Annotated in this window: 76 protein-coding genes, 1 tRNA gene and 3 pseudogenes (1 of these 80 cut by a window edge); 41 read left to right on the top strand and 39 right to left on the bottom strand. The window is 63.3% G+C overall.

Annotated elements, in window-relative coordinates; all coding sequences use genetic code 11:
- The 6 genes and pseudogenes from ACT6VE_RS16155 to ACT6VE_RS16130 all read right to left on the bottom strand — a co-directional run.
- Positions 1–395, bottom strand: a pseudogene (locus ACT6VE_RS16155) (hypothetical protein); the annotation flags it as partial.
- An 11-nt stretch (positions 396–406) separates the two neighbouring features.
- Entirely contained in the window at positions 407–1,273 is an 867-nt protein-coding gene (locus ACT6VE_RS16150) for a carbohydrate ABC transporter permease (protein ID WP_444799560.1), read from the bottom strand.
- 2 nt (positions 1,274–1,275) lie between these two features.
- Positions 1,276–2,346, bottom strand: coding sequence for an ABC transporter ATP-binding protein (locus tag ACT6VE_RS16145; protein ID WP_444799559.1), 1,071 nt, complete (start codon positions 2,344–2,346; stop codon positions 1,276–1,278).
- Between the two features lie 10 nt (positions 2,347–2,356).
- Positions 2,357–3,439 carry an ABC transporter ATP-binding protein gene (locus ACT6VE_RS16140; RefSeq protein WP_444799558.1) on the bottom strand — a complete coding sequence of 361 codons (1,083 nt, stop codon included), beginning with the start codon at positions 3,437–3,439 and terminating at the stop codon, positions 2,357–2,359.
- A 44-nt stretch (positions 3,440–3,483) separates the two neighbouring features.
- Positions 3,484–5,001, bottom strand: coding sequence for a glycerol-3-phosphate dehydrogenase (glpD, locus tag ACT6VE_RS16135; protein WP_444799557.1), 1,518 nt, complete (start codon positions 4,999–5,001; stop codon positions 3,484–3,486).
- Positions 5,002–5,115: 114 nt separating this feature from the next.
- Positions 5,116–5,886 carry a DeoR/GlpR family DNA-binding transcription regulator gene (locus ACT6VE_RS16130; protein WP_444799556.1) on the bottom strand — a complete coding sequence of 257 codons (771 nt, stop codon included), beginning with the start codon at positions 5,884–5,886 and terminating at the stop codon, positions 5,116–5,118.
- A 148-nt stretch (positions 5,887–6,034) separates the two neighbouring features.
- Between ACT6VE_RS16130 and ACT6VE_RS16125 the strand changes: the two genes are divergently transcribed.
- From ACT6VE_RS16125 to pncB, 6 genes are all read left to right on the top strand, one after another.
- Positions 6,035–6,805 (top strand): SDR family NAD(P)-dependent oxidoreductase, encoded by a 771-nt coding sequence (locus ACT6VE_RS16125; RefSeq protein ID WP_444799555.1) that lies wholly within the window; start codon positions 6,035–6,037, stop codon positions 6,803–6,805.
- 302 nt (positions 6,806–7,107) lie between these two features.
- Entirely contained in the window at positions 7,108–7,863 is a 756-nt protein-coding gene (minC, locus tag ACT6VE_RS16120) for a septum site-determining protein MinC (protein ID WP_444799554.1), read from the top strand.
- Between the two features lie 32 nt (positions 7,864–7,895).
- Entirely contained in the window at positions 7,896–8,711 is an 816-nt protein-coding gene (gene minD / locus ACT6VE_RS16115) for a septum site-determining protein MinD (protein WP_444799553.1), read from the top strand.
- Positions 8,708–8,971 (top strand): cell division topological specificity factor MinE, encoded by a 264-nt coding sequence (gene minE / locus ACT6VE_RS16110; RefSeq protein ID WP_444799552.1) that lies wholly within the window; start codon positions 8,708–8,710, stop codon positions 8,969–8,971. The genes minD and minE overlap by 4 nt, the downstream gene beginning before the upstream one ends.
- A 205-nt stretch (positions 8,972–9,176) precedes the next feature.
- Positions 9,177–10,349 (top strand): glycoside hydrolase family 19 protein, encoded by a 1,173-nt coding sequence (locus ACT6VE_RS16105; protein ID WP_444799551.1) that lies wholly within the window; start codon positions 9,177–9,179, stop codon positions 10,347–10,349.
- An 85-nt stretch (positions 10,350–10,434) separates the two neighbouring features.
- Positions 10,435–11,739: a nicotinate phosphoribosyltransferase gene (pncB, locus tag ACT6VE_RS16100; protein ID WP_444799550.1), complete on the top strand. Its 1,305-nt coding sequence runs from the start codon at positions 10,435–10,437 to the stop codon at positions 11,737–11,739.
- 24 nt (positions 11,740–11,763) lie between these two features.
- Here the strand turns inward: pncB and acuI are convergent, their stop codons facing one another.
- Complete coding sequence (acuI, locus tag ACT6VE_RS16095; protein ID WP_444799549.1) at positions 11,764–12,759, bottom strand: acrylyl-CoA reductase (NADPH); 996 nt, start codon at positions 12,757–12,759, stop codon at positions 11,764–11,766.
- A 102-nt stretch (positions 12,760–12,861) separates the two neighbouring features.
- Here acuI and ACT6VE_RS16090 point away from each other — a divergent pair, with 102 nt between their 5' ends.
- The 7 genes from ACT6VE_RS16090 (at position 12,862) to ACT6VE_RS16060 (ending at position 20,239) form a co-directional block, all read left to right on the top strand.
- Positions 12,862–13,755, top strand: coding sequence for a LysR family transcriptional regulator (locus ACT6VE_RS16090; RefSeq protein WP_444799548.1), 894 nt, complete (start codon positions 12,862–12,864; stop codon positions 13,753–13,755).
- A gap of 184 nt (positions 13,756–13,939) precedes the next feature.
- Entirely contained in the window at positions 13,940–14,416 is a 477-nt protein-coding gene (locus ACT6VE_RS16085) for a formate dehydrogenase subunit gamma (RefSeq protein ID WP_444799547.1), read from the top strand.
- Positions 14,413–15,969, top strand: coding sequence for a formate dehydrogenase beta subunit (locus ACT6VE_RS16080; RefSeq protein WP_444799546.1), 1,557 nt, complete (start codon positions 14,413–14,415; stop codon positions 15,967–15,969). The genes ACT6VE_RS16085 and ACT6VE_RS16080 overlap by 4 nt, the downstream gene beginning before the upstream one ends.
- Positions 15,966–16,181 (top strand): DUF4287 domain-containing protein, encoded by a 216-nt coding sequence (locus tag ACT6VE_RS16075; protein WP_069060880.1) that lies wholly within the window; start codon positions 15,966–15,968, stop codon positions 16,179–16,181. Before ACT6VE_RS16080 ends, ACT6VE_RS16075 begins: the two co-directional genes overlap by 4 nt.
- Positions 16,182–16,238: 57 nt before the next feature.
- Positions 16,239–19,118, top strand: coding sequence for a formate dehydrogenase subunit alpha (gene fdhF, locus ACT6VE_RS16070; protein WP_444799545.1), 2,880 nt, complete (start codon positions 16,239–16,241; stop codon positions 19,116–19,118).
- 8 nt (positions 19,119–19,126) lie between these two features.
- Entirely contained in the window at positions 19,127–19,960 is an 834-nt protein-coding gene (gene fdhD / locus ACT6VE_RS16065) for a formate dehydrogenase accessory sulfurtransferase FdhD (protein ID WP_444799544.1), read from the top strand.
- 9 nt (positions 19,961–19,969) lie between these two features.
- Positions 19,970–20,239: a formate dehydrogenase subunit delta gene (locus tag ACT6VE_RS16060; protein ID WP_444799543.1), complete on the top strand. Its 270-nt coding sequence runs from the start codon at positions 19,970–19,972 to the stop codon at positions 20,237–20,239.
- 66 nt (positions 20,240–20,305) lie between these two features.
- Here the strand turns inward: ACT6VE_RS16060 and ACT6VE_RS16055 are convergent, their stop codons facing one another.
- The 4 genes from ACT6VE_RS16055 to rocF form a co-directional block, all read right to left on the bottom strand.
- Positions 20,306–22,072: a methyl-accepting chemotaxis protein gene (locus ACT6VE_RS16055; protein WP_444799542.1), complete on the bottom strand. Its 1,767-nt coding sequence runs from the start codon at positions 22,070–22,072 to the stop codon at positions 20,306–20,308.
- A gap of 385 nt (positions 22,073–22,457) precedes the next feature.
- Entirely contained in the window at positions 22,458–22,934 is a 477-nt protein-coding gene (locus ACT6VE_RS16050) for a chemotaxis protein CheW (protein ID WP_069060875.1), read from the bottom strand.
- Between the two features lie 151 nt (positions 22,935–23,085).
- A complete protein-coding gene (rocD, locus tag ACT6VE_RS16045) occupies positions 23,086–24,291 on the bottom strand; it encodes an ornithine--oxo-acid transaminase (protein ID WP_444799541.1) in 1,206 nt (401 codons plus the stop codon).
- 15 nt (positions 24,292–24,306) lie between these two features.
- Positions 24,307–25,242 carry an arginase gene (gene rocF, locus ACT6VE_RS16040; RefSeq protein WP_444799540.1) on the bottom strand — a complete coding sequence of 312 codons (936 nt, stop codon included), beginning with the start codon at positions 25,240–25,242 and terminating at the stop codon, positions 24,307–24,309.
- Positions 25,243–25,376: 134 nt separating this feature from the next.
- Here rocF and ACT6VE_RS16035 point away from each other — a divergent pair, with 134 nt between their 5' ends.
- The gene (locus ACT6VE_RS16035; protein WP_444799539.1) at positions 25,377–25,817 is read left to right on the top strand and encodes an Lrp/AsnC family transcriptional regulator; all 441 of its coding nucleotides are present in this window, start codon (positions 25,377–25,379) and stop codon (positions 25,815–25,817) included.
- 72 nt (positions 25,818–25,889) lie between these two features.
- On the opposite strand, the gene ACT6VE_RS16030 is transcribed toward ACT6VE_RS16035, so the two are convergent.
- The 3 genes from ACT6VE_RS16030 to ACT6VE_RS16020 all read right to left on the bottom strand — a co-directional run bounded on the left by ACT6VE_RS16030 (position 25,890) and on the right by ACT6VE_RS16020 (position 32,620).
- Complete coding sequence (locus ACT6VE_RS16030) at positions 25,890–30,062, bottom strand: translocation/assembly module TamB domain-containing protein (protein WP_444799538.1); 4,173 nt, start codon at positions 30,060–30,062, stop codon at positions 25,890–25,892.
- Between the two features lie 104 nt (positions 30,063–30,166).
- Positions 30,167–32,089 (bottom strand): autotransporter assembly complex protein TamA, encoded by a 1,923-nt coding sequence (locus ACT6VE_RS16025; RefSeq protein ID WP_444799537.1) that lies wholly within the window; start codon positions 32,087–32,089, stop codon positions 30,167–30,169.
- 267 nt (positions 32,090–32,356) lie between these two features.
- Positions 32,357–32,620, bottom strand: coding sequence for a YMGG-like glycine zipper-containing protein (locus ACT6VE_RS16020; RefSeq protein WP_444799536.1), 264 nt, complete (start codon positions 32,618–32,620; stop codon positions 32,357–32,359).
- 463 nt (positions 32,621–33,083) lie between these two features.
- Here ACT6VE_RS16020 and ACT6VE_RS16015 point away from each other — a divergent pair, with 463 nt between their 5' ends.
- The 4 genes from ACT6VE_RS16015 to hemA all read left to right on the top strand — a co-directional run bounded on the left by ACT6VE_RS16015 (position 33,084) and on the right by hemA (position 38,299).
- On the top strand, positions 33,084–33,575 hold the full coding sequence (locus ACT6VE_RS16015) for a (2Fe-2S)-binding protein (RefSeq protein WP_444799535.1): 492 nt from the start codon (positions 33,084–33,086) through the stop codon (positions 33,573–33,575).
- Between the two features lie 104 nt (positions 33,576–33,679).
- Positions 33,680–36,031: a xanthine dehydrogenase family protein molybdopterin-binding subunit gene (locus ACT6VE_RS16010; RefSeq protein ID WP_444799534.1), complete on the top strand. Its 2,352-nt coding sequence runs from the start codon at positions 33,680–33,682 to the stop codon at positions 36,029–36,031.
- Positions 36,032–36,042: 11 nt separating this feature from the next.
- Positions 36,043–36,840, top strand: a complete 798-nt coding sequence (locus tag ACT6VE_RS16005; RefSeq protein WP_444799533.1) for an FAD binding domain-containing protein — start codon at positions 36,043–36,045, stop codon at positions 36,838–36,840.
- Between the two features lie 244 nt (positions 36,841–37,084).
- Positions 37,085–38,299: a 5-aminolevulinate synthase gene (gene hemA, locus ACT6VE_RS16000; protein WP_444799532.1), complete on the top strand. Its 1,215-nt coding sequence runs from the start codon at positions 37,085–37,087 to the stop codon at positions 38,297–38,299.
- A gap of 19 nt (positions 38,300–38,318) precedes the next feature.
- Here hemA and dxr read toward each other — a convergent pair whose 3' ends face one another.
- Positions 38,319–39,494 carry a 1-deoxy-D-xylulose-5-phosphate reductoisomerase gene (dxr, locus tag ACT6VE_RS15995; RefSeq protein WP_444799531.1) on the bottom strand — a complete coding sequence of 392 codons (1,176 nt, stop codon included), beginning with the start codon at positions 39,492–39,494 and terminating at the stop codon, positions 38,319–38,321.
- Positions 39,495–39,683: 189 nt separating this feature from the next.
- Here dxr and ACT6VE_RS15990 point away from each other — a divergent pair, with 189 nt between their 5' ends.
- Positions 39,684–40,400 carry an META domain-containing protein gene (locus ACT6VE_RS15990; protein WP_444799530.1) on the top strand — a complete coding sequence of 239 codons (717 nt, stop codon included), beginning with the start codon at positions 39,684–39,686 and terminating at the stop codon, positions 40,398–40,400.
- 24 nt (positions 40,401–40,424) lie between these two features.
- Positions 40,425–40,805 (top strand): CAP-Gly domain protein, encoded by a 381-nt coding sequence (locus ACT6VE_RS15985; RefSeq protein WP_069060864.1) that lies wholly within the window; start codon positions 40,425–40,427, stop codon positions 40,803–40,805.
- 22 nt (positions 40,806–40,827) lie between these two features.
- Here the strand turns inward: ACT6VE_RS15985 and ACT6VE_RS15980 are convergent, their stop codons facing one another.
- Entirely contained in the window at positions 40,828–41,742 is a 915-nt protein-coding gene (locus tag ACT6VE_RS15980; protein ID WP_444799529.1) for a hydrogen peroxide-inducible genes activator, read from the bottom strand.
- A gap of 200 nt (positions 41,743–41,942) precedes the next feature.
- Between ACT6VE_RS15980 and katG the strand changes: the two genes are divergently transcribed.
- Entirely contained in the window at positions 41,943–44,159 is a 2,217-nt protein-coding gene (katG, locus tag ACT6VE_RS15975; protein WP_444799528.1) for a catalase/peroxidase HPI, read from the top strand.
- Between the two features lie 42 nt (positions 44,160–44,201).
- Positions 44,202–44,345: pseudogene (locus ACT6VE_RS15970) on the top strand (ATP-binding protein); the annotation flags it as partial.
- 33 nt (positions 44,346–44,378) lie between these two features.
- On the opposite strand, the gene ACT6VE_RS15965 reads toward ACT6VE_RS15970, so the two are convergent.
- A tRNA-Arg gene (locus tag ACT6VE_RS15965) sits at positions 44,379–44,455 on the bottom strand.
- 160 nt (positions 44,456–44,615) lie between these two features.
- On the opposite strand from ACT6VE_RS15965, the gene ACT6VE_RS15960 reads away from it, so the two are divergent.
- Entirely contained in the window at positions 44,616–44,846 is a 231-nt protein-coding gene (locus ACT6VE_RS15960) for a hypothetical protein (protein ID WP_261005638.1), read from the top strand.
- A 63-nt stretch (positions 44,847–44,909) separates the two neighbouring features.
- On the opposite strand, the gene ACT6VE_RS15955 is transcribed toward ACT6VE_RS15960, so the two are convergent.
- On the bottom strand, positions 44,910–46,070 hold the full coding sequence (locus tag ACT6VE_RS15955) for a M20 aminoacylase family protein (RefSeq protein WP_444799527.1): 1,161 nt from the start codon (positions 46,068–46,070) through the stop codon (positions 44,910–44,912).
- 131 nt (positions 46,071–46,201) lie between these two features.
- Here ACT6VE_RS15955 and ACT6VE_RS15950 point away from each other — a divergent pair, with 131 nt between their 5' ends.
- Complete coding sequence (locus tag ACT6VE_RS15950; protein ID WP_444799526.1) at positions 46,202–47,314, top strand: D-alanyl-D-alanine carboxypeptidase family protein; 1,113 nt, start codon at positions 46,202–46,204, stop codon at positions 47,312–47,314.
- Positions 47,315–47,329: 15 nt separating this feature from the next.
- The gene (locus tag ACT6VE_RS15945) at positions 47,330–48,505 is read left to right on the top strand and encodes a CobW family GTP-binding protein (RefSeq protein ID WP_444799525.1); all 1,176 of its coding nucleotides are present in this window, start codon (positions 47,330–47,332) and stop codon (positions 48,503–48,505) included.
- A 3-nt stretch (positions 48,506–48,508) separates the two neighbouring features.
- Here ACT6VE_RS15945 and ACT6VE_RS15940 read toward each other — a convergent pair whose 3' ends face one another.
- The 5 genes from ACT6VE_RS15940 to ACT6VE_RS15920 form a co-directional block, all read right to left on the bottom strand.
- The gene (locus ACT6VE_RS15940) at positions 48,509–48,757 is read right to left on the bottom strand and encodes a sulfurtransferase TusA family protein (RefSeq protein ID WP_444799524.1); all 249 of its coding nucleotides are present in this window, start codon (positions 48,755–48,757) and stop codon (positions 48,509–48,511) included.
- Positions 48,754–50,280 (bottom strand): L,D-transpeptidase family protein, encoded by a 1,527-nt coding sequence (locus tag ACT6VE_RS15935; protein ID WP_444799523.1) that lies wholly within the window; start codon positions 50,278–50,280, stop codon positions 48,754–48,756. Before ACT6VE_RS15935 ends, ACT6VE_RS15940 begins: the two co-directional genes overlap by 4 nt.
- Positions 50,281–50,534: 254 nt before the next feature.
- Positions 50,535–51,488: an acetyl-CoA carboxylase carboxyltransferase subunit alpha gene (locus ACT6VE_RS15930; RefSeq protein ID WP_444799522.1), complete on the bottom strand. Its 954-nt coding sequence runs from the start codon at positions 51,486–51,488 to the stop codon at positions 50,535–50,537.
- Positions 51,489–51,567: 79 nt separating this feature from the next.
- Positions 51,568–52,515 carry a site-specific tyrosine recombinase XerD gene (gene xerD, locus ACT6VE_RS15925; protein ID WP_444799521.1) on the bottom strand — a complete coding sequence of 316 codons (948 nt, stop codon included), beginning with the start codon at positions 52,513–52,515 and terminating at the stop codon, positions 51,568–51,570.
- A complete protein-coding gene (locus ACT6VE_RS15920) occupies positions 52,512–52,661 on the bottom strand; it encodes a hypothetical protein (RefSeq protein WP_444799520.1) in 150 nt (49 codons plus the stop codon). Before ACT6VE_RS15920 ends, xerD begins: the two co-directional genes overlap by 4 nt.
- A gap of 153 nt (positions 52,662–52,814) precedes the next feature.
- Here ACT6VE_RS15920 and ACT6VE_RS15915 point away from each other — a divergent pair, with 153 nt between their 5' ends.
- The 3 genes and pseudogenes from ACT6VE_RS15915 to ACT6VE_RS15905 form a co-directional block, all read left to right on the top strand.
- Positions 52,815–53,393 (top strand): shikimate kinase, encoded by a 579-nt coding sequence (locus ACT6VE_RS15915; protein WP_444799519.1) that lies wholly within the window; start codon positions 52,815–52,817, stop codon positions 53,391–53,393.
- A gap of 10 nt (positions 53,394–53,403) precedes the next feature.
- Positions 53,404–54,531, top strand: a complete 1,128-nt coding sequence (gene aroB, locus ACT6VE_RS15910) for a 3-dehydroquinate synthase (RefSeq protein WP_444799518.1) — start codon at positions 53,404–53,406, stop codon at positions 54,529–54,531.
- Positions 54,532–54,740: 209 nt separating this feature from the next.
- A pseudogene (locus ACT6VE_RS15905) lies at positions 54,741–55,448 on the top strand (transporter associated domain-containing protein); the annotation flags it as partial.
- Here ACT6VE_RS15905 and ACT6VE_RS15900 read toward each other — a convergent pair.
- Positions 55,449–55,730, bottom strand: a complete 282-nt coding sequence (locus tag ACT6VE_RS15900; RefSeq protein ID WP_069060846.1) for a BolA family protein — start codon at positions 55,728–55,730, stop codon at positions 55,449–55,451.
- Between the two features lie 120 nt (positions 55,731–55,850).
- On the opposite strand from ACT6VE_RS15900, the gene ACT6VE_RS15895 reads away from it, so the two are divergent.
- The 4 genes from ACT6VE_RS15895 to ACT6VE_RS15880 all read left to right on the top strand — a co-directional run bounded on the left by ACT6VE_RS15895 (position 55,851) and on the right by ACT6VE_RS15880 (position 60,549).
- Positions 55,851–56,474: a J domain-containing protein gene (locus ACT6VE_RS15895; RefSeq protein ID WP_444799517.1), complete on the top strand. Its 624-nt coding sequence runs from the start codon at positions 55,851–55,853 to the stop codon at positions 56,472–56,474.
- A 123-nt stretch (positions 56,475–56,597) separates the two neighbouring features.
- Complete coding sequence (gene cobS / locus ACT6VE_RS15890) at positions 56,598–57,596, top strand: cobaltochelatase subunit CobS (RefSeq protein WP_444799516.1); 999 nt, start codon at positions 56,598–56,600, stop codon at positions 57,594–57,596.
- A gap of 18 nt (positions 57,597–57,614) precedes the next feature.
- Positions 57,615–59,516: a cobaltochelatase subunit CobT gene (gene cobT, locus ACT6VE_RS15885; RefSeq protein ID WP_444799515.1), complete on the top strand. Its 1,902-nt coding sequence runs from the start codon at positions 57,615–57,617 to the stop codon at positions 59,514–59,516.
- A 31-nt stretch (positions 59,517–59,547) separates the two neighbouring features.
- Complete coding sequence (locus ACT6VE_RS15880; RefSeq protein WP_444799514.1) at positions 59,548–60,549, top strand: esterase-like activity of phytase family protein; 1,002 nt, start codon at positions 59,548–59,550, stop codon at positions 60,547–60,549.
- A gap of 137 nt (positions 60,550–60,686) precedes the next feature.
- Here ACT6VE_RS15880 and ACT6VE_RS15875 read toward each other — a convergent pair whose 3' ends face one another.
- Positions 60,687–61,325: a VUT family protein gene (locus tag ACT6VE_RS15875; protein WP_444799513.1), complete on the bottom strand. Its 639-nt coding sequence runs from the start codon at positions 61,323–61,325 to the stop codon at positions 60,687–60,689.
- A 171-nt stretch (positions 61,326–61,496) separates the two neighbouring features.
- Complete coding sequence (rpmB, locus tag ACT6VE_RS15870; RefSeq protein WP_444799512.1) at positions 61,497–61,799, bottom strand: 50S ribosomal protein L28; 303 nt, start codon at positions 61,797–61,799, stop codon at positions 61,497–61,499.
- 257 nt (positions 61,800–62,056) lie between these two features.
- Here rpmB and ACT6VE_RS15865 point away from each other — a divergent pair, with 257 nt between their 5' ends.
- Positions 62,057–62,833 (top strand): DUF3108 domain-containing protein, encoded by a 777-nt coding sequence (locus ACT6VE_RS15865; RefSeq protein WP_444799511.1) that lies wholly within the window; start codon positions 62,057–62,059, stop codon positions 62,831–62,833.
- 36 nt (positions 62,834–62,869) lie between these two features.
- Positions 62,870–63,748: an aromatic amino acid exporter YddG gene (gene yddG / locus ACT6VE_RS15860; protein ID WP_444799510.1), complete on the top strand. Its 879-nt coding sequence runs from the start codon at positions 62,870–62,872 to the stop codon at positions 63,746–63,748.
- Between the two features lies 1 nt (position 63,749).
- On the opposite strand, the gene ACT6VE_RS15855 is transcribed toward yddG, so the two are convergent.
- Both ACT6VE_RS15855 and gloB read right to left on the bottom strand, forming a co-directional pair.
- Positions 63,750–64,172 (bottom strand): cupin domain-containing protein, encoded by a 423-nt coding sequence (locus ACT6VE_RS15855; RefSeq protein WP_444799509.1) that lies wholly within the window; start codon positions 64,170–64,172, stop codon positions 63,750–63,752.
- On the bottom strand, positions 64,172–64,942 hold the full coding sequence (gene gloB / locus ACT6VE_RS15850; RefSeq protein ID WP_444799508.1) for a hydroxyacylglutathione hydrolase: 771 nt from the start codon (positions 64,940–64,942) through the stop codon (positions 64,172–64,174). Before gloB ends, ACT6VE_RS15855 begins: the two co-directional genes overlap by 1 nt.
- A 91-nt stretch (positions 64,943–65,033) precedes the next feature.
- On the opposite strand from gloB, the gene ACT6VE_RS15845 reads away from it, so the two are divergent.
- Both ACT6VE_RS15845 and ACT6VE_RS15840 read left to right on the top strand, forming a co-directional pair.
- Positions 65,034–65,783, top strand: a complete 750-nt coding sequence (locus ACT6VE_RS15845; protein WP_444799507.1) for a class I SAM-dependent methyltransferase — start codon at positions 65,034–65,036, stop codon at positions 65,781–65,783.
- A gap of 61 nt (positions 65,784–65,844) precedes the next feature.
- Positions 65,845–66,774: a prephenate/arogenate dehydrogenase family protein gene (locus tag ACT6VE_RS15840; RefSeq protein ID WP_444799506.1), complete on the top strand. Its 930-nt coding sequence runs from the start codon at positions 65,845–65,847 to the stop codon at positions 66,772–66,774.
- 2 nt (positions 66,775–66,776) lie between these two features.
- Here ACT6VE_RS15840 and ACT6VE_RS15835 read toward each other — a convergent pair whose 3' ends face one another.
- The gene (locus ACT6VE_RS15835; protein WP_444799505.1) at positions 66,777–67,784 is read right to left on the bottom strand and encodes a DUF2125 domain-containing protein; all 1,008 of its coding nucleotides are present in this window, start codon (positions 67,782–67,784) and stop codon (positions 66,777–66,779) included.
- A 182-nt stretch (positions 67,785–67,966) separates the two neighbouring features.
- Here ACT6VE_RS15835 and ACT6VE_RS15830 point away from each other — a divergent pair, with 182 nt between their 5' ends.
- Positions 67,967–68,518, top strand: coding sequence for a gamma-glutamylcyclotransferase (locus ACT6VE_RS15830; protein WP_444799504.1), 552 nt, complete (start codon positions 67,967–67,969; stop codon positions 68,516–68,518).
- Here the strand turns inward: ACT6VE_RS15830 and ACT6VE_RS15825 are convergent, their stop codons facing one another.
- From ACT6VE_RS15825 to ftsE, 4 genes are all read right to left on the bottom strand, one after another.
- On the bottom strand, positions 68,519–69,307 hold the full coding sequence (locus ACT6VE_RS15825) for a lysophospholipid acyltransferase family protein (RefSeq protein WP_444799503.1): 789 nt from the start codon (positions 69,305–69,307) through the stop codon (positions 68,519–68,521). It abuts the gene before it with no gap.
- A 77-nt stretch (positions 69,308–69,384) separates the two neighbouring features.
- Complete coding sequence (locus ACT6VE_RS15820; RefSeq protein ID WP_444799502.1) at positions 69,385–70,101, bottom strand: YdcF family protein; 717 nt, start codon at positions 70,099–70,101, stop codon at positions 69,385–69,387.
- 84 nt (positions 70,102–70,185) lie between these two features.
- A complete protein-coding gene (locus tag ACT6VE_RS15815; RefSeq protein ID WP_444799501.1) occupies positions 70,186–71,193 on the bottom strand; it encodes a cell division protein FtsX in 1,008 nt (335 codons plus the stop codon).
- Complete coding sequence (gene ftsE, locus ACT6VE_RS15810) at positions 71,186–71,848, bottom strand: cell division ATP-binding protein FtsE (protein WP_083242940.1); 663 nt, start codon at positions 71,846–71,848, stop codon at positions 71,186–71,188. The genes ACT6VE_RS15815 and ftsE overlap by 8 nt, the downstream gene beginning before the upstream one ends.
- 199 nt (positions 71,849–72,047) lie before the next feature.
- Between ftsE and ACT6VE_RS15805 the strand changes: the two genes are divergently transcribed.
- The 3 genes from ACT6VE_RS15805 to ACT6VE_RS15795 all read left to right on the top strand — a co-directional run bounded on the left by ACT6VE_RS15805 (position 72,048) and on the right by ACT6VE_RS15795 (position 73,884).
- Positions 72,048–72,722, top strand: a complete 675-nt coding sequence (locus tag ACT6VE_RS15805; protein ID WP_444799500.1) for a hypothetical protein — start codon at positions 72,048–72,050, stop codon at positions 72,720–72,722.
- 99 nt (positions 72,723–72,821) lie between these two features.
- Positions 72,822–73,367, top strand: a complete 546-nt coding sequence (gene hpt, locus ACT6VE_RS15800; protein WP_444799499.1) for a hypoxanthine phosphoribosyltransferase — start codon at positions 72,822–72,824, stop codon at positions 73,365–73,367.
- 157 nt (positions 73,368–73,524) lie between these two features.
- Positions 73,525–73,884, top strand: a complete 360-nt coding sequence (locus tag ACT6VE_RS15795; protein WP_069060827.1) for a response regulator — start codon at positions 73,525–73,527, stop codon at positions 73,882–73,884.
- A 55-nt stretch (positions 73,885–73,939) separates the two neighbouring features.
- Here the strand turns inward: ACT6VE_RS15795 and ACT6VE_RS15790 are convergent, their stop codons facing one another.
- The 4 genes from ACT6VE_RS15790 to argH all read right to left on the bottom strand — a co-directional run bounded on the left by ACT6VE_RS15790 (position 73,940) and on the right by argH (position 79,773).
- A complete protein-coding gene (locus tag ACT6VE_RS15790) occupies positions 73,940–76,564 on the bottom strand; it encodes a TIGR02302 family protein (RefSeq protein ID WP_444799573.1) in 2,625 nt (874 codons plus the stop codon).
- A gap of 233 nt (positions 76,565–76,797) precedes the next feature.
- The gene (gene lysA, locus ACT6VE_RS15785) at positions 76,798–78,066 is read right to left on the bottom strand and encodes a diaminopimelate decarboxylase (RefSeq protein ID WP_444799498.1); all 1,269 of its coding nucleotides are present in this window, start codon (positions 78,064–78,066) and stop codon (positions 76,798–76,800) included.
- A gap of 12 nt (positions 78,067–78,078) precedes the next feature.
- The gene (lptM, locus tag ACT6VE_RS15780) at positions 78,079–78,264 is read right to left on the bottom strand and encodes an LPS translocon maturation chaperone LptM (protein ID WP_444799497.1); all 186 of its coding nucleotides are present in this window, start codon (positions 78,262–78,264) and stop codon (positions 78,079–78,081) included.
- 105 nt (positions 78,265–78,369) lie between these two features.
- Positions 78,370–79,773 carry an argininosuccinate lyase gene (gene argH / locus ACT6VE_RS15775; protein WP_444799496.1) on the bottom strand — a complete coding sequence of 468 codons (1,404 nt, stop codon included), beginning with the start codon at positions 79,771–79,773 and terminating at the stop codon, positions 78,370–78,372.
- Positions 79,774–79,797: 24 nt separating this feature from the next.
- Here argH and tlpA point away from each other — a divergent pair, with 24 nt between their 5' ends.
- Entirely contained in the window at positions 79,798–80,472 is a 675-nt protein-coding gene (tlpA, locus tag ACT6VE_RS15770) for a thiol:disulfide interchange protein TlpA (protein ID WP_444799495.1), read from the top strand.
- A gap of 166 nt (positions 80,473–80,638) precedes the next feature.
- Here tlpA and ACT6VE_RS15765 read toward each other — a convergent pair whose 3' ends face one another.
- Both ACT6VE_RS15765 and cysW read right to left on the bottom strand, forming a co-directional pair.
- Complete coding sequence (locus ACT6VE_RS15765; RefSeq protein ID WP_444799494.1) at positions 80,639–81,661, bottom strand: sulfate/molybdate ABC transporter ATP-binding protein; 1,023 nt, start codon at positions 81,659–81,661, stop codon at positions 80,639–80,641.
- A protein-coding gene (gene cysW / locus ACT6VE_RS15760) for a sulfate ABC transporter permease subunit CysW (RefSeq protein WP_444799493.1) crosses the window boundary here: on the bottom strand, positions 81,658–81,739 show its end. 815 nt of this gene lie beyond the right edge of the window; 82 of the gene's 897 nt are visible here — the last part of the coding sequence; its start codon lies off the right edge, out of view; the stop codon is at positions 81,658–81,660. The genes ACT6VE_RS15765 and cysW overlap by 4 nt, the downstream gene beginning before the upstream one ends.

Genomic DNA, 81,739 nt, shown 5'->3' with positions numbered 1-81,739 from the left:
GTGAGCAGCCAGAAGAACAGGTGCTTGTCGCCGAGGAACCGGTAGCGCGAGAAGGCATAGGCCGCCGGCAGCGCCACCGACACCGAGATCAGCGTGTTCAACACCACATAGATGATCGAGTTGATATAGCCATTATACCAGGCCGGATCGGTGAAGATCACCGTGTAGTTGCGGAGCGTCGGATTGACCGGCCAGAGCGAGAACGCCCCGGTGATCTCCGCATTCGTCTTGAAGCTCATGTTGACCAGCCAGTAGATCGGCAGCATCAGGAAGACGATGTAGAGCGTCGGCACCAGCCAGGACAGGCTGCGCTTGCTGTTGGCGCCGGCCTGGCTGCCGGCGTTGCTAGCAACGCTCGTCTGGATGGTGTTTGCGGTGGTTGCCTGTGAGGCCATGGTTTCCTCCCTCACGCCTGGTCGTCGCTGCTGGTCATGACCGTGTAGAAGATCCACGACAGCAGCAGGATGATCAGGAAGTAGATGATGGACATGGCAGCGGCGGGCCCGAGGTCGAACTGGCCGATCGCCATCTTGACGAGGTCGATCGACAGGAAGGTCGTCGAGTTACCGGGGCCGCCGCCGGTGATGACGAAGGGTTCGGTATAGATCATGAAACTATCCATGAAGCGCAGCAGGAAGGCGATGAGCAGCACGCGCTTCATCTTCGGCAGCTGGATGTAGCGGAAGACAGCCCAGCGCGACGCTCCGTCGATCTTGGCGGCCTGGTAGTAGGCCTCCGGGATCGAGACGAGACCGGCATAGCAGAGCAGCACGACAAGGCTCGTCCAGTGCCAGACGTCCATGACGATGAGCGTCATCCAGGCATCGAAGACATTGTTGACGTAGTTGTAGCTGATGCCGAGCGCATCGAGCGTGCGGCCGAGCAGGCCGATATCGACGCGGCCGAAAACCTGCCAGATGGTGCCGACGACGTTCCACGGAATGAGCAGCGGCAGCGCCATCATGACGAGGCAGACAGGCACGCCAAGCCCCTTCTTGGGCATGTTGAGCGCAATCAGGATGCCGAGCGGAATCTCGATGGCAAGGATGATGCCGGAGAACAGCAGGTTGCGCCCGAGCGCCTGCCAGAAGCGATCCGATGCCAGCACATCGGAGAACCAGCCGACACCGTTCCAGAAGAACTGGTTGTTGCCGAACGTGTCCTGAACCGAATAGTTCACCACCGTCATCAGCGGGATCACCGCCGAGAAGGCGACGAGCAGCAGGACGGGCAGGACCATGAACCAGGCCTTGTTGTTCCAGGTCTTGTTCATCGTCAGCCCTCCCTGCCGACACGCCAGCTATCGGCGTAGATGTTGATGGCGGTGGGATCGAAGGTCACGCGCGGATCGGCCGGAATTTCACCGTCCTCCGGCACGACGATGGCGATCGGCTTGCCGGCGAATTCGGCGCGCACGATCTTCTGCCGGCCGATATCCTCGACCTTGTTGATCGAGACCGGCATGCCGTCACGCGAAAGCGAGATGAATTCCGGGCGGATACCGAGCTCCGTCTTGGCGCCGACGGCGATCTGCGGCTTGTAGCCGAGGTCAAGCGTCTGCTCACCAACCTTGATGCTGCTGCCGTCGATTGCCGCCGGCAGCACGTTCATGCCCGGCGAGCCGATGAAGTAGCCGACAAAGGTGTGGCTCGGCTTCTCGAAAAGCTCGGCCGGCGTGCCGATCTGCACGATCTGGCCGTCATACATGACGACGACCTTATCGGCGAAGGTGAGCGCTTCGGTCTGGTCATGCGTGACATAGACCATGGTGAAGCCGAACTGACGGTGCAGCTTTTTCAACTGCGAACGCAGCACCCATTTCATGTGCGGGTCGATGACGGTCAGCGGCTCATCGAACAGGATGGCGTTGACGTCGTTGCGCACGAGGCCGCGACCGAGCGAGATCTTCTGCTTCTGGTCGGCGGTGAGGCCACGTGCGGTCTTCTTCGCCCAGCTCGAAAGATCGATCATCTCCAGGGTTTCGCGTACGCGGCGGTCGACTTCCGGCTCGGCGACACCACGGTTTCGCAGCGGAAAGGCCAGATTGTCGTAGACCGTCATCGTGTCGTAGATGACCGGGAACTGGAAGACCTGCGCGATGTTGCGCTGCTGCGTCGACAGATACGTCACATCCTTGCCGTCGAACAGGATGCGGCCTTCCGACGGCTGCAGCAGGCCGGAAATGATATTGAGCAGCGTGGTCTTGCCGCAGCCGGAGGGACCGAGCAGCGCGTAGGCGCCGCCGTCGTTCCATTCGTGATGGACTTCCTTCAAGGAATAGTCCGCTTCCGACTTCGGCTTTTCGCCGTAGGCGTGGCGGATGTGGTCGAGGGTGATGCGTGCCATGGTCTCCTCCTCAGGCCGCCGCGGCGACCGGTTGGGCGATCGCCGTGCCGTCCGTGCCGAACGCCATCAGGTGGCGCGTGTCGACATGAACAGTGATGATCGCGTCCGGCTCGATGTCGTGGATACCCGGCGCGAGCATGACCCAGCGGCTGCCCTCGAATTCGATGTAGATAAAGCTTTCCGAACCGGCGATTTCCGAGATCGCGGTGCGCGCCTGAAGGCTTGCAGAGGTCGGATGCCGGCTCGTCAACGCCAGGTGATGCGGATGGAAGGCGATGGTGCAGGGACCGTCCGGCAGTGCGGCAAGATGCGCCGGCACCGGCAGCACCGGTTTGCCGCCCACCTCGAAATGTGCGCCGTTCTTCAGGACCTGCATGGTGTTCAGCGGCGGGTCGGCGAAGGTGCGCGCCGTGACGAGATCGTTCGGACGACGATAGACGTCTATGGTGCGGCCGAACTGGGTGATGCGACCTTGCGACAGCGTCGCCGTATTGCCGCCGAGAAGCAGGGCTTCGGAGGGCTCCGTCGTCGCATAGACGAAGATCGCGCCGGATTCGGCAAAAATCTTCGGCAGCTCGAGGCGCAGTTCCTCGCGCAGCTTGTAGTCGAGATTGGCGAGCGGCTCGTCGAGCAGGACGAGGCTGGCATTCTTGACGATGGCGCGAGCAAGCGCCGTGCGCTGCTGCTGGCCGCCGGAAAGATTGAGCGGCGTGCGGTCGAGATAGGGGGTGAGCTTCAAAAGCTCGGCCGCCTTGCGCACTTCACGGTCGACGGTCGCCTTGTCCGCGCCCTTGATGCGCATCGGCGAGGCGATGTTCTCGTAGACGGTCAGCGCCGGGTAGTTGATGAACTGCTGGTAGACCATGGCGACGCCGCGCTCCTGCACGCGCACGCCGGTGACGTCCTTGCCGTCGAACCAGACGGATCCGGCGGTCGGCTTGTCGAGGCCGGCCATCAGCCGCATCAGCGAGGTTTTTCCTGACAGCGTCGGGCCGAGCAGCACGTTGAGCGAGCCGCGCTCGAGCACGAGGTTGGTCGGGTGGATATGCGTCTCCGCCCCCACCACCTTTGCGATGTTTCTGAGTTCAAGCATTCATGGTCTCCAATGTTCCTCCCAGCCACCGGATCAGGGCGCTGCTAGTGCGGGGCCGCCTGGGCTCCCACCATGTAATCTTCCAGCGCAGCCGCTTCCGCGACCGAGAGATGCAATCCCCGTTTGGTCCGCCGCCACAGCACGTCCTCCGCATGCCGGGCCCATTCTTCCTTCATCAGCCAGCGCACTTCGCACTCGTAGAGATCGCTGCCAAAATGCCGTCCAAGATCATCAATCGTCTTCGCGCCGCCCAGCATCACCGCCGCCCTTGTGCCGTAAAGCCGGACAAGCCGACGGGCATGGGCCGGAGCGAGGAAGGCAAAGCGCGATGAAAGCGCCTTCACCTCGGCATCGAAACCATCGACCTTGAAGTCTCCGCCGGGCAGGCGGGACTGCGCCGTCCAACGGCCGCCCTTCGCGCCGATCGATTCCGAAATCTTCTCCAGCGCCGATTCGGCGAGACGCCGGTAGGTGGTGAGCTTGCCGCCGAAGATGTTGAGCAGCGGCGCCTGGCCATCGCCGCCCTCGACCTTCAGCACGTAATCACGCGTTGCTTCCTGCGCCTTGCTGGCGCCGTCGTCGTAGAGCGGGCGCACGCCGGAATAGGTCCAGACGATATCCTCGCGCGTCACAGGTTCGGCGAAATATTCGCTCGCCGAAGCGCAAAGATAGCCGATTTCCGCGTCACTGATGCGAACATCTCGGGGATCGCCCTGATAGTCGCGGTCGGTCGTACCGATCAGCGTGAACTCTTCCTGATAGGGAATGGCGAACATGATACGCCCGTCCGGGTTCTGGAAGAAGTAGGCGCGCGGATCGGAGAATTTTCTCTTCACGACGATATGGCTGCCCTGCACGAGGCGGACATTGTGCACGTCGTTGCGACTGAGCGCGGAGGATAGCACCTTGTCGACCCAGGGGCCCGCCGCATTCACCAGCATGCGGGCGCGAAATGTTTCGCGAGCGCCCGTCTCGACATTTTCCGTCTCGACATTCCAGTGGCCGTTTTCACGGCGCGCGGTAATAACCTTGGTACCGGTGCGGACATCCGCGCCGCGATCGGCGGCGTCACGCGCATTCAGCACCACGAGGCGCGCATCATCGACCCAGCCGTCCGAATATTCGAAAGCCTTGCGGAACAGCTTTTTCAGTGGGCCACCGGCCGGATCCTTCGCGAGGTCCACCGTGCGGGTTGCCGGCAAAAGCTTGCGGCCGCCAATGTAGTCATAGAGGAACAGGCCGAGACGGATGAGCCAGGCCGGGCGCGGCCCGCCCTTCTGGAACGGCAGCACGAAGCGCATCGGCCAGATGACGTTCGGCGCCATCGCCCAGAGCACTTCGCGCTCCATCAGCGCTTCCCGCACCAGGCGGAATTCATAATGTTCGAGATAACGCAGGCCGCCGTGGATGAGCTTGGTGGAGGCGGAAGACGTGCCGGAGGCAAAGTCCTTCATCTCGGCAAGCACGACCGAATAGCCACGGCCCGCAGCATCGCGCGCAATGCCGCAGCCATTGATGCCGCCACCGATAACAAAAATATCGCGGATCACGTTGCCGTCCAAGTTCCCCTCCCATTTCGCATCGCACAATTCTGCGCAGTTGCGAAAGCAAGAAGAGTTAAAACGAAAACATTTCGAATGTCAAACGAATGGGAGAAGAAATAGAACGCCCCCAGGTCAAGCCGGTGAAGCCGTCTCGACCAGACGCACGTCGTGCTCCTGGCAAATGGCCCGAATGCCCTCTGAAGGACAGCTGTCGGTGATGAAGGTATGGACCTGCGAGAGGTGGCCGATACGCACCGGCGCGGTCCTTTCGAATTTCGTCGAATCCGAAACCAGGATGACATGGCGCGCATTCGCAATGATCGCCTGCGCCACCTTCACCTCGCGATAATCAAAGTCGAGCAAAGCGCCGTCCTCGTCGATCGCAGAAACGCCGATCACGGCATAATCCACCTTGAACTGCCGGATGAAATCGACAGCCGCCTCACCGACGATACCGCCGTCCGCGCCGCGCACGACGCCGCCGGCAATCACCACCTCGATCGACGGATAGACCCGCAAGCGATTGGCGACGTTGATATTGTTGGTGATGACCATCAATTCCTTGTGGTCGAGCAGGGCCTCGCCAACGGCCTCCGTCGTGGTGCCGATATTGATGAAGAGCGAGGAATTGTCGGGGATCATGGTGGCGGCGGCGCGGCCGATCGACTGCTTTTCGGGTGCTGCAATCGAGCGGCGCGCCTCGTATTTGACATTCTCGTTGCCGCTCGGGAAGAGCGCGCCGCCATGAATGCGCGTCAACGCCTTGCTGTCGCAGAGATCATTCAAGTCCTTGCGGATGGTTTGCGGCGTCACGGAGAAGCGCGCTGCAAGGTCCTCCACGAGCACGCGGCCCTCGACCTTCGCGAGATCGAGGATCTCCGCCTGGCGACCTGTCAGAAACATAAACTCCTCCCATTGCTTTCGTTTGGTTTCATAATATGCGAAAACGAAAGCACATCAATTGTTCCGCTCTTCCTTCTTGGAGTGCGGGCATATTTTTGTGATACTGGCCGGGCATAGCAGACCACGGCGAGCACCGGGAGGACAACACATGTTTCATCCAGCCTTGTTCAAGGGCGCGAATGTCGTCGTCACGGGCGCGGGACGCGGCATCGGCCTGGAGATCGCCCGGCAGTTTCTCGATTGCGGTGCGCATGTTCTGCTGCATGGCGGGCGCGCCGCTTCCAGCCCTCTGCCCGACTTCCTCGAAACTGCGGTTGCGGAAGCCCGCGCCCATATCGTCTATTCGGACTTTCTCGTCGAAGGCGGCATCGGCGCGATCCTGCAACGGGCGGACAGCCTCTTCCCGCATGTCGACGTGCTCATCAACAATGCCGGCACCATGGTCGGCCGCTTTCCGGCGGCAGACCTGACGGACGAGCAGTACGACACCGTCGTGCGTCTCAACCAGACCTCCGTCGTCGAGGTGACGCGCGCCCTGCTGCCGTCGCTGCGCCGCGCGCCGAATGCGGCAATCGTCAACACGGTCTCGATCTCCGCGCTCACCGGCGGCAGCCCCGGTTCCGCGATCTACTCCGCCACCAAGGCCTTCGTCTCCACCTATTCCAAGGGCCTTGCCCGCGAGCTTGCGCCAGACGGCATCCGCGTCAATTGCGTCTCGCCAGGCACCATCACGACCGACTTCCATGCGCGCTACTCGTCTGCGGACAAGCTGGAGGCGACGCGCAAGACGATCCCCTTGCAGCGCCTCGGCACGGCGGAAGACTGCGCCCCCGCCTATCTCTTCCTCGCCTCCGAGGCACTGTCCGGCTACATCACCGGCCAGGTGCTGGAGGTCAACGGCGGCCAGCTCATCTGCTGAGCGACTCACCCCGCGCCGCCAGGTCGATTCGCGCCGCGAAATTCAGCACCGGCCGCATCCTCGTCCCGATGTGTTGCGCGCTTGCGCCACGCGCCTTTAACTGCGCTTGAAATCGGCGGCGCGCACGCAATTTCCTATAAAAATTAACATGTCGCGACGCGCCGCTTTTGCCCGCAAATCCAGCCGTTTGCCGTATGTTCGCAACGCGTTTCGAAGCGGCATGCCTCGCGCCAGCCAGGCCTGCAATTAACCTTTTGTTAACCATTTCCTCGATACACCGAAGCAACCGAAAATTAACCAAGATGACCGACGTGTTAACACAGCCACGGCCTATCCGCCTCAAGGGGCGATCCTTCCTTGCACTGTCCCTGACCCCGGAGCTTCCCTTCGAGGACTGGCTGGCACGGCTTGACGATCTGGCCCGGCGCTCCGCCGGATTCTTCCTGCGCCGGCCGGTGATTCTGGACGTCGAAGGACTGGATATCGACCGCCAGCAGCTGCGCGACCTCGTTGGCGAACTCAGCGCCCGCAACGTGCGCGTCATGGGTCTTGAGGGTGCGCGCTCCGCGCTGCTCGGTCCGGACCTCCCGCCAGCAATGACCGATGGCCGGCCGGCCGCGGATATCGAAGCGCCCGTCAGCGACCCGGTAGACGGCAGAGAACGCGCCGAGACCAGGCCATCGCCCAGCCCGGCGCCGGTGCCGGTGCCTGCACCGCAGTCCTCCGTAATGCCATCGATGGTCGTGAACCGGCCGGTGCGCTCCGGGCAGTCCATTTTCTTCCCCGAAGGCGACGTCACCATCGTCGGCTCGGTCGCATCGGGCGCGGAAATCGTCGCCGGCGGCTCGATCCATGTCTACGGCCCGCTGCGCGGCCGGGCGATGGCCGGCACCACGGGAAACGCGTCGGCGCGCATCTTCTGCCGCAAGCTCGAAGCGGAACTCATCGCCATCGACGGCTTCTACAAGACCGCCGATGACCTGGAGCCCGAACTGCGCGGCAAGCCCGTGCAGATCTGGCTCGATGGCGAAACAATCAAGGCAGCAACACTCGGCTGAACCGAAACACATTCACAGAACTGGAGAGGTCCATGGGCAAGGTAATCGTGGTCACATCGGGCAAAGGCGGCGTCGGCAAGACGACGTCGTCTGCCGCACTCGGGGCTGCGCTGGCACAGAGCGGCGATAGGGTCGTGGTCGTGGATTTCGACGTCGGCCTGCGCAATCTCGACCTCGTCATGGGCGCCGAACGCCGCGTCGTCTATGATATCGTCAACGTTATCCAGGGCGAGGCCAAGCTGACGCAGGCGCTGATCCGCGACAAGCGCGTCGAGACGCTCTACCTGTTGCCTGCCTCGCAGACCCGCGACAAGGACAACCTGACGCCGGAAGGTGTCGAGCAGGTCATCACCGCCCTGAAGAACGCGTTCGACTGGGTCATCTGCGATAGCCCTGCCGGTATCGAACGCGGTGCCACGCTTGCCATGCGCCACGCGGATGTCGCGATCGTCGTCACCAATCCGGAAGTCTCTTCCGTGCGCGATTCCGACCGCATCATCGGCCTGCTCGATTCCAAGACACTGAAGGCGGAGAACGGCGAGCGCGTCGAAAAGCACCTGCTGCTTACACGCTACGACGCCGTCCGCGCCGAGCGCGGCGACATGCTGAAGGTCGACGACGTGCTCGACATCCTGTCGATCCCGCTGCTTGGCATCATCCCGGAAAGCATGGACGTGCTGCGCGCGTCGAATGTCGGCGCGCCCGTGACGCTCGCCGACGGCCGTTGCGCGCCGTCGCTCGCCTATTTCGAGGCGACGCGCCGCCTCAAGGGCGAAAACCTGCCGGTCACCATTCCCGGCGACAAGCGCAGCTTCCTCGGCAAGATCTTCGGAAGGAAAGCGGCATGAACCTGTTCCGTTTCTTCTCCCGCACCCAGTCGGCCCCGGCCGCCCGTGAGCGGCTGCAGGTGCTGCTCGCCCACGAGCGCGCCTCCACCGGCGATTCGGACCTCGTCAACAAGCTGCGCGACGAGATCCTCAAGGCCATTTCCAAGCACATGCAGATCGACGACGAAAAGGTCAGCATCAAGATGGAGCGCGGCGCCAAGGTCTCGACGCTCGCCGTCGATATCGAAATCCCGTTCAACGGAAACAAGAAGGCGGCCTGAGGGCCGCCTTTCCCAGAAATCACATTGGGTGCCGCCTGACTGCGGCCCACCGCGCGCCACGTCCCGGCGCGCAACGATCTCCGTCCCTATTCGGCTGCACTTCCCTTCACGCAGGCATTGTCGCCAAAGACGGAAGAATTGCAGTCAAAGGTTGCATTTTTTCGCAATCTCTGGTTAACTCTCTCCTAATATTGGGAGGTGGGTCATGGCAGTTGCAGAGGTTCTCGGCGCAGTCTTCCTAGGCGGCGTCATGGGGTTGATCGGCCAGGGTGCGCGAACAGTCATCGGCCTCAAGAAACTTCACGACGAAAATGCCGCGAAGGGTCCCAACGAGCAGGATAGCTTCATTGCCAGCAGGCTGGTCGTCAGCCTGTTCATCGGCTTCATTGCGGGTGTGGCGGCTGCGCTGCTTCTCGGTCTGGACAAGCTTGCAATCATCACAGTCAAAGACATCGACCTCCTGCTCGGCCTGGCGGCAGCCGGCTATGCCGGCACGGACATCATCGAGGCCTTCGTGGCCCGACTGCCGACACCGAAACCGGCCGGTAGCAACACCGAGGGCGGCGGCGAAGGCGTGGTGACGGGCGGCATCCCGCCAAAGCCACCGTCAACGGTTGTCGTGAACGTATCCGGCCAAACGACCGCAGCCGAGGCGCTTCCGACCCCTGGTGTCATGGAGGCCGCCTTCAAACTAGACCTGGCCGACATCAAGACCAAGCTCGGTTCGATCACATCGATGATAACCGCTCCGGCGGTGGGAACGGGTGCCGCCGCCGCGGATGACGACAGCACCGACCTCATCAACCCGACCCTGGTCAAGAGCATTTTCAACCCGGCGACACCGCTCGCCAATATCAAGACGCACCTGCCGTCCGTGCTTGCCGGCCTGCGTGACAAGGGACTTGTCGACCGGGAAATGGTGCTGATGGCGCTGGCGACCATTCGCGCGGAAACCGAAGGATTCGTGCCCATCAACGAATTCGTCAGCAAATACAATACCGACACGGTTCCGTTCGATAAATACGAACCCGGCACGAGCGTCGGCAAGGACTTGGGAAACACCCAGCCCGGCGACGGCGCGCGTTTTCGCGGTCGTGGCTTCGTGCAACTGACAGGCCGCTACAACTACAATCAGATTGGTGCCCAGATCGGCGCCAATCTGATTGTGACACCGACATTGGCCAATGATTCCAGGCTGGCCGGACTCATCCTGGCGCAATTTCTGCTCAACAAACAGGATACCATTCGGGCGGCACTTTCGAGCGGGAACCTGAAGGCGGCGCGCAAGGCGGTCAACGGCGGCACACATGGGTTCGATCGTTTCGAGGACACCTATACCAGGGGAGACGCGCTGCTTCCGGAGACCGCCACGGCGTGAGTCGTCCAGCAACTCGCGCGCGGTGACTTGCTGCCGGCGCCCCAATGCGCATATTTCACGTCGTCAATGATGAGGACTATGCGGCATGGCTGTCACCGATATTGCGACCCGTACCCATGATCACAATTTTCGGCTGGACCCCATCGTCCGCAGCCTGCTCGATACCGATTTCTACAAACTGCTGATGCTCCAGATGATCCGGCAGCTGCATCCGGACGTCGAGGCGACCTTCTCGCTGATCAACCGCACGAAGAGCGTGCGGCTGGCCGACATCATCGACGAGGGCGAACTGCGTGCCCAGCTCGACCATGCCCGCAGTGTGCGTTTCACCAAAAAGGAGTTGATCTGGCTGGCCGGCAACAGTTTCTACGGCAAGGCACGCATGTTCGGCCCCGATTTCATCGCCTGGCTGGCGGCATTCCGCTTGCCGGACTACGAGCTTCGCAAGATCGACGGGCAGTACGAGCTGCATTTCGAGGGACCGTGGACGCACACCACGATGTGGGAAATTCCGGCACTCGCGATCATCAACGAACTGAAATCACGCGCCGCGATGCGCGACAGGGGCCGCTTTGCGCTCGATGTGCTCTATGCCCGCGCCAAGGCCCGGCTCTGGGAAAAGGTCGAGCGACTGCGCCAGTTGCCGGATCTCGTCATCTCGGATTTCGGCACGCGGCGGCGGCACGGTTTTCTTTGGCAGCGCTGGTGCGTGGAAGCCCTCAAGGAAGGTCTCGATGGCCGCTTCATCGGCACGTCCAACGTGCTGCTTGCCATGGATGCCGATCTGGAAGCGATCGGCACGAATGCACACGAACTGCCGATGGTTGCCGCAGCACTCGCCAACGGCGATGCAGCACTGGCCCAGGCGCCCTACCAGGTGCTGGAAGCGTGGCAGCAGCACTATAACGGCAATCTGCTGATCGCGCTCCCCGACGCCTATGGCACGACCGCCTTCCTCGCCAACGCACCGGATTGGGTTGCGGACTGGACCGGTTTTCGCCCGGACAGTGCGCCGCCGATTTCCGGCGGCGAACAGATCATCCGCTGGTGGAAGGAGAAGGGCCGCGATCCGCGTGAAAAACTGCTGATCTTTTCCGACGGCATGGACATCGACACGATCGAGGAAACCTACCGGCATTTCCACGGCCGCGTGCGCATGAGTTTCGGCTGGGGCACCAACCTGACCAATGATTTTCGCGGCTGCGACCCTGACGGCGGCAATGGCCTCGACCCGATATCGCTGGTCTGCAAGGTGACGAGCGCCAATGGCCGGCCGGCGGTCAAGCTCTCCGACAATCCCGCCAAGGCGACCGGGGACCCGGCCGAGATCGAACGCTACCGGCGCGTCTTCGGCGTGACGGACCAGGAAGCGCGACCGGTGCAGGTCTAAGCCGCATGGACTGCAGGAATTGCCCTAAGCGCGCACATCGACGACGACGCGCCCCTTGACCTTGCCGTCGAGAATGGAATTGGCCAGTTCCGGCAGGTCCGAGAGCCGATGCTCGACCACCATGGATTCCAGCTTGTCCATCGGCAGATCGGAAGCGATGCGGTTCCAGGCGTCGACGCGCTGGTCGTAAGGCCGCATCACCGAATCGATGCCGAGAAGGCTGACCCCTCGCAGCAGGAACGGAATGACCGTAAAGGACGGCACGGCAGCCCCCTCCGCAAGGCCGACGGAGGCGACGGCGCCATCATACTTCATCTGCTTCAGCACGCGCCCCAGCATCTCGCCGCCGACCGCGTCGATCGCACCGGCCCAGCGCTCGGATTCGAGCGGTTTGCTGCTTGCCTCCGACAATTCGTTACGGCCGACAATCGTCTCCGCGCCGAGGCTCTTCAGATAATCCGCCGTTTCCGGACGGCCCGTGACGGCGGCGACCGAATAACCAAGCCGTGCCAACAGTGCGACGCCGACCGAGCCGACACCGCCGGCGGCCCCCGTCACCAGCACATCACCTTTCAACGGCGAAAGCCCGGCCTTTTCCAGCGCGATGACGGACAGCATCGAGGTGAGCCCCGCCGTGCCGATCGCCATGGCCTGGCGCGTCGAGAGCGTGTCCGGCAGCGGCACCAACCAGTCGGCCTTGACCCGGGCGCGGGTCGCATAGCCGCCCCACCAGACCTCGCCGACGCGCCAGCCGGTCAGCACCACCCGGTCACCGGGGCGATAGCGCGGATCGTCCGAGGCTTCGACGGTACCGGCGAAATCGACGCCCGGCACATGCGGAAACGTGCGCACCAGCCCGCCCTTGCCGTTGATGCAGAGCCCGTCCTTGTAGTTGAGCGTCGAATACTCCACCGCGACGGTGACATCGCCATCGGGAAGCCGCGAATCGTCGAGTTCCTGGATGGCTGCGGAGACCGCGCCATCCGCTCCCTTCTCGACCAGCAATGCTTGAAACGTCATGGCGTCCTCCTCGTGATCCTGTCGCTGCCCCAGATATAGGGCGCGGGGCATTGGTGTCGCCACTGTTCCTTTGTATCAAGAGCAGGGAGGTGCGGTTCGCACATGATAGACAAGCTCGAATATTTCATAGCGCTCGCCCGCGAACGGCATTTCGCCCGGGCCGCGGAGGAACTCGGCATTTCGCAACCGACGCTTTCGGCGGCGATCCGCCAGCTGGAGGAGCAGCTCGGCGTGATGCTTGTCGTCCGCGGTTCCCGCTTCCAGGGCCTGACACCGGAGGGCCAGCGTGTGCTCGAATGGGCGCGCCGCATCGTCGGCGACACCCGCACCATGCGGGAGGAAATGCGCGCCGCGCGAAAGGGCCTTTCCGGCCATATCCGCCTTGCCGCCATCCCCACGACGCTTGCCATGGTGCCGCACATCACCGCGCCGTTTCAGGAAAAGCACCCCGACGTCACCTTTTCCATCCTCTCCACGACTTCGATCAAGATTCTCGGCCTGCTGGAAAACCTCGAGATCGATGCCGGTCTCACCTATCTGGAAAACGAGCCGCTCGGCCGCGTCACCAGCGTGCCGCTCCTGCACGAGCACTATTGCCTTGTCACCGCCAAGGGGAACGCCTTCGCTGATCGCGAAACCGTGACCTGGCAGGAGGTCGGCAATATTAGGCTTTGCCTATTAACCGCCGACATGCAGAACCGTCGCATCATCAACCGCCACTTCGCCGAAGCGGGCGTTACAGTCGAGCCATCGCTCGAAGCGAACTCGATGATCGTGCTGTTCTCCCATGTGCGCACCGGACGCTGGTCCAGCATCATGCCGAGAAATGTCGCAAAATCATTTGGATTTCCTGACGAAATAAGTATAGTTTCTCTTGTCGACCCTGAACCGCATCACACTGTCGGTCTCGTCGCCACCCACCGCGAGCCCTTCACGCCGCTCGTCTCCGCCTTGCTGCACGAAGCCCGTGTGCTGGCGGAAAAAGGGATCGATTGATAGTTTTTTTCTATCGATCAACGGCTTTGCTTTATTGACCCGCCGCCTCCGGACTGAGAAGCTGTTCGAATAGTCCGCGTGGATCGACAGGGTTCCGGTCTTCGCCGAGCAGTTTCAATGGCATCGGCACGCCAGAACCCGTATAATCCTTGCGGTTCATTCGTGTCGGTTGGGAGGCCTGACCATGAATGTGCACGTGACCGGCGACATCGCAGCGAGAACGCTGGCAATTGTCAGCGACCTGAAGGGGCTCGAAGGGCCGCTTCTTCCCATCCTGCATGAAATCCAGGCCGAGTTCGGCTATGTGCCGCAGGAATGCCTGCCGGTCATCGCGACCGAACTGAACCTGTCGCGCGCCGAAGTGCATGGCGTCGTTACCTTCTATCACGACTATCGCGACCACCCGGCCGGACGACATGTCCTGAAACTCTGTCGCGCCGAGGCCTGTCAGTCGATGGGCGGGGACGAAATTGCCGAGCGCGTCAAATCGCTGCTCGGCATCGATTTCCACCAGACCACGCTGGATGGCGCCGTGACGCTCGAACCGATCTACTGTCTCGGGCTCTGTTCCTGCGCACCCGCCGCGATGCTCGACGGCGAGGTGCATGGACGGGTCGATGCGGACCTTGCCAGGGAACTTGTTGCGGAGGCACGCCGATGACCGTTCGCATCTACATTCCCCGCGATGCCGCAGCCCTTGCACTCGGCGCCGACCGCGTCGCCAAGGCGTTGGCCCGTGAGGCGGACACCCGCAAGCTCGACATCAAAATCGTGCGCAACGGTTCACGCGGCATGCATTGGCTGGAGCCGCTGGTCGAGGTCGAGACCGTCGAAGGCCGCATCGCCTACGGGCCGGTAAAGCCATCCGATCTTGCTTCCCTGCTCGATGCCGGCCTCCTTGAAGGCAAAGCCCATGCGCTCTGTCTTGGCGGAACGGAAGACATTCCGTTCCTGAAAAACCAGACCCGCCTTACCTTCGCCCGCTGCGGCGTCATCGATCCCGTCTCGCTGGACGACTACAAGGCCCATGGCGGCCTGAAGGGCCTGGAAAAGGCCATCGCCATGGCCCCAGCCGACGTCGTCAAGGAAGTCACCGACAGCGGCCTGCGCGGTCGCGGCGGCGCAGGCTTCCCGACGGGCATCAAGTGGAAGACCGTGCTCGACGCACCGGGCGACAGAAAATACATCGTCTGCAATGCCGACGAGGGCGACAGCGGCACCTTCGCCGACCGCATGATCATGGAGGGCGACCCCTTCGTGCTGATCGAGGGCATGGCGATCGCCGGCCTCGCGACCGGTGCCGCCAAGGGCTACGTCTACACCCGCTCGGAATATCCGCACGCCATCGCCGTTATGAACGAAGCCGTCACCGTCGCGCGCGCCGCAGGCCTGCTCGGACCTTCGGTGCTTGGCTCGGGAAAAGCCTTCGACATGGAAATCCGCGTCGGCGCGGGCGCCTATGTCTGCGGCGAGGAAACCGCACTGCTCAACAGCCTCGAAGGCAAGCGCGGCATCGTGCGCGCCAAGCCGCCGCTGCCGGCGTTGCAGGGCTTCATGGGCCGCCCGACGGTCGTCAACAACGTTATCTCGCTCGCCTCCGTGCCCGTCATCATGGACAAGGGTGCCGCCTATTACCGTGACTTCGGCATGGGCCGCTCGCGCGGCACGATCCCGCTCCAGATCGCCGGCAACGTCAAACATGGCGGCCTCTACGAAACCGCCTTCGGCCTGACGCTCGGCGAGATCGTCGATACGATCGGTGGCGGCACCGCCTCCGGTCGCCCGGTTCGCGCCGTGCAGGTGGGCGGCCCGCTCGGCGCCTATTTCCCGCGCGCGCTGTTCGACACGCCGTTCGACTACGAGGCCTTCGCGGCCAAGGACGGCCTGATCGGCCATGCCGGCATCACTGTGTTCGACGAAACGGTCGATATGCTGAAGCAGGCGCGCTTCGCCATGGAATTCTGCGCGGTCGAAAGCTGCGGCAAGTGCACGCCCTGTCGCATCGGCTCGACGCGCGGCGTCGAGACCGCCGACAAGATTGCCCAGGGCATCGAGCCGGAGAAAAACCGCGCACTGCTCGCCGATCTCTGCAACACGATGAAGTTCGGCTCGCTCTGTGCGCTGGGCGGTTTCACACCCTATCCGGTGATGAGCGCCATGACCCATTTCCCGGAAGACTTTTCGCCGGCCCCCCTGGTGGAGGCTGCGGAATGAGCGAGACGGAAAAGGTCAAAGGCCCGGCCTCCTACTTCCCGGCCATCGAGAAGAAATACGGCCAGCCGATCGAGCACTGGAAAGCGATCGTTCGCGCGCAGGACGGCAAGGCACATATGCAGATCGTGGCGCTCCTCAAGGAAACGCACGGTCTCGGCCATGGCCATGCCAATGCGCTGGTTGCGGCAACCCTCGCCGAGAAGACGTCGTAGAAACAACCCAAGCCGCCCGAACCCCTTTCGTGGCGCAAGAATTGACTGGAGGTTCCCATGTCCCTCGTCCCCGAAATCGACTACGGCACGCCCGCCTCTCGCGCGGAAAAGATGGTTACGCTCACCATCGACGGGAACCAGATCACCGTTCCGGAAGGCACGTCCATCATGCGCGCCTCGATGGAGGCCGGCATCAAGGTGCCAAAACTCTGCGCCACCGACATGGTGGACGCCTTCGGCTCCTGCCGCCTCTGTCTCGTCGAGATCGACGGCCGCAACGGCACGCCCTCCTCCTGTACGACGCCCGTCGCGCCCGGCCTTGTCGTCCATACCCAGACAAACCGGTTGAAGGACATCCGCAAGGGCGTGATGGAGCTCTATATCTCCGACCACCCGCTCGACTGTCTCACCTGTGCCGCGAACGGCGACTGCGAATTGCAGGACATGGCCGGTGCTGTGGGCCTGCGCGACGTGCGCTATGGCTATGAGGGCGATAACCACGTCAAGGCGCGCAATAGCGGCGAGATGAACGCCAAGTGGATGCCGAAGGACGAATCGAACCCCTATTTCACCTACGATCCGTCGAAATGCATCGTCTGTTCGCGCTGCGTGCGCGCCTGCGAAGAGGTGCAGGGCACCTTCGCGCTGACCATCGAGGGCCGCGGCTTCGGCAGCCGCGTGTCTCCCGGCATGCACGAACATTTTGTCGATTCGGAATGCGTGTCCTGCGGTGCCTGCGTGCAGGCCTGCCCGACGGCAACGCTCACTGAAAAATCCGTCATCGAAATCGGCCAGCCGGAACATTCCGTCGTCACCACCTGCGCCTATTGCGGTGTCGGCTGTTCCTTCAAGGCTGAGATGCGCGGCGAAGAACTGGTCCGCATGGTGCCATGGAAAGATGGCCAGGCCAATCGCGGCCATTCCTGCGTCAAGGGCCGCTTCGCCTATGGCTATTCGACCCACAAGGATCGCATTCTCAATCCGATGATCCGCGAAAAGATCTCGGATCCGTGGCGCGAAGTGAGCTGGGACGAGGCCTATACCCATGTCGCCGCCGAATTCCGCCGCATCCAGTACCAGTATGGCCGTGATTCGATCGGCGGCATCACCTCGTCGCGCTGTACGAACGAAGAGACCTATCTCGTCCAAAAACTGATCCGCGCCGGCTTCGGCAACAACAATGTCGATACCTGCGCCCGCGTCTGTCATTCGCCGACCGGTTATGGCCTCGGCCAGACCTTCGGCACCTCCGCCGGCACGCAGAATTTCGATAGTGTCGAGCATACGGATGTCGTCATCGTCATCGGCGCCAACCCGACGGACGGCCACCCGGTCTTCGCCTCGCGTCTGAAAAAGCGCCTGCGCCAGGGCGCAAAACTCATCGTCATCGATCCGCGCCGCATCGAGCTCGTCTCCTCGCCGCACATCAAGGCCTCCTACCACCTGCCGCTGAAGCCCGGCACGAATGTCGCCGTCGTCACGGCCCTTGCCCATGTCATCGTGACGGAAGGTCTTTATGACGAGCGCTTCATTCGCGAGCGCTGCGACTGGTCGGAATTCGAGGACTGGGCGGCCTTCGTCGCCGAGCCCCGGCACAGCCCCGAGGCGATCGAGCAGTTCACCGGCGTGGAGCCGGAAGCGCTGCGTGGTGCTGCACGGCTTTTCGCCACCGGCGGCAACGGCTCGATCTATTACGGTCTTGGCGTCACCGAGCACAGCCAGGGCTCGACGACGGTCATTGCCATCGCCAACCTCGCCATGGCAACCGGCAATATCGGCCGTGAGGGCGTCGGCGTGAACCCGCTGCGCGGTCAGAACAACGTGCAGGGCTCGTGCGACATGGGCTCCTTCCCGCACGAACTGCCGGGTTACCGCCATATCTCCGACGATGCGACCCGCGAGATCTTCGAAAAGCTCTGGGGCGTGAAGCTCAACAACGAACCGGGCCTGCGCATCCCCAACATGCTGGACGCCGCCGTCGAGGGCACGTTCAAGGGCCTCTACATCCAGGGCGAGGACATCCTCCAGTCCGATCCGGACACCAAGCACGTCTCCGCCGGTCTCGCCGCCATGGAATGCGTCGTCGTGCAGGACCTCTTCCTCAACGAGACAGCGAACTACGCCCATGTCTTCCTGCCGGGCTCGACCTTCCTGGAGAAGGACGGCACCTTCACCAATGCCGAGCGCCGCATCAACCGCGTTCGCCGCGTGATGACGCCGAAGAACGGCTATGCCGACTGGGAAGTCACGCAGAACCTCGCCCAGGCAATGGGCCTCAACTGGAATTATACCCATCCGTCCGAGATCATGGACGAGATCGCCGCGACGACGCCGAGCTTCGCCCTCGTCTCCTACGACTATCTGGACAAGATGGGCTCGGTTCAGTGGCCGTGCAACGAGAAGAACCCGCAAGGGTCGCCGATCATGCACATCAACGGCTTCGTGCGCGGCAAGGGTAAGTTCATACGAACGGAATATGTCGCAACCGACGAAAAGACCGGGCCGCGCTTCCCGTTGCTGCTCACCACCGGCCGCGTGCTCAGCCAGTACAATGTCGGCGCGCAGACGCGCCGCACGGAAAATGTCGTCTGGCACGAGGAAGACCGGCTGGAAATCCACCCGCACGACGCCGAAAACCGCGGCATCCGCGATGGCGACTGGGTACGTCTCGCCAGCCGCGCCGGCGAGACGACGCTGCGCGCCCTGGTAACCGACCGTGTGGCGACCGGCGTCGTCTACACGACCTTCCATCACCCGACGACGCAGGCCAACGTTATCACCACCGATTTCTCCGACTGGGCGACGAACTGTCCGGAGTATAAGGTGACGGCCGTGCAGATCTCGCCGTCGAACGGCCCGTCCGACTGGCAGATCGAATATGACGAGCTGGCCCGCCGGTCCCGCCGGATCGCCGGCAAGCTGGAGGCGGCAGAATAGGAACGCGCGTGCCGGAATTTTCCACCACGACCAAGGTTTCCGAGATCGCCCGCCGCAACGGGCGGCTTGTCGAGGGCGAGCGTTTTGTGCCGGAGGAAACCCCGGTCGCCTTCTCCTATCTCGGTTCCACCCATGCCGTGATGATGGCGACACCCGCCGATCTCGAGGACTTTGCGGTCGGCTTCAGCCTGACGGAAGGCATTATTGCCGATCCCGGTGAGATCGAAACCATCGAGGTGATGGCGGAGGACAAGGGCATCGATGTACAGATCCGGCTTGCCGATGTGCAGAACGATGCACTGACGGCCCGTCGCCGCCACATGGCAGGCCCTGTCGGCTGCGGCCTGTGCGGCATCGAATCGATCGAGCAGGCGGTTCGCGTGACGCCATCCGTGCGTGCGTCAACACTTACGCTCAGCGAGGATGAAGTGGCCGAGGCCGTGCGCCTGTTGAACGGCCAGCAGCCGCTGCATATGGTGACGCGCGCCGTGCATGGCGCAGGGTTCTTCGTGCCCGGCACCGGCCTGATTGCGGTGCGCGAGGATGTCGGCCGGCACAATGCGCTCGACAAGCTCGTCGGCGCCGCACGACGCGCCGGCCATGCCGGCAGCACCGGCGCCGTCGTCGTGACGAGCCGCGTCTCCGTCGAGATGGTGCAGAAGACGGCGATCGTCGGCAGCCCCTTCATCATCGCCATTTCCGCGCCGACGGCGCTCGCCATCCGCACGGCTGAAGATGCCGGCATGACGTTGATCGCGCTGGTGCGCGGCGAGGAATTCGAGATTTTCACCGGTGCGGAACGCATCGTGTCCGGCGCCGGGCGGCGCCTGGGTAACGCTTAGGAGATAAGCATGTCGGAAGGCAACAAGCTCGTCAGGATGGCGAACCAGATCGCCACCTTCTTCCACTCGCAGCCCGCAAGCGAGGGGCCGAACGGCGTGGCGACCCACATCAACAAGTTCTGGGAGCCCCGCATGCGCCGGCAGCTTTTCGATATCGTCGACAACCATGGCGGCGAAGGCCTCGATAGTCTCGTCCTGCAGGCCGTGCCACTGATCCGGCGTCCGCCACCTGCGGAAGTGCCACCCGCTTTGGCAAACAGCGCGCCGGCAGCACACTGACGCCCCCCTTAAAAATGCCAACGGCCGGCATTGCTGCCGGCCGTTTTTTCATGCCGCGGCTTGCGCTTAGAACTCTTCCCAGTTCTCCGCTGCCGACGCCGTGGAGCCACGCGACGCCCGCATGGTGCGCGCCACGGCATGAAGCTGTGTTACAGGTGCCGGCGCTGAGGCTCGATGCATCGGCTGTGCATTACCGGCAAGTTTGAACCGCCGGATGAGCCCATGCAGTGCATCCGCCTCGCGTGCCATGGCGTGGCTTGCCGCCGTGCTTTCCTCGACCATCGCTGCATTCTGCTGTGTCGCCTGATCCATCGAGTTGACCGACTGGTTGATCTCGCGGAGGCCGGTGGATTGCTCCCGCGAGGCCACGACGATCGCCGCCACGTTGGTGTGCACGTCGTGCACTTGGCCGAGGATCTCCTGCAAGGCCCGCCCGGTCTCGTCGACGAGTGCGACACCGCTTTTCACCTGCTCGCCCGACGTGGTGATCAGCGCCTTGATATCTTTCGCCGCACTTGCTGAACGCTGGGCAAGTTCCCGCACTTCCTGCGCCACCACGGCAAAGCCCTTGCCGGCCTCCCCTGCCCGGGCAGCTTCGACGCCGGCATTCAATGCCAGCAGATTGGTCTGGAAGGCGATGTCGTCGATGACGCCGATAATGTTGGAGATTTCGCGTGAGGACTGCTCGATCTGCCCCATCGCGCCGATCGCCTTCTTGACGACCTCGCCGGATTTTTCCGCGCCCACCCGGGTCTTGGTGACCAGCGATCCGGCCTCGTCGGCCCGCCGGCTCGAATCGGCAACCGTCGTGGTGATCTCGTCGAGCGCCGCCGCGGTCTCTTCCACGGAGGCGGCCTGCTGTTCGGTGCGCTTGGCAAGGTCGTCCGCCGCCGAGCGAATTTCCTGCGCGCCGGACGCGATGGCGTTGGCGTTGGTTTCGACTGTCCGCATGGTCTCATGCAGGCCGGCGACCGCTTCGTTGAAGTCCCTGCGCACGGCTTCCATCGAGGGTACGAAGGGCGTGGCAAGGTTTTGCGTGAGGTCGCCTTCCGACAGCGCCTTCAGCGCGCCGCCAAGCGCATTGATCGCCGACATGCGCTCGGTGACATCAGTCGCGAACTTGACCACCTTGAAGACCCGGCCGCTCAGGTCGCGGATCGGATTATAGGCGGCCTGGATCCAGATTTCCCGTCCGCCCTTGCCGTAGCGCACGAATTCGTTGGAGATGAATTGCCCGGCAGCCAGGTTCTTCCAGAAATCCGCATAGGCCTGCGTCTGCACATAGGCGGGATCACAGAACATGCGGTGGTGCTTGCCGCGAATTTCCGAGAGATCGTAACCGAGCCCGGCGCAGAAATTCTCGTTGGCATTCAGGATTTCGCCGGTCGGTGTGAACTCGATCACGGCCTGAGAACGGGAGATCGCGTCGAGCTTGCTGGCATCCTCCGCCGCCCGCATCTTCACCTCGGTGATGTCGGTGGCAAACTTGACGACCTTGTAGGCCTTGCCGCGACGAAAGATCGGATTGTACGAAGCCTGGATCCAGATTTCGCCGCCATCCTTGCGCAGGCGCTTGTAGCTGGAGGAATCATATTCGCCGCGCCCGAGGCGCGCCCAGAATTGCCGGTATTCCTCGCTCGCCACATAGGCCGCTTCGCAGAAGATGCGGTGATGCTTGCCGACGATGTCCTTCAGGTCGTAGCCGAGCGCCCGGCAGAAGTTTTCGTTGGCGGTGAGAATATTGCCGTTGAGATCGAACTGGATCACGGCCTGCGAGCGCGACAGCGCGTCGATGATATGGCCCGCGTCCAAGGATTTCGCGAATGAAAGCATGACCTGTCCCTTTGTGTGACAGCCACGGACCGCGTGGCGATCGTCGGTTGTTGGCGGTGAGACACGGTCCGTGGCGCGGACCATGTTTCTACTCTCGGGAATTCAATCTTTGCGGGAGGTTTTCCCCGCCGCCGAATTACGCATCTACAATCAAAGATGGAGCGGTAGCCTTAATAATTGATGAAAATCAAAGGGTGATATTTTAGATCACTTACATAACAATAGCTTACATAAACACCCGGGGGATTAGTACTGACGTAACGTGAGGGAGGCTGTTCTTCTTCCATATGCTAATTCTCCCAAAAGTTGCGACAACGTCTAGCAACAAAAAAACCGCCGTGCGCAGGCACGACGGTTTTATGTTTGATCGAATGGGATGAGGCGATCAGGCCGCCATGTCTTCCATGTCGCGTTCCTTGAACATACGCGACAGATTGAGGAAGCAGATCATGCCGTTCTCATGAGCGATGATGCCTTCGGCATAAGCCTTGTCGAAGGAGGTCGTCACTTCCGGCACGGGCTGGAGCTGCTCGCTGCGGATGGTGAGAATGTCGGAAACCCGGTCGACGACGAGGCCGACGACCATGCTGTGCACTTCGGCCACCACGATGGCGCTGCGCTCGTTGGCTTCCGTGCTCTTCATGCCGAGCTTGTGGGCAAGGTCGATGATCGGGATCACGGTGCCGCGCAGGTTCATCACGCCGATGACGTCCGGCGGCGAATGCGGGATCGGCGTGGACGGCGCCCAGCCGCGGATTTCGCGAATCGTCGTCGTCTTCACGCAGAATTCCTGATCGTGCAGACGGAATGCGATGATTTCGAGCGTGTCGCCGGCAAAGCTGGCCGTATTGATGGAGGTCATCGGGATCTTTCCAGGTTGAACTGCGTCGTGCCCCAATCCTATGCACGCCCTGGTTAAAATCTTTCAAACGCCCGAACGATTGTTACGCCCCGAACGAAAGAAGGCCCCGCATCGCCGCGGAGCCCCCCATTTTTTCCAGCCTCTGCAAACATCAGGTCCGCAGCACAGCCTCGAACTGTTCGAGCGCCCAGTCCACCTGATCGCCAGTGATGACGAGCGGCGGTGCGATGCGGATCGTGTCGCCATGCGTGTCCTTGGCGAGGATGCCGCGCTCCTTCAGCGCTTCACAATATTTCCGAGCGCCGCCAGCGGCCGGGTCGAGTTCCACGGCCAGCATCAGGCCACGGCCGCGCACGTCCTTGATGATGTTGGAGCGGATGCCCTTGAGGCCGTCCTGGAAACGGTCGCCCATGCGCTGGGAGTTGCCGATCATGTCCTCCTCGACCAGCACCTTCAGGGCGGCGCGCGCAATGGCGCAGGCAAGCGGGTTGCCGCCGAAGGTCGAGCCGTGCTGGCCCGGCTTCAGCACACCCAGCACTTCGCTGTTCGAAAGCACCGCCGAGACCGGATAGAAGCCGCCGGACAGCGCCTTGCCGACCAGCGTCATATCCGCCTCGATACCCTCATGCTCTTCGGCGAGCAGTTTCCCCGTGCGGCCAAGGCCGGTCTGGATCTCGTCGAGGATCAGCGTGATGCCATGTTGGGTGCAAAGTTCACGCACGGACGAAAAATAGCCGGTCGGCGGGATCAGCACACCCGCCTCGCCCTGGATCGGCTCGATGAGGAAGGCAACCGTATTTTCGTTGATCGCATCGCGGAAAGCTTCGAGATCACCGAACGGCACATGGCGAAAGCCCGGCGCGAAGGGACCAAAGCCGGTCCGCGCATCAGGATCCGTCGAGAAACCGACGATGCCCATGGTGCGGCCATGGAAATTGTTGGCGCAGACGATGATCTCGGCCTGCCCCTCCGGCACGCCCTTCACTTCGTAGCCCCACTTGCGCACGGCCTTGACTGCGGTCTCGACCGCCTCCGCGCCGGAATTCATCGGCAGCACCTTGTGCGAACCGGTGAGCGCCGCGATCTCCTCGTAGAAATGTGCGAGCTGGTCGTTGCGGAAGGCCCGCGAGGTGAGCGTCAGCTTTTGCGCCTGCTCGACCATCGCTGCAAGAATCTTCGGGTGGCAATGTCCCTGGTTGACCGCCGAATAGGCCGAAAGGCAGTCGAGATAACGGTTGCCGTCGATATCCCAGACATGGACGCCCTCCCCGCGCGACAGCACCACGTCGAGCGGCTTGTAATTATGAGCGCCAAGGCGGTACTCGGTTTCGATCAGGCTTGCAGTCGACGGCGTCATAAAATCCTCCAGGGTTCAGGCGCTGCGGGTTGGCCGGTCGAGAATACGGCGCCCGAAAAGGCTTGCGGTCAGTTCGACGAGAATACGGGCGCTCTTGCCACGGTCGTCGAGGAAAGGGTTCAGCTCGACCACGTCGAGCGAGGACACGAGGCCGCTGTCGCAGAGCATCTCCATGATGAGATGGGCCTCGCGGAACGTCGCGCCGCCCGGAACGGTCGTGCCGACGCCGGGCGCCAGTTCCGGATCGAGGAAATCGACGTCGAGACTGACATGCAACAGGCCGTTCGCCGCTTTGATACGCGCGATGATGTCGTGCATGATATGCGCCATGCCGGTCTCGTCGATCGAGCGCATGTCATAGACATTGACGCCATGCTCGGCGATCTCTTCCCGCTCGCGCGCATCGACGGAGCGGATGCCGACCTGGAAAACGTTCTTCGGATCGACCATCGGGCGGCCGGCTTCGAGGATTGGCGCGAACTCGGCCTGGCCACAGAAGAACGCGACCGGCATGCCATGCATGTTGCCGGACGGCGAGGTCGCCGGCGAATTGAAATCCGCATGGGCATCGAGCCAGAGCACGAAGAGCGGGCGCCCCAGATCGGCAGCATGGCGAGCCATGCCGGAGACGGAGCCCATCGAAAGCGCGTGGTCGCCGCCAAGCACAAGTGGGAATTTGCCGCCGCGGGCGGCATCGTAGACGGCCGTGTCGAGTGCGCGCGTGAACGCGGCAACGACCTGCAGATTGTTGGCCTTGGGGTGGTTGGCGAGGTCACGCGCCGGCACCGGGCGCAGATCGCCCTCGTCCGTCACCGTGTGCCCAAGCTCGATCAGGGTCGAATCGAGCCCTGCGATGCGCAGTGCCATCGGCCCCATTGCCGCGCCACGGCGGCCAGAACCTTCTTCGAGAGGTGCGCCGATCAGCGCGATGTGCGTGTCATTTTCAGCCATGGTTTCCCCGCAGATGCGTGCGCGCCGGTTGTCCGGTTTTGGCCGATTATTGCCGTTCTCCTTGTTGGCAAAAAGATGAAAAACTGACAGATAGATGGCTGAATTCAGCAATTTGCTAAGCACTGGGCGACACAATGGTAAGTCTCGACGACCTTGACCACGCACTGATCGGCGCGCTGCGCCACAATGCCCGCACCCCTGTCTCCTCCCTTGCCGCGATGACGGGCGCTTCGCGCGCGACGGTGGCGGCACGGATCGAGCGGCTGGTCGCGTCCGGCACCATCGCCGCCTTCACCATCAAGACGGGAGCGGAACTGACCGGGAGCGGCGTGCGCGCCATCGTAATGATCGAGGTGCACGGCAAGATGGCCGACCGGGTGGCTACACAGCTTCGCGGCCTGCCGCAGGTGCGCGCCCTTCACTCCACCAATGGCCGCTGGGATTTCATCGCCGAACTGGAAGACCGCGATCTCGGCACCTTCGACGAGACGCTACACCGCATCCGCCTCATCGACGGCATCACCGTCAGCGAGACGAATATTCTGCTGAAGACGACGAAGAACGCGCTGACTTAGGCCGCCCCTCCTCTCCTCCGTCGTCCGCGGGCTTATGTGGAGGGTGAGGCGAAGTGCGCGTGCATGACGACCTCAATATTCCTTCTCATAAAAGATGCCCGCGCCGGCGCTGCCGCCGCTGCCGGCCTCGCCGCGCAGCTTGAGGCCGCGGCCGACGTCGAGATTGATCACCGCCTTTGCGCCGTTCGTCTCCGGGTCCTGCTTCAGCTCGATATAGGTCCGCTCATTGAGATACTTGCCAGCGGAGACTGCCGCCCGGCCCTCCGAGTCGGTCGTGATGTCGAGATCGTCGACACCGAGTTTGCTGCGCAGGCCGTCGAGCAGGCCGGTGGACTTGCCGCCGGCAAGCTGGCTGGCAGCCGAGGCGAGCTGGGCGATCTGCACGGCCGAAAGGTTGGACATCGATCGGTTGAAGATGAGCTGTGCCAGAATTTCGTCCTGCGGCAGCGAGGGCGAGGACGCAAAGGTGACGGTCGGGTTGCTCGCGACACCTGCCACCGTCACGGTGATTTCCGTCGTGCCCGCCGAACTACCCGCAACGAGGTTGACCGTCGGCACCAAACCGCCTGCAAAACCGATATGCGCGCTGGTGAAATCGAGGCGCCGCGTCAGGATTTCCATGCGCCCACGCTCCAGTTCGAAGCCGCCTGACACGATGGGCGACGACGAGGTGCCGGTGATTTTCAGGCTGCCGCCGAGTTCCGCGTTGATGCCGCGGCCACGCACGAAAAGCTGCCCCGGTGCTTCGATGGTCAAATCAAGCGCAATGCCCCGCGAGGCGCCGCTGCCGCCACCCTGATCACGTTGAACGTCCGCGGTCATGCGCTTGACGGCGGCCGGCGCATTGCGGTGCTTGATGTCGATCTCCGAGAGCGAGGCCGGCAGCTTTTGCGGAATGGTGACGTTTGCCTTGTTGATGTGCACCTTGCCGCCAAGCGAAAGCGCGGCCACCGGTCCCTTCAGCGTCAGGTCGCCCGCGACATTCGCGGTCACCAACGTGCCGTCGATATAGGTGATGTTGTCGAGCTTGACCGCCACATCCACAGGGAAGCCACTCGCCGGATCGATGCCGACACGACCGCTTGCGGACAATTGCCCGCCGCTGGCAAGCTTGCCGGAGACTGTTTCGATGACCGCCTGCCGCCCGTCCATGGTGACGCGGATCGTCAGGTTCTCCACCGCGAGGTTGCGGCGCACATCGACGAGACGCGCGCCACCTGCTGTGATGCTGCCGGTAATCGAGGGGGCCGCCGCCGTGCCGCCGATGGAGACATCGACATTGGCATTGCCGGTCAGCACGAGGCCCTGCGCGGAAAGCTGGCTTTGCAGCAGGCCGAAGGGCACCGTGCCGTTGAACTTGAGCCCGAGCGGTGTCGTCCCACCGATGCCGACCGTGCCGCCGCCGCGGAAGGACAGGCCGCCGCCACCGGAGAGCACTGTATCGAGCCTCACCTGGTTGTTGGCAAATTCCCCCTTGGCATTGATTTTGAGCGCGCCGATACCCGCGCCACGGGTCTGGCTCGTGACGGCGCCGTCCCAATCCAGCGCATAGTTGACGACGGGTGCCGCCGCCTTGCCCTTGACCGTCACCGTACCGCCGATCGACCCGTCTGCTCCGAGGCCGGCCGCGAAATTGTTGACGAGTGCCGCGGGCAGTGCCGTGAGCCGTAGCGACAGATCGAGCGTCTCGCCGGCACGCCCGGAGATGGCGACGGAGCCGCGCCCCGCCTGGATGGTCAGCCCGTCAAGCGTCGCAACGCCATTGGTGACGCCGATCGTCGTCGGCTTGGCAAGCTTCAATGCAATGCGCCGGGGCGCTGCTTCGACGGTCTGCAAGGCGATATCCAGGCCGCCGTCGCGCTGGAGAACCTTGCCCTTCGTCACGAGAGGGGCGCCGTCGAGCCGGCCGGTAAGATCGAAATTGGTCGCCTGCCCTTCGCGGGAAAAATCGAGGCGCAGGGCATCCACACGGTTCTCGCCCGAGGCAATGCGCTCGGCACGCACCGTGCCGGTGATCGCAGCGGTGGCAAGATCGGCAATCTCGAGATCGACAGCGGGCTTGGTGATGCTCACCGCATCGCGCCGGATAGCGGAGCCCGAGGCCTGCACGGTGGCCGAGGTCTTGCCGTTCGTCGTCGCGATTTCCACGAGACCCGAAAGATCGCCGGCCGCTTTCTGGCCGGCCATCGCAGCGAGCAGGCCGAGATCCGGGAAATCGAAGCGGATTGTACCATCCGGCATGAAGTTCTGCGCGAGCGCCAGAGAGCCTTTCAGAGTGTTCGGGCCGATCTCCGCTTCAAGCACCGGCACGGAAATGCGACCGCCCTCCGAGGTGATGCTGGAGCGCACGTTGATCGGCTGCCCGTCGAGCGCACCGGTCGCCGTCAGCTCGCCGGAGGGGCTGTCGGCGACAGCCTTGCCGGTCAGCGTCACGACAAGGTCACTCAAGGTGCGGCCGGACAGTGTCGCACCGCTCGACGTGATCTTGGCCGAAACGTCGAGCCCCTGCACCGGGCCGGTGGCCGACAGCTCGAAGGCTGCTTCGCCCGCGGCATCGGCCAGTAGTTTGCCGAGGTTCAGCACCTTGCCGGTGAGCGCTGCGTCCAGATTGCCGTTGCCGAGCGACACGGACCCCGCCGTTTCCAGCGTGCCGGACTTCACCTGAAGACCCGAGACCTGGACCGCGCCATTGCTGGCCAGCTGAACCCGCCCTTCCATCGCGATCGTCGTGTCGAACTTGCCGGAAAGCGCTGGCGGCAACACGGCAGGCAGCGCAAAGAGGCGGAAGTTGACGTCAGCCTCGCGGCTCTCGATGCCGTAGCGGCCGGACAATGTGCCGCCGATGCTGGCGCTTTCAAGCGTCGCGGGATCGAAGGCGATCTCGCTTAGCGAGACGTTCAGCGCGGTCACGAGCTTTACAGGCCCCTTCACCATGCGGTCGACATCTGCATTGGCAAAGGCCGTCGTGCCGGTTTCCAACGTCGCATCGATGCGGCCGGATTGGCTCGCCACATTGAAGGCGTCGCTCTTCGCCGAAAGCCGGATGTTTTCGATGCGGCCAGCAGGCAGCTCCGCCGAAACGACGGTTGCGTTCGCCTCCAGCGCCGCCGCGGTCGCCTCGCCCGTCAGTGAAATATCGGCGCCCTCGATCAGCACACGGGCATCGCCTTCGGCAAGCGGCCAGCGGAAATCGATCGGGCCATCCTTGCCGGCGAGCTTCACGTCGAGATCGTTCGCGCCCTTGGCGCTGACCGTGCCCGAAGCGCCAAGCGTCAGGGCGCCCGTCGCAATCGATCCCTTTTCGATGCGCAGCATGTCCGAACCGTCGAAGGCCGCGACCACGTCGATACCGGTCTCGCCGGCAAACAGCGGGCGAAGCTGCGGGGGCATCAGGGCATCGAAGGTGCCGCCGCCATTGAGCGCGATCGTGTGCAGGCCCTCGGTCGAAAGATCGTGGCGGCCATCGACACGCAGCATCTCGGTGCCGTCGAGGGATGCGGCTAGGCGCCCCGTCCATCGCGAAAGCGGACCATCCCCCGTCAGGCGGATCGCCACGGCCGGATCGTTCGGCAGCTTGAGCAGGGTGGCTAGCAGGCCCCCCTTCGGCTCGGCGACATCCGCTTCAAGCCGCAGTACATTGTCAGCGGGGTTGAAGACGATATCCGCCACGACACGTGCATCCGGTCGCGCCGTTTCCGATGCGGAGAGTTTTACCGCGACGCTATCGGCTGTCGCATTCCCGCTGCCCGTAACGACGAGGCGCTGGTCCTTCTTGGCGACCGCGGCGGAAACGAAAAGTTCCGGCACTTCCAGCCTGCCGACATGCACCTCGACAGGCAGGGTGAACGGCTTGTCGGACTTTTCAGCGTCAGCCTTCGGTTCCGGCAGGCGCAGCAGGGAAATGGATGAGGCTGAGACACGCGTCGCATCGAAGCTGAAGAACAACAGCTGGAGCGGCGACCAGTCGACGGCGAGGTCGCGGATTTCCGCATAGGTACCCTTCGCATCGCCGACGGTGATGGTGCCGGCGCGCAACCTGCCCGTCAGCAGCCCGGACGGTTCGCTGATCGTAATGACCTGACCGCTCGCCGCAGCGATCTTCTCCGCATAGGACACCGCAAACCGCGCGCCGGCGTCGGTAAAACCGACAAAGCCGATGAGCGCGACAAGAACAACCAGAAGAACGGCAAGGCCGTAGCCGATATAGCGGAGCGTGGCGCGGAGAATTCGGGACAGCCTGTTCATGCTTCATCCATTTCGCGTGTGGGGAGCGCTGGGAATCGCTCCTCAACGTCTTGAATCCGAATCGTGCAGCCGATCAAGAGTCTAGACGAAAATTGGGGCGGCCGTCAGAAGGCCTGACCGATACCGGCATAGACCCCGAAAGAAGTTCCGCCGGGATATTTTTTCAACGGCACCGCCACGTCGAGCCGGAGCGGGCCAAACGGCGTCGCATAACGCAGGCCGATGCCGGCGCCCGCCCGGATATCCCTGAAGTCCGGCACCTCGTCCGTCGAGACGGTGCCGACATCAATGAATGGCACGACACCGATCGTCTCGGTCACGCCGATGCGCACTTCCGCCGAGGCAGCCACATAGGAGCGCCCGCCGAGCAGCTTGTCCTTGCTGTTACGCGGCGAGATTTCCTGGTAGCCGTAACCACGCACGGTACCGCCGCCGCCGAGGAAGAAGCGCCGCGTCGCAGGGATGTCGGAAAGCTCGTTGCCACCGATGATCGTGCCCCCGGAAAGCTTGCCGGCCAGCACGACACGATCTTCCGCACCGAGCGCCTGATAGCCGGTGATCGCGCCTTCGAAGCTGGAGAAGAAGGTGCCGCGATAGGTCTCGTAGCTCGGCTTGGCGTTGATCAGCAGGCGGTAGCCTTCCGTCGGATTGAGCTTGTCGTCGCGGGTGTCGCGGACATATTCGATCGGGATGCTGGCCGTCAGGTACTTGTTCTTGCCGAAAGCGTCCTCGACGTCGCTCCACATGAGCTCACCACCGGCACTCACCGTATCCCTGTCGGACAGCTCGACGCTGACGCCAGCGGCAGCCGTGGTGGTGAACGCCTTGTAGGCGTCGGGATCGGCGATGGACGCCTTGAGGCTCGCATTGAATGTCGAGGCCGGGCCGAAGGCGCCGGGCTTGGAGAAGAGGATGGCCGTCGAATAGTCGAGGTTGCCCAGATCCGACTCGCCGATCCGGTTGACCGATCCCTCGAGGCGCAGCGACTCGGCCTCACCAAACAGGTTGCGGTGGCCCCAATAGCCCTGCAGGCCGATCCCGTCAGTGTTCGAATACTGCGCGCCGACACCGAAATAGCGGTGCTTGCCTTCCGAAACTTCGATGGTCATCGGCAGCGAGCCATCAGGCGCGAGCTTGTCGGCTTCGCGGATCGTCACGCTGGAGAAGACGCCGAGCGTGCGCAGCCGCTCCGCCGCCTTGGTCAGCGCTTCCGGCGAATAGGGCTGGCCGGCATTGATGCGTGAATAGCGCTGCACGAAATTCGCATCGACCGTCTTGGTACCGGTGACGCCAACCTCGCCGATGGGCGCGACCGGCCCGCCTTCGACCGCGATAACAACATCCACCGTCCGCGTCTTGTGATCCGCCGTCGCATTGCGCTCGATAAGCTTGGCAAGCGGCCGCCCCTCGGCCTTGAGGTCCACGACGACCTTCTCGCCAGCCTTCAGGATGATGGTGGAATCGGCGCGCGCGCCCGAAACAAGTCCATAATCCGCCGGATTGCGCCCCTCTGCATCGCCGGAAAACGCGACGTCGCCAAAGGTGAAGACCGGGCCCGGCTCGACGCTGATCGTCACGGGGATTGGCCCACGCCGGCCGAATTCCGGGCTTGGCGGCAGCGAATCGAGGTCCTGCCCATCGATGGTGACGTTCACCACGCCGCCGTAGCGGGCGTTTTCGTACAGGGCGGCGAGGATACGGTCGCGATCGTCGCGCGCCTTGATGACGAGGCCGAGATCGCCGGAAACCGGCGTACCCTCGTCCTGCTTGAGACGCGCGGTGTTCTCGATCGCTTGTCTGAGGTCGTCGTCGTCCGTGCCGGGATTGAGCGTCAGCGTATAGTTGACCGGATCGATAACCGAGGTCGTCTCTTCCTCTTTCTCGAAGAACTTCATGCCGAAGATCTCGAAAGCCGATGCCGATTTCACGGATACCGGGCAGAACGCAAGTGCTGCAGCGACCGCAAGCGCGGTGCCAGCTCTCAGAAACGCAAAACTCTTTTCCGGCCGGTTCACTTTATCCCGCATCCGCAGCTATCCGTCGCCTTTCTCCGTAAGGTGCGGCGCGCGCGGGCAGACCGAACAGCTTCCGTCACAGGCTTCAGGCGCCCTGGTTCATCCAGAGCTTTCAGGCAGGAAAAGACCCTAACGTGTTAGGTTTTCCGTAATGTTAACGGCGGTTTTACACGGGTGGGAACGAGATTTGAAGCGCCAATCGGGATTTTGTGCCCAAGCTCAAAAGCAAAAGCCCCGGAACATGTCCGGGGCTTCGCATTGGGTTGCATGTATCGGGTATCAGTAACCCGACGGGCAACGGTCGATATAGCGACGGCCGTAGCGGTCACGGTAGTAGCACTGACCGGGCTGCTCGGAGACGCTGCCGATGACAGCACCCGAAACACCGCCGATAGCAGCGCCGACGGCCGCACCGCGAACGTCACCGGTGATGGCGCCACCGATGATCGCGCCGGAGACGGCGCCGATACCCGCACCCTTTTCCGTCTGCGTGCAGCTGGCGACGGCCAGGCCGATCAGAACGAGCGCAATGACTTTCTTCATGAAGATGTTCTCCAAAGTTGAGCGGCGGCCGCGTTTTCCGGGGTCCGCACTATCCCCTTCTACTCAGATAACATACCGCGGCCGTCGTCGACGGTCAGGTTTGTCCGAGGTTGAAAATATAGCCGGAAATAGGGAAGTCCATGGCGTATAACTATTTTTTTGCAGGTCGAATAAATATCGTTTCCGTTTCGTTTTTTCAGCCCCGACAAAACCGGTCACGAGAAATTTCGCGCCTGCCTGAAAGTACCGGTTGATCGGCGCGGCAAAACGTCAAATGATATGACTGTTGAGGTTGCGCGGCCGTGGAGGAACTGTCGTCGCAACACTCGTTTTCGGAATGCAATGCACGCGAATTGAGAATGCTGGTGTCGCCTGATCCCCAGCCCGCGTCGTGAAGGCGCCCGCTGCATATTACCTTCGGATCGATCGACCCCAGCGGACAGGAACCGCCAGGGAGGAACGAATGGCGAAAGTGGCAATGACCGTCAATGGCCGGAAGGTGAGCAAGGAGTGCGAGGACCGCACGCTGCTTGTCCACTTCATCCGCGACAATCTAAGCCTCACCGGAACCCATGTCGGCTGCGACACCTCCCAATGCGGAGCGTGCGTCGTGCATATGGATGGCAAAGCGGTAAAGAGCTGTTCCATCCTCGCGGCCCAGGCCGCGGGGTCCGACATCCTGACCATCGAAGGGCTTGCAGCGAACGGCGAGCTACATCCCGTGCAGGCAGCCTTCAAGGCCAATCACGGCCTGCAATGCGGCTTCTGTACCCCCGGTATGGTGATGACCGCGGTCGACATGATCAATCGCCATGGTGCTCAGCTCGACGAGAAGACGGTGCGCGAAAATCTCGAAGGCAATATCTGTCGATGCACCGGCTACCATAACATCGTGAAAGCCATCCTTGCCGCCGCCCAGGAAATGGGTGCGGCAGGGCGACAGGCTGCGGAATAACGCGCCGACGGCGGTCTCGCCGATGGCTGTGACGCAAGCGCCCAGCACCATTCGGCAGATCGCCTTCAGCAGGCCACGCAAACGATATCTCGGAGGAGATCAAGATGGGTGTCGAAGGCATCGGCGCGCGCGTCGCGCGAAAGGAAGACAAGCGGTTTCTCATGGGCCAGGGCCGCTACACGGACGACATGGCCGTGCCGGGCATGCGCTATGCCGCATTCGTGCGCTCTCCGCACGCCCATGCGAAGATCAGGAGCCTCGATACGTCCGCGGCGGAGGACATGCCGGGCGTCATCGCCGTGCTCAACGGCAAGCAGATGCTCGACGACGGCATCGGCAACCTGATCTGCGGCTGGATGATCCATTCCAAGGATGGTTCGCCGATGAAGATGGGCGCCTGGCGGCCGCTCGCGCATGAAACGGTGCGTTATGTCGGTGACGCCGTCGCCGTGGTGGTGGCCGACACGATGGGCGAGGCGCGCGACGCCGCCGAAGCCGTCGTCGTCGACTACGACGTGCTGCCCGCCGTCACCAATGCGGTGAAAGCGCTCGAAGCCGGCCAGCCACAGCTGCATCCGGAAGCACCCGGCAACCTGATCTACGACTGGCAGATCGGCGATGCCGGCGCGACGGACGCGGCCATTGCTGCGGCAGCACATGTCACCGAGATGAAGATCATCAACAACCGGCTGGCGCCGAACCCGATGGAGCCACGTGCGGCGCTCGGCATCTACGATTCCGCCGAAGACCACTATACCTGCTACACGACGAGCCAGAACCCGCACGTCGCCCGCCTCGTGATGAGCGCCTTCTACAATGTGGCGCCGGAAAACAAGCTGCGCGTCATCGCCCCGGACGTCGGCGGCGGCTTCGGCTCGAAAATCTTCATCTACCCGGAAGAGATCGTCTGTCTCTGGGCCTCGAAACGCTCGGGCGTTCCGGTGAAATGGACCTGCGACCGCACCGAGGCCTTCTTGACCGATGCGCACGGACGCGACCACGTCTCGACGGTCAAGATGGCCTTCGACGCCAACAACCGCATCACCGCGCTGAAGGTCGACACGATCGCCAATTTCGGCGCCTACATGTCGCTGTTCTCCTCCGCCGTGCCGACCTATCTCTATGCCACGCTGCTGTCCGGCCAGTACAACATCCCGGCCATCCACGCCAATGTGCGCGCGGTCTATACCAACACGGCCGTTGTTGATGCCTATCGCGGCGCCGGGCGGCCGGAAGCAACCTACCTGGTGGAACGCACCGTGGAGACAGCGGCACGCGAACTCGGCGTCTCGCCGGCAGAGCTGCGTCGTGCCAACTTCATCCGCAGCTTCCCGCACCAGACGCCGGTGATCATGAACTATGACGCAGGCGACTACGAAGCCTCGCTGGAGGCCGCCATGCAGGCGGCCGACTGGAACGGTTTTCCGGCTCGCAAGGCGGAGGCAGCAAGCCGCGGCATGAAGCGCGGCATCGGCATGAGCTGCTACATCGAGGCCTGCGGCATCGCGCCCTCGGCGGCGGTCGGCTCGCTCGGCGCCGGCGTCGGCCTCTGGGAATCGGCGGAAGTGCGCGTCAATGCCGTCGGCACGATCGAGGTGCTGACCGGCTCGCACAGTCACGGCCAGGGCCATGAGACGACCTTCGCCCAGCTCGTCGCCGAACGCTTCGGTGTGCCGATCGACAGCGTCTCCATCGTGCATGGCGATACCGACAAGGTGCAGATGGGCATGGGCACCTACGGCTCGCGCTCCGGCGCCGTCGGCATGTCCGCCGTCGTCAAGGCGTTGGACAAGGTGGAGGCCAAGGCGAAGAAGATCGCGGCCCACCTGATGGAAGCCGACGAAAGCGACATCGTCATCGAGAACGGCGCACTGAAGGTCGCCGGCACCGACAAAACGGTGCCGTGGTTCCAGATGGCGCTTGCCGCCTATACCGCCCACAACCTGCCGTCCGGCATGGAGCCGGGCCTCAAGGAGGGCGCCTTCTACGATCCGGCCAACTTTACCTTCCCGGCCGGCTGCTACATCGCGGAGGTCGAGGTCGATCCGGACACCGGCAAGACCGAAATCATCCAGTTCGTCGCCGCCGACGATTTTGGCAACATCATCAACCCGATGATCGTCGAAGGCCAGGTGCATGGCGGCATCGCGCAGGGCATCGGACAGGCGATGCTGGAAGGCGTGCATTACGATCCGGAAACGGGCCAGCTCCTGACGGCGAGCTACATGGATTACACCATGCCGCGCGCCGACGACCTGCCCTCCTTCAGCCTCTCGCACCAGAACACCCCCTGTCCAAGCAATCCGCTCGGCATCAAGGGCTGTGGCGAGGCCGGCGCCATTGGTTCGCCACCGGCGCTGATCAACGCCATCACCGATGCCATCGGCAACAACGACCTCACCATGCCCGCGACGCCCCAGAAGGTCTGGGCGGCTGCGCGTGCAGCAAGCAACTGACGGAGGAAGCCATGTACGCAACGAATTACCATCGCGCATCCTCGATCGCCGACGCCGTCAAGCTGCAGTCCTCCTCGGACGAAGCGAAATACGTCTCCGGCGGCATGACGCTGATCCCGACCATGAAGCAGCGGCTCGCAGCCCCCTCCGACCTCGTCGATCTGCGCCACATCGCAGACCTCAAGGGCATCTCGGTCAATGGCAGCCGGGTCCGCATCGGAGCGGGCACGACGCATGCCGAGGTCGCCGCCTCGGCCGAGCTGAAAACCGTCTGCCCGGCGATCTGCCACCTCGCATCCCTTATCGGCGATCCGCATGTGCGCCACATGGGAACGATTGGCGGCTCGATCGCCAACAACGATCCCGCTGCCGACTACCCCTCCGCCATGCTGGCGCTGGGGGCGACGATCGTCACCAATGTGCGGGAAGTCTCCGCCGACGACTTCTTCACCGGCCTCTTCGAGACGGCGTTGGGGGACGGCGAGATCGTCGTGGCGGTGACCTTCGACTCTCCCGCCAAAGCCGGCTATGCCAAATTCCCGAACCCGGCCTCGCGCTATGCGATGACCGGCGTCTTCGTGGCGAAGGCGGGGGATGGCAGCGTGCGGGTGGCGGTGACGGGTGCGGGGTCCGATGGCGTCTTCCGCCATGCGGGGCTGGAACAGGCGCTTTCCGCCAACTGGTCGGCGGATGCCGCATCCGGTGTGACTGTCGATGCCTCCAACCTGCTCTCCGATATCCACGGCAGCGCGGAGTATCGGGCGAACCTCGTGAAGGTCATGGCCAAGCGCGCGGTCGCGGCAACCTGACTTCCACGAAAAAGCTGAAACTGGTTCGATTAAAAGGACGGTTGAGGCCGTCCTTTTTTCATGCAGACTTGACATGCATCAACAGGAAATGGCCTTTGAGACCGTAAGATACTTTGGAATGGTTCAAAGGTGGCGCCGATTTGCCGCAGCGGATACCGTTGCAGCGAAAGGGCGTCGGGTGTAGCCGATTGAACGACCGCCAACGACGATGGTGTCCGGCATCTGACCGGACAGGAGACTTCGGATGGACTTCGAGACCTACTTCAAGAACGAGCTGGATGGCCTGCATCAGGAAGGCCGCTATCGCGTTTTCGCCGACCTGGAACGCCAGAAGGGCAGCTTCCCGAAAGCGACCCGCTACACGGCGGACGGTCCGAAGGACGTCACGGTCTGGTGCTCGAACGACTATCTCGGCATGGGCCAGCACCCGAAGGTCACCGAGGCGATGAAGCTTGCCATCGACCAGTGTGGCGCCGGTGCCGGCGGCACCCGCAACATCTCCGGCACCAACCACCACCATGTCCTGCTCGAACAGGAACTCGCCGACCTGCACGGCAAGGAATCGGCGCTGCTCTTCACCTCGGGCTATGTGTCCAACTGGGCCGCCCTTGGTACGCTCTGTTCGAAGATCCCGGGCATCATCTGTTTTTCCGATGCCGGAAACCACGCGTCGATGATCGAGGGCATCCGCCACTCGAAATGCGAGCGCGTGATCTGGAAGCACAACGATCTCAAGGATCTCGAAGCCAAGCTCGCTAGCGCCGACCCGCGTGCGCCAAAAATGATCGCCTTCGAATCGGTCTATTCGATGGATGGCGACATCGCTCCTATCAAGGACATCTGCGACCTCGCCGACAAATATGGCGCGATGACCTATCTCGACGAAGTCCACGCTGTTGGCATGTACGGCCCGCGCGGCGGCGGCATTGCCGAACGCGACGGCCTGATGCATCGCCTGACCATCATCGAAGGCACGCTCGGCAAGGCGTTTGGCGTGATGGGCGGTTATATTACCGGCTCGACCGCGCTTTGCGATTTCGTCCGCTCGTTTGCCTCCGGCTTCATCTTCACGACCTCCCTGCCGCCGGCGATCGCAGCCGGTGCATGCGCCGCCATCCGCCACCTCAAGGAAAGCCAGGTCGAACGCTTCGCCCATCAGGAGCGCGTGCGCCGCCTGCGCTCGGCTCTCGACCGCAACGGCATTCCGCACATGCCGAACCAGAGCCATATCGTACCGGTGATGGTGGGCGATGCCGCCAAGTGCAAGTGGATCTCGGACCTGCTGCTCGACAATTTCGGCATCTACGTCCAGCCGATCAACTATCCGACCGTGCCGAAGAAGACCGAGCGCCTGCGCATCACGCCGACGCCGCTGCACACGGATGCCGACATCGATCACCTTGTGGGCGCGCTGCATTCGCTCTGGTCGCGCTGCGCGCTCGCCCGCGCCGTCGCCTAAACTACAGCGTAAGTCGAAACTATCCGATAAGCCCGGCGGCCACCCGTCGGGCTTCTTCGTCTGCGGCAAAGACATCATCCATGGATGCGGCCGCCGGCAGATGGGTGAGCCTGTCCATCACCTGCTCGGCAATATCGGCCATCGACAGGAAACCGATACGCCCGTCGACAAAGGCCTGGAAAGCCACCTCCTCCGCCGCATTCATCACCGCGCCCTGCAAGCCGCCGCGCGTGAGCGCTGTGCGGGCGAGGCGGAGCGCGGGAAATCGCTCTTCGTCCGGCGCCTCGAAATCGAGCCTTGAGAGTTTGGCAAAATCCAGCCGATCGACATTCAGCGCCGAACGCGTCGGGTAGGTCAGTGCATAGCCAATCGCCGTGCGCATGTCCGGCGCACCGAGCTGCGCCAGCACCGAGCCGTCGATGTAACCGACCATCGAATGGATGATGGATTGTGGATGCACGACAACCTCGATCTGGTCCGGCCGCACATCGAAGAGGTGCTTCGCTTCGATCATCTCCAGCGCCTTGTTGAACATCGAGGCGCTGCCGATCGAGATTTTCAGGCCCATCGACCAGTTGGGATGGGCGCGTGCGATATCCGCCGTGACGCCCGCCATCTGCTCTCGGCTCCACGTGCGGAACGGGCCACCGGAGGCTGTCAGCACAATGCGCTCGACGGCGTGGCGCTGGTCGTCTTCCAAGGCCTGGAAAATCGCGCTGTGTTCGCTGTCTACGGGGATCAGCCGCCCACCGCCCTGCGCAACAGCCTGCACAAAAAGATCACCGGCAGAGACGAGGCATTCCTTGTTGGCAAGCGCGATATCCGCTCCCCGCTTCGCCGCCGCAAGCGTCGGCGCAAGACCCGCCGTGCCGACGATCGCCGCCATGACCCAGTCCGCATCACCGGACGCCGCTTCCAGCAGCGCCGATCGCCCGGCAGCCACCTCGATACCGCTGCCGGAAAGCGCGTCCTTCAGATCCGCGTACCGGCTCTCATCCGCCGTCACCACCATTTGCGCACCGCAGTCGCGCGCCTGCGCAGCGAGCAGCTCGACATTGCCATTGCCGGTCAGCGCCACGACCTCGTAGCGCTCGCGCCCGCCGAGCTGGCGCACCACGTCGAGCGTGCTGGTGCCGATGGAACCTGTCGAGCCGAGAATGGTGATGCGGCGTGTCTGCCGCGCGTCCGGAGCCATGATGTTTTCCGCGATTTTCTTGTTTTCTACAAATGGCTCTACAGGCGAAAGACGCCTGCAACAAGTCATCGAAATGCTGTAAAGCGAAGGCAGGTCCGGTGTTCTGGAACCCGCGACTTGACCTTTTCGCCCGGTCGGCCATAACGTCCCAGCAAAGCGGTCTTCCGCCTGACGCGATTGGAGAAATCTGTGCACCGACGCCTGAGAGTATGGACCCTCGCCTGCCTCGCCCTTTGGGCGGCGGCTCCGGCCTATGCCGACGAGCCGGTCCCGGGCGGTCTCGGCGGCACCTGGCTTGCCGAAGATATCAGCGGCAACGGCGTGATCGACGACCTGCAGACGACGCTGGAAATCAAGCCGGATGGCTCCTATGGCGGCAATGGCGGCTGCAACACCTATCGCGGCAAGCTGAAGGTACAGAACGGCAATATTGCCTTTGCCCCCGCCGCCGCGACGCGAAAAATGTGCGCGCCCGCCATCATGGATCAGGAGCAGAAGTTTTTCGACACGCTCGGCACCGTGACCTCGTGGCGCCTCGAAAACGGCATCCTGCACCTGACCGGCAAGGAAGGCGGGCCCGCGATCCGTCTTGCCGCGCTCAAGAACAACACCGACATCGTCATCCGCCTGCCGGGACCGGAACAGAGCGTGGCGCGCGAGACGCTGAACTACCAGTGTGACGCCGACCAGCGTGTGGTGGTCGAATACATCAATGTCGGCGCCAATTCGCTCGCCGTTCTGCGCATCGCAGACGAGACGATCATTGCCTCCAACGTCATGGCCGCCTCCGGCGCCAAATATACCGGCGGCCGCTACGAATGGTGGACCAAGGGCGACGAGGCGACGCTCTACGACCTGACCAAGGGCGAGAACGCGCCAGGCGTCAACTGTAAGAAGACCGGCTGAACCGGAACCGGAGAGGGACACGACATGCCCACATTCCAGGTCGGACAGAAGGTCGTCTGCGTCAACGATCGCTTCAAGAACGTCTCGATCGACCAGGGCATTCGCAAGGGGCAGGTATACACGGTCCGCTGGGCCGGGCACTATCGCCACTATGTCGACGGTGATTTCTACGGCATCAAGCTGATGGAACTCTATCGCGGCAACGATGACGGCCCGGAGGGCTACGGCGCCACCGACATGCCCTTCCGCGCCAGCCGCTTCCGCCCGCTGGTCAGCGACCGCATCCGCAGCATGCTCGGCATAAAGGCGCCGACGCCGAAGGTTGTTGCGAAGCCCTCGGTCGTTCCGTCGATCAAGACCAAACCGCGCGTGGTTACGCCTGAGCGCGAGAAGGAAGACGTCTGATCGCCTCCGTCTGGCGCACACCTCACGCCGGCAAACCCGGCCTGACGACGTCGCCGGCCGACTGACGCACCACTTCCGAAATCTGCAAAAGCTGTTCGGCAAGAGGGCTGGTCTTGCGCCAGATCATGCCGATCGTTCTGGACGGTTGCGGAGCATTGAAGCGTGCGATCGAAACGGTCGCCGAACGGGTTTCCACCGCCACGGCCATCTCCGGGATCAGGGTGATGCCGATACCGGCGCCGACCATCTGAACCAGCGTCGACAGCGAACTCCCATCCATCAGTTCGCGCGGGCGCTCCGTATTCACCTTGCAGAAGGACAGTGCCTGCTCGCGAAAACAATGCCCCTCCTCAAGCAGGAGCAGCCGCATTTCGCTCAGCATGTCGCGATTGGGAACGGGTTTCCCCTCGTCCTTGCCGGGCCGCACGAGCACGAAATCCTCCTTGAACAGCGCCACTTCGGTCAGCGATAGCTCGGAGACTGGCAAAGCGACGATCGCGGTATCGAGGCGGCCCTCTGTCAGTTCCTGGACCAGTTTCGCGGTTTGCGTTTCCCGCACATGGATGTCGAGTCCGTCATAACGCTGGGTGAGATTGCCGATGATCGCAGGCAGCATGTAGGGCGCGACAGTCGGGATGATGCCGATCCGGAGACGCCCCGCCAGCTGGTTCCTGGCCGCCCGCGCCACATCGCCCAGTTCGTCGACCGAACGCAGGATTTCCCGCACGCGCACGAGAAAGGCCTCGCCAAAGTTGGTGAGCCGGACCTGCCGCGCGCCGCGCTCAAAGAGATCGCTGCCGAGCTCTTTTTCGAGTTCCTTGATCTGCGTCGATAGCGCCGGCTGGGAAATCGAGCAGGCATCGGCCGCCCGACCAAAATGATTGTGGCGCGCCATCGCTTCAAAATAGCGCAGTTGCCGGAGGGTAAAGTTCATCATAACCTTATCTTATCGCGCCCATCAATAAATCAAACTTAAATTTATGCCGGCCTTTTGCTAAGTCCCTATGAAAGGAGATGAACCCTAGGTCATCGCCCAGTGCGGACGCGCCTTCTCGTATCCGCCAACACAACTCGGCCCCGGAGACGTGCCAAGACCTCCGGGCGGAACACCCATTCAGATCAGACGGGAGAACAATCATGGATACGAAAGTCGAAACCGCGGGCCAGTGTCCGGTCGCCCATGGCGGGCGCAGCGCAGCAGATTCGTCCATGCGGTCGAACCGCGACTGGTGGCCGAACCAGCTGAACATCAAGCTGCTGCACCAGTATTCCGCCCTGTCCAACCCGCTGGGTGAACAGTTCGATTATGCCGCGGAGTTCAAGACGCTCGACTACGAAGCACTCAAGGCAGACCTTCGCGCCCTGATGACCGACTCGCAGGACTGGTGGCCGGCCGACTTCGGGCACTACGGCCCGCTCTTCATCCGCATGGCCTGGCACAGCGCCGGCACCTACCGCATCTTTGACGGTCGCGGCGGCGGCGGTCAGGGCCAGCAGCGTTTCGCGCCGCTGAACAGCTGGCCGGACAACGTCAACCTCGACAAGGCCCGTCGCCTGCTCTGGCCGATCAAGCAGTATTACGGCAGCAAGATTTCCTGGGCCGACCTGTTCATCCTCACCGGCAACGTCGCGCTGGAATCGATGGGCTTCAAGACCTTCGGCTTCGCCGGCGGCCGTGCCGACGTCTGGGAGCCGGATGAAAGCACCTATTGGGGCTCCGAGACCACCTGGCTCGGGAGCGACAAGCGCTTCACCGGCGAGCGCCAGCTCGACAAGCCGCTTTCGGCGACGCATATGGGCCTGATCTACGTCAACCCGGAAGGCCCGGAAGGGGTTCCCGACCCGCTCGCAGCCGCGCACGACATCCGCGACACCTTCGCGCGCATGGCGATGGATGACGAAGAAACCGTAGCCCTCATCGCCGGCGGCCACACCTTCGGCAAGACCCATGGCGCGGGTGACACAAGCCTCGTGGGGCCCGACCCGGAAGCCGGCGCGATCGAGCAGCAGGGCCTTGGCTGGGACAACAAATTCGGCACCGGCAAGGGCGCCGACACGATCGGCAGCGGCCTGGAAGTCACCTGGACCTCGACGCCGACGCGCTGGACCAACAACTTCTTCTGGAACCTGTTCGGCTACGAATGGGAACTGACGAAGAGCCCGGCCGGTGCACATCAGTGGAAGCCCAAGCACGATGCCGGCGCAAACTCGGTGCCGGATGCGCACGACCCGTCGAAGCGTCATGCCCCGGCGATGCTCACCACCGACATCGCGCTGCGCGCCGACCCGGCTTACGAAAAGATCGCCCGCCGCTTCTACGAGAACCCGGATCAGTTCGCTGACGCCTTCGCCCGCGCCTGGTTCAAGCTGACCCACCGCGACATGGGCCCGCGCGCCCGCTACCTCGGCCCGGAAGTGCCGCAGGAAGAGCTGATCTGGCAGGACCCGGTTCCCGCCGTTGATCACCCGCTGATCGATGCAGCCGATATCGCTGCGCTGAAGCAGGCAATCCATACTTCAGGCCTCAGCGTCTCCGAGCTCGTTTCGACCGCCTGGGCCTCCGCCTCGACGTTCCGCGGTTCGGACAAGCGCGGCGGTGCAAACGGTGCTCGCATCCGCCTCAGCCCGCAGAAGGACTGGGCGGTCAACCAGCCGGCACAGCTCGCCAAGGTTCTCGAAACGCTGGAAGGCATCCAGAAGGCGTTCAATGACGCGGCAAGTGGCGGCAAGAAGGTCTCGCTGGCCGATCTGATCGTGCTCGGCGGCTCCGCGGGTATCGAGACGGCGGCAAAGGCAGCCGGCCACGCTATCGACGTGCCCTTGACGCCCGGCCGCACCGATGCGACGCAGGACCAGACCGATGTCGAGTCCTTCTCCGTGCTCGAGCCGGTTGCGGACGGTTTCCGCAACTACGACACATCGGATGCCAGCATCCCGGCAGAAGCCCTGCTCATCGACAAGGCCAATCTCCTGACCCTCACCGGTCCAGAACTGACCGTGCTGCTCGGCGGCCTGCGCGTGCTCGACATCAACCACGGCCAGTCCCAGCACGGCGTCTTCACCAAGCGCCCGGGTGCGCTTACGAACGACTTCTTCGTGAACCTGCTCGACATGGGAACCGCCTGGAAGGCCGCATCGGACGACCAGACCGTCTTCGAAGGCCGCGACCGCCAGACCGGCGACGTGAAGTGGACCGCCACCCGCGCCGACCTCGTCTTCGGCTCGAACTCGCAGCTACGTGCTTTCGCCGAGGTCTACGGCGAAAGCGATGCGCAGGAGAAGTTCGTCAAGGACTTCGTTTCGGCCTGGAACAAGGTGGTCAACGCCGACCGCTTCGATCTCGTCCGGTCTTAAAGAAAAGCGGGCGCGGCTGGTCTCCAGCCGCGCCCGTCTTCATTGTACAGCTTCGACTTCGCCGCCAGCGAGACCAACGAAGCGACAGTGCGCCAATTGCACCGATGCGAGTTCATGGACGAAGCGCAGAATATCGTTCTTGTAGGCGGGCCGGGCACCGGCAAAACCCACGTGGCGATCACAATCCGCCTCAAGCCAGGCCTATGCACGTGAGTTTATTGGTGATCCCGCCGCGATTCGAACGCGGGACCCCCAGATTAGGAATCTGGTGCTCTATCCTGCTGAGCTACGGGACCACTAACTGCACCCATACAAAAGCCGGGGCTCGAAGCCAAGAGATTTTCCGCGCGAACGTTCATGCGTTCCATTCGGAACAGCGCGACGGGACGCGCCATGAGACAGTCGGGTCATCGGATGGAGATGGCTCCACCCAACAAAACCCCAAGGAGACTGTCCATGCGCAAGATCATGCTTTCCGCTGTCGTCGCAACCGTAGCGGCACTTTCCTTCGCCGCGCCCTCGCAGGCCGGCGGTTTTTCGATCGGTTTCGGCTTCGGCCATGGCTGGGGCCATGGCGCTCACGTCACCATCAGCGACGATTATGGCTACGACTGCTTCTGGAAGAAGGTGAAGCGCTACGACAAGTGGGGCAACCTCGTGATCAAGAAGATCCGTGTCTGCCACTGATCGCACGTATCCAATCCTCCCCGCCTCGCCCGGCTGACGTCCCTGCAGCCGGGCACTTTTTTGTCAGGCGGCGAGCCGGCTTTCCGCGAGTTTCACCCAGTAGGTCACGCCATGCGGGATGGCGTCGTCGTTGAAATCGTAGGCCGGATGGTGGAGGCCCGCCGTATCGCCATTGCCGATAAAGATGAAGGCACCGGGACGGGACAGCAGCATGTAGGAAAAATCCTCGCCGCCCATCATCGGATCAAGCGCCGGATCGACGGCGGCCTCGCCGGCAATCTCCTGAGCGACGGCGACCGCATGGCCGGTTTCTTCCGGATGGTTTGCCGTGACGGGGTAGTTGCGATGATAGCCGACCGTAATCTCCGCACCGTGCGCGGCGCCAAGACCCGCGCAGATCTGGCGGATGCGGGCCTCGGCCTCCTCGCGCATCTCGGCACTCAGCGTGCGCACCGTGCCGGCAAGCTGCGCCTGTTCCGGAATGACATTGTGGGCGAAGCCGGCGTTGAACTTGGTGACGGAGACGACGAGCGAGGCGATCGGATCGGCAACGCGCGACACGATGGTCTGGAGCGCCGTCACCACATAGGCGCCGATGACGATCGGATCGACCGTCTTGTGCGGCAGTGCCGCATGGCCGCCGCGGCCCTTGACCGTGATGACGAACTCGTCAGTCGCCGCCATGATCGGCCCCGGACGCGTGCCGAAGGAACCGACCGCCATGCCCGGCAGGTTGTGCATGCCATAGACCTCGGCAATGCCGAAGCGCTCCATCATGCCGTCCTTGACCATTTCGTTGCCGCCACCGCCGCCCTCTTCAGCCGGCTGGAAGATGACCGCGACATTGCCGGAGAAATTGCGTGTCTCGGCAAGGTATTTTGCCGCGCCGAGCAGCATGGCTGTGTGCCCATCATGGCCGCAGGCATGCATCTTGCCCTTGGTGGTAGACGCCCAGGGCTTACCACTGGTTTCCTCGATCGGCAGCGCATCCATGTCGGCGCGAAGGCCGATCGTGCGTCCCGCGCCCTTGCCGCGGATGAGGCCGACGACACCGGTGCGGCCAATACCTGTCACGATTTCGTCCACGCCGAACGCGCGCAGCTTCTCCGCCACGAAGGCAGCCGTTTTCTCCACCGCGAAGAGGATTTCCGGCTCGCGATGGATTGTTCGGCGCCATTCAGCGATTTCGTCCTGCATTTCTGCGGCGCGGTTGAGAATGGGCATACGTTTTTCCTGTCCTACTTGGCCGGAAATTTGGCCATCTGCATTCGATGGCTTTGCCATCACCGTGCCATATAGGTTAAATAGGGCGACGGTTCGAGACAACTCCCGATTTCGAGGACACACCCTTGCAGATGAACGGACGAACGACGCGCCGGAGCGCACGGCTTTTGAGCCCCGCCCTGCTCCTGGCAGCATCCCTTCTGGCCACGACAGCGACGGCCGCCCCGCGCATGCTGGTGGACGTCAACACGCTCCAGGTCATCGAGCATGAGGATGCCTTCCAGCGCTGGTATCCCGCCTCCCTTACCAAGCTGATGACGGCTTACACGGTGTTCCGCGCCATCAAGGCCGGCGAGTTGTCGCTGGAAAGCCCGGTCGTGATGAGCAAACACGCCGCCGCCGAGCCGCCGAGCAAGATGTATTTCAAGCCCGGCCAGAAGATGACCCTCGACAGCGCACTGAAGATCATTCTTGTCAAATCGGCAAACGACGTGTCGGTCGCTATCGCCGAATCGATCGCCGGTTCGGAGCAGGGTTTCGTCGACCGCATGAATGCTGAGGCCGCTCGCATCGGCATGAGCTCGTCGCGCTTCATCAATCCTAACGGCCTGCCCGGCAAGGGCCAGTACACGACAGCACGCGACCTTGCGGTTCTCGCCGTGACACTGAAGCGCGAATTCCCGCAATACGCCCCCTATTTCTCGCTGGAAGGGTTTACGACCGGCAAGAAGCAGTATCCGAATTTCAACATGCTGATCGGCCGCTTCGATGGCGCGGACGGCATGAAGACAGGCTTCATCTGCGCCTCCGGCTTCAACCAGGTGTCCTCCGCCACCCGCAACGGCCGCAGCGTTGTTTCCGTGGTGCTTGGCTCGGACAGCCTTGGCGCCCGCGCCGACATCTCGGCCGGCATGCTGGAGAAGGGCTTGACGATGCGCGCAGGCAAAGTGCCGACGCTCGGCCAGCTCCGCCCCTATGGTGAAACGCGCGACATCGTCGCCGACGTCTCGCAGGAAATCTGCTCGAAGCACGCCGCCAAGGTGCGCAGCGAAGGCCGCGACGAAGCCGGCCGCCAGAAGCTGGTGTCACCCTATATCCACGAGCTGGACCGGCCGCTGAAGTTCGTCTTCGCCGGCCTTCTGAACGGCGAAGCGGCGAAGACGGCCGGCAACGACAAGGTTGCCGCCAGCGACATGGGCGATGTCGCCAATGTGCCGATCCCGATCCCGCGACCCACTTACTGATTGACAGGAAAGACCATGACCCTCGCTGAGCGGCGCGTGCCGGTTTCCGTGCTCACCGGATTTTTGGGCGCAGGCAAGACGACTTTGCTCAATCGCCTGCTGAAGGACCCGTCGCTCACCGACACGGCCGTCATCATCAACGAATTCGGCGAAGTGGGCATCGATCATCTGCTCGTCGAGCAGTCGAGCGACGGCATCATCGAACTGTCCGACGGATGCCTGTGCTGCACGATTCGCGGCGAGCTGGTCGATACGCTGGCCGACCTGATGGACCGCATGCAGACGGGCAAGATCCAGCCGCTGAAGCGCGTGGTGATCGAAACCACCGGCCTTGCCGATCCTGCTCCCGTGCTGCAATCGGTCATGGGCAATCCGGTGCTCAGCCATTCCTTCACTCTCGATGGGGTGATCACCGTCGTTGACGCAGCCAACGGCCTGTCGACGCTCGCCAACCATCCGGAAGCGGTCAAACAGGTCGCCGTCGCGGACCGTATCCTGATCAGCAAGGTCTCGCTCGCCGACGCGGCGACGGTGGAGGCCGTGAAGCGGGAGATCGCCGCGCTCAATCCGCGCGCGACCGTATCAGACGCCGATACGCCCGGTCTGGTCGGCCCGGACCTGCTGGCCAACGGCCTTTACGATCCCGGCAGCAAGATCCCGGATGTCCGGCGCTGGCTGCACGAGGAAACGCACGAGCGTCATGATCATCATGATCACCACGATCACGATCATGGGCACGACCACCACCGTCATGACCACGGGCATCACCATCACGGCCACAGCCATCAGCACGCCCATGACGTGACCCGCCACGACGCCACGATCCGCTCCTTCAGCATCGTGCACGACCGCCCGGTCGATCCGATGGCGCTGGAGATGTTCATCGACCTCTTGCGCTCCGCGCATGGCGAAAAACTCCTGCGCATGAAGGGTATCGTGCTGATGTCCACCAGCCCGGAGCGTCCGCTGGTGCTGCATGGCGTGCAGAGCGTCTTCCATCCGCCGGAGCGCCTGCCCGCCTGGCCGGAAGCATCGGACCGCCGCACGCGGCTGGTGCTGATCACCAAGGACCTGCCGGAAGCCTTCGTGCGCGACCTGTTCGACGCCTTCACCGGCACGCCGGGCATAGATCGCCCGGACCGCGCCGCCCTGGAGGACAACCCGCTCGCCATACCGGGCCTGCGTCTCTAGAGCCTAAACTTTCTTGCGGATCAGGAAACGGTGCCCCGCCTCGACGCGCTCGCTTGCTTCGAGCGCGTGGCCGTCCTCATGGCAGAAGTGGGGAATGTCGATGACAGCCAGCGGATCGGTGGTTTCGACCCAGAGCGCCGCGCCCACCGTCATCGACGACAGGCGTTTGCGGGTCTTCATCACCGGTAACGGGCATTTCAGCCCGCGCAGGTCGTAGATCTCGGCGTCATCGCGGGCAGCCGCGATGGTCATTTCTGCCAGAACTTCCAGAACGGCTTTTCAGCCTTCTTCTCAACGACTTCGACATTGGCGTTGTCGCCCGGCACCGGGAGAGCGCCAGCGCCTTCTGCCGGTGTCTCCACACGCTGGCCGGCAGTCTCGGCTACAGAGGTTCGCGCTTCCTTGCGCGTCGCCTGCTGGCCGGTTTCGCTCGTCACCGGCTGTTGCGTCTGCTGGGTCTGCTGCGTCATGGTTGGGACAGGCTCAACCTTGCGCGGCTCTTCGTCCTTCACCCAGATCTTCCAGAAAGGCTTGGGCTCTTTCTTCTCGACGACCGCGACGCCGGGATTTTCCTCCGGCACCGGCAGAGCACCCTTGCCCTCGGCCTGCTTGGCCGCCTTCGCGGCCGCAACGTCGGCGGCAAAAGCTTCTGCTTCCTTGATCTTCTGCTGCTCGGCGGCAAGCTTGGCCTCTTCAGCCTCCCGCACGGCGCGTTCGGCGGCCTCGACCTTGCGCTTTTCGGCTTCCTCGGCCTTGCGCTTCTGCTCGGCGATTTCGTGTGCCGTCATCAGCTTGCCGGCATCGAGCGAATTGCCTGTCGGTGCATAGGCAAGTTCGCGGCCCTTGCGCTGATCGGCGACGATCGCCTTGCGCTGGGCTTCCGAGGGCTCGATCCAGACTGTGCCATTATATTTCTGCATCGCCGTGGCATAGGAGGCGGCATAGGTCTTGTTGTAGTTTCCAAGCGCCACTTCGAGGGCAGCGGGCGTCGTCGTCGCCGGGCAGGCGCCGGTCGGTGAAAAGGGCTTGTCGGACTGCTGGTTGAAGACGTATTTCTTCTCGCAGACATTGACCTCGGGCGGACGCTTGGTCAGCTCGAAATGGTCGTAGCCGACCTTCAGCATCTTCCAGAATTCGATATGCGGATTGTCGCGGTGACGCGCCATGTTCTCCGCGGTCATGCGGAAGGGAAACGCCTGAAGCTGGATCGTCGACTGGCCGCCGCCGAAGGCGTCGCGCGCAAAGGCGAAGATCTCGACCATCTGCTCGTCGGTCATCGAATAGCAGCCCGACGACGAGCACGCACCGTGGATCATCAGATGCGTGCCGCTCGCCTTGTTGGCGCGGTCAAAGGTGTTCGGATAGCCCGTATTGATCGCGAGATAGTAGCTCGAATTCGGGTTCATGTTCGCCTTGGAAAGCGGGTAGAACCCTTCCGGCGCCTGGCGGTCGCCTTCTTTCGTCTTCGGGCCGAGTTTGCCGGACCATGCGCAGATCTTGTAGTTGCGCACCAGCTTGAAGCGGTTCGCCCGGTCAGCCTTCCAGAGTTCCAGCCTGCCCTCTTCCTTGAAGATACGCAGCAGCATCGGCGAGGAACGGTCGATGCCCATCGAGGACAGCTTGCCCAGCACCGCCGACGACAGCTGGTAGTTGGTCTTGCTGGAAACCTTGGTGATATCGACGTCGACCTTGTCGAACGTGTCAAGCGTCTCGTTGGTGCAGCCGCTAGCGGCTACAGCGAGGAGCGATACAGCGGCAAGAACAGTCAGGCGCATTCGAAAGGTCCGTCAACAGTCGTCAGATCGCGTGCCGTCACGCCGGCTCGGCGGACGCGCAGTGGTAACCGGCTTATACTTCATAAATTCTTAACCGGAAATTTTTTCGCGCGCTGCCGGAAGACCGCAATCGTTTCAGACACAAGGATTATGGCCGAGATTGGGCGGTGGCGGCCCTTGGGCCGCCAATCGGCAAGAATTCGCCAGAGACAACCGCCATTTACAGTCCGGCATGGACCGAATAGCGGTTGGTCTTAGAGCTGGCGTCCGATGTTGAGGTAGCGCTGGCGGCGGTCCTTGCGGAGCTGGTCGCCCGGCTTGGCGCCGAGATCCTTGAGTGCTGCCGCGATGACATCGCCGGTGCGCGCGATCACGGCCTGCGGATCGCGATGCGCGCCGCCGACCGGCTCCTGGATGATGCCGTCGATGATGCCGAAGGTCTTCAGGTCTTCCGCGGTGATCTTCATGTTGCTCGCCGCTTCCTTGGCGCGGGTGGAATCGCGCCACAGGATGGAGGCTGCCCCTTCCGGCGAGATCACGCTGTAGATCGCGTGTTCCAGCATGTAGACACGGTCGCCGGTCGCAATGGCGATCGCGCCACCCGAGCCGCCTTCGCCAAGCACAACGGAAACGATCGGCACGCGGACATTGAGGCACATTTCGGTGGAACGGGCGATGGCTTCCGCCTGGCCACGCTCTTCCGCGCCGATGCCCGGATAGGCGCCGGCGGTATCGATCAGCGTGATGATCGGCAGGCCGAAGCGGTCGGCCATTTCCATGACGCGGATCGCCTTGCGGTAGCCTTCAGGCCGCGCGCTGCCGAAATTGTGCTTGAGGCGCGACTTGGTGTCGTTGCCCTTTTCCTGGCCGATGACGGCGACGGCTTCGCCGCGAAAACGACCAAGACCAGCCTGGATCGCTTCGTCTTCGGCAAACTTGCGGTCGCCAGCGAGCGGCGTGAACTCTTCGAAGAGCTGCGCGGCATATTGCAAAAAGTGCGGGCGCTGCGCGTGGCGCGCGACCTGCGTCTTCTGCCAGGGCGTCAGCTTGGAATAGATGTCGGCCATCGCCTCGCGGGCGCGGATTTCCAGTCGGCCGACCTCATCCGTCGTGTCGATGCTCTCATCTTCTTCGGCGAGCTTGCGGAGCTCGTGGATCTTGCCTTCCAGATCCGAGATGGGCTTTTCGAAATCGAGGTAGTTGTGCATGAGATGCGTTTCCGATCGTTTGCTCAAACCGCGCCAGGGATGCAGTTGGCCGCGGGGCCATTTGCAAGCATTGGGGGTCCTAATCCGGTTTTTTTGCCTGTTTGGCAAGAGGGTGATGGTTTTGAACCAGCTGGTGGAGCCGTTCTTCCAGTACATGTGTATAGATTTGTGTCGTCGAAATGTCCGAGTGGCCGAGCAGTTCCTGTACGGCACGCAGGTCCGCGCCGTTCTGCAGCAGATGACTGGCAAAAGCATGGCGAAGCACATGCGGCGATAGCGTCGAGGCCCGGATGCCGGCGCGCCCGGCAAGGGCCTTGAGATCGCGCGCAAACACCTGCCGCGCCAAAAAGCCTTCCTTGCTCTGGGCCGGAAAGAGGAAGCGGCCCGCCGCCGGATCGTCGCCGATCTCCGCCGCCAGTGCCTCGCCATACGAGTCCAGCGCCGAAACGGCAGCGCGCGACAGCGGCACCAGCCGCTCCTTGTTGCCCTTGCCCTTCACCACGAGGAACCGTCCCGTCTGCGCCAGCACGCTCGCCGGCAGAGAAACCAGTTCGCTGACGCGCATGCCCGTCGCGTAGATCAGTTCGACAAGCAGATGCATGCGCCGCTTGAGGAGAAGATTTCCGCCCGGCTCCGCCGCTTCCGTCTCCGCCCGCTCGATGAGGCGCGTCACATCATCGACGCTCAGTATCTTCGGCAGCGAACGCCCCTTTTTCGGCGCATCGAGAATACCGGTCGGGTCATCGCCGCGCAGGCCTTCGCCATAGAGGAACTTGAAGAACTGCCGCAGCGCCGAAAGCCGCCGCGCCTGTGAGGAGGCGGCAAAACCCTGCCTGGCGAGATGGCCGAGATAGGCGCGCAGGTCGTCCGGCGTCGCCTCGGTCAGGCGCACGCTGCGTTCATTGAGGAAGGACCGCGCATCCTCCAGATCCCGCTCGTAGGATTGCAACGTATTCGTCGCAGCACCGCGCTCGGCACTCATCATTTCGAGAAAAGACTCGACCTGAAGGGCGGAGGGGTCCCTCATGGCTGTGGATTCACCCGTTCGGAGGGAATGCGGATCGTCACCTCGCGCTCCGTCGGCTCGACAAAGGTCACCAGCGCCACCATCGCGCCGTAGATCGACCCGGCGATCACGGCGCAGACGAACAGGAATCGGAAAAGGGTGGGCATGGCATTCTCCGGGGCGATGCCTTCCTATATCGCCTCCGCCTCCTTCAAGCGCAAGGCCGACCATGAGCCGACACAAGGGATGAAGGCTCCGGCAGACTTGACGCTTCCGGCACTTTTGTCGATACGGAAGGGGACGAAACCCCGGAAAACGCAATGACCGAGCTGATCGAACCGGCCCCCCTTACGCTCGCCGAGCAGGCCCGCGCAGCGCTCGGCAAGCGAAACCTCGTTCTGATCGGCCTGATGGGCGCCGGCAAGTCGGCGGTCGGCCGCCTGACGGCGCAGGCGCTTGGCATTCCCTTCATCGATTCCGACCACGAAATAGAGCGCGTCTCGCGCATGTCGATCGCCGATCTCTTTGCGGCCTATGGCGAGGCGGAATTCCGCGCGCTCGAAACCCGGGTCATCAAGCGCCTGCTGCGCTCCGGCCCACGGGTCGTGTCGACCGGCGGCGGCGCCTATATCAATGAGAACACGCGAAAACATATCCGGCGCGGCGGGCTCACAGTCTGGCTGAAGGCCGATCTCGATGTGCTGTGGGAGCGCGTCAACAAGCGCGACACCCGCCCGCTGCTGAAGACGGAAAACCCGCGCCAGACCCTCGAAAACCTCATGAACGCCCGCTACCCGATCTATTCGGAGGCCGATCTCACGGTCTTGTCGCGTGACGTTAAAAAGGAAACCATGGTGGAAGAGGTGCTCGCCGCGATCACCGCTGCCAGAAGAAGCTGACGAGATGACCATGACTGCCAAAGCCACCGCCGGACGCACCGTACGGGTCGAACTGGGCGACCGCGCCTACGATATCCTGATCGGCCCCGGCCTGATCGCCACCGCCGGCCGCGAGATCGCAAGCCGCCTCAAGGGCCGCAAGATCGCCGTCATCACCGATGAAAATGTCGCGCCGCTCTATCTCGACGGCTTCATAGCGTCGCTGAAGGCCGAGGGCATCGATTCCGTCTCGCTGGTGCTGCCGGCCGGCGAAAAGACCAAAAGCTTCGAGCACCTGATCAGCGTCTGCGACAGCGTGCTCGCCGCCCGCATCGAGCGCAACGACGCGGTCGTGGCGCTTGGGGGGGGCGTCATCGGCGACCTCACCGGCTTTGCCGCCGGCATCGCACGCCGCGGCTCGCGCTTCATCCAGGTACCGACCTCGCTGCTGGCGCAGGTCGATTCCTCCGTCGGCGGCAAGACCGGGATCAACTCGTCGCACGGCAAGAACCTGATCGGCGTCTTCCACCAGCCGGATCTCGTGCTGGCCGATACGGATGTGCTCGACACGCTGTCCCTGCGTGAATTCCGCGCCGGTTATGCCGAGGTCGCCAAGTATGGCCTGATCGACAAGCCGGATTTCTTCGCGTGGCTGGAAAAAAACTGGCAGGCAGTCTTTGCCGGTGGCGAGGCCCGCATCGAGGCGATCGCCACCAGCTGCCAGGCGAAAGCCGACGTCGTTGCCGCCGACGAGCGCGAGAACGGCCAGCGTGCGCTGCTCAATCTCGGCCACACCTTCGGCCACGCGCTGGAAGCCGCCACGCAGTATGACAGCGCCCGCCTCGTACACGGCGAGGGCGTTTCGATCGGCATGGTATTGGCCCACCAGTTCTCCGCCCGCATGAACCTTTGCAGCCCCGACGACGGCAAGCGTGTCGAAGCCCATTTGCGTGAAGTCGGCCTGCCGACGTCCATGGATCAGATTCCCGGCGGCCTGCCGCCGGCGGAAAAGCTGATGGACGCCATTGCGCAGGATAAGAAGGTCAAGGGCGGTAAGCTCACCTTCATCCTGACGCGCGGCGTGGGCCAGTCCTTCGTCGCCGACGATGTGCCTCAATCCGAAGTCATCGCTTTCCTCAAGGAAAAACTGCCGCAATGAACAGCGATACGTCCATCGCGCTCGCTCCCTTCCCGTGGCTGCTGATCATCGTTGTTCTCGGCCTGATCCCCCTCGCCATTTTGATCTTCCGGTGGCAGACGCCGCTCGCCGCGCTTTGGCGCAGCCACCAGGAAACGCGTGAAACGGAGGGCGATCGCCGGAACGGGCAAACCGCCCGCGACAACACTCCCGCGAGGACCGACCGCGAAAAGACGACGGGCGTGCTCGACCTCGACGCGCTGGAAGTCTCCGACATCATGATCCACCGCACGACGATGCGCGCGCTCAATGCCGGCGACCGGCCGGAGGAGATCGTCAAGGCGGTGCTGGAAAGCCCCTATACGCGCATGCCGCTCTGGTCGGGCTCGGTGGACAACATCGTCGGCGTGGTGCACGCCAAGGACCTCTTGCGCGCGCTGACCGTTCCGGGCGTCGAGCCGAAAAACCTCGACATTACCGAAGTTGCGCAAAAACCCTGGTTCGTGCCGGACACGACGACGCTCAAGGAACAGCTCGCCGCCTTCCTGCGCCGCAAGGAGCATTTCGCCACGGTGGTGGATGAATATGGCGAGGTGCAGGGCCTCGTCACGTTGCAGGACATCCTGAAGGAAATCGTCGGCGATATTTCCGACGAGAAAACCCTCGACATGCAGGGCGTGCGCCAGGAGGCGGACGGCTCGCTCGTTGTCGATGGCAGCGTCTCGATCCGCGACCTCAACCGCGCCTTCGACTGGGCGCTGCCGGACGAGGAAGCGACCACCATTGCCGGCCTCGTCATCCACGAATCGAAGTCGATCCCCGAAGAGCGCCAGGCCTTCACCTTCTACGGCAAGCGCTTCATCGTCATGAAGCGGGTGAAGAACCGCATCACCAAGCTGCGCATCCGCCCCGTCGAGCCGGAGCAGCCGCGCGGCTGATCACCAGCGCGTCGGCTCACCCGGTGCTGCCACCTCGACGGCAAGCGCGTGCAACCCGGCATCGAACTCCGCCTTCACCAGATCGTTGATCGCCCGGTGACGCGCCACCCGGCTCATCCCGGCAAAGGCCGATGCCACGATGCGCACACGCATATGCGTCTCGCCTTCACCGTCGAATTCCGGCTTGTGGCCGGCATGCAGGTGGCTCTCGTTGATGACCTCGAGACGCTCGGGCGAAAAGGCGGCGCCGAGTTTTTCGGCGATGCTGGATTTCATGGACATGGGAAACCTTCGGCAGTGTGAAATCATGCGCCGCGACGCAGAAAAAGGGTCCCACAAAGCCAGCAACATTCCGCTTTGTCAATTCTTGTTGCAGGCCGTCCGGAACCCCATAATGGGGCCATGAAACTCGATTCCAAATACTTCGACCGCATTCGCACGAAGCGGCGCGTGGAGCGTCCCGAACGCTCCGCGCCGACCTGTCAGTGGGATGGCTGCGAGGAGAACGCCGTGCATCGCGCGCCCGTCGGCCGCAATGCCGAAGGCCAGTATTTCATGTTCTGCTTTGCGCACGTCAAGGAATACAACAAGGGCTACAACTACTTCTCCGGCCTCTCCGACGGCGAGATCGCCCGCTACCAGAAGGAAGCCATCACCGGCCACCGCCCGACCTGGACGATCGGCGTCAACAAGGCGTCCAAGAACGGCCCGGCACAGGGCACGGCGCGCTCCGGAACAGCCGGGGCAAATCAGCGCATCCGCGATCCCTTCGGCTTCGTCGACCAGGGCAAGGGACGCGGTCCGCGCATGGAACCGCGCGCCAGAAAGCTGAAAACACTGGAGGCGCAGGCCTACGACACGCTTGGTCTTGCCGCCACCGCGACGGCCCAGGACATCAAAACCGCCTACAAAGCCCTTGTCAAAAAGCATCACCCCGATGCAAATGGCGGAGATAGAGGCTCGGAGGAGCGTTTTCGCGCGGTCATCCAAGCATATCAATTGTTAAAGCAGGCCGGCTTCTGCTAGAGCATTTTTGCAGTCGGGCGGAATCGCCCGGCGCCGCACAAATGCGGTCAAACGGAAGAGCATAGTCGGCGCACAACAGGATATTGGGCAGACGCTCGGGTGGCGGCGGCCCACGGAGACGTGATGAGCAAGATGGATCTCGATATTTCCAACCTCCCCGATACCACGGTATCCGTCCGGGAGGTTTTCGGCATTGATACGGACCTTCGCGTCCCCGCCTATTCCAAGGCGGACGCCTATGTGCCCGACCTCGACCCGGACTACCTGTTTGACCGGGAAACCACCCTCGCCATTCTGGCAGGCTTCGCGCATAACCGACGCGTCATGGTCTCCGGCTATCACGGCACGGGCAAGTCGACCCATATCGAGCAGGTCGCCGCCCGCCTCAACTGGCCCTGCGTGCGCGTCAACCTCGACAGCCATGTCAGCCGTATCGACCTCGTCGGCAAGGACGCCATCGTCGTCAAGGACGGCCTGCAGGTTACCGAATTCAAGGACGGCATCCTGCCCTGGGCCTACCAGCACAATGTCGCGCTCGTCTTCGACGAGTACGACGCCGGCCGCCCGGACGTGATGTTCGTCATCCAGCGCGTGCTGGAATCCGCCGGCCGCCTGACGCTGCTCGACCAGAGCCGCGTCATCCGCCCGCACCCCGCCTTCCGCCTGTTCGCCACCGCCAACACGGTCGGGCTGGGCGATACGACGGGCCTCTACCACGGCACGCAGCAGATCAACCAGGCGCAGATGGACCGCTGGTCGATCGTCACCACGCTGAACTACCTGCCGCACGACCACGAAGTCAGCATCGTCGCCGCCAAGGTGAAGCGCCTGGCCGCCGGCAAGGACGGCCGCGACACGATCTCGCGCATGGTGCGCGTCGCCGACCTCACCCGCGCCGCCTTCATCAACGGCGATCTTTCGACCGTGATGAGCCCGCGTACGGTCATCACCTGGGGTGAAAATGCCGAGATCTTCGGCGATCTCGCCTTCGCCTTCCGCGTCACCTTCCTCAACAAGTGCGACGAACTGGAACGCACGCTGGTCGCCGAACTGTACCAGCGCGCCTTCGGCGTCGAGTTGAAGGAAAGTGCCGCCAACATCGTGCTTGAGGCGACGGCCTGACGGTCGGGTAGGAAAGTCATGGCTGCTCGCGGAGACAATTCGAAGCCGAGGCCCGGCGGCGTGGTCGACATGGAGCCGTTCCGCCGTGCGGTAACGGGCTGCGTGCGCGCCGTCTCGGGTGATGCGGAGGTGGAGGTCACCTTCGCCAACGAGCGGCCCGGCATGACCGGCGAGCGCATCCGCTTGCCGGAACTGACCAAGCGCCCCTCGCCGACCGAAGTCGCGATCACCCGCGGCCTCGGCGACAGCATGGCTCTGCGCAAGGCCTGCCACGACGCCCGCATCCACGCGACCATGTCGCCGCAGGGCGCGGATGCGCGGGCGATCTTCGATGCCGTCGAGCAGGCGCGCGTGGAAGCCATCGGCTCCAACCGCATGCAGGGCATGGCGCAGAACCTCAACGTCATGCTGACGGAGAAATACGCCAAGGCCAATTTTGGCGCGATCACCCGCCAGGCTGATGCACCGCTCGAAGAGGCCGTCGCGCTGATCGTGCGCGAAAAGCTGACGGGCCAGGCCCCGCCGGCCTCCGCCGGCAAGGTGCTCGATCTCTGGCGCGAATTCATCGAGGACAAGGCCGCCAAGGAAATGGCCGGACTTTCCGCCGCCATCAACGACCAGCAGGCCTTCTCCCGCGTCGTGCGCAACATGCTCGCCTCGATGAACGTCGCCGAGCAGTACGGCGATGACGAGACCGAGCCGGATGATTCAGAAACACCCGAGGACGAGAACCAGCCGCGTAGCGACGAGCAGGAAGACAGCGACAGCCAGGAGGACGCCGGCGACGATTCCGCGCCCGCCGACGAAAACGAGACGTCCGACGAGCAGATGGACGAAGGCGAGATGGACGGCGCGGAAATCTCCGACGACGATCTCGTCGAGGATGACGGCGACGACACGGAAACGCCCGGCGAAGTCCGCCGCCCGAATCATCCCTTCACCGATTTCAACGAGAAGGTCGACTACACGGTCTTCACGGAAGAGTTCGATGAGATGATTCTTGCCGAAGAGCTATGCGACGAAGCGGAACTCGACCGGCTGCGCGCCTTCCTCGACAAGCAGCTCGCCCATCTCCAGGGGGCAGTCGGCCGCCTGGCAAACCGCCTGCAGCGCCGCCTGATGGCGCAGCAGAACCGCGCCTGGGAATTCGACCTCGAAGAGGGCTACCTCGACAGCGCCCGCCTGCAACGCATCATCATCGACCCGATGCAGCCGCTCTCCTTCAAGCGCGAGAAGGACACGACCTTCCGCGACACGGTCGTGACGCTGCTGATCGACAATTCCGGCTCGATGCGTGGCCGGCCGATCACGGTCGCCGCCACCTGCGCCGATATTCTGGCACGCACGCTGGAGCGCTGCGGCGTGAAGGTCGAAATCCTCGGCTTCACCACCAAGGCGTGGAAGGGCGGCCAGTCGCGTGAAAAATGGCTCGGCAGCGGCAAGCCGCAATCGCCAGGCCGCCTCAACGACCTGCGCCACATCGTCTACAAGAGCGCCGATGCCCCGTGGCGCCGCGCGCGGCGCAATCTCGGCCTGATGATGCGCGAAGGCCTGCTCAAGGAAAACATCGACGGCGAGGCACTGATCTGGGCGCATAACCGCCTGCTCGCCCGCCCCGAGCAGCGCCGCATCCTGATGATGATCTCGGACGGTGCACCGGTCGATGATTCGACGCTCTCGGTGAACCCCGGCAACTATCTGGAACGGCACCTGCGCGCCGTGATCGACCAGATCGAAACACGCTCGCCGGTCGAGCTTCTCGCCATCGGGATCGGCCATGACGTGACCCGCTACTATCGCCGCGCCGTCACCATCGTCGATGCGGACGAACTGGCGGGCGCCATGACCGAGCAGCTCGCCTCGCTCTTTGCCGACGAAGCGACCAGCCGACGCCCCGCCGGCCGCCGCCGTGCGGGCTGAACCGGCGCTGCAACGGCGCCACGGAGGCTTCGTGTGGAGCCTCCCGGCTGTCGCTCTCGCCGTAGCACTCGCTCTGCCGTTGGCCCGGCCCGTGGCGGCCGAGGTCATCGACCTGCCCGTCGTCAACCACGCCTTCTCGCAGTTCGCGCTGGGCTCAGACACCCGCACCTTCGGCAAGCTCGAATTTCTTGGCGGTATCAGCTATTCGTCGAGCAATCCGCTGCTCGGCGCCGTCTCGGCGATCCGCTTTCGCGACGACCAGAAAACCTTCGTCGCCGTGCTCGACACCGGGCATTGGTTGACCGGCCGTATCGAACGCGATGCCGAGGGCCGGCTGAGCGGGCTTGCGGACCTGAAGACGCGCTCGATGTTCAATGCTGGCGGCCAGGACGAGAACGTCAAATACCAGATGGATGCCGAGGGTCTGGCGATCGGCAAGGGCGAACTGCTCGTCAGTTTCGAGGCGGTTCACCGCATCGACGTCTATCCGGATCCGGGCTTCCTGGACGCCAAGCCGTCGCGCCAGTTGCCACTCCCCTTCCCTCGCCGCGAATTGCGCAGCAACCGCGGAATGGAGACGCTGGCCATGTCGCCGGCGGCCGGCCCGCTCGGCGCCGTGCCGGTGACCGTTACCGAACGCAGCCTCGATGCCGACGGCAATGTGCTCGCCGCCGTGCTCGACGGCCCGCTGGCCGGCACCTTCGCCGTGACCCGCAACGATCCCTGGGACATTACCGACGGCGCCTTCCTGCCGAACGGCGACCTGCTGCTGCTGGAACGCCGCTTCCGGCTGTCGGATGGCGTCGGCATGCGCATCCGCCGCATCGACGGCACGAAGATCCGCCCCGGTGCGGTGGTCGATGGCGAGGTGCTGATCGACGCCGATCTCAGCCACCAGATCGACAATATGGAAGGGCTGGACGTGGTGGTGATGGCGAACGACGATATCCGCATCATCGTCGTCTCCGACGACAACCACTCGATTCTCCAGCGCAACCTGATGCTGGAATTCCGCCTGCTTCCTAAAGAGTAGGCATCGGCGCAAGCCCCCTCATCCGACCCTTCGGGCCACCTTCTCCCCGCTGGGGAGAAGGGAAACGAGACGTTTGCGTTCTTCCCCTTCTCCCCTGGGGGAGAAGGTGGCAGCAGCCGGATGAGGGGGCCGCTGTCTCAGGCCGTCTTTTCGATGCCCGGCATCGGCTTCAGCTTACTCATCAGCGCGCCATAGGGCAGCAGCATGATGAAGCCCACCAGCACCTTCACGGAGAAGTCGCCAAGCGCCCAGGAGATCCAGCGCGGAGCCTCTGCGGTGAGAACACCCAGCACCGGCGCCCATTCGATCGCGAAGGCATCGTTCGGCCCGAAGGCGGAGAAGGCCGGCGCGAAGGCGAAGGAGAAGAAGATCACCGTGTCGAGCGCCGAGCCGAACAGCGAGGCGATCAGCGGCGCGCGCCACCAGGTCTGCCGGCGCAGCTGGTTGAAGACCGAGATGTCGAGCAGCTGGCCGAGCAGGAACGCCGAGCCGGAGGCGATCGCGATGCGCGGCGAGGCGACGGCAAAGGAAAAGACCACGGCGACCAGGAAACCGGCCACGACGACACGGCGCGCAATGCGCGGGCCGAACTGGCGGTTGGTGAGGTCTGTGATGAGGAAGGCGACCGGATAGGTGAAGGCACCATAGGTCAGGAGGTCGCCGAGATTGATGCCCAGCAGCGTGCCCGAAAGCGGGTATTGCACCAGCACGTTCGAGGCGACGACGACAGCCGTCATCAGGAGAACATAGAAAAACGTAATACGGTTCGCTAGCATTTTTTTACCCTGGGTGATGCCACCAGCTGGAGAACGGAAGCAATTCCGGGAAAAGTGTGAGGCGGTTTTCCGTCCGGAATTGCGGAGAAACAAAAGCAGAACGCAAAGCATTGAGGCCTGCCCGGAAACCGGTCAAGCCTCAATGAAAACGCTTGAGCTTAGCGCCTGAAATCAGGCAGCAACGACAGCGGCAGCAGCGGTCTTCTTGGCGATCTGGCGGCGCAGCAGACGAGCGCGCATCGACAGTTCGGTCTCGCTGGCCTTCAGCAGGAAGGCATCGAGGCCACCGCGGTGCTCGACCGAGCGCAGGGCCGCAGCAGAAACGCGAAGACGGTAACGCTGGCCGAGGGCATCGGAAATCAGCGTGACATTGCACAGGTTCGGCAGGAACTTGCGCTTCGTCTTGTTGTTTGCGTGGCTCACATTGTTGCCCGACTGGACGCCCTTGCCGGTCAATTCGCAACTACGGGACATGGTACACCTATTTTTTCTTGGTTCTGGACAATACGTTTCCGGCACCGAAACCGGCCGTAGTCCATCTGGCCTTTTTGAGAAGTTGCGGTTCTATAGTCACACGCAACGGCGACGTCAAGCCAAACCTGCCGTTCACCTTGAATTCAGTTGCCAAAAGCCATGATTTGCAGGCAATAGCAAGCAGATCGGGAATGTGCCGCGGCGCAGAATCGCCGCAATGACGGGCTAGGCGGAGCGTGTCTATGGGAGCAGTGCAGATGAACGGGCGGGGTTGGATTACAGGCGCTTTGATGTCGCTTGCCCTTGCGGGCAGCGCGGCGCCGCTTTCGTCGGCCGAAATCGAGCATCGCACGGACTACAGCATCCGCCTCTCCGGCCTGCCGGTCGCCACCGCGACCTTCCGCTCGGCGTTCAACGGTGACCGCTATACGATTTCCGGCAGCATGCAATCGGCGGGCCTTGCCGATATCTTTTCCAGCACCAAGGGCACGACATCGGTTTCCGGCATCGTCAGCCGCGGCCGGCTGCACGCAACCAGCTATTCCGTGAACTACAAGAGCGGCAAACGCAGCCGCGCGATCGACGTAACCTTCCGCAATGGCAACGTCATCACCGCCAGCATGGTGCCACCGCGTCGCAAGCCGAAGAACTGGGTTCCCGTCTCCAACGCCGACATGCGCGCCGTGCTCGACCCGATCTCCGGCCTCATCATTCCGGAAGGCAGCCGTATCTGCCCGAAGACGCTGCCGATCTTCGACGGTGAATCGCGCCTTGATCTGAAGCTCAGCTCCAAGGGCACCAGGCCCTATTCCACCAAGGGATTCGAGGGCGAGGTGGTCGTCTGCGGCATGCGTTTCGTGCCGAAATCCGGCTACCGCAAGGGCCGCGACGACGTGGAATATCTGCGCAAGCTGAACACGATGGAAATCTGGTTTGCCAAGGCCGACGGGGCAAATGTATATGCTCCGGTCTATGTACAGATTCCGACCAGGCTCGGCCCTGTCACCGTCTCGGCCACGCGCTTCGGCGGTTGACACGTCCCCCGGTCGGCAGACCGGGAGTGACTGGCCTTGAAGACGCGCGCAACCATGATTGGTTTTTCGGCGATCCTGATGTGGTCGTTGCTCGCCCTCTTCACCGCCGCCTCCGGCAAGATGCCGCCCTTCCAGCTTTCCGCCATCTGCTTCATGATCGGCAGCCTGCCCGGCCTTATCGTTCTTGCTGCCCGGCCAGAGCGCGTGCGTCTTCTCAGGCAGCCGGCCAAGGTCTGGATCACCGGCATCCTCGGCCTGTTCGGCTATCACTTCCTCTATTTCACGGCGCTCAGAAACGCCCCGGCCGTCGAGGCGGGCCTCGTCGCCTATCTCTGGCCGCTGCTGATCGTCGTCGGCTCGGCGCTGCTGCCGGGCGAACGGCTTAGGTGGAACCACGTCGTTGGCGCCTTCCTCGGCCTCGGCGGCACGGTGCTCATTGTCGGCCGCAACGGCTTTGCCTTCGACGAAGCCTATCTCCTCGGTTATGGCGCGGCCTTTCTCAGCGCCTTCACCTGGGCGGGGTATTCGCTGACCACCCGCCGCTTCGATGCGGTTTCGACCGATGTGGTGACGGGCTTCTGCCTCGCCACCGCGATCCTATCGCTCCTCTGCCACCTGATGCTGGAAACCACCGTCTGGCCGGAAACGAACTTCGAATGGCTCGCCGTCGCCGGCCTCGGCCTGCTGCCGGTCGGTGCTGCCTTCTATGCCTGGGATTTTGGCGTCAAGAACGGCGACATCCAGATTCTTGGCGCTGCAAGCTATGCCGCACCGCTACTCTCGACACTGGTGCTGATCCTCAGCGGCTTTGCCGAGCCTTCCTGGCGCATCGGCCTCGCCTGCCTGCTGGTGACAAGCGGCGCGGTGCTGGCCGCCAAGGACATGATCTTGCGGCGGCGTGCCGCGACCGCCTGAGTTAAACGCCCGGCGCCCAGCCGGGCGGTGCCATCTCGAAGGACGAGAAGACGAAGCCGGGCGAGACTGTGCAGCCGACCAATGTCCAATCGCCAAGCGGCTCCGCCGATTGCCACCAGTTGGCCGGCACGATCAGCTGCGGCCGCTCGCCTGCGGCAAGATCCGGTCCCAGCACCTGCACGTCCGCCGACCTCTTGCCGTCGCTCAGCGACAACGCCAGCGACCCGCCGGCATAATGGTGCCAAATCTCCGCGGCATCCCTTACGCGATGCCAGTGCGAGCGCTCGCCCTTCTCCAGCAGATAGTAGATCGCCGTCGAATGCCCGCGCTCGCCGCCGTCGACATCCCGGAATGTCTGCACATACCAGCCGCCCTCCGGATGACGCTCCATGCCGAGTGTCGCGATGATCTCCGCTGGCGTCATCAGAACCGATCCTTGCGTGCCCGGATCTCCGCAAAAACCTCCGCGTCGCTGGCCGCCGCCATGCCGAGATGGCGGCGGATGGCCGGATCGGCGGCACGCAGGAACGGGTTCGTCGCTTTCTCAAGCCCGATGGTCGTAGGCGCCGTGAAGGCGTCTGCCGCCCGCAACGCCTCGATCTCAGCGACGCGCGTCAAAAGCGCGGTATTGTCCGGATCGATGGTCTTGGCAAACCGGGCATTCGAGAGCGTGTATTCGTGGCCGAAATAGACGGTGGTTTCATCCGGCAGCGCGGCAAGTTTCGATAGCGATTCCCACATCTGCGCGGGCGTGCCCTCGAACAATCGACCGCAGCCGAGTGCAAAAAGCGTATCGGCGGCGAACAGCAGCTTGTCGTCCGGCAGGTGGAAGCAGATATGCCCCAGCGTGTGGCCGGGCGTCAGGATGACATCGACCCGGCGCCCGGCGAATTCGAAACTGTCACCGCCATCCATCGTCTGGTCGATGCCCGGAATGCGCGGTGCCTCGCGCGCCGGCCCGATGATCGTGGCGCCAAAGCGCGCCTTCAGCACAAGGTTTGCTTCGACATGGTCGTTGTGGTGATGCGTCGTGAAAACATGGCTGAGCGTCCAGCCGCGGCGCGCAAGCGCGTCGCGGATCGGCCGCTCTTCCGGCGCATCGATGCTCGCCGTCGCGCCTGTTACAGGATCGTGCAGCAACACGCCGAAATTGTCGCTGCGGCAGGAAAAGAGGTCGATTTCCAGCGGGGTCATGGCGTGTTCCTCGTCACATCAGTCGGGCGGTCGGCCGGAATGTAAGGTAATCGGCCTTGAAGTCCACCGGCGCATCGCTCACATTCAAACCATGCATGCCGATATCGTCGACCTCCGCGAATTCTACCACTCGCCGCTTGGCCGCCTCGCCGATCATTCGATCGCCATGGCGCTCGCCTCGCTCTGGGCGCGCCTGCCAGACGAACGACTGGTCGGGCTGGGTTACGCCGTACCGTATCTCGAGCGGTTTCGCGCGGACACCGAACGGACCTTCGCCTTCATGCCGGCCGGCCAGGGCGCGGTGAACTGGCCGCCGAGCGAGTTGTCCTCGACGGCGCTGGTCTTCGACGAGGAACTGCCACTGCCGGATGCCGCCGTCGACCGCGTGCTGATGGTCCACTCACTGGAATTCGCCGAAAATCCGCGCGAGACGATGAAGGAACTCTGGCGCGTTCTGGCACCAGGCGGGCGCCTCGTCATCGTCGTGCCGAACCGGCGCGGTGTCTGGGCGCGCATGGAGCACACGCCCTTCGGCTCCGGCCGACCCTATTCCCGAGGCCAGCTGACCGCACTGCTGCGCGAGACCAATTTCACGCCCGGTGCCAGTGCGGAGGCGCTGTTCTTCCCGCCCTCGAAACTGCGCAGTGTACAGAAGCTGCGCGGCGCCTTCGAGCGGCTGGGGCGCATGCTCTGGCCGATGTTTTCCGGCGTCATCATCGTGGAGGCGCAGAAGCGGCTCTATCAGGGCCTGCCTGTCGCCGCCCGCGCCTCCCGCCGTGTCTTTGTGCCCGTGCTGGCACCACAGGGCGTGCCGACCACACGCGACCGCGCACCGCGCTGATCCTCTCGACAAAAGGCAGTCCGGCAGCTAGAGCGGGCCGGACGTTAAAAGGGGTGACGGCATGACGGACGGACATTTCGATAAGATCGCGCTGATCGGCATCGGCCTCATCGGCTCCTCCATCGCCCGTGCGGTCCAGGCAAAAGGCCTCGCCAAAAACGTCACCATTTCCAGCCGCAGCCAGGAGACGCTCGACCGCGCCCGCGAACTGGACCTCGGCACCGACTACGTGCACGACGCCGGCACGGCGGTCGAAGGGGCAGACCTCGTCATCGTCTCGGTGCCCGTCGGCGCCTCTGGCAAGGTGGCGGAGGAGATCGCTCCGCATCTAAAGCCCGGCGCCATCGTCACCGATGTCGGCTCAACCAAGGCGTCCGTCGTGGCACAGATGCTGCCCCACATGCCGAAAAACGTGCATTTCATCCCCGGCCACCCGCTGGCGGGAACGGAGCATTCAGGCCCCGACGCCGGCTTTGCCGAACTCTTCCAGGGCCGCTGGTGCATCCTCACCCCGGTGCACGGCACCGACAAGGAAGCCAAGCGCAAGCTCGCCGCCTTCTGGGAAGCGCTCGGCTCGAAGGTCGACGAGATGGACACGGAACACCATGACAAGGTGCTCGCCATCGTCTCCCACCTGCCGCACATCATCGCCTACAACATCGTCGGCACGGCCGATGACCTGGAGACGGTGACGGAATCGGAAGTCATCAAATATTCCGCCTCGGGTTTCCGCGATTTCACGCGCCTTGCCGCCTCCGACCCGACCATGTGGCGCGACGTCTGCCTGCACAACAAGGATGCCATCCTGGAAATGCTGGCGCGCTTTTCCGAGGACCTCGCCTATCTCCAGCGCGCCATCCGCTGGGGCGATGGTGAAAAGCTGTTTGATCTCTTCACCCGCACCCGCGCCATCCGCCGCTCGATCATCGATGCCGGCCAGGATACCGCCGCGCCGAACTTCGGCCGCCCCTCCGCCGACAAGAAAGATTAGGCTCAGAACGGTGGGATGAAGGCGATCGGGAAGAGACCGAGATAGACGGTTCCTTCCTGTACATTCAGCTTCACCACGGCCCGGTCACCGCCCGTCGACAGGCCCTGAATGACCTGCGCAACCTGATTGGCTGTCTCCGCGACCTCTGGAAACGCCTCGGAAATCCGGTCGCGCCAGACCGTGATGCCGGCAATGTCGAGATCGAGCGTGCCGGAGACATAACCGTCATCCCCCACATTGAGGGGACCGGACAGCGTCGCGACATTACCGTCGCCGAGATCGAGCGACAGGCGGCGCAGCTCGACGCTTGCCCCGAGCGGCACGTCGGCCGGCGGGCCTTCGACGGAGATCCATCTAGCCGCATCCGCAATCGTCAGGTCGGCGGTGACATCGAGCGGCGGCAGCACCCGATCACCAAGGTCAAGCGAGAGCGCTTCGAACGAGGCGGCAATGTCGAGCGCTTCCCCGGACTGGCGGATATGCTTCTCGCCATGCGCCGCGGCAATGCCGATCGATAAGGCTTCCGACGGCACATTAAGCCGGCCCTTTAACCCGTCATAGGTGATCGACGCCCGGTCGAGGCCATTCGTCCAGGCGGTGGCGCTGGCGCGCAGCAGGTCCCAGTCGACGTCGAAGACGAGATCGGGTGTGACGCGCACCTGCGCCGGCCCGTCAATCTCGATGACCCCATGACCCGGCCGGTAGACCTGCGCGGCAGAGCGAATCGCTCCAACGGTCGCCGACAGGCCAGAGGGGCGATCATCGGCACCGGCCGAGTCGCAAAAGAGGCCGATGCGGAACGGAAAACCGCGGACGGATAGGTTGCTGCAGGAAACGGAATGCATGCCCTGCGCGGATGCGGCAAGCTGCTGATTGAGCGTGTCCTTCAACCAGCTTGCGGCATAGAACCATGCACCCGTATAGAGCGCGATGAAGAGAACGACGGCAATGGCGAGCCGGACGAGTTTGCGCGTGACGCCGGATGTCTCGGCGTGGCTTGACGATGCCATGTTGTTCTCCAATGGTGACGGACAGAATTTGCCGATACGGCGTCAAAGCCGGCAATTGCGGCGGCTTTTAGAGTATGTGCAGCAAAAGTGCGAAGCGGTTTTGCGTTCGCAGCTACGACAAACAAGGGATAGAGCGCTTTCTCGGTTCGGAGAAACGCGGAAGTGCTCTGGAAATGGTCCAGGTGACGGTGGATATGAACGAATTCTGGGTTTTTGGCTACGGATCGCTGATGTGGAATCCGGGCTTCGAGTTCGAGGAACAGCAGCCGGCGCACCTCTTCGGCTTCCGCCGCGCGCTCTGCGTGCGCTCCTGGGTGCATCGCGGCACGGAAGAAAAGCCGGGGCTCGTGCTCGGCCTCGATCGCGGTGGCTCCTGCCGCGGTGTCGCCTTCCGCATCGCGCCTCAAAACTATGAAGCCGTGGTCGACTATCTGCGCGAGCGGGAACTGGTCACCCATGTCTACAAGGAGCGCACGCTCTCCGCGGCACTCGGCGACGGGCGCCGTATCACGACGCTCGTCTATATCTGCGACCGGGCGCACCAGCAATTTGCCGGCTCGCTCACGGTCGAAGAGGCAGCACGGACCGTCAGCGCCTCGATCGGGAAATCCGGCCACAACATGGATTACGTGCGCAACACGCTCATCCATCTGCGCGAGATGGGCATCCGCGATCACTGGCTGGAAGATGTCGGCCGCGCCGCGGAAAACCTCTACATCGCTACGCCCGCCTGATCAGGCGGCATGCGCCTTCAGCTCCGCCAGGCGCTGCACGGCGGTCGGCGGCAGAGGCAGCTTCGGGTTCGCCGCCACCGTTTCGATCAGCAACTGGTCGCTTGCCGTTTCCATCACCTCGATGAGATGGGCTAGGAAGGCATCGGGATCCATGCCGGGCTCGATCGGCGGCAGGATGCGTACCTTGAAATGACCGGGATGGCGGATGAACTTGCGCCGCGGCCAGAACAGGCCCGGATGCATGACGACAGGCAGGACCGGCACCCCCAGATCGCGGTAAAGGCGAGCGATGCCATATTTGTATTCAGCCGGTGCGCCCGGCGGGCGGCGGGTGCCTTCCGGATAGATGATGAGCTGGCGGCCAGACTTCATCTCCGCCTTGGTTTGCTGCATGACGGCAGCCATCACCTTGCCGCGCGCATTGCGGTTGACCGGCACCATGCGCTGCTTCTTCAGGTACCAGCCAAACAGCGGGATCCAGGTAAGTTCACGCTTCAAGATATAAAGCGGATCGTCGAACCAGGGGAGCAATGCATAGGCGTCCCAGAAGGACTGATGTTTCGGCGCGACGATGTAGCTGCCTTGCGGGGCGTTCTCCAGGCCCTCGACCTCGAAGGTCGTCCCGACGATCTTGGCGAGAAGCCAGTGGTTGCTCCTCGCCCAGTTCTTCGCAACGCTATAGGCCTTCTTGCGTGGCAGCAGGAAATAGGCCGGCGTCATGATGATCATCTGTCCGATGAGGTTCAGGTAGAAGACGGCATTGAAAAGCACGGAACGGAAAACGATCATCGGGCAGCCTGTGAGCGGAACACGTCCTCTCGACCTACACGATATTCCGGAGCGGGGAAACTCCCGTTGCGGCGATCTCAGCTGCCGGAAAGACCCGACATGTCGCCGCGAAGGCCGGACCAGCTTCGCGCGCCGATGATCGCCCGGATACGCGCCAGGCTATACTTGAGATATTCCGACAGCATCGCCTTCACCACGCCGGGCTGGCGAAGCCAGTTGCCGTTCCTGAGGTCCGAATTGACGACCGGATAGGCGATGAATTCCGTCTGCGGGTCGCTGACCCTCAGTTCCAACAGGCTGCGCGGCATGTGATAATTGTTGGTGACGACGAGCACCCGGCGGAACTGGTGATCACTGATCCAGCGCGCCGTCTCGTTGGCATTGCCGATCGTGTCCACCGCCTCGTATCCCATGTCGACGCAGCATTCGAAGAGCGCCGACGAACTCTGCGTGAGCTTGCGGATCTGCGTGCCACTCGTCGTGGGGTTCACGCCGGAAATCAGCAGCCGCTGGCCGGCACCCTGCTTGAGCAGGCCGATCGCGCTGTCGATGCGCTGATAGCCGCCGGTCAGAACGACGATCGCATCGGCCTTCGGGTCCTGCGGCGCTTCCATCGAGGCCACGGTTTCGGCGAAATAGAGGAAACCGCCGGCCCCTGCTATGGCCACAATCAGGATGAGGGCCAGAACGACGCGCACGGCCAGCCGGACGGGGCCTTTGCGTCGGCGCCGCCCCTCCCCTTCCGGCCGGACGCCCTGAGGCAGATCCGGTTTTGCCCGTTCCAACGCGTTCATGATTCCGTCCATAGAATCCGATTGCGGCAGCGGCTAGTCCGTTTCGCGGCGATGGTCTGCCCCTCTTGCATCATTTTTTCCGCGTCACGTATCCGGCAGTTGGTCCGTTCGCGACGGGTCGGAGCGGATGAGGTCGATTTCGTGGATGGTCCGCATCACCGTGAAGCGGGCCGTCAGCGTCGTCAGCAGGGCGATAACGGCAATCGTCCCGGCAATGCCGAGATAACCGGTGAGCCCCATCGAAAACGTGCCGAAGAGAGCGGTCGCCTGGTCGCTCTGGGGGGTTGCGATCGAGCGCCCCTGCCAGAAGCCCGCGATCGCGAAGAACAACGCTGCCAGAAAACCGCCGGCAAACGAGCCCTTGAGGCTGATCTTCAAAAAATGCTTCTGGAACTCGGACGCGACGAAACTCGCCTCGGCGCCGACGAAATGCAGCACCTCGACAATGTGCCGGTTACCGGAAAGTGCACCGCGCGTCGCAAAAACCACCGTCAGCACCATGGCGGAGAAGACGAGCACCAGCACGCCCATGCCGATGAAGGCCGTCGTGCGCGCCATGGCGACAAGGCGATCCACCCAGGTGCGGTGGTCATCGAGGGAGGCCGTCGGGATCTTTTGCGCCAGCGCCGTGCGCATCGCCGCGAAATCCGGCGGGCTCGTCTCGTCGATGGTGACGATGACGAGGCGCGGCACCGGCAGTTCGTCGATATTCAGCCCTTCGCCGAGCCACGGCTCCAGCAGGCGGGCGGTCGCCGCCTTGTCGACGATGGTGCCGTCGCGCGTGCCGGAGAAGGTGAGCGCCAAATCGCGTGCATCCTTCAGCGCCTGCTCCATGTCGAGCGCATCGTCCGGCTTGATCTGGATGGTGATCTCGCGGGAAATCTGGCTCTGCCAGCTCGATGCCGTCGAACGCACCATGTTGACAGCGCCGAAGGTGAGGCAGGCCAGAAAGGCCATGATGGCGATGACAAGCATCAGCGCATTGCCGGAGACATTCGATGGCGGCACGATGGGGGCGGTCGGGCGCACGCGCATTTCCAGCCGGCGGGCCGGCTGAGCATCCTCCGCAGTGTCGTTCGGGGCGTCAGTCATAGATATCGAGCCGTCCCTGCGAGAGGATCATGCGCCGCGCCTGGTCCACCTGATCCATCAGCGACAGATCATGTGTGGCAATCACAACCGCCGTGCCAAGCCGGTTCAGTTCGAGGAAAAGGCTGAGCAGGCGACGCGCCATCGGCGGATCGACATTGCCCGTCGGCTCGTCGGCGAGCAGCAGTTCCGGCCGGTCGATGAGCGCGCGCGCGATTGCCGCACGTTGCTTTTCCCCGCCCGACAGCACCGCCGGCAGCACGTTGATTCGCTCGCCGAGACCAACCCATTTCAGCAGTTCGAGCACATCGGCGCGATAGCTCGATTCGTCCTTGCCGCGCACACGCAACGGCAGCGCGACGTTCTCATAGGTGGTCAAATGATCGAGCAGGCGAAAATCCTGGAAGACGATGCCGATACGCCGGCGCAGCATCGGCAGTTCGTCGCGCGGGATGGTCGAGATTTCCCGGTCGAAGGTGCGGATGATGCCGCGCGTCGGCTGCAACGACAGGAACAGCAGGCGCAGCAGCGTCGTCTTGCCGGCACCGGACGGTCCCGTCAGGAACTGGAAGGAGCGGTGCGGAATATCGAAGGTCAGGTCGCGGAGGATCTCCGGCCCCATTCCGTAGCGCAGTCCGACATTCTCGAAATGAATCAATGGCCAATCCGGTTCTAAAAACGGTCACCCTCGCCCGCATCAGCGGCACCGTAGCGGAGATCGCATAGGAAAGCGGCTCTTTCACGGTCGGGTTTCCGAAGCATTAACCAGTATGGTTTACGTTTCGTAAGGATTTCATTCAATGCCCGACTTTTCGCGGATGATTTTGCGCGGAAACCGGCCAAGCGAGGAGTTCACGATGAACGCCTTCAGAGCGAAGAAACCGGCACAAGGCCGCATTGACCTCCTGCCGCCGGAACCCAAGGCACCCGCCCAGAAGCACGGTCAACGTCCCGTCGCCCGCCTGGAAGTGGTCGATGCCGATTTCGTCGTCATTCGCAGCGGCAGCGCGCGAACCTCCAACGACAATCATCGCGCAGTTCGTCCGACACCGTCCCGCGCCGCGTCAAAGCATCTCTTCGTCCGCGCCGCCGCGGCGAGCGCGCGGCTCTGCGAGGCCGGCTTGCAGCTTCTCTCCGGCCGCGCCTTTGCCGGCCTCGTCACGGCAAGCGTCATCTTTGTCTTCGCCTATGCCGGCGGTCTCTCGGCGCTGAAGGCAGCCTTGCCGACGGCCGAGCCGACCACGCCCCTTCGTGTTGCCGACGTCGTGGCAACGGTCGAGGACCAGAACGGCATGAAGGTGCTTTCCGTCTATGGACGGATCGACAATGTCAGCAGCGGCGTCCAGTCCGTCCCGCCGCTGGACATCCTCTTCGACACTGCCGGCACGTCGCACCAGCGCCGCGTCGCCCTCGACAGCGAATCAATTGCGGCCGGCGGCAGCGAACACTTCACGCTCCGCATTCCGCATGGCGGCGGAAAAGTGCCGAAAGTCTCGGTTTCCCTGGCCGGCGAGGGTGCACCGGCCAACTGACTGTGCTAATCGGCTGCTTTGTTTCTCCGCAATTCCCGGCGCAAAACCGTTTCGCGCTTTGCTGGAATTGCCTTGACGTTACTAAGGAGCCGCCTCGCAATGCATATTGTTCGCGGAAAGAAGATCGAAACGCTCTACGATGCCGGGCAGATCGCCAAGCGCAACGAAGAGCTGGCAGCCCAGATCGCAAGCGGCCCGACGAACGATCTGCTCGTCATCGCCGTCCTCAAGGGCTCGTTCATCTTCGCCGCCGACCTGACGCGTGCATTGCATGCCGTAGGCCTCGCGCCGGAAGTCGAGTTCATCACGCTCTCAAGCTATGGCACGGGCACCGTGTCGCAGGGCGTGAAGGTCATCAAGGACATCGACAGCGACGTGCATGGTCGCGATATTCTGCTGATCGACGATATTCTCGAATCCGGCCGCACGCTCACCTTCGCCAAGGAACTGATGTACGAGCGTGGCGCCCGCAACGTCACCATCGCCGTGCTGCTCGACAAGCGCGAGAAGCGCAAGACCGATCTGGAAGCCGATTATGTCGGCTTCGAATGCCCGGATTATTTCGTCGTCGGCTACGGTATGGACGTGGCCTACGCCTTCCGCGAACTGCCCTTCGTCGGCATCGTGACGGGCGACGCGGACTGAGCAATTCCGGCAAAAGTGCTGAGCGGTTTTGCGTCCGGAATAGCGTCGCGCAAAAGTCCACCGCAGATTCCTCCACTCGCCGTTTACCGATCGACAAGGAAAGTCTGGTCTTTTCGTCTACAGACGAGGCCGGATGGACGGTCCGAAAGGGAAAATGATGGCGAAGATCCTGATCACCGAAGACGAAGATTCCCTTCGAATCTTCGTGGCGCGTGCCCTGCGGCTGGATGGCCACGAAACCGTCGAGGCGCCGGATGGTGCGGCCGGACTGGACGCCCTGACAGAGGGCGGCTTCGACCTGCTGCTTTCCGATATCCGCATGCCCGTGATGGACGGCATCGAGCTTGCCCACAAGGCATCCGCCGCCCACCCGGCACTCAAAATCCTGCTGATGACCGGTTATGCCGAGCAGCGCGAGCGCGCGGACGACCTTGCGAGCAAGATCGTCGACGTGGTGAGCAAACCCTTCAGCCTGCCGGACATTCGCCGCGCCGTGGCGCAGGCGCTCGCGGCCTGATCGCTGCTGGAAACCATTCCGGACGCGGATCGCGTCCGGTTTTCATGGAATTGCGTCACCGGATGCCGAGCAGGCGTTCCAGGTAATCCCGCTCGAAGCTCGGCGAAGAGCCGGTGCCAAGCCGGCGGCGGATTTCTTCGAGAATTTCCCGCGCCCGCTGGATATCGATCTCTTCCGGGATTTTCGTCGGTCCGCCGAAATCGGGACCTTGCCCATTGACCGGGCGTTCGCGGCCGAGCGGATCACGGCCGTTGCGGCCGGCCTGCGGCATGCCCTCACCCGGCCCCTGGCCCTGCCCCATGGCCTGCATCTGGCTCATCATGTTCTGCGCGCCCTGGCGCAGCGCTTCCAGCGCCCGGCCCTGGCTGCCGACGGCTGATTCGCCCTGGCCTTGCCCAAGTGCTTCCGAGGCACCCTTCATCTCGCGCCCGGCCTGGCCAAACCCTTCGCCAGGTTCCAGCCCCATGCCCTTCAACGCGTCCTGCACTTCACCGAGCTGCTTGCCGAGCGCATCCTGCTGCTCTTGAAGCTTCTTCAAGGCGTCGCGGAGCTGTTCGGCCGTCATCTGATCGGTCGGCTGCTGGCCGGCGCCGTTGTCGCCCGGTTGCTGTTGCTGCTCTTCGCCGTCCTCGCCCGGCATCGGGTCGCCGCGCTGCTGGCGGTCGCGCAGCGCCTGGTCGAACTGGAAGGTCTGCTCCATCAGCTTCTGCTGCTTCTGCATCAGCTCGCCGAGCTTATCCATCTGCTGGCGCATGGCATCGTTCTGCTGGCCTTGTTGCCCCTGCTGGGGACGACCGGCCTGCAGGTTGTTCATCATGCGCTGGAGTTCGGAGAGCATCTGCTGGGCCTGATCACGCGCCCCGGAGCGCGCCAGATTCTCGATCTGGTCCATCATGCGCTGCAAATCCTGCTGGCGCAGAATCTGGCCCTGCTGCTGCGCATTCTGCTGCATCTGGCCATTCTTGGCGGCCTGGCGGGCGAGCTCCTGCATATAGGCCTGCATCGCCTCGCGCAGTTCCTTCATCAGCTCGGCGATCTCCGCGTCGGAGGCATTGCGCTCCAGCGCCTCGGAAAGCGCCTTCTGCGCCTCGCGCAGCCGGCGATCGGCGAGCGACAGGTTGCCATCCTCGATGCCGAGCGCGATTTCCCAGAGATAGTCGGCGGTCTCTCGCATCTGGTCGTCCGTGCGGGCGAGCTTCATGCGCACGGCGGCCGATTGCAGCAGCAGGTAATGCGTGAGGTTCGGGATCGTCTCTTCCGGCCGGATCGTCAGCGCTTCATTGAGCGCGATCGCGTGAGGAAGTTGCCTGGCATCGAGCGCAAAGACCTGCCGTTGTTCGGCGACGGCAGAAGCGAGCGGCTCGAAGAAATTCTTCGCCGGCAGCACCATTTCGACCGGCTGGCTGCGCCCCTCCTGCCCCGCCGCATCCTTGGCGACGAGCGTGATCTTCACACGCTTGCCGGAGAGCGGATGTTCGGAGAGGTTGCGGCTCGTCGTGCCTTTGGCATCGCGCGCGCTGCGGCGCGGCAGGTCCAGCCGGTATTCCGGCAGCGGATAAAGCGGACGCGCGTCCTTCTGCTCCTCGACCGGCACGATTTCGGCACGAGCCTCCTGGAGCCCGTAATCGTCCTTGGCGATGAAGCTGATCTCCAGCGCGGAAGCCACGGTCTTCTTCGGGATACCGTCGAAGGCGATTTCAGGAACGCGGTCCGGAATGACGGAAAAAGCCCAGGTCCTGCCATCGACCGAAAGCGTGCCGTCCTTCAGGATCTTGTAGTGCATCGTCCTGGCGCCATTGATGGCCGCGACCGGCACCTTGGCCACCGCCTCCGTCTTCGCAGCCTCGGCCTTCTCGTCCTTCGGTTTTTCTTCTTCCGGACGAATGGCGATGGCGGCGGTCTCACCCGCAACCTGATAGCTCACCGGCTCGTCGCCGCTGCCGCCGGTGACGCGTACGGTCAGTTCGCTGAACTGCGGAATGCGGATGTCGCCCTTCGCGGCCTCGCTCGATTGCGCCTGGCCCGTTCCGGTGAGGAAGACGGGCGCGCGCGATGTGTGCGCCGGCGGCGTGACCCAGGCATCGATACGCACGTCCGGCGCCGTTTCGGCAGGCGCGCGGAAGGACACCACGTCTGCCAGCAGGCCGCCACGGTTGGAATAGGAGAAGGCGAAGGCGACAACGACGAGAAGAACAGGGATGGCGCGCAGCGCATGATGGTCATGGCGGGCGATATCCGGCTCCGGCGCACCAGTGCGCAGCGTGCCGATCAAACGCGCCATGCGCGCCTGATGCTCGCGCCACAGCGCGTCGGCAAAGGCATCGCCGCCCGCCGGCCTGTCGTCCTGCACGCGGATAGCCTGGTGCGTCAGCGCATTGCGCGCCTCCAGCATGCGATAGGCATTGTCGACGGAGGGCCATTCGATGCCGCGAAGGCGCAAGAGCAGACCGACGAAGCCGAGCGCGAAGGCCGCGAGCGTCGCGATATGCAGCCAGGCGGACACATGGCGGAAATAGCCGAACCATGTCAGCGCCAGAAAACCGGCGACCAGCAGCAGGATCGGCAGCAGCCTCGGCAGGAGCGCTTCCAGATAGAGAATGGCCTGGGCGGCAAGGCGTTTGGCGGCAAGCTGACGAGCCACCGGGTTCCCGGTCACTGTCTCCTTGCGCTGCCTGTCCATGTCAATCGCCATCGGGCGCCGCTCTCCGCTGCTACTGCAAGTCCAGCAAAAGCGTGAAACGATTTTGCGTCAGGAGTTGCGTAAAACACATCAATAGAGCGTTTTCGCGATTCGGAGAAAAGCGCAAATACTCTAGCTGTCACGGCTAAAAGATAACATGCTTTGTGGCGAAGACGAGGGCACGCGCAAAATCGTGATCGCGCGCGCGAACGGCATCCACGCTTTTGCGGGCCTCAGGAGAGCCAGCTTGGCAGTGAGTCGAGCCCGATCAGCTCGTCATAGGACGGCCGTGGGCGGATGACGTGGAAGTCCGCGCCGTTGACCAGAACTTCGGGGATCAGCAGGCGGCTGTTATAGGTGCCGGCCTGCACCGCGCCGTAAGCACCCGCCGAACCGACAGCGATGAGATCGCCCGGCTTCGGCTGCGCCATTTCGCGATCCTGTGCCAGGTAGTCGCCCGTCTCGCAGACGGGGCCAACGACATCCGCCCGGATGCGCGGGGCGTTTGCCGCGGAGATGACGACCGGCTGGACTTCGTGCCAGGCCTCGTAAAGCGTCGGGCGGATGAGATCGTTCATCGCCGCATCGACGATCACAAAGGTCTTCTCGCCGCCGTCCTTCACGTAGATCACCTCGGTAACGAGGATGCCGGCATTGCCGACGATCAGGCGACCGGGCTCGGTGACGATCTTGCAGTTGAGGCCCTTGAGCTGGTTCTTGACGATCTCGGCATAGGCATCCGGCAGCGGCGGCGGCGCATTGTCCGTCTTGTAGGGAATGCCGAGGCCACCACCGACATCGACGTGATCAATCGTGTGGCCATCGGCGCGCAGCGTATCGACGAGTTCGCGCAAAAGCTTGAAGGCGTCTTCAAAGGGCTGCAGCTCGGTGATCTGGCTGCCGATATGCATGTCGATGCCGGTCACCTGGATGCCGGGCAGGGTCGCGGCGCGGGCATAGACGGCGCGCGCGCGCTCCCAGGAAATGCCGAACTTGTTTTCCTTCTTGCCGGTCGAGATCTTGGCATGGGTGCGTGCGTCGACATCCGGGTTGATGCGGAAGGAGACATGCGCGACCTTGCCGGCCTTCACGGCGCGGGCATTCAGGACGTCCAGTTCCGGCTCGGATTCGACGTTGAAACAGTAGATGCCGGCCTCAAGCCCGAGATCCATCTCGCGCGGCGTCTTGCCGACGCCGGAGAACATGATGCGGGAGGCCGGAACACCGGCGGCAAGAGCGCGGCGCAGCTCGCCTTCCGAAACCACATCGATGCCGGCGCCGAGCCGGGCGAGCGTCTTCAGCACCGCCTGGTTGGAATTCGCCTTCATGGCGTAGCACACCATGGCGTCGACACCGTCGAAGGCCTTGGAGAAGACCTTGTAGTGGCGCTCCAGCGTGGCTGTCGAATAGACGTAGAACGGTGTGCCGACCGCCTTGGCGATGTCCGGAACAGGCACGTCCTCTGCGTAGAGGATGCCGTCGCGATGCTCGAAATGGTTCACGGGTATCTTCCGTCAGAGAAGGGGGTCGAGAATGAACGGCTTGTCTTCGATCTGCTCGACCTTCTTGCCGTCGATGGTCTTCACGACCGGTTTTGCGCCGCCCGGCAGGTCGAGATCGCCCTTGCGACCGCAGGCGGTGAGAACCGCCGCGGAAAGGCAGAGCACAAGAGCCAGCCTGCCGATATCGATGCGTGTCATGAAGCGTTCCCTGGAAACTCGGGTGGTCGGGTGGGCATCATCCTTAGCGAATTCGCCCGCCCTTGTGCACCCTTAATCTGCTGATGAGTCCTGCAAGCAACCTGATCAGTTCCGCTGCCGCCACCAGGCGATCTGCTTCCTGACCTCGGAGGGCGCCGTGCCACCAAAACTCTTGCGGCTGGCGACCGAGGCCTCGACCGTCAGCACGTTGAAGATGTCCGCGGTGATCGAGGCATGGATCGCCTGCAGGTCTTCCAGCGACAGTTCGGCGAGGTCGCAGCCCTTGCTCTCGGCAAGCGCCACGGCGCGGCCCGTCACATGGTGGGCGTCGCGGAAGGGAAGCCCCGCCTCGCGCACCAGCCAGTCGGCAAGGTCGGTGGCGGTGGAATAGCCGGAGCCGGCCGCCGCCTTCATCTTGTCCGTGCGGATCGTCATGTCGCGCACCATGCCGGTCATCGCGGCAATCGCCAGTTCGATGCTTTCGGCGGCGTCGAAAACCTGTTCCTTGTCTTCCTGCATGTCCTTGGAATAGGCGAGCGGCAGGCCCTTCATGACGGTGAGCAGCGCGATCAGCGAGCCGTTGATGCGGCCGGTCTTGGCGCGCACCAGCTCAGCGGCGTCGGGGTTCTTCTTCTGCGGCATGATCGAGGAGCCGGTCGAAAACGCGTCCGACAGACGGATGAAACCGAACTGCGGCGTCGACCAGATGACGATCTCTTCCGCAAGGCGCGACAGATGCACCGCGGCGATCGCGGCAATCGACAGGAACTCCAGCGCAAAATCGCGGTCCGACACGGTGTCGATCGAGTTGCGCGTCGGCTCGCGGAAACCGAGCGCCTTGGCCGTCATGTGCCGGTCGATGGCATAGCCGGTTCCAGCGAGTGCTGCGGCGCCGATCGGGCTCTCGTCGAGATGTTCGATGGCGTGGCGCACGCGCTGGCGGTCGCGGCCGAACATTTCCACATAGGCCATGCAATGGTGCCCGAAGGTCACCGGCTGCGCCGTCTGGAGATGGGTAAAGCCCGGCATGACGGTGTCGGCATGCTCTTCCGCGCGATCAAGGAAAGCGGCGATCAGGCCGGTCAGCGCCTTTTCCGTCTTCTGCAGCTCTTCCTTCACCCAGAGGCGGAAATCGAGCGCCACCTGGTCGTTGCGCGAGCGGGCGGTGTGCAGGCGCCCGGCGGCCGGGCCGATCAGCGTCGCAAGGCGGGCCTCGATGTTCATATGGATGTCTTCGAGACGGCGCGAGAACTCGAACTGGCCGCTTTCGATCTCTGACAGGATCGTGTCGAGACCGTGAACGATCTTTTCCTTATCGTCCGCCGAAATAATGCCCTGATGGGCGAGCATTTCGGCATGCGCCTTTGAGCCGCGGATGTCCTGGGCGTAAAGCTTCTTGTCGAAGCCGATGGAGGCATTTATCTCCTCCATGATCGCATCCGGTCCCGAGGCGAACCGGCCGCCCCACATCTGGTTCGAGGATTTCGTCTCGGAATTGCCGTCAGCCATGGGATGCCTATCCTGGAGAAAGAAATGACAGTGAAGAAGAAACTCGGCCTGCCCGCCACGAAGCTCATCGCCATCGCGGGACTGGCCGGACTTCTCGCCGGTGGTGCAGCGATATACGTGAAGGAAAGCCTGTCTGGCAATGGCGCGGTGGCCTCCGCCGATCCCGCCGCCTGCGCCGCCGCTGCCGAAAAAGCAGCAGCCATCACGCCCTTCTCGAAGGGCCAGGTCGCCGCCATGCGCACCGTCGACGAACATCGCCCGCTGCCCGACCTCGTCTTCGACGGACCGGACGGCAAGAAGAAAACGATCGCCGACTTCGCCGGCAAGACCCTGCTCGTCAATCTCTGGGCCACCTGGTGCGGACCCTGCCGCGAGGAAATGCCGGCACTCAACGCGCTCGAAAAGGAGCTCGGCAGCGATAAGTTCGAGGTCGTGGCGATCAACATCGACACCGGCGACGACGAGAAGCCGAAAGCCTTCCTCAACGAAACGGGTGTCAACGACCTCGGCTACTACCGCGATGCCTCGATGGGTGTCTTCAACACGCTGAAGAAGGAAGGCCTCGCCTTCGGCCTGCCCGTCACCCTGCTGATGGACGACAAGGGCTGCCTGATCTCCGCCATGAACGGCCCCGCCGCCTGGGACAGCGAGGACGCCAAGGCCTTGATCAACGCCGCGCTGGCGACACCGAAGAGCTGAACGAAGCACGCACGACGGGTAGGGTTCCCCTTACCCCGCCTCTGCTTCGCTCGGTGGCCCTCTCCCCGCGGGGAGAGGGTAACAGAGATGTTGCGGCATATCCCTTCTCCCCCACGGGGAGAAGGTGCCGGCAGGCGGATGAGGGGGCTTGTTTCCGGCGATGCCGTCAAGCCGCCGCGTAGACGCGCGGCCGGCGGATGTCGATGAAGCCTTCCTCGCCCTTGCGGTGCGGGAATTCCGGCGCCGTATCGAACTCGACGGCCTGGCCGCTGCCGGTCATTGCCAGCACGCGGCGCGAATCCGGCCGGTCGATGACGCGCAGGATACGCGCGGCAATGCCGTGGCCGTGCTCGCGCCAGCTGACATCCGCCGGGCGGAAGAGGATCTGCCCGCTGCCATCAGCCACGCCTTCGGCGTCGAAGGCAACTGCATCGACATAGGCCTTGCCGCCGCGGATATCCGCATCGAGCTTGTTGGCGTCGCCGAGAAAATTCATCACGAAGGCATCGGCGGGGTTGCGGCAGACCGCTTCCGGCGTGCCTTCCTGTACGATCTTGCCCTTGTTGAGAATGACGACGCGATCGGCGAGGTCGAGTGCCTCCTCCTGGTCGTGCGTGACGAAAAGCGTGGTGATGCCGAGCTCGTCATGGATTTTTCGAAGCCAGCGGCGCAGGTCCCGCCGGACATTCGCATCGAGTGCGCCAAAAGGTTCGTCGAGCAGCAGCACGCGTGGATCGACGGCAAGTGCGCGGGCAAGCGCCACGCGCTGGCGCTGGCCGCCGGAAATCTGGGCAGGGAAACGGTCCTTGAGACCGCTCAGCTGTACGAGGTCGAGCAGTTCCTTGACCCGCTCGGCAATCGCCTGCGGCGAGCGCTTCACCTTGGAAACCTTCATGCCGAAGGCGATGTTCTCGCCCACCGTCATGTGTGGGAACAGCGCGTAATGCTGGAAGACGAAGCCGACGCCACGATCGCGCACCGGAATATCCGTCGCGTTCTCGTCGCCGAAATAGATCGCGCCGGCATCGGCATATTCGAGGCCTGCGACCATGCGCAGGATCGTCGTCTTGCCAGAGCCGGACGGGCCGAGCAGCGCCACCAGCTCGCCGCTGCCGATATCGAGGGAAACGCCGTGCACCGCACGAAACGTCTCGAACTCCTTGACCACATTGTCGAGGCGGATCTTCAAGGCTTGACCTCCGGAATGATGCTGTCGGCGCCGGCAAGGGCTGCGGGACGCTGGACGCGCCCTGCGCCCTGCCGCTCC

It is taken from the genome of Shinella sp., assembly GCF_052438155.1.
Classification (GTDB): domain Bacteria; phylum Pseudomonadota; class Alphaproteobacteria; order Rhizobiales; family Rhizobiaceae; genus Shinella.
This window is presented reverse-complemented; position numbering and strand designations above follow the sequence as displayed.

Bases quoted from the DNA above. Each gene is read 5' to 3' on its own strand.
- ACT6VE_RS16150 (WP_444799560.1), bottom strand. From the start codon at position 1,273: ATGAACAAGACCTGGAACAACAAGGCCTGGTTCATGGTCCTGCCCGTC.
- ACT6VE_RS16145 (WP_444799559.1), bottom strand. From the start codon at position 2,346: ATGGCACGCATCACCCTCGACCACATCCGCCACGCCTACGGCGAAAAG.
- ACT6VE_RS16140 (WP_444799558.1), bottom strand. From the start codon at position 3,439: ATGCTTGAACTCAGAAACATCGCAAAGGTGGTGGGGGCGGAGACGCAT.
- ACT6VE_RS16130 (WP_444799556.1), bottom strand. From the start codon at position 5,886: ATGTTTCTGACAGGTCGCCAGGCGGAGATCCTCGATCTCGCGAAGGTC.
- ACT6VE_RS16125 (WP_444799555.1), top strand. From the start codon at position 6,035: ATGTTTCATCCAGCCTTGTTCAAGGGCGCGAATGTCGTCGTCACGGGC.
- minC (WP_444799554.1), top strand. From the start codon at position 7,108: ATGACCGACGTGTTAACACAGCCACGGCCTATCCGCCTCAAGGGGCGA.
- minD (WP_444799553.1), top strand. From the start codon at position 7,896: ATGGGCAAGGTAATCGTGGTCACATCGGGCAAAGGCGGCGTCGGCAAG.
- minE (WP_444799552.1), top strand. From the start codon at position 8,708: ATGAACCTGTTCCGTTTCTTCTCCCGCACCCAGTCGGCCCCGGCCGCC.
- ACT6VE_RS16105 (WP_444799551.1), top strand. From the start codon at position 9,177: ATGGCAGTTGCAGAGGTTCTCGGCGCAGTCTTCCTAGGCGGCGTCATG.
- pncB (WP_444799550.1), top strand. From the start codon at position 10,435: ATGGCTGTCACCGATATTGCGACCCGTACCCATGATCACAATTTTCGG.
- acuI (WP_444799549.1), bottom strand. From the start codon at position 12,759: ATGACGTTTCAAGCATTGCTGGTCGAGAAGGGAGCGGATGGCGCGGTC.
- ACT6VE_RS16090 (WP_444799548.1), top strand. From the start codon at position 12,862: ATGATAGACAAGCTCGAATATTTCATAGCGCTCGCCCGCGAACGGCAT.
- ACT6VE_RS16085 (WP_444799547.1), top strand. From the start codon at position 13,940: ATGAATGTGCACGTGACCGGCGACATCGCAGCGAGAACGCTGGCAATT.
- ACT6VE_RS16080 (WP_444799546.1), top strand. From the start codon at position 14,413: ATGACCGTTCGCATCTACATTCCCCGCGATGCCGCAGCCCTTGCACTC.
- ACT6VE_RS16075 (WP_069060880.1), top strand. From the start codon at position 15,966: ATGAGCGAGACGGAAAAGGTCAAAGGCCCGGCCTCCTACTTCCCGGCC.
- fdhF (WP_444799545.1), top strand. From the start codon at position 16,239: ATGTCCCTCGTCCCCGAAATCGACTACGGCACGCCCGCCTCTCGCGCG.
- ACT6VE_RS16060 (WP_444799543.1), top strand. From the start codon at position 19,970: ATGTCGGAAGGCAACAAGCTCGTCAGGATGGCGAACCAGATCGCCACC.
- ACT6VE_RS16055 (WP_444799542.1), bottom strand. From the start codon at position 22,072: ATGCTTTCATTCGCGAAATCCTTGGACGCGGGCCATATCATCGACGCG.
- ACT6VE_RS16050 (WP_069060875.1), bottom strand. From the start codon at position 22,934: ATGACCTCCATCAATACGGCCAGCTTTGCCGGCGACACGCTCGAAATC.
- rocD (WP_444799541.1), bottom strand. From the start codon at position 24,291: ATGACGCCGTCGACTGCAAGCCTGATCGAAACCGAGTACCGCCTTGGC.
- rocF (WP_444799540.1), bottom strand. From the start codon at position 25,242: ATGGCTGAAAATGACACGCACATCGCGCTGATCGGCGCACCTCTCGAA.
- ACT6VE_RS16035 (WP_444799539.1), top strand. From the start codon at position 25,377: ATGGTAAGTCTCGACGACCTTGACCACGCACTGATCGGCGCGCTGCGC.
- ACT6VE_RS16030 (WP_444799538.1), bottom strand. From the start codon at position 30,062: ATGAACAGGCTGTCCCGAATTCTCCGCGCCACGCTCCGCTATATCGGC.
- ACT6VE_RS16025 (WP_444799537.1), bottom strand. From the start codon at position 32,089: ATGCGGGATAAAGTGAACCGGCCGGAAAAGAGTTTTGCGTTTCTGAGA.
- ACT6VE_RS16020 (WP_444799536.1), bottom strand. From the start codon at position 32,620: ATGAAGAAAGTCATTGCGCTCGTTCTGATCGGCCTGGCCGTCGCCAGC.
- ACT6VE_RS16015 (WP_444799535.1), top strand. From the start codon at position 33,084: ATGGCGAAAGTGGCAATGACCGTCAATGGCCGGAAGGTGAGCAAGGAG.
- ACT6VE_RS16010 (WP_444799534.1), top strand. From the start codon at position 33,680: ATGGGTGTCGAAGGCATCGGCGCGCGCGTCGCGCGAAAGGAAGACAAG.
- ACT6VE_RS16005 (WP_444799533.1), top strand. From the start codon at position 36,043: ATGTACGCAACGAATTACCATCGCGCATCCTCGATCGCCGACGCCGTC.
- hemA (WP_444799532.1), top strand. From the start codon at position 37,085: ATGGACTTCGAGACCTACTTCAAGAACGAGCTGGATGGCCTGCATCAG.
- dxr (WP_444799531.1), bottom strand. From the start codon at position 39,494: ATGGCTCCGGACGCGCGGCAGACACGCCGCATCACCATTCTCGGCTCG.
- ACT6VE_RS15985 (WP_069060864.1), top strand. From the start codon at position 40,425: ATGCCCACATTCCAGGTCGGACAGAAGGTCGTCTGCGTCAACGATCGC.
- ACT6VE_RS15980 (WP_444799529.1), bottom strand. From the start codon at position 41,742: ATGATGAACTTTACCCTCCGGCAACTGCGCTATTTTGAAGCGATGGCG.
- katG (WP_444799528.1), top strand. From the start codon at position 41,943: ATGGATACGAAAGTCGAAACCGCGGGCCAGTGTCCGGTCGCCCATGGC.
- ACT6VE_RS15960 (WP_261005638.1), top strand. From the start codon at position 44,616: ATGCGCAAGATCATGCTTTCCGCTGTCGTCGCAACCGTAGCGGCACTT.
- ACT6VE_RS15955 (WP_444799527.1), bottom strand. From the start codon at position 46,070: ATGCCCATTCTCAACCGCGCCGCAGAAATGCAGGACGAAATCGCTGAA.
- ACT6VE_RS15950 (WP_444799526.1), top strand. From the start codon at position 46,202: ATGAACGGACGAACGACGCGCCGGAGCGCACGGCTTTTGAGCCCCGCC.
- ACT6VE_RS15945 (WP_444799525.1), top strand. From the start codon at position 47,330: ATGACCCTCGCTGAGCGGCGCGTGCCGGTTTCCGTGCTCACCGGATTT.
- ACT6VE_RS15940 (WP_444799524.1), bottom strand. From the start codon at position 48,757: ATGACCATCGCGGCTGCCCGCGATGACGCCGAGATCTACGACCTGCGC.
- ACT6VE_RS15935 (WP_444799523.1), bottom strand. From the start codon at position 50,280: ATGCGCCTGACTGTTCTTGCCGCTGTATCGCTCCTCGCTGTAGCCGCT.
- ACT6VE_RS15930 (WP_444799522.1), bottom strand. From the start codon at position 51,488: ATGCACAACTACCTCGATTTCGAAAAGCCCATCTCGGATCTGGAAGGC.
- xerD (WP_444799521.1), bottom strand. From the start codon at position 52,515: ATGAGGGACCCCTCCGCCCTTCAGGTCGAGTCTTTTCTCGAAATGATG.
- ACT6VE_RS15920 (WP_444799520.1), bottom strand. From the start codon at position 52,661: ATGCCCACCCTTTTCCGATTCCTGTTCGTCTGCGCCGTGATCGCCGGG.
- ACT6VE_RS15915 (WP_444799519.1), top strand. From the start codon at position 52,815: ATGACCGAGCTGATCGAACCGGCCCCCCTTACGCTCGCCGAGCAGGCC.
- aroB (WP_444799518.1), top strand. From the start codon at position 53,404: ATGACTGCCAAAGCCACCGCCGGACGCACCGTACGGGTCGAACTGGGC.
- ACT6VE_RS15900 (WP_069060846.1), bottom strand. From the start codon at position 55,730: ATGTCCATGAAATCCAGCATCGCCGAAAAACTCGGCGCCGCCTTTTCG.
- ACT6VE_RS15895 (WP_444799517.1), top strand. From the start codon at position 55,851: ATGAAACTCGATTCCAAATACTTCGACCGCATTCGCACGAAGCGGCGC.
- cobS (WP_444799516.1), top strand. From the start codon at position 56,598: ATGAGCAAGATGGATCTCGATATTTCCAACCTCCCCGATACCACGGTA.
- cobT (WP_444799515.1), top strand. From the start codon at position 57,615: ATGGCTGCTCGCGGAGACAATTCGAAGCCGAGGCCCGGCGGCGTGGTC.
- ACT6VE_RS15875 (WP_444799513.1), bottom strand. From the start codon at position 61,325: ATGCTAGCGAACCGTATTACGTTTTTCTATGTTCTCCTGATGACGGCT.
- rpmB (WP_444799512.1), bottom strand. From the start codon at position 61,799: ATGTCCCGTAGTTGCGAATTGACCGGCAAGGGCGTCCAGTCGGGCAAC.
- ACT6VE_RS15865 (WP_444799511.1), top strand. From the start codon at position 62,057: ATGAACGGGCGGGGTTGGATTACAGGCGCTTTGATGTCGCTTGCCCTT.
- ACT6VE_RS15855 (WP_444799509.1), bottom strand. From the start codon at position 64,172: ATGACGCCAGCGGAGATCATCGCGACACTCGGCATGGAGCGTCATCCG.
- gloB (WP_444799508.1), bottom strand. From the start codon at position 64,942: ATGACCCCGCTGGAAATCGACCTCTTTTCCTGCCGCAGCGACAATTTC.
- ACT6VE_RS15845 (WP_444799507.1), top strand. From the start codon at position 65,034: ATGCATGCCGATATCGTCGACCTCCGCGAATTCTACCACTCGCCGCTT.
- ACT6VE_RS15840 (WP_444799506.1), top strand. From the start codon at position 65,845: ATGACGGACGGACATTTCGATAAGATCGCGCTGATCGGCATCGGCCTC.
- ACT6VE_RS15835 (WP_444799505.1), bottom strand. From the start codon at position 67,784: ATGGCATCGTCAAGCCACGCCGAGACATCCGGCGTCACGCGCAAACTC.
- ACT6VE_RS15825 (WP_444799503.1), bottom strand. From the start codon at position 69,307: ATGATCGTTTTCCGTTCCGTGCTTTTCAATGCCGTCTTCTACCTGAAC.
- ACT6VE_RS15820 (WP_444799502.1), bottom strand. From the start codon at position 70,101: ATGAACGCGTTGGAACGGGCAAAACCGGATCTGCCTCAGGGCGTCCGG.
- ACT6VE_RS15815 (WP_444799501.1), bottom strand. From the start codon at position 71,193: ATGACTGACGCCCCGAACGACACTGCGGAGGATGCTCAGCCGGCCCGC.
- ACT6VE_RS15805 (WP_444799500.1), top strand. From the start codon at position 72,048: ATGAACGCCTTCAGAGCGAAGAAACCGGCACAAGGCCGCATTGACCTC.
- hpt (WP_444799499.1), top strand. From the start codon at position 72,822: ATGCATATTGTTCGCGGAAAGAAGATCGAAACGCTCTACGATGCCGGG.
- ACT6VE_RS15795 (WP_069060827.1), top strand. From the start codon at position 73,525: ATGGCGAAGATCCTGATCACCGAAGACGAAGATTCCCTTCGAATCTTC.
- ACT6VE_RS15790 (WP_444799573.1), bottom strand. From the start codon at position 76,564: ATGGACAGGCAGCGCAAGGAGACAGTGACCGGGAACCCGGTGGCTCGT.
- lptM (WP_444799497.1), bottom strand. From the start codon at position 78,264: ATGACACGCATCGATATCGGCAGGCTGGCTCTTGTGCTCTGCCTTTCC.
- argH (WP_444799496.1), bottom strand. From the start codon at position 79,773: ATGGCTGACGGCAATTCCGAGACGAAATCCTCGAACCAGATGTGGGGC.
- tlpA (WP_444799495.1), top strand. From the start codon at position 79,798: ATGACAGTGAAGAAGAAACTCGGCCTGCCCGCCACGAAGCTCATCGCC.